We start from the raw sequence: 115,343 nt of genomic DNA on the forward strand, positions 1-115,343 counted from the left end.
CGCCGGATTTTTGCCCAGCGTGTCCACCAGTAATTGTGTCACCCCGGCGATCAGCGCTTTCTTCTGTTCAGCTGTCGCGCCTTCGCGGGTGATTTTGATATTAACGTAAGGCATTTTTTTCTCCGGCTTGTGAATGAGGCGTCAATAAAATATTCAGTGCTTCCACTGTAGAGCCTGTGTAAAAGAACTTCCAGCCCGGCTTTTTGGCTGATTTAGGCGCACAGATTGTAAGGTTATATCGAGTGATTAAAGTTTCCCCGCGCAGCGCCGATAGATAACTCTACTAAAGAAAGCCAGGAAACCGGGCTACTTTGCCTCCATGAAACACAGTGTTCTGCGAACACACGCTGTTGACATGAATCACATTGTAGTCACGCGACACATGTTGCCGCATGTCCCCCTGATTATCTGATTCTTATTCATGACGGCAGAAAAATATGATAACTAAGATGATGTTAGGGCTGATTACGCCTTCTTTTACCGCCATAGAGCGCGTAAAAGCACAGTCTTACTGGCGTCAGTGTCAGAGAGTGTACCGTTTTCAGCCTATTTATCGCACCACAGGAAAGCTGTTGGGAATTGAATTGCTGACAGGGATTTTTCACCCTGCGAGCCCGCACAAATTCATTTCGCCGGAAGAATATTTTGTCGCGATCGCTGTGGGCAAACGTTTGCAAATCGTGCAGGAGCAGCTCGACCTGTTGCAGCGCTGGCAGCATCTGTTCATTGAAAACGAATTACTGGCGTCGATTAACGTAGATGGTCAGGTACTGGAAATGCTGCAATCTGATTCGGCGCTGCGCGCGCAAATCAGCGCGATGCCGTATGTCCGTTTTGAACTGGTTGAAAGCGCCGAAAATGCGCTGAGTATCCCGCTGTCGCAAATCGAGCAATCTGACCGGTTGTGGCTCGATGACTTTGGTCAGGGTATCGCTAACTTCTCTTCCTTCACCACCTGGCATTACGAATACATCAAAATCGCCCGCGATCTGTTTATTTTGCTTGGCCAGAGTGAAGAGGGGTCACGGCTGTTTTACACGCTGGTGACGCTGATGAACCGTTATAGCAAAGGCGTGATTATTGAAGGCGTTGAAACGGCCTCTGAATGGGCGATGGTCTGCAATTCTGATGCGCTGGCGGCACAAGGCTATTATCTGGCGCGCCCCACCATTTTCGACAATCTGGATAATCTGCCCATACATTTCAAAGGATAATGGATCACGCCTGACCTGCTGAGGCAAACTCTCAAAGTTGCTGGTGACTCGTTGTGGTGTGATGCATTTTCATTTCACTGATTTAAAAAGCATTACCTTCCGACTTCCTGCCTGATATGCCCCCTTCACGAATGCCCCTTCCTGCAAGCTGTTGAGAATTCTACTATGGTTAAAACTTAGGATTGGTTAACTGTCTGAAAGGAACAGATTTATGACGCGCACAGGTAAAGTGATTTCCTGGGTTGTGGGTGTGATTATCATTGCGTTGATTGCTGTCGTGATTTTCATTGCGACATTCGACTGGAACCGCCTCAAACCGACCATCAATCAAAAAGTCAGCACCGAACTGAACCGCGCATTCGCGATCCGCGGTGATTTAGGCGTGGACTGGTCGCGTCAGAAAGACGAAGCGGGGTGGCGCGCGTGGGTGCCGTGGCCGCACATTCATGCTGAAGATATCGTGCTCGGTAACCCTTCCGATGTGCAAACCGGCGAAAAAGACGCGCAGATGGTGAAACTCGCCCGCGTTGACGCCAGCATTGCGCCACTCGCCTTACTGCATAAAGAAGTGCTGATCCCGCGTATCTGGCTGAAACAGCCTGATGCTTCATTGCTGCGTCTGGATAATGGCAAAAATAACTGGACGTTCAATCTCGCCAACAGCGATACGCAGGATCCGGCGCAGCCGCCGTCTGCCTGGTCATTTACGCTCAATGATATCGTGTTTGATCGCGGGAAAATTGACTATAAAGACGCGAAACTGAAAGCTGATTTCCGCGCCGTGATTGACCCGCTGGGCAAACCGCTGCCGTTCACGGAAGTGGTCGGTGATAAGAAAGATGCACCGAAAACCAAAACCCCGCCTTATGTGTTTGGCTGGAAAGTTGACGGTAAATACAACGGTGAATCGCTTTCCGGCAGCGGCAAAATCGGTGGCATGCTGGCGCTGAAAGACCCGGATGTGCTGTTCCCGTTACAGGCAGATGTCCGTTCCGGGAATACGCGGGTGGCCGTCGCGGGGACATTGCAGGATCCGATGAATCTCGGGGGGCTGGATTTACGTCTGAAATTCTCCGGCCAGACGCTGTCTGACTTGTATGGCCTGACCGGCGTGCTGCTGCCGCAAACGCCACCGTATTCCACCGACGGGCATTTATCGGCGACGTTGCATGATAAAGACGGCGCAATTTACCGTTATCAGAACTTTAACGGTGAAATCGGCGACAGCGATATTCACGGCTCACTGACTTATCAGGCCGTTAAACCGCGACCTAAACTGACCGGTGAGGTAGTTTCAAAACAGCTGCGCTTTGCTGATCTGGCTCCGCTGATTGGTGCCGATTCTAACCAGGACAAAGCCAAACGTGGTGAAACTACCCGGCAGCCTGCCGACAAAGTATTGCCGGTGGAGAAATTCGATACAAAAAGCTGGCGGGTAATGGACGCTGATGTGAAATTCAGCGCCAAACGTATCGAGCATGGTAAATCCCTGCCACTGAGCGATTTGAGCACTCACCTGAAACTGACCGACGGCGAGATCCTGCTCGACCCGCTGCGTTTCGGTCTGGCTGGCGGTAATCTGAATTCCACCATCCGCCTCGAAGGTGACAAATCGCCGATGCAGGCGCGCGCCGATATCCATGCCCGTAAACTGAAGCTCAAACAATTGCTGCCAAACGTACAGTCAATGGAGCGCAGTCTGGGCGACCTGAACGGTGACGCCACGCTGACCGGCACCGGGAATTCGGTCGCAGCGCTGCTCGGTACCAGCAACGGTGATATGAAAATCCTTATTAACGATGGCGTGATCAGCCGTGGCCTGATGGAACTGGCAGGGCTGAATGTCGGTAATTACGTGGTGAGTAAACTGTTCGGCGATGATGAAGTGGCGATCAACTGCGCGGCCGCCAACGTCAATGTGAAGAACGGACTGGTCACGCCACGGCTGTTTGTGTTCGATACTGAGAATGCGGTGATTAACATTACCGGCAACACCAATATGGCAACCGAACGGCTGGATCTGTCGATCAACCCTGAAAGCAAGGGCGTGCGTATCCTGACCTTACGTTCACCGCTGTATGTTCGCGGCACCTATAAAAATCCGGATGCCGGCGTGAAACCAGGGCCGCTGATTGCCCGCGGTGCCGCAGCCGTCGCGCTTGGCGCTGTCGTTGCCCCGGCTGCCGCGCTGCTGGCGTTGATCTCTCCAAGTGATAATGAAGAAAACCAGTGCGGCCCGATCTTGCAGCAGATGAAACAGAAGTAATCCTGTTGGATTAACGCCTCCCCTGCGAAGGGGAGGCCGGAAGGGGGCTTTAAGGCTGAGGCACCGGATCCAGTACCGCACATTTGTGGTCCTGGATTTCTTCGGTGGAGGCGTTATTGAGTTTGAGTAAGTCACGCTCGCTGGCGAGCAGCAGGAAATCGCCGCCCGGCAGGCTGACCATCGCCATGCCGAAATGTCCCATCTTTTTATCGGCTTCAGGCACACCTTCGGCCAGAAGCCGGAAAGCGCCTTTCTCATTCAGCTCGGCCTGCGTCACTTTACGCGCCAGATAGGTGTGTCCGAGCAGCTTATCCGGCAGTTCCTGCCAGTTATATCCCATCTGCCCGCCATCTTTGCTCAACGTGGTTTTTACCTGTGGCAAAAGACAGGAGATGTGGATGTGCAGCTGATTCTGCGACCGTCCGTATTGCGAGTTAATCGCCAGCGAGACATTGCTGTCATCAATCGGTTTACCGTATTTATCCGCCATAAAATGCCGCGCATTCCATGCCTGGCTGAAAAAGTTTGGCGTTGACGGTTCCAGCAACGCAGGGCTTTCCATACCGGTGATCCGCGCGGTCGGCATCAGCAAATATTGCAGCGGGCCGTTCAGATCTTTCAGCACCACAAAACCCTGTTGTTCATCGACCTGCGCGCAGGGCTCAGGTTTGCCCGTGCTTTGCTGATTCGGCACGCATTTCTTGCTGATGATGTTCCACAGAGCGTTGGGATTGGAGGTGTGTGGCCAGAAATACCAAAAGGCCGCAGTAATAAGGATAAGCAGGATCAGAACAGGCAGGATAAATCGACGCAAGCGCATAAGAGACCTTCGCAGAAGGCACCGTGCCGGGCGCAAACCGGGCACGGTATCCGGGTCAGTTACAATGACTGATGGGCGGTTTCTTTGGACAGCAGCAGCGCGATCAGCGTCAGCGTTGCCATTGAAGCCAGATAAACGCCCACATAGAACAACCCGTAATGGGTTGCCAGCCAGGTGGCGATGTACGGCGCGACAGATGCGCCCAGTATCGAAGACACATTATAGGAGAAGGACGCGCCGGTATAGCGAACTTCTGTCGGGAACAGCTCCGGCAGCAGCGCACCCATCGGACCGAAAGTCAGCCCCATCACCATGAAACCACACAGCAGGAATACCATCACCAGCGCCTGTGAACCGGCACCCAGAATGGTCGGGAAACACAGGGCGAAGACGATCATCAGCAGCGTAATACAAATCATGGTTTTGCGACGGCCAAACTTATCCGCCAGCTGACCGGCAACCGGCACCATCACGCCGAAACCGACCACGCCGATCATCAGCATCAACAGGAATTCATTGCGCGGAATGCCCAGCCCGACCGGCTTTGCGGCAGTGCCGTAACCCAGTGAATACACGGTCATGATGTAGAACAGCGTGTAAGTCGCAACCATGATAAAGGTGCCGAGAATCGTCGCCTTTTTATATTTAGTGAACAGCGTGCCGATTGGCACTTTCACCTGTTTACCGGCTTTGGCAATTTTGGCAAATACCGGTGTTTCGTGCAGGGAAACGCGCACATACAGACCGACGATCACCAGTACCGCAGAAAGCAGGAACGGCACACGCCAGCCCCAGGAAATAAACTGTTCGTCGGTCAGCAGCCACGACAGCAGCAGGAACATGCCGTTCGCGAAGAAGAAGCCAATCGGTGCGCCAAGCTGCGGGAAAGAGCCGTACAGGGCGCGTTTCTTCGCCGGTGCGTTCTCGGTGGCGAGCAGCGCCGCGCCACCCCATTCACCGCCCAGTCCCAGACCCTGACCAAAACGCGCCAGCGCCAGCAGCATCGGTGCGAAGACGCCAATGGTTGCGTAGGTCGGCAGCAGGCCGATCACCACGGTAGACACGCCCATCGTCAGCAAAGAGGCCACCAGCGTGACTTTACGTCCGACGCGGTCGCCGAAGTGGCCGAACAGCGCGGAACCGATCGGCCTGGCGACAAAGGCGATGGCAAAGGTCGCGAGAGACTGTAGCGTGGCCGCCGTCGGGTCACCCTGCGGGAAGAAAATGTGCGGGAAAACAATCACCGCAGCAGTGGCATAGATATAAAAGTCGAAGAATTCAATGGCCGTACCGATAAGCGATGCCACGATGACTTTGCTGCGGGAGTTCTGACTCACCAATTGCGCGTCAGCTTCTAATTCTGGAGTGATAGTGGCTTGCATAAGTGTTTCTTATTTGTAATGAGTGGGAGGGATCTAATGTAAATAAATGTATATCGAAAAGGCATCTTATGCAGAGCGCGGCGGTATTTCAACGCAGCGGAAGCCGCGAAAAAAGGCGTTTAAAGCCGGATCGGGGGATTATTTTATCAGGGCAGGATTTCGCCAGTCATAAGTTTGGCGAATGGGTAAAAGGCAGAGCAACTGACTGCAAAACCGCAAAATAAAAGTACGGCTCTCAGTCAGTTATTCTGGTTTTCACGGCGGCGCCATGCCTGACTTAGCATTATTCACTGCTTTTTAACTTCATCTTCAGCATTAACTGTGGATATATGCATTTCGTCTGGCACGATGAGGTTGTCCGGCGTGTATTCACTGTCGTTTTCCGTGGCATTTTTCGCGTGTTTGGCGGCTTTTTGCTTCGGATCCGGCATCGGCGGGTCATCTTTGTATTTCGCCGTCGCTATCCACGCGGCGACAAACAACGTCAGGCGGGCGAAGAAATAGAAGAAAGCCATCAGGCCGATCACTGAACCAAAGGCTGCGCCGGAAGGTGAGGTCGCCAGCTTCGGCAGTGTCATGGTCATCACGAATTTAATCACCTCAAAACCCATCGCCGCCAGCAACGTCCCGCGCAGCAGCGCTTTTTTGCGTGGTTTGTGGCGCGGCAACATCCAGAAAATCCACAGGAACAGCAAATAGTTAGCGGCAATGGAAATCACCAGCGTGATACTGGTCATCACCGGGCGGAGCCAGTCAATGCCACCCAGACCCAGCGCATCGACAATGGTTTTTTGCGCGGCACCGGCAATCGACGTCAGCGACAGCGTGATAATCAGCGCCAGCACCAGCCCGGTCAGGGAAATAAAATCGCGAATATAGCGGCGGTAAATTTTCTCCTGATCCTGCGGATTACGCTCCCAGACATCGCGCGACTGGGCACGGATCGCCTCGCGCAAATTCCCCATCCAGCTCACGCCGGAGTAAAGCGCAATCAGCAAACCGGATAACCCCACGGCAGTACGCTGCTGGATGGCAGTATTTACCGTGCTTTTCAGCGTATTCGCCAGATTCGGGTCGCTGATGCTGTTGACGATTCGGTTGATCAGTTCTGCCAGCAAATCAGGATTTGAGGCCAGCACAAAACCGACCGCAGCGAAGGACACCATCAGAATCGGGATCAGCGACAGAAAGGAGAAATAGGTGATGGCCGCGCCAAACTGGCTGCCAAGGCGATCGTTAAAGCGTTCCGTGGCACGCAGCAAATGTGCCACCCAGCCCCAGGACTGCACGTATTCCACGAGTCGTGAAAATCTGCCGATGTTTTTATCCACCGTCTGATTGCCGGTTTTGATGTTGATCAGCGGGGTCGGTTTTTCCTGTGTGGCCGGTTCTTGTTTTGAAATGATGGGCATTGATCCATGTTGTCCTTAAAAATTCATCCGGCCTTAAGTATAGACGCCTGAGCGGTGAGGGCTAAGCCAGAGGCGTCTGAAAGCTCAGGCAATGAACGTTTGGGTGATATCGGTCAGCCAGTCCATAAACACTTTAACGCGGCGTGACAGATTCAGACGATGCGGATAAACCAGCGTCACCGGCATTGGCGGTGCACGGAACTGCGGCAAAATACTGACCAGCTGACCACCCGCCAGCGCGTCGCGTACACCAATCAGCGGAACCTGAATGATGCCCAGGCCGTTGATACAGGCGCTGACGTAGGTTTCGGTGCTGTTAACCGTCACCGCGCCGCCGCTTTTGACCGTTTTCACCTGTTTGCCGTCGAGATATTCAAAGGCCGACGTATGGCTGCCGAGGATTTGTTCATAATGCACCATGGCGTGTTGTGCCAGCTGGTCAGGGTGATCCGGCGTGCCGTAGCGGCGCAGATAACCGGGGCTGGCGCAGTTAACCATGCTGAGATGCCCCAGCGGACGCGCAATCAGCCCGGAATCTTTAAGGGTGCCGGAGCGGATCACACAGTCAAACCCTTCCCGCACCACATCCACGCGGTGATCAGTGCAGCTCAGTTCAATTTCCAGCGCCGGATAACGGTTAAGAAACTCCGCCAGACGCGGTAACACCAGATGCGTCGCCATACCGGTGGTCATATCAACCCGCAAACGTCCGCTGACACTGGCCGGATTCGACTGAAACATCGATTCCAGTTCATCCATGCTGGCCAGCAACTCTTTGCAGCGCTGATAAAACACCTGTCCGTCCTGTGTCAGTTGTACGCGGCGCGTTGAACGGTGCAGCAAACGTGCCGACATCCGCGTTTCCAGTTGCTGCACCAGCCGCGACACACTGCCTTTGGGCAATCCCAGGCTTTCAGCCGCGCGGGTAAAATTACTCAGTTCAGCGACGCGCACAAACACCTGCATTGATTGAATTTTATCCACAATTTGCCTGATTGTTGTTGAGAATGAGACAGTGAAAATCATTATGGCTCATTTATCACTCTGCGGTAATCCAATAGGCTGTGTTTCATCCGATGCAGAAGGTACAAAAAGCCAATGAGGTCAGATATGAACCGTAAAATCGCAATAGTGACCGGCGGAAGCCGTGGTTTAGGTAAGAATGCCATTGAAAAGCTGGCAAAAAAGGGCGTTGACGTGATTCTGACTTACCACAATCAGGCCGCTGCGGCACAGGAAGTGGTGATTTCTGTCGAAGCACAGGGTGGAAAGGCCGTTGCGTTGCAGCTCAATACCGGTGAGTCCGGCAGTTTTGATGGCTTTGTTGTGCAGGTAAAAGCGCAACTGCAACAGGTCTGGCAGCGCGATACTTTTGATTTTCTGATCAACAATGCCGGGGTAGGTTTACATCAGTCTTTTGCCGATACTACCGAAGAACAGTTTGATCTGATGATGAATGTCCATCTGAAAGGGCCGTTCTTCCTGACGCAAAAACTGTTACCGCTGATGGCCGACGGAGGCCGCATCCTGAATATCTCCAGCGGGCTGGCGCGTTTTGCTCTACCGGGCTCATCGGCTTACGCCATGATGAAAGGGGGCATCGAAGTGCTGACCCGCTATCAGGCGAAAGAACTCGGCGCACGCGGGATTACCGCCAATGTGCTGGCTCCTGGCGCAATTGAAACGGATTTCAGTGGGGGTATGGTGCGCGATAATCCGGATGTGAACAGACTGGTTGCCAGCAATACTGCGCTGGGCCGCGCCGGTTTGCCGGATGATATCGGTGATATGGTGGCGCTGATGCTCAGTGATGAAGCGGGCTGGATGACCGCCCAGCGCGTTGAGGCCTCAGGCGGTATGTTTATCTAAACGTTAATCGTGCTGGAAACGCTTCGCTTTCATATGCTGCTGTTTTTCCAGCTCAAAAATCGCCCGTTGCAGGTCGCGTTCCTGCGCGGGTGATAAATTCGGAAACTTAAAACTCAGCCGCTGCGACGTCACGGTTTCGCCTTTATTGCTCACCGATTTACGCACCATCGCGCCGAGATACTGCAGATCTAATGTAAAGGTTCCCAGCTCCGCTAGCTGAATCAGCGAATCTTTCAGCATTGACCCGCTGGTGATTTCCGGCGGTGTAGCCCCTTCAATCTCCAGCCCCAGCCCGCCAAGTGAGATATCACGCACGCGATAAGCAAACTCAGAGGAATCAGGCAATATTCCGCTGCAACGGAAATCCGACATCCGCGGCACACTCACGCGGAAATACTCACGGCGCTGAATGAAATACAACACGGGCGGAAGATCGCAGGTAAATGTCGGCAAACCTTCATAGCTGACCTGGCGGACTCTGCTGCAGGAAAACTCAACCTTGGCACCGGCCGGTTCCGCAACAAACGTCAGTGTGCCGGCTTCAGCGGCCAGAGTGTTCTCGTAATCTGAACTGCCCAGATCGAACAGGAACTGATGGTTGTCAGCATCAACGTCCAGAATTTTACTGATAAATTGTCCGCGGGAATGGCTGACCATGACCAGGGTCTGGTTCTTCTTTAAGTCTCGCAGAACGGACAAAATTGCCAGCGTGTTCCGCTTCGCAAACGACTCTTTCGATACTTCGCTCACCTGCCACACCTCATAAGAAATAAATGCAAAATTATGGCGCAGCCGTTGACGTATAAGGCGCCCAATACGGATTATCGGCCACTCAGAGCAAAACTTTATCGCGCAATAACGTCTATTTTGACCCGCAAAAAGGGACATTCCGGGCGCGCAGGGCGCTGTTTGCGCGTCTCTGATTTATATATAGGCTATCTTTTCGCGTTCTGATGCCTATTTTCTCCTCAATTTTTTTCATTTAAAACCTCACCGGAGAAAATTATTTCCCTTCACGGCGAATAAAAATCGCTGCTCAGGTGTTTACCTTTATATCGAACACTGACGGGCACGGTTTTATATGCAAACTTCATCTTCTGTTCTTCGCAGCCGTTACGACGGCCTGACTATTTTGCTGCACTGGCTGACGGCCCTGGCCGTCATCTTCCTGTTTGCCAGCGCGCATATCTGGGAAGTGCTGGAGCGCGGCACGCCGCTGCGCAAAGGGCTGCAATCGGTGCATATCTCGGTGGGGATACTGCTGGCGGCGATTATTATCGGGCGTCTTTTATGGCGTTTGTTTACCGTCAGCACCGGTCGCAGTAAACAGCAACCGGTCGCCATGCCGACGCTGATGAAAGCCGCCGCGCACCTGACCCATCTGGCGCTCTATCTATTGCTGGTCGCGCAAATCATTCTGGGCTTTTTATTCCGCTGGTCGCAGGCCGAACCGTTCTACTTCTTCGGTTTATTCCCCATTCCTGACGTGTTCAATTTCGACAGTGTGATGACCAGAACTTTCGGTTCGTTGCACAACAACGTTGCCTGGGCGCTGATCATTATTGCGGGTATACATGCGCTGGCGGCACTGTTCCACCATTACGTTCTCCGCGACGGCATTTTGCGCCGCATGTTACCGGGCAGCACAAGCCGCCCGTAAGTCATCAGTTAATTCCCTACAGGACATCATTATGAAGACAAAAACGGTAATACAGGCGCTGTCGGTTGTGTGTCTGGCGGGCAATCTGCTGTTTTTCAGCGCCGCCGCTAACGCGATGGGTGATGATTCCGACGCTAAAAAAACGCCGGACTGCCCGAAGGGGCAAATCTACGACAGCAAAACTAAGAGCTGCATGGTGGATAAAGGCAGCATGATTTCCGATCAGGATAAAACGCAGTACGCTTATCATCTGGCGAAAACCGGTCGTTATCAGGAAGCGCTGACGGTGCTGGATACGCTGAAAGATCAGAACACCAAAGAAGCCTGGAACTATCGCGGCTATGCCACCCGTAAACTCGGGCGCACCGACGAAGGTATCAGCTATTATCAGAAGTCGATTGCGATTGACGCGAAGTATGCCAAAGTCCGGGAATATCTCGGCGAGGCTTATATGATTAAAGGGCGTCCTGATCTCGCCAAAGCCCAGTTAGCGACCATCAAAGGCTTGTGCGGCACCGGCTGCGAAGAATACCGCGACCTGAGCGCCGCCATCGACGGTCATCCGGAATCCTGATCACGGAGAATCGATAAATCTCACCGGCAGACTTACGTTCTGAACTGAGCCAGTGCCTGTCACGTCTGTGGCGCTACGCGATGGTACTGTCGCGCAAGCATGATGTGGCGGACGATCTGGTGCAATCCACCTGCGTGCGGGCGCTGGAACGCTGCGCGCAGATTAAGGACAGCACCGGTGTGGACCGCTGGCTCTTTTCTATCCTGCACTCCATATGGGTTAACGAACTCAGGGCGCAGTACGTCCGTCAGGGGCAGGGTTTTGCTGATGTTGATGAAACGCAGGCGCCCGCCGATACGCTGTCTTTCGAGGAACGTCACTGGCATACGCAGGTTATGCAGCGGGTGAACCGGCTGCCGGAAGCCCAGCGCAACGCAGTGTTTCTGGTGTATGTCGAAGGTTTCACCTATCAGGAGGCGGCGAAGACGCTTTCCGTCCCCATCGGTACCATCATGAGCCGTCTGGCGACCGCCCGGCTGACGCTGGCAAAAGACGCCGGTACCGCCACCCAACCGCAGCAGGGAGAGAAAAAATGACCCGTGAAATCCCGGCTGCGCCTTACGCCGATGAAGTTCTGGTGGCATACCTCGATAACCAGCTAAGCGAATCTCAGCGTGCAAAATTTGATGCACAACTGGCGCAGGACGACGTGCTGGCGCAGCGGCTGGCGCAGATGTCACGCAGCAATTTACCGTTCCACGACGCCTTTGGCGCGCTGTTGCAGGAAGCGCCGGTCGGGAAATTACAGGCTGCGCTCGACGCTATCCCTGATGCACGGATTGCCGGTTCGTCCGGATTCAGCCGTCGCGCACTGCTCGCCGCGTCGTTAAGTTTTCTGGCCGTCGGGCTGCTGGGTGGACGTTATTCCACGCTTTTTGCTTCTGACGATAACTGGCGTGCGCGCGTGGCGGATTACATGTCGCTGTATACCGCGCAGACGCTGGCGGATGTGGATGATTCTGCCGGACAGCAGAAAATCCAGCTCGCGCGGGTGCAAAACACCTTAGGCATTGCACTGAGCCCGGCGGCGCTGGCGGTGCAGGGCGCGGATCTGAAAGATGCCCGTATGTTGCATTATGACGAATATGACATCGCGCAAATTACCTATCTTGACGCGCGCTACGGCCCGATGGCGCTGTGTATTACGCGCAGCGAGCACCGCGACAATACGGCATTGCAGCGAGAAATCCGCCGGGGAATGAACGTGGTTTACTGGCGCAATGCCGGTTACAACTTCATGCTGATCGGCCACAGTCCGGCACCGGCTCTGGCCGCGCATGCTGCGGCTTTACAGGCGAATCTGGCCTGAATGATTTCGTCACGTCACTAACTTATGTAATTATTTAAAGTATTAAACTATTTTTAATGCACGTAACGATAATGTTAAATTGTTTACGAAATCTCGATAATATGAGTATTCGGTAACATTTGTGTGGTTGATTTGTCGTTCTTCGCCGCGGTTTTCGTTGCTCCCCATTATTGTCCTTTCATACTCTGTGGAAATAATCGCTTATTTCCCACCGCACCGCCGGGTTGTTGATTTCGTTTATCCAGAGGAAATCTGGATAGCTTTCACCTGCAAAACTAAAACTAAACATTCAGAGAAACAGACGTCATGAGAAAGATACTCGCCATGATCCTCTGCCTTAACGTGGTTGCTTTCAGCCAGTCAGCGTTGGCAGAAGATGAAAAGCCCGTTGATGTGTTACTGATCGGCGGCGGCATTATGAGCGCGACGCTGGGGACATACCTTCAGGAATTAGAGCCAGACTGGTCAATCGACATGGTTGAGCGTCTGGACGGCGTAGCGCTGGAAAGCTCCAACGGCTGGAACAACGCCGGTACCGGCCACTCTGCGCTGGCAGAAATGAACTACACACCGGAAAAAGCCGACGGCAGTATCGATATCTCCAAAGCGGTCGAAATCAACGAATCCTTCCAGATTTCCCGTCAGTTCTGGACCTATCAGGTTGAGAACGGCGTGCTGCACAACCCGCGTTCCTTCATCAACAGCACGCCGCACATGAGTTTTGTGTGGGGTGATGACAACATCAATTTCCTGCGTAAACGTTTTGCGGCATTGCAGCAAAGCACGCTGTTCCGTGGCATGGAATATTCAGAAGACCCGGCGCAAATCAAACAGTGGATCCCGCTGGTGATGGAAGGGCGTGACCCGGCGCAGAAAATCGCTGCGACCCGCATTCCGATTGGTACCGACGTAAACTTCGGCGAAATCACCCGTCAGCTGGTGGCCTCGTTGCAGAAGAAGCCTAACTTCTCCCTGAGCCTCGGTCATGAAGTGCGCGACATTAAACGTAACCCGGATAACACCTGGGACGTGACCGTTGCCGACCTGAAAAATGACGGCAAAGAAAGCGTTATCAAAGCGAAATTCGTGTTTATCGGTGCGGGCGGTGCGTCCCTGACGCTGCTGCAAAAATCCGGTATTCCTGAAGCGGATAACTACGGCGGCTTCCCGGTGGGGGGCGAGTTCCTGGTGACTGAAAACCCGGACGTGGTGAAACGTCATCTGGCGAAAGTGTACGGGAAAGCGTCTGTCGGCTCACCGCCGATGTCCGTTCCGCACCTCGATACCCGTATTCTGGATGGCAAACAGGTTCTGCTGTTCGGGCCGTTCGCCACCTTCTCCAGCAAATTCCTGAAAAACGGTTCCCTGTGGGATCTGTTCGGCAGCGTGAATTTCTCCAACATCATGCCGATGACCCACGTGGGCATCGACAACTTTGATCTGGTGAAATATCTGGTCAGCCAGGTGATGCTCTCCGACGACGACCGTTTCGATGCATTACGTGAATACTTCCCGGATGCGAAGAAAGAAGACTGGCGTCTGTGGGAAGCCGGTCAGCGCGTGCAGATCATCAAAAAAGATGAGAAAGAAGGCGGCGTTCTGCGTCTCGGCACCGAAGTGGTCAGCTCGAAAGACGGCAGCATTACCGCGCTGCTGGGCGCTTCTCCGGGCGCATCCACTGCGGCTCCGATCATGCTGCACCTGATGGAAAAAGTGTTTAAAGACAAAGTCGCCACACCGGAGTGGCAGGCCAAACTGAAGGAAATCATCCCTTCTTACGGTACAGAACTGAACGGCAACGTGGCGGCAACCGAGAAAGAACTGGGCGACACCAGCCGCGTTCTGATGCTCGACAACCCGCAACCGAAAGCGGCGGAACCGGCTCCGGCGGCGGACAATTCTTCAGCTCCTAAAAAGGGCGAAGAGCAGAAACAAGTGGCAGACGTCGCGTTGTAATCTGATTCCGTAAAAAGTGATCGTAAAGGCGCGGGCAACTGCGCCTTTTTAACATCTCACTTTCACCACAAAACCCGATTTAGCACGAATAGCTCGTTCTTTGACCGCCCCAAAGCCCTCCGGAATTCCTTTGCAAAACCCTTCAAATCCAGCGGTGACGCGGCCTGAAGCGCTGTCCGGTATCCCGTTTGCCTGTTTTTTTGAAACGTTAAATCCTTTTTTAATTTTTGTAGTGATAATGTTATATTCGTAGCCATCATTTGAAAAAATGAAGTTTCAGTAACGATCCCGCGTGTTTTTTTGCTAATTTCTTGTTCGATAGTCACAACAACGATTCATAACAGAACAGAACTGAACATTTAGAGAAACAGACGTCATGAGAAAGATACTTGGTATGCTTCTCAACCGTGACTCACTGGGTGCCAGCGAGCCTGCGGCCGCAGAAGACGAAAAATCCGTTGATGTATTGCTGGTCGGCGGCGGAATTATGAGTGCTACCCTGGGGACCTATTTCCAGGAACTCGAGCCGGACTGGTCAGTCCATATGATTGAACGCATGGACGGCGTGGCGCAGGAAAGTTCCAACGGCTGGAATAACGCCGGTACCGGCCATTCCGCGCTGGCAGAAATGAACTATACCCCGCTGATGCCCGACGGTTCTGTCGATATCACCAAGGCCGTGGCGATCAACGAAGCCTTCCAGGTTTCCCGTCAGTTTATGGCGTATCAGGTGCAGAAAGGCGTGCTGAATAACCCGCGCTCGTTCATCAACAGCGTGCCGCACATGAGCTTTGTCTGGGGCGATGAGAATATCGATTTCCTGCGCAAACGTTTTGCTGCGTTGCAGGAAAGCACGTTGTTCCGCGGGATGGAATATTCGGAAGACCCGGAACAAATCAGACAATGGATCCCGGCAGTCATGGATGGCCGTGATCCGAAGCAAAAAGTTGCCGCGACCCGCACCACAGCAGGTACGGACGTGAACTTCGGCGAAGTGACCCGTCAGCTTGTCGAGGCGTTGCAGAAAAAATCCAATTTCACGCTGGCAAACGGTCAGGAAGTGCGCGATATCCAGCGCAATCCGGATAAAAGCTGGCGCGTGACGATTACCGATCTGAAACACAGCCACAAACATCGCGTGGTGAATGCGAAATTCGTGTTCATCGGTGCGGGCGGTGCGTCCCTGACGCTGCTGCAAAAATCCGGCATTCCGGAAGCGCGTGAATACGGCGGTTTCCCGGTCGGTGGTGAATTTCTGGTGACCGAAAATCAGGATGTGGTGAAACGCCATCTGGCGAAGGTTTACGGCAAAGCGGCCGTGGGCGCGCCACCGATGTCCGTTCCGCATCTCGACACCCGTATTATTGATGGCAAACAGGTTCTGCTGTTCGGGCCGTTCGCCACTTTCTCCAGTAAGTTCCTGAAAAATGGTTCCCTGTGGGATTTGTTTGGCAGTGTGAACAGTTCCAACCTGTTGCCGATGACGCATGTCGGCATGGGTAACTTCGATCTGGTGAAATATCTGGTCGGGCAGGTGATGCTCAGCGATGAAGACCGTCATGCCGCACTGAAGGAATTTTTCCCCGAAGCCGAGCAGAAAGACTGGAAACGCTGGGTGGCCGGACAACGTGTGCAGGTCATCAAAAAAGATGGCAAACACGGCGGCGTATTGCGTCTGGGCACTGAAGTGGTGAGCGCAAAAGATGGCAGTATTGCGGCGTTGCTGGGTGCATCACCGGGTGCGTCAACCGCAGCGCCGATCATGATGAAACTGCTGGAAACGGTCTTTAAAGAAAAAGCCGCGAGCCCGGAATGGCAGGCCAAATTCCGTGAAATCATCCCGTCTTACGGCACTAAACTGAATGGCAATATCGAAGCGACCGAGAAAGAGCTGCTGGAAACCAGCCGTATTCTGCAACTGGAAACGCCGTCGATGATCACCACGCCGGTCGCCGACGTGGTTCAGCTACGACCGCTGGATGTTCAGGCCAAACAAGAGCCAAAACAGCCTGCGGATATCGCTTTGTAAGTTCTGCGCTGTAAGTTCTGGTGCAGAAAAATAAAAACCGCCTCTTCAGGCGGTTTTTTTATGTCCTTATTTTCGCTTTGCAGGGCGCAGTCTTACGCCCCGGAAAGTGACTTTGCCATATTCTCTTTCTTCACCCGCGCTGTTTCATTCTGCGATTCCAGCACAATTCTCGCCAGCGGCGTGTCTTCGTGATAACGGGTTTTATCGTCCAGTTCTTTGGAATATTTATTGTATTTCCACCAGGCATAGCCGAGGAACAACACCAGTCCGCCGACGTTATAGAACACAATGGTGATAATACTGGCACCGGTCGGGAAGGTTGAGGCGATGAACCCGACGGTGAAAATCACAATCAGCGTACCGACGATAGTGATCCCCTGCATTCTGGAGCCCATCTTAAAATCGCGCTCGACGCTGTCGTATTTCAGACGCAGATTCAGGTACGCCAGCATAATAAACAGCGGCGGCAGCATCGACGCGGCAGCGGTCATGTTAATCAGCGTATTCATTAAATCCTGCACGCTGTCTGAGCCTAATGTCGGAATTAACATCAGCGGGATAACGATAAGGAACTGGATCCACGCCGCGCGGGTCGGAACACCGTGTTTATTCAGACGAATAGTTTTCTCGCCAAAAATCCCCTTAGGAATCTCAGTAAAGAAGATTTTTACCGGCGCTGCCGTCCACATCAGTAATGAGCCAAACATGGCGGTGAAGGAAACCACGCCGACAAAGCGGTTCATCAGCACCGCCGGTAATCCAAAGTGTGCGGATAACCCTTCAAATACCTGCACCGTGCCGCCGGTAAAATGCAGCGCGGATTTGGCCACAAACACGTTAATCAGCAGCGAGGCGATGGAATACAGCACGCCGATCACCAGCCCGGAAATAATGATGACTTTCACGAACGCGCGGCTGCCGCCTTTGACGTCATTCACGTATACCGCGACCGATTCTGCGCCGCCTGCTGCCTGGAATATCCACGCAATAATGCCTAAGAATGCCCAGTTAAAATGCGGCGTCATCGCCTGAACATTAATCGGATCCGCCGGTTCTGCGCCGCCCATCAGCGCAGCGCCCGCCAGCACGATATAAGAGAACGTCAGCAGCAGCATTAATGTCGAGGTGACGGAGGTCATCGGCCCGAGTAGTTTCGCACCGCTGTTGGAAATCATCGTGGAAAAGGCAAACAGACAGATGCTGATAATCGCAGTCGTGAAGGGCGTGAAAATATAATCGTGCCCTAAAAAGGCGTAAGACGCATAAGCGATAACGCGGGGAAGCAGCGCCGTGAAGAAAAACAAATTCACGAACCAGTAAGTATAGGCGGTCATAAACGCCCAGCGGCCGCCGAGGGCACTTTTCACCCAGGCATACACACCGGCTTCCGAACTCTTATTCAATGAGACAAATTCGGCGATGATCAGACAAAACGGAATAAAGTAGATGATGGTCGCCACCAGAAATACCGGTGCCGAGGCGATGCCTAACTGGATGTTATTGTTGATGACGTTATTGAAGCTAAAAACGGCGGCAAATGTCATGGATAACAATCCAAATTTGCCTATGGTATTTCGACTGGACCCGGCCATAAATACTCTCCAACTGCGATGTTTATAGGGTAAGTGGTTCTTGTTTTTTTATTATTTATTAACGAAATAACTCTCTTCGACGGTCACTTTTAAAATGACTTTTCTGACGTCTTTTTCCGGTCTGAACCGGTACGCTTCGTGGTTTTCAAAAATGATCACGCGGCCTTTAGGTACCTTTATCGTTTCACCCTGACCGGTAAAAAATTCGCGATCCGTTTCATCGTCATAAGGCGACACGCGGTGCAGGGCAGATTTCGCGGAAAACTCGATTTCCTCCGCGCCTTCAAGGTAGTAATGCACATCGAAATAACGGCGGTGACCCTCGAATTCCGCCCGCTGTTTTTCGCTGCCGCTGGCGAGCCGGTAAACCAGCGAATCGCCGACGGAATGGAAAACACCGGGACGAATATTGTCCAGGTTATTAATGGCTTCCATGCAGCGCTGCCATTTTTTTCCGCTACGGTAGAGCCGCTGAAATTCGGTTAAACAGTCGAGAATAATCATCAGTTTTCCTCCGCGGGATGAAAGGTGAATTCCGCAAGCTGCTGGCTGTTGGTGTCATGCTGGCTGAACGGCACCATCGTGAAGCCGTAGCGGAATGCCGAGAAATAGACGCGATAAGAATCGAGCACTTCGGAACCCCAGGAATTGGAGCCCAGACCGGAAATTTTGTGATCGAGATTGAGGGTCAGGCAGCCGTCCGGCCTTAGTTCATCAATATGCTGCGCCTGTTGCAGCATCTGCGCACTGTACGGCCACAGGCTGAAATTGAGCGGCTGGCGTGGCTGAATGAAAATCCCTTTTCCAGCGTCATCGCACAGACTCAGCCAGCGGATATCCTGCCGGTTACCGTTGTCCTGCGGCATCGGGTAATTTTCAAATAAACGGCTCACCGGCTGCTGATAATGGCCGATGAGATTGGCCTGACAGCTGTCCTGATAGTTTTCATCCGGCCCGCGCCCGTAATATTCCACCTGCGTGAAACGACGGCTGACGCCAAAATCGAGGCCGATCTTCGGGATAATTGAATCGAAATTACCGTAAGGCGAGCCGGATAAATCGAGGGTGACGACGCCCTGAGGCGATATCTGCCAGCGATAAGTGCAGCGCATACCGAAATCGAAAACAGGCGGCGCAATGATGCTTTGCACTTCAATGACGACGTCGTCCTGCTGGCGCGCCCAGTGCATCTGCCGGAAATGTTGTTGCATGATATGCAGATGATGGGGCTGCCAGAGGCCTTCGAACTCCTGTTTATGGTTGTCGATGACCGGCTTAAAGAAATTGAGTTTCGGCGCACGGCCTGTGATCTCTTCGTCATCCACTTGCCAGCTTTGCAGTTCGCCGTCCAGACGGGAAAATGCCAGCCGGAAGCCCTCGCCGCTGACGATAAGCTGATGTTTTTGCTCATCACATAACAGCGTTGCGGACTTTTGCGGCGCAGGTTTCATGGCTGACGGGCGGGCTGCCTGCAACAGCATCTGATACTGTCCGAGCGGATGTTGCGCTTCGCTGTACACCGTCGGGCTGTTTTTGCGAATGCCAACATTCAGGAAAACTTCCTGACCGCTGGCGGGAAATTCTGGCAGCGCCAGCGTTTCGCCTTCGCCGGGTTGCAGGTGCGGCAGGGAAATTTCGCGGGTTTCGAGGCCGCGTCCGGCGACCTGAACGGTCAGCGACAGCGTGATGTCTTCCAGTGAGCTGAACCAGTAACGATTTTTGATGTGCAGCGCGCCGCCGCGGAGACTGACGCCGACCGGGCACAGCACCTGTTTATATTCGCGCAGGCCGGGGCCGGGCGTCTGGTCGGGGTAAATCAGCCCGTCCATGCAGAAGTTGTAATTGTTTGGATAATCGCCGTAATCGCCGCCGTAGGTATAACGCATCTGGCCGTTTTCACCGGTTTCCAGCAATCCGTGATCGCACCATTCCCAGATGTAATGCCCCTGGAGGCTGTCATGGCGATTCAGAACGGCCTGATATTCGGCTAATCCGCCGGGACCGTTGCCCATTGCATGCGCGTATTCGCAGATGATGCGCGGTTTGGCGTGCGGGTATTCGCCGAACGCATTCATCATCTGTACGCGGGAATACATGGTGCTGATGACGTCGGTCACTTCGGCGTCGCGATCTTCTTCGTAGTGAACAAGACGTGTCGGATCGAGGGCTTTACAGTGTTTCGCCATGGCGCGGATATTGCAGCCATAACCAGATTCGTTGCCAAGCGACCACATAATGATCGACGGGTGGTTTTTTTGCGCCATGACGTGACGCCCGATACGCTCCACATAGGCGTGTTCCCAGTGCGGATCGTCGGAGATGCGGCTCAGATCGCCGACGTTCGCGAAACCGTGACTTTCCAGATCCGTTTCGGCCATCACGAATAATCCGTAGATATCGCACAACTCGTAAAAGCGAGGATCATTCGGGTAATGCGCGGTGCGCACCGAGTTAATATTGTGCTGTTTCATCAGGATGATATCGCGTTCCACCCGCGCCATATCGACCGCACGCCCTTTGCGGTGATCGTGGTCGTGGCGGTTTACGCCGTGCAGCTTGAGATAACGTCCGTTGACGTAAAACAGCCCGTCGCGTACGCGGATGTCACGAAAGCCAACGCGCTGAGGTACCACCGAAATCATCTGTCCCGTGTCGTCATACAGCGTCAGCAACAGCTGATATAACTCAGGATGTTCCGCGTTCCACTGGCGTGGATGACTGACCGGAATGTCCAGGCGACAGCGCGTTTCATCGCCGATATTCAGGTTATCTGCTGATAACTGTGCCACGCAGACGCCATCGTCGAATAACTGCGCGTGCAGACGATAACCGCTGACGGGTTGGTGTAAATTACGCAGCACGGCATCAATATTGAGCACGGCGTCGCAGTAGTTTTCATCGAATGTGGTGACTACGGTGAAATCGTTAAGATGAACCGGATCCTGACCGATGAGATACACATCGCGGAAAATTCCCGCCATCCACCACATATCCTGATCTTCGATATATGTTGAATCCGCCCACTGTAAAACACGCACCGACAGCAGGTTTTCACCCGGTTTCACGCTGGCGCTGATATCGAACTCTGCGTACAGGCGGCTGCCTTTGCTGAATCCGACGTAGTGCCCGTTCACATACACCTCGAAATAGGTTTCCACGCCGTCAAATTTGATCAGCGTTTGTTTGCCTGTCCAGGCTGCATCGAGGGTAAAACGCTGCTGATACGCGCCGGTCGGGTTATTAGTGGGAACGTAAGGAACGTCGATCGGGAAGGGGAAACCTTCATCGGTATATTGCAGCTGACCGTGGCCTTCCATCTGCCACATGCCGGGGACGGTGATGTGGCCCCATTCAGTCATCGGCTGATTGTAGAATTCATCCGGGACTAACGCCGGGTGCTCGAAAAAGCGGAACTGCCAGCGGCCGCTGAGCAACTGAAAGCCGTGACTGGCTGCGCGATCGAAACACAGCGCCGCCTGTGGATTTTCATAGCTGAAAAAGGAGGCGCGTGGCGGTAAACGGTTCTCCGACTGCTTCTCGATATTTTCCCAATTATTCACGTGATCTCTCCTGAGACGTGTTTCTATGGGAGAGAAGATAGTAAATATTTAGTAAAAATAACTAAAAAATTTTACTGGTTGTCAGGGCGATCACAAAAAATAAAAAATCGGTTTGAGGATCATGCAGTTAAATTTTACCGGCGGGTGGTGTCCCGGAGTTGCAGCGATCCCGGCACAAATACCGACAGCGGTACGGTGCGTTCATCGCGCAGACGTTCGGTCAGCAGGTTGACCGCCTGTGCGCCCATGGTTTCGGAATGGATGCGAACGGTCGATAAAGAAGGGAACACAAAGCGGGCTGTCGGAATGTCATTAACGCTGATCAGCGCGATTTGCTCGGGGATTTTAACGCCGTGTTCCAGTAGCGCACGGGTCACGCCCAGCGCAATGGTATCGGTGGCAATCAGCAACGCCGGGGGATAAGGCGCATTTTGCTGCAACATTTTCCTGGCGCACTGATAGCCGGACTGGCTGGTGAAATTGCCGTACCAGATATCGTCCGGCTGGACGACGTTTTTCAGACGGCCATATTCCACAAAGGCCTGCTCGCGCTGATCCGGGAATTCAGGGTGATCGCGGCCGCCGATAAAGCCGATGCGCGAATAGCCCTGACCGATAAAGAAGTCGATGACCTTCTGGCTGATCTTAAATAAATCCACATTCACGCAGTCAGATTGCGGGTCTTCCATTACGCCATCAATGAAAACGACCGGCGTGGATTGTTGCGCGAGCTGCGTATGCAGTGCGGCCTGAGGTTGTCCGATAACCAGAAAACCGTCCGCCGGAGGCAGCGCTTTTTCGCCGGTAAAGTCATAGCCGGAAATCAGGGTGATACCCAGTTTTTCGCATTGTGTTTCAATGCCATAGCGCATGGAAAGATAATAAGGATCGTCTATTTCCAGCCCCTGCCGGTAAGTAAACAATGCGGCAAACGTCATGCGTTGCGTGGCATTGCGGCGGGAAGGCGAGACTTTATATTCCAGGCGTTCCGCCGTTTCTAAAATCTTCTGGCGGGTCTGCGCTTTCACGCTCAGGCTCGGATCGTCATTGAGCACACGTGAAACCGTCGCAACGGATACGTTCGCGGCCTCAGCGATTTCCTTCAAAGTAGCCATCAGCGTCTCATCATCAGGTAAACCAAAGCCGTAGCTTAATGTGATCAGTGCCTTATGTACACCGCTCACCGGCCTTCCGGCCCGCAAAATCTCACTGTGACAGAGTTAACGCTTTACCTAATTTTAAGTATATTTTAGTAAAATATTTACTAGTATGCGTTTTACTTCTGCTTTCCTGTTCATAATAACCAAACAAAGAAGCGCATACCGATGAAGAACACATCATTAAATAAAATATTAGTACTTTTATTATTTTCCTTATCAATGAATTTGCGGGCGCAGGAACCGGTTGTCCCCGCCGAACATAATGAATCAGCACCACCGGAAATAACGCCGGTCAGCCGCGACGCCACTGCTTATCGCTTTTATGGCGAAATGGGCGGCGGCGGCAGCGTGTATTTAAATGGCAAAGATCAGCACAAATACAGCGACGGAACCTATATCGAAGGTGGTCTGGAAATAAAACACGGTAACTGGTTCGGGCTTATTTACGGCGAAGGCTGGACGGTACAGGCCGATCATCAGGGAAACGCCTGGGTGCCTGATCACCGCTGGGGCGGATTCGAAGGCGGCTTAAACCGTTTTTACGGTGGTTATCGTACTGATCGGGGCACCGAATTTATCCTCAGTATGCGCAACGATTCCTCGCTGGATGACCTGCAATGGTGGGGCGATTTCACGCCGGAATACGGCTACGTGATCCCTAATACCCGCGATTTAACGCAGGCAGTGAAGGTGCAAAACCTGACCGGCAAGTTCCGTTACAGCCTGACCGCCGCACCGCAAAGCCGTGTTAATGAAAGCACGGCGTTACTGCATTTCGGAAAATACGACCGTTATTCAGATAAATACACCTATCAGGCGATGGTCAACGGCTACACGCAATATGATCTGATGGAAGGGCTGACGCTGCTCAACGGTCTGGAACTGACCGATGGCACCGGGCAGCTATTCCTCGCGGGTTTGCAGGGTAAAAATCTGGCAGGGCGCGTCTGGCATCACACCGGCAAAGGCGACAGCAGCCATTCCGGCCACGAATCAGGAATGATGGTCAGCGCCATGGTTGAAGCGGTCACCGGACTGTATTTATCCACCGCGTACAGTTATGCCGAACATTCGCGGGATACTACTTTCGATACCACCACGTCTTACGCACAGGCCGGTATCTGGTACGAATATTACGGCGGCCGGTTCGCGACCGCATTAGACAGCAAATTCTATATGAGCAATGACAATACCGGCGCCAGCAACTCGGTATTTCTTATGCAATATTTCTACTGGGGAAGATCATAATGAAAAAAATTAATCCGCACCGGCCGCTCAGTTTAATTATCTGCGCTGCTTTATTTATTTCTGCACACGCACAGGCAGAAAACGCCGAGACTTTGCGGGCTGATTCGTTTAAAAACGTTATTAACCGTACCGGCGCGCCGCAATATATGCTCGATTATGATTTCGACGAGCATCAGCGTTTTAATCCTTTATTTGATGAGGGTGCCTGGCACGGGCATTTACTGCCGTCTGGCCCGCAAGGTATGGGCGGATTCCCTGGACCGGCGCTGCTGACCGAAGAATATATCAACTTTATGGCCGATAACTTTGACCGGCTGACGGTGCATAAAGCCGGACAAAAAGTCGCGCTGAGCATGACCGCTTACAGCATTCCCGGAGCGCTTGTTCAGACGCTGACCGCGCCCGGCATCCGCATCGACATGACCCTGCGTTTCGTGACGTCCCGCACTTCTTTGCTGGAAACTAAAATCACCACGGATTCCCCGCTGGAACTGGTCTGGGACGGCGAACTGCTGGAAAAGCTCCGCGCTCAGGAAGGAAAACCGCCATCGGATAAAACCATCGGGCAGGAATATCCGGGGTATACGCGCCAGATCCTGCCGGTTGCTGACGGCCTGCGCGTGATTTTCGGCAAAGTGCGCGAGGCCTCGAGCCTGATGACCTCCGGCGAGTCCGAATATCAGATCCACAAATCCCTGCCGATGCAGATGACGGTTACAGGCCATCAGTTTACCGGCAAAGCCAAAATCGCCGGTTCCACCACGTTTTACACCACTTATTCGCATCTGCTGACGGCCGCTGAGGTTCAGAAAGAGCAGCCGAAAATCCAGGATATTCTGGCGCATCCCCAGCCTTATCTGGATGCCTCGCAAAAACGCTGGGAAGGCTACCTGAATGCCGGTCTGACAAACCCGAAAGCAACCAAAGATCAGGAACGTGTGGCGGTGAAAGCCATCGAAACATTAACCGCTAACTGGCGCGGGGCGGCAGGTGCGATGAAGTTTGATTCGGTGACGCCATCGGTGACTGGCCGCTGGTTCTCCGGCAATCAGACCTGGCCGTGGGACACCTGGAAACAAGCGTATGCGATGGCGCATTTCAATCCCGAGGTGGCGAAAAACAATATCCGCGCCGTGTTTGCCTTTCAGATCCCGCCCGGTGATCCGGTTCGTCCGTGGGATGCCGGTTTTGTACCTGATCTGATTGCCTATAACCCGGGTCCGGAACGTGGCGGCGATGGCACCAACTGGAATGAGCGCAACACGAAACCGAGTCTGGCGGCGTGGTCGGTGATGGAAATCTACAAAACGACCGGTGATAAACAATGGCTGGCGGAGATGTACCCTAAACTGGTCGCTTATCACGACTGGTGGCTGCGTAACCGTGACCACAACCATAACGGCGTGCCGGAATATGGCGCCACGCGCGATAAAGCGCATAACACCGCTGACGGCAAAATGTTGTTTACCGTCAGGGAAGGGCAGAAAGAACAGACCGAATCCGGGCTGAAAAACTACGACCGCGTGGTGAAATCCGGTCAGTACGACAGCATCGAAATCCCGGCGCAGGTGGCGGCTTCGTGGGAATCGGGGCGGGATGATGCGGCGGCCTTCGGTTTTATCGATGCCGATCAGCTGGCGAAATACATCAAAAATGGCGGTAAAAAACAGGACTGGCAGGTCAAATTCGCCGAAAACCGTTCGGATGACGGAACGTTGCTGGGGTATTCGCTGTTACAGGAATCCGTCGATGAAGCCAGCTATATGTACAGCGACAACAAATACATGGCCGAAATCGCCGATATTTTGGGTAAGAAAACAGCCGCCGCAGATTTCCGCGCGAAAGCCGTCAAACTGGCCGGATACATCAACACCTGCATGTTCGACAGCCGCAGCGGCTTCTTCTATGACATCCGCATTGAAGACAAACCGCTGGCCAACGGCTGCGCGGGCAAACCGATTGTCGAACGCGGCAAAGGTCCGGAAGGCTGGTCACCGTTGTTTAACGGCGCAGCGACGCAGGCGCATGCCGACGCCGTGGTGAAAGTGATGAAAGATGTGCGCGAATTTAACACCTATGTGCCACTGGGCACCGCCGCACTGACCAATCCGGCGTTCGGTGCAGACATTTACTGGCGCGGCAGGGTCTGGGTCGATCAGTTATATTTCGGCCTGAAAGGCATGGAGCAATACGGTTACCGCGAAGATGCTGTGAAAATGGCACAGGCCTTTTTCGATCACGCCGATGGTCTGATTTCGGATGCGCCTATCCGGGAAAACTACAATCCGCTCAACGGCCAGCAGCAGGGCGCACCAAACTTCTCATGGAGTGCGGCGCATCTTTACATGCTGTACAACGACTTTTTCGGCCAGGGGAAATGAGACGGTAAGGGCTGAATTTCAGGCACAAAAAAACCGCTTCAGAGAGCGGTTTTTTTGTTGGGTGATTCAGTTAGCGCTAAATCAACCCAGTTTCACGCTTTAATAATAAGCGGGATCAGGCAACCCAAACGCCACTAACTTACACCAGGGGTGGGAAGGCAGCAAGTTTAAATTCTATACACATATCCTTATTGTTTTTATGGTCTTGGTGGTAGCATCTGCGCGGGGCTAGTTTGCCCGTTTAGCGACGGGTCACCGGGCTTGAAATTAGCACTTGAGTACCGCGCGGACAGGCAACCCAAACACTGCTTGTCCTTCTCCAGTCGGTCCCGGTGCTTATTGGTGAAACGCGGTTGTAAAAGGCCGCATCAATGAATAAGTGTATTTATGCACTGATCGTTGTACTGGGTTCTTTGATGACAACTGCTGGTGATGGATGGAACGTTAATGTTTCTCATATCAACATCAATGTCAGCACGGGCCCGGGTTTGTAGCAGTAGAGAAACCGCCCTTCGGGGCGGTTTTTTTATCTCAGGCTTTACGCCCTAATCCCCAGCACACCAGCCCCGCCACCAGCAGCGACGGAATTGTCGCGCCGATATCCGGCAGCAGATTTGCCATCAGATGATAAACCACAATGCCGGTAATCCAGGCTGCGAGGGAACGTATATTCAGGTCTTTTTGTGTCTGCCTGCGCAGAACAAAATGATGCGTCAGCACCACACCAAACAGCGGCGCAAACACGGAGCCAATCAGCAGCAGGAAGTTTTCGTATTGCGTCAGCGGAACGGCCCAGGCGATCAGCGTACACAGCAGGCCGATACCCAGCGTCAGTTTACCCACGCTGACCGGCAGGGAAGTCCCCGCCGACACCGCCGCTGAGTGAATATCCGCAAAGGCATTTTCATGCTCATCCACCAGAATCAGTAACAGCGGAATACCCAGTGCGATCCCGGAAAGCGCCAGCAGCAGCGCATTGGCATCGGTCGAGGTGCTGACAAACGCCAGCGTATACGCCACGCCGAGCGCCATCATCCACACGCTGCCGAGGAAATATCCGCAGGCCGTTCCCCAGAAGTTTTGCCGCGCAGATTTGCCGAAACGGGTGTAATCCGACACCAGTGGCAGCCACGAAAATGCCATCGACACCACAATATCGCAGGCCAGCGCGAACGGCATCGAACCGTCCCCGGCTTTATGCCACAGTGTGGATAAATCGGCGTGCAGGAACAGATAACCGGTCAGCCACGCACAGCTCGCCAGCAACAGCCAGATCCCCCAGCGGCGCAGTACCAGGCGGATAAACGCCAGCGGCCCGCTGGCCGCCAGCAAGGTGGCAACGACGCCGAAAATAAACGTCCAGAGGGTCGGATTCGCCCAAAAACTGCCGTCGCCCCAGGCGCGTTTTGCCAGCAGACTGGCCGCATCGCGCATCACCACAATTTCGAACGCGCCCCAGCCGATCAACTGGATCAGATTGAACAGCACCGGCAGTGCCACGCCGCGTTTGCCGAGGCTGAGCCTCAGCGACGCCATCGACGACATGCCCGTCTGCCCGCCGATCACCCCGACCAGTGCCAGCAGCGCAACGCCGACGGCAGACCCCAACACAATGGCTGCCAGCGAGCCCGCCAGCCCGAGGCCCGGAGCCAGAATGGCACCGGCCTGCAATACCATCAGACCCATACCGAGCGAGAACCACAGCGAGAATAAATCAGACCAGCCCAGCACCCGTGATTTTTCCGGCACAGACGCCTGAGGCGAATAAATATTATTATCTTTCATGAGGTTAATTTCGTGGCTAAAGCGAAGGTCTGTTATAGCATATTGCGGTGAGATTCTGATGAAGGGCGGAGGGGAAGCGCACTTTCCGGCGGGCAGCCTGGGGATTTCAGGCACAAAAAAGCCGCTTCAGAGAGCGGTTTTTTATATCGTATCCTCTCACTTCGAATGGATCACAATCATCCCCAATTTTTCCAGCAAATGACTCTGCTGCCAGTCGTCGATTTTCACGCCATCGAGATCGACTTTACGGATATTCAGCTCACCCAGATCGGAGTTCGTCAGGTCGCAATGGGTAATGTTGACGTTATTCCAGTCGAACTCGGTGAATTCGCCGCCGGAAAGGTCGGAGCCGCTGAAGTTTGCGCCCTGCACGTTCGCGCCGGTCCAGCGGTTTTCCCATAACTCGCATTTCTCCAGAATGACTTTGCTGAAGTTCGCGTAGCTGAAGTTATTTTTGGTCATGAAGGCGCTGCAAAACCAGGTGCGCGAGGTGATCATATTCATAAAACTCGCGCCGCTGAAATCTGCGCCAGTGGCTTTGCATTCACGGATTTCACAACCCAGTGCCTGAATGTTTTTGAAATCAGCCATCGTCAGATCACAGCGTTTAAAGCTGGCATCCTGCAATTTTGCATGCTGGAAAGAGCAGCCTTTTTGTTCCCCATCATCGTAAAACAGACAATCGACGAACGCCGTTTCTGACAGATCGGTGCTGTCAAAACGGCAGCGGTAAAAGCGGCAGTTCTCCAGTGTCTCGCCGGTAAACTGCTTCACGCTAAAACGCTGGTCACTGAACGTCTGGTCTTTGATCATCGGAACCTCTGTCATCTTTTATGCCCTGCTAAGGCCGGTATCCTGACAGAAAAGTTTTATCGAAAATATGGAATCCGCCTCGTAATAACACGATTTACCTACGTTTGCCTTTTGCCGGATCGCTGAGTGAGGTCTATTCTCAATGACTTAACGGAGCACTTCTCTCACTCAGATAAGGAAGACTGGAATGCGTTTGTCATCTCTCTTTTTGGCAACCAGCCTGGCTGTCAGCCAGTTTGCAGGGGCTGCGGAAACCGCACAGCCCGCCACTCAGGAGCACGTCATGAATCACGCTATTAATGCCGATAACCCATTTCTGAAACCCAGCACGCTGGAATACCAGGCGCCGCAATTTAATCTCTATAAAGACAGCGATTATGAACCGGCGATCCTCGAAGGCATCCGCCAGAAACTGGCTGAAGTCGATAAAATCGCCAGCGACAGCGCGCCGCCAACCTTTGAAAATACTTATGTGGCCCTGGAAAAATCCGGCGTCATGCTGCAACGCGTGCAAAACGTTTTTGGCGCGATGACCGGCGCGAATACCAACGATACGCTGCAAAAAATTGACGAAGATACCTCGCCAAAACTGGCGGCGATGGATGACAGCATTCATCTCAACAGCAAGCTGTTTGCGCGGCTGAAAGCGGTCTATGACCAGCGCAGCAGCCTGAAAATTTCCCCCGAATCACAGCGCCTGATTGAGGTGACTTTTAAGGATTTCGAGCTGTCAGGTGCCAATCTTTCGGATGCGGATAAAGACAAACTCAAAGCGCTGAATCAACAGGCGGCAACGCTCAGCACGCAGTTCACTAATAAATTGCTGGCCGCCACCAAAGCGGGCGGGCTGACGGTGAAAGATAAAGCGCAGCTTGCCGGGCTGAGTGACGCCGAATTATCGGCAGCCGCGCAGGCCGCCAAAGACCGCAAGCTGGATAATGCCTGGCTTCTGGTTTTGCAAAACACCACGCAGCAGCCGTTGTTACAGTCACTGGATGACCGCGACACGCGCCAGGCACTGTATGAGGCCTCAATCAATCGCGCTGAAAAAGGCGATGCCAACGACACCCGTGAGCTGATTGCGAAGCTGGCAAAGGTCCGCGCGCAGCAGGCTCAGGTGCTGGGTTTCCCGAGTTATGCCGCGTGGAAACTGGAAGATCAGATGGCGAAAACGCCGCAGGCTGCACTGGATTTCATGCACAAAATTGTGCCAGCCGCGACCGCCCGCGCGCAGCGTGAAGCGCAGGATATTCAGGCAGAAATCGATAAACAGAAGGGCGGCTTCAAAGTGACTGCCTGGGACTGGCAGCACTACGCCCAGCAGGTTCGCAAAGAGAAATATGATCTGGACGACGCGCAGATCAAACCCTATTTCGAGCTGAATAATGTGCTGGAAAACGGCGTGTTTTATGCCGCTAACTTGCTGTATGGCATCACCTTTAAAGAACGCAAAGACCTGCCGGTTTACAATCCTGATGTGCGGGTTTTTGAGGTGTTCGATAAAGACGGTAAATCGATGGCGCTGTTCTACGCCGATTATTATCAGCGCGATAATAAAGGCGGCGGCGCATGGATGAGCAACTACGTCGATCAGTCGAAATTGCTGGGTACGAAACCGGTGATTTACAACGTGGCGAATTTCCAGAAACCGGCGGCGGGGCAACCGGCGCTGCTGTCGTGGGACGACGTTATCACTATGTTCCACGAATTTGGTCACACGCTGCATGGCCTGTTTGCCGATCAGGAATATCCGGGTCTTTCCGGTACTGCGACGCCGCGTGATTTTGTCGAATTCCCGTCGCAGTTTAACGAGCACTGGGCGAGTGATACGAAAGTGTTTACTCACTTCGCCAAACATTATCAGACCGGTGAAGTGATGCCGCAGGCCTTGCAGGACAAAATCGAGAAGGCCAGTAAGTTCAACAAAGGCTATGACATGACCGAACTGCTGGCGGCTGCGTTACTGGATATGCACTGGCACAGCCTGAGCGCGGACGCACCGCAGCAGGATGTTGATAAGTTTGAAGCGGAGTCGCTGGCGAAAGATAAAGTGAATCTGGCGTATGTGCCGCCGCGCTACCGTTCCAGCTATTTCCAGCACATCTGGGGTAACGGCTATGCCGCCGGGTATTACGCCTATCTGTGGACCGAAATGCTGGCCGATGATGCCTTTGCCGGTATCACTGAGCAGGGTGGGCTGACGCGGGAGAACGGTCAGAAATTCCGTGATCAGATCCTCTCACGCGGTAACAGCGAAGATCTGGAAAAACTCTACGAAACCTGGCGTGGCAAGGCTCCGTCAATTGAGCCGATGCTGAAAAACCGCGGACTGGAGGAGTAAAAATAGCCGTGCCCGGTATCACGCCGGGCACGGACACTCTTGCTGTGAATATTTAAAATCAACGCCCGAAAAACGTCGCTTCTCCCGCTGAAATTCCCCTATGCTTTTCCCCATGTTTCCGGTCTGCGAGTGAAATCATGCTGTTCGATTTACCTGACGATGATGTGCTTTATGCTGCGCTGATTGCCCGTGATCCGGCCTATGACGGCTTTGCTTTTGTCGGCGTCAAAAGCACCGGTATTTTTTGCCGCCTGACCTGCCCGGCACGAAAACCGAAGCGCGAGAACTCGGTATTTTATCCGTCGATGGTCAGCGCGATGGAAGCCGGATTCCGGCCCTGTAAACGCTGCCGGCCGCTGATGCAGGGCGGAGAAAAAGACCCGCTGGTGCTGAAATTGCTGGCCGCGCTGGAAAACGAGCCAGGCAAAAAGTGGAGCGAGGGCGATGTGCAGGCGATGAACGTTGATCCTTCCACCGTCCGCCGCGCCTTTAAACGACAGTTTGGCATCACTTTTCTGGAAATGGCGCGCTTACGCAGAATCGGCAAGGGTGTCGATGCGCTGGCCGGAGGAGAGCCGGTAATTGATGCCCAACTGGATGCAAGTTTTGAATCCGGCAGCGGATTTCGAGCGGCGATCACCCGTCAAATCGGGCTGAACCCGAGCCAGGCCAGAAAGCATCAGTTTCTGAAGGCTGACTGGCTGGATACGCCGATCGGTTCCATGCTGGCGATCGCCAGCCACGACGCACTGTATCTGCTGGAGTTTATTGATCGTCCGGCATTACCTAATGAAATTGAGCGGCTGAAACAACTGACGTCCTCTGAAATTATTTTTGGACGAACGCCGCTGATTGATCAGCTCGAACTGGAACTGGCGGCGTATTTCGCGGGTGAAAAGCACACATTTATCACGCCACTGGCGGAATTCGGTTCATTGTTTACCCGTAAAGTCTGGGATGCGCTCAGGGCTATTCCGGCGGGTGAACTGCGCAGTTACTCCGCGCTGGCGGCGGATATCGGGCAGGCCACGGCTTCCCGCGCAGTCGCCCGTGCCAACGGGGCTAACCAGATTTCAATCCTGATCCCTTGTCATCGCGTCATTGGTGCTGATGGTTCGCTGACCGGTTACGGCGGCGGATTATGGCGCAAGCGGTGGCTGATTGAACACGAACGAAGAATGGCGTTGAGCCGCTAAACGAGGAGCAGGGTATGAATCAGCAAAGTCGGGCACTGGCATTTTCACAACTTCACCAGAAGCACAATCCGGTCATTTTATACAACATCTGGGATGCGGGCAGCGCGCTGGCGGTGGCGCAGTCGGGGGCAAAAGCCATCGCTACCGGAAGCTGGTCGTGTGCGGCGGCGCAGGGGTATCAGGATGGCGAAGCCATGCCTTTTTCCAGCCTGTTACGGACGGTGCAACGCATTGCCTCTGTGATCAGTCTGCCGCTCACGGTGGATTTCGAGACCGGTTATGGTGCGGATCGCCGCGACAACCTGAGCGCACTTTTGCAGGCGGGTGTCGTGGGTATTAATGTTGAGGATCAGCAAATCGGATTATCCGCGCTGAACGGCGTCCGTGAACAATGCGAGATTCTGAACTCGCTTCGTCAGGTGGCGGAAAATCAGGGAATGGCGTTATTTATCAATGCGCGCACCGATGTCTTTTTACAGGAACCCGACGCCACGCGGCATCCGGTGCTGATGGCGGAAGCTAAAAAGCGGCTGACTGCCTATAAGGATGCGGGAGCCAGCGGTTTTTTTGCCCCCGGTTTGAGTGACCTGACACTGATTGCCGAACTCTGTGAGGTATCAGCGCTGCCGGTGAACATTATGGCCAGCAATCTGACACCACCGCTGGCTGATCTCACTGCGGCGGGTGTCAGCCGGATAAGCTATGGCCCGCATCCTTATATCGGGCTGATGGAAACCCTTAAACAGCACGCGGCTGTGCTGTATTAGCCGCCAGACGGTGCCCCATCCAGAAGAACAGCAGACCGCCAACCGAGGCGGCAATCAGCGCGATAAACATCACCGGCGGGGCGGTGTAACTGAGCAGAAAACCACACATGACCGGGTTTATCGCGCCACCCAGATTGCTCAGGTTCTGCATGCCGTAATAGCTGCCCTTCATATTTTCCGGCGCGATAAAGTCGATAAACATGTATTCCACCGGGATAACAATCAGTTCGCCAAAGCTGAAAATCGCCATCGCGATCACCCAAAGCAACACCGATTGTCCGGCGGTCATAAAGCCGATCAGGCCGATGATGAAGAAAATCGTGCCGAGAAGCAGCCATTTCAGCAGGCTGTTTTGTTTCATCCGGCTGCTTAATACGTACTGGAAGGTGATAACAATCACGGCGTTGGTGATCATCACCGCGCCGATGATTTTGTACGCAAAAGCGGCGTTTGAGACCAGAATCAGGTACTGCGAGAGATAACCGGCGAATTGCCCGAACACCACCGAACCCAGCGTGCTGCCCAGCGTGAAGTAAATCAGACGACGGTCATGGGCCAGAATGCTCAGTGTCTGGCGAAGGTTCGGTTTTGGCAGGGGTTTCTGTTCCTGTTCTGTTTGCGGCGGTTTATGCGGGATATTGCGCAATCCCCAGGTCAGGGAAATCACGGTACCGAGCGCCAGTACGCCGGAAATCACGAACGGCAGCAGCGGGCTGAAACCCGCCAGCCACACGCCCAGCGACGAGCCCACCGCCCAGCCGACATTCACCAGCGTGTAATTCATCGAAAATGCCTTCACCCTTTTTTCTACCGGCAACCAGCTGGCGATACAGGCTTTGAGCGTGATGCTGAGCAGGGCGTAAGCGGCATTGAGCAGCGCCAGTACCAGCAGCACGCCGGTCACATTCGGCAGAAACGGCAACAGTAAAAAGCTCAGCCCGAACAGGCTGATGGAGACGGTAATCAGCGTCCGGTGATTGAATTTATCCACCAGATAGCCGCCGTAAAGACTACTGAGAATCCCGATTGCCAGGCTGGCACCGAGAATGATCCCGACGCTTTTGGGCAGCAGATGATAGTGCTCAGTCAGATAAATAGTGATAAACGGCAGTGTGACGCCACGTCCGATAGTGAGTACTAACGAACTGGCTAACAGCGCAAGAATTAATGGCGGCATTCCCTTCATGTTGAATGGCATTCCCTGATTAACAGCAACATTTTCGTTACATCATAAAGGAGTCTGCACAGTATTTTTCATTACAAAAAAGAGGGATTTAAGAGAGTTGCACGGGATAACCCGCGCAGGTCGTGGCCCGGCTTATAACTTCTGCGGCGCAACGCCGTGGAAGAATCATGAACCTGCTTCTGCAGGTTCATGAAATTATCCTTAGCTCTTCAGTTATAACTCTGGGCTGTTTTATTAAGATGCTCAGTGAACTTGTAGATATCATCCAGGGAATCTATCGGATGCCGGGTCTCATTTTTTTCTGCATCAAACAGCCCAATATAAAATTGCGTGCGATTAAAATGGAGGCGACAAATAGGTTTCCTGTTGTTGTCATCAATGAGAATACCAAAATAGCTTTTGGTATCCCTTGGCGTGATGCGTTTCGCATCGACAATGGTTCTTATGATTGACTTGACGATGTGGAATCCTTCCAGTTCTTCCTCGGAGGTAACAATCTGATCCGTTTCAGGTGTATTTATAATTGCTGGTGCAGTACTGGATTCTTCTTCGATTTCTTTCACCGGCAAATTCTGCGCCGTGCCGCTGAGTGCTGATTTAAGTCTTTCGTTTACCTGATCATTTAACAACTGGCTCGCGGCTTTACGGGTAAGAGTATTAAATTGCTCACGTACTTTTTGTGTGAGGATTCCGTCATAAACACGCGAGGCAAAAAATTTAACGAAATCTTCTTCAGGATTAGTGAATTGAGCAAGAAATATCTTCTTAATCTGGCTGACGTATTTCAGTTCACCTGCCGCATTAACAATGGATTCCACGTCGAAAGCTGATTTGGTAAGCTTGATCAGCTCCGGAACAAGATTTTCATCTAAATCAAGCAGATCTAGCTCAAAAAAAGGTTTCTCATCCATCTTGTTGGGTGCGTCGAGATCAGTAAAAAACTTATACACCTGCCCGTTAGTCAGAATGGATATTCGCGCGTTTGTGACATGAAAATATCGGAATAATTGAGAGGCATGGTTAACATTGAGGGATTCGCCGATTTTTTTACATTCCACAAGGATTTGAATTTCCCCGCTTTTAAGAATTGCGTAATCTATTTTTTCGCCTTTTTTGGTACCCACATCACAGATAAATTCTGGAATAACCTCCGTTGGGTCAAAGACATCATATCCAAGGATCTTATTAATAAATGGCATAACAAATGCGTTTTTCGTGGCTTCTTCAGTTTGAATCAATGGCGACTGTTGCTTAATTTTTATGGCCAAACTGTTTAATTGTTCAAGGATTTCCATATATACCTCTATTATTTTTAAATCACTGCTGTGTGATATTTATTTATAGGGAATATAGGGAGATAACACCAGATGAAAAATTGCGGCATTGATCACTTATTTGGTGAAATGCCGACGATAAACAAGAAATAATAGTCAATAGCTTACGGCTTCTGCGGCGCAACGCCGTGGAACAGCAAAAGGGCGACGTGTTTACGCAACATATCGGGGGAAATGGGTGACGCGCCTTCCCGTCTCATTTTCATTGAGGCCATCGGGAACAGCGTCAGACCGAACAGGGAAATGAACAGCAATGCCGGATTGAGATCCGGATTCAGTTTTCCTTCGGCCTGCCAGCGGGTAATGCATTCCTGTACGATTTTGCGGTTTTTGTCGCCGTTACGTTCTTCCATGCGTTTTTTCAGCATACCGCTTTCGCTGATGACTTCCCGCACCCACAGCGGTGCCACCCACGGGTATTTTTCTGCCGCATCAATCATGCACTGCGCCATATTAGTGATCGCCAGAAGCGGATCGTCGGCATGTGTTTGGAAAATATCAGTAAATCCGGCACGGACTGGCTGAAAACGTTCGTCGATCATCACGTCCAGCAGTTGTTCGCGGGTCTTGAAATAGTAATGCAGCATGGCAGTAGTGACGCCTGCTTCTTTGGCGATCATGCTCAGCGGCGTTTCGGCGATGCCGTATTGGGCAAACAGTTTCAGGGCGGCGTCCAGCAGCAGTTCACGCTTATCCGCTCCGGATTTTGCACTGCGCGGACGACCCGGACGACGCACGGGCGTGTTGGCTTCGTTTTGATCCTTTTGTGCGGATCCTGGCGTTTCTGAGATTTTTCTGTCTGCCATAAGGAGGGCGATCCATTGACCAGATGAATTTGATGCTTCAATATTAATTATACAGTTAATTAATTACAAGTCAGGATGTCATTCATGACGACAATAAATTCGGCACAGAGCGAGGTGGCGGAACAGAAGCCTTCGATAAAGCTGCTGTTCTCCGCGCTGATGCTGGTGATGCTGCTGGCCGCACTCGACCAGACGATTGTGTCCACCGCGCTGCCGACTATCGTCAGCGAGCTCGGTGGCCTGGATCAGCTTTCGTGGGTGGTGACCTCTTATCTGCTGGCCTCCACCATTGTGGTGCCGCTGTACGGTAAGTTTGGTGATCTGCTCGGTCGCAAAATCGTGCTGCAAACGGCGATTATTGTGTTCCTGCTCGGTTCGGTATTGTGCGGGCTGGCGCAGAACATGACGCAACTGATTCTGATGCGCGCCCTGCAGGGGCTGGGCGGCGGCGGGCTGATGGTGGTCAGTATGGCGGCGGTCGGCGATGTCATTCCGCCGTCCGAGCGTGGGAAATATCAGGGGCTGTTCGGCGGGGTATTTGGTCTGGCGACGGTTATCGGGCCGCTGATCGGTGGTTTTCTGGTTGAGCATATTTCCTGGCGCTGGATTTTCTACATCAATCTGCCGCTGGGGATTTTCGCCCTGCTGGTGATTGGCGTGGCGCTGAAATCGCAGACTGCACGCATCCGCCATGAAATCGATTTTCTCGGCGCGGGTTATCTCGCGGCGGCGCTGACCTGCATCATCTTGTTCACCAGCGAAGGTGGCACGGTGTATCAGTGGTCGGATCCGCAACTGTGGTGCATTCTGGCGTTCGGGCTGGTGACCCTTGGTGGCTTTATTTATGAAGAAACGCTGGCGGCCGAGCCGATCATTCCGCTGGGTCTGTTCCGCGACCGCACCTTCCTGCTCAGTTGCGCAATCAGTTTTATTATCGGCATGTCACTGATGGGGTCGATGACCTTCCTGCCGCTGTATTTGCAGGTGGTGAAAGGCTCGTCGCCGTCAGAAGCGGGGATGCAACTGCTGCCGCTGATGGGCGCATTGCTGTTCAGTTCGATCGTCAGCGGGCGTCTGATCAGCCGTATTGGCCGTTATCGTATTTTTCCGATTATCGGCACCTTACTGAGTTTCGCCGGTATGGTGCTGCTGGGTTTTCTGAAAGTCAGCACGCCGGTACATATGCTGTATCTCTACATCGGCGTGCTCGGTTTCGGCCTGGGGATGGTGATGCAGGTGCTGGTGCTGGCGGTACAAAACTCGGTATCGATGAAACAAATGGGCGTGGCGACCTCCGGTGTGACACTGTTCCGCTCGATTGGGGGTTCCATCGGCGTGGCAATGTTTGGGGCGATTTTCACCCACGTTCTGCGTGATCAACTGGTGGCGCTGATCCCCGAAGGCACGGTGCTTCCCCGCTCACTCAGCGCGCAGGCGGTGCAGGAATTACCGGCCGCCATCCGCGCTGATTATTTGCAGGCATTTGGTTCGGCGCTGCACTCGGTGTATCTGATTGCCGCGTGCGTGATGGTGCTGGCGTTTGTCCTGTCGCTGCTGCAAAAAGATGCGGTGCTGAAGAAATAACCGGCCGCAATCCCGGCGATTTGCACTAAGCTTTCCCCTTTACGGCGTTGAAATGGCATGGAAACCAGCAACGCCGGCAGGGATATCATAAAGGGGATCGCTATGCTGTTTCGCCGTTTCGAGCGAATGATCGACATCTTCCGTGAGGCACCGGCTGCTGAACCGCCGGATCAGGTTCTGCCTTTCTATCTTTATTATCTGCGTCAGGTCTGGCCGAGTTTCGCCGTTTTACTGGTGGTGGGGCTGATCGGTGCGCTGATTGAGGTTTCGCTGTTCAGCTATCTCAGCCAGATTATCGACCTGACCAAAGACACACCGCCGGGCAGTTTTTTCACCGACCATATGGGCGAGCTTTTATGGATGGCGGCGGTGGCGATGATCCTGCGGCCGGTGTTTATCGGGTTGCATGATTTGCTGGTTCACCAGGCTATCAGCCCCGGCATGACCAGCATGATCCGCTGGCAGAATCATAAGTATGTCCTCAAACAGAGCCTGAACTTTTTCCAGAGCGATTTCGCCGGGCGCATTGCCCAGCGCATTATGCAGACCGGTAACTCGTTGCGCGATTCGGCGGTGCAGGCGGTGGACGCCATCTGGCATGTGGTGATTTACGCCGCCAGTGCGCTGTTCCTGTTTGCCGAGGCGGACTGGCGGCTGATGATCCCGCTGATTATCTGGATCTTCGGTTACGGCGTTTGCCTGCGTTATTTCGTGCCGCGTGTGAAACAACGCTCGGTGCAGTCATCGGAAGCGCGCTCAAAACTGATGGGCTGCATCGTCGACGGTTACACCAACATCACGACGCTGAAACTGTTTGCGCATACCGATCTCGAGCAAAAATACGCGCGCGAAGCGATTAGCGAACAGACCGAGAAAACCCAACTGGCAGGGCGTCTGGTCACCGGCATGGACGTGTCGGTCACCACGCTGAACGGGTTGCTGATTGTCAGCACCACCGGTCTTGCCTTGTGGTTGTGGACCCAGTCGCTGATAAGCGTCGGGGCTATCGCGCTGGCGACGGGTCTGGTTATTCGTATTGTGAATATGTCCGGCTGGATCATGTGGGTGGTGAACGGTATTTTCGAAAATATCGGCATGGTGCAGGACGGCCTGCACACCATTGCGCGGCCATTGACGGTAACGGATATCCCGCAGGCGAAAGCGCTGAAAGTCGATCAGGGGGCGATCCACTTTGATCACATTCAGTTTAATTACGGCAAAGAGAATTCCGGAGAAGGCGGCAGGGTGATCCCCAATCTGGATCTGGCAATCCGTCCCGGCGAGAAGATCGGCCTGATCGGGCCTTCCGGCGCGGGGAAATCCACGCTGGTGAATCTGCTGCTGCGTCTGTATGACATCGACAGCGGTCGCATTCTGATTGATCAGCAAAATATTGCCGACGTCACGCAGGAAAGCCTGCGCGCGCAAATCGGTATGATTACCCAGGACACCTCGCTGCTGCATCGTTCCATCCGCGACAACCTGCTGTACGGCAGGCCGGGCGCGACGGAAGAGGAGTTGCAACTGGCAATTCGTCAGGCGCGTGCCGATGAATTCATTCCGCAACTTTATGATTCGCTGGGCCGTACCGGGCTGGATGCGCATGTCGGTGAGCGCGGCGTCAAACTTTCCGGCGGCCAGCGTCAGCGTATTGCGATTGCCCGCGTATTACTGAAAAACGCACCGATCCTGATCATGGATGAAGCCACGTCGGCGCTGGATTCCGAAGTGGAAGCGGCGATTCAGGAGAGTCTGGAAACGCTGATGGGCGGTAAAACGGTGATTGCCATTGCGCACCGCTTATCGACGATTGCCAAAATGGACCGCCTGGTGGTGCTGGAAAAAGGGCAGATTGTTGAGACGGGCAATCACGCCGAGCTGCTGGCGCACGGCGGGCTTTATGCGCGCCTGTGGCAACACCAGACCGGTGGATTTGTCGGCATGGATTAGGGCCCGAACTTAACAGACGTCGTGCCGGTAGGGCAGCACTTCGCGGGCTTCGTCCGCCCAGCGCTGCACGGCGGCACGCTCTTCCACTAAAAAATCTTCCACGGCGTCACGCAAACCCGGATGCCGTAAATAGTGCCATGAGTCGGTGATCACCGGCTCAAAGCCACGCAGCAGTTTGTGTTCGCCCTGTGCGCCCGCATCAAACCGTTTGAGGCCGCTGGCAATCGCGTATTCCATTCCCTGATAAAAACAGGTTTCAAAATGCAGCCGGTCGAATTCCGCCACGCATCCCCAGTAGCGGCCATAAAACGTATCACCGCTGATTAAACTGAACGCCATGGCGACATCACGGCCATTTTGCTGCGCGAATACCACGCGGATCGCCTCCGGCATTCTTTCCGCCAGCAGGCTGAAAAATGCGCGGGTCAGATACGGTGACTGGCCGCGTACCGCATAGGTATTGCTGTAGCAGGCATAAACGAAATCCCATTGTGCTTCAGTCACCTGCGCGCCTTTCAGCCAGACAAATTCAATGCCCTGCGCGGCCACCTGTTCGCGCTCTTTGCGAAACTGTTTGCGCTTGCGTGAGGTGAGTGCGTCGAGGTAATCCTGAAAATCGCGATAACCGCGGTTCTGCCAGTGATATTGCAGACCCTGCCGGTGCTGCCAGACCGCTTCACCGCCGATCAGCCGGTTGGCGCGTTCATCGGTAAAATTGATGTGTGCGCCGGTCAGACCGTTTTCTTCAAGATAATCTGGTATCGCCTGCAACAGACTGACTGCCGCCGGTTCATCGCCCAGCAGCCGTGCGCCGGTCACCGGGCTGAACGGCACCGCGCCCAGCCATTTCGGGTAATAGGCAATACCTGAACGCTGGCAGGCATCCGCCCAGCCCTGATCAAACACGTATTCGCCGTAAGAATGGCGTTTGCGATAGCCGGGAATGGCGGCGCGGATTTCCCCGTTTTCCTGCCAGAGAAGATGCTGCGGATGCCAGCCGGAATGCGGCCCGAGGCTGCCGCTGTCTTCCAGCGCGGATAAAAATGCATAGCTGAGGAAAGGCTGCTGCGCAGGCACCAGCGCATCCCACTGTGCGGCTGGCAAATCAGCCAGACGGTTTAACGTGATAACAGGCATCAATTATTCTCGCTGTAGCGTAAAAGAGAAATCAGTTAACTGTCGTGCAGGCAGGGGGATATTACGGCAGAGGTTAAGATAACAATATAATAAGTCTTAAGTCGCTGATTTATCATCCGGAACATTATTTAAAAATGTTCCGGATGTTTTATTTAACGGGTAATTAACTGGCGCGTACTTCCGGGTTATCGGACAGCGAAATAAAGGCTCCGCTTTTCGCATCAAAGGCTTCGATGCAACCCGATTCAATATCATACACCCAGCCGTGCAAGGTAATTTCCCCTTTCGCCAGGGCGACCGATACGCAAGGATGCGTGCGCAGGTTACTCAGCTGGGCCACGACGTTCTGGTGCACCATACCGTTGACGCGTGCCTCAGGGTTTTCGTGTTCGACGGATTCATTGATGGCTTTTGCGGCATCGGAATAACGCAGCCAGTGTGCGACCGCTGGCATATGATCCAGACAGGTGCAGTTGGCAATCGCGCTCATTGCACCGCAGTTGGAGTGCCCGCAGATGACGATATCTTTTACGCCCAGCGCCATGACGGCGTACTCCACCGTGGCGGAAACGCCGCCCGGTTCCGGCCCGAATGGCGGCACAATATTACCGGCATTACGGATAACAAACAGTTCGCCCGGTTCACGCTGCGTGACTAATTCCGGCACTAACCGGCTGTCAGAACAGGATATAAACAAGGTCTTAGGATTTTGGTTTAACGCGAGTTCTTTGAATAACTTAGAACGCTGTGGAAACGCCTCTTTCTGGAATCTGAGGAAACCTTCAATGACATCTTTCATAGGGGAATTCCATGTATTTCAATGCCAGTGAGTCTGCCACGAAAAAAAAGGCAGATCAATCAGACACAATATCAACACTATTTACAGGGAAATAAGCAGGCACAAAATAATATCATTTACCGGCGATAAGAATTTCACATTCTGTTTTTTTAATGCCATACCTTTATCTCAGCATTATTCGTCCCCATATTTCCTCTACCCCCTCAGTGAAGGAGTCTGTATGACAATCGAATACGCTATTTTCGGTGGTGGCTGTTTCTGGTGTACAGAAGCGGTGTTCAAAGACGTCATTGGCGTGGAGTCGGTGGAAAGTGTCTACACCGGCGGGCGTCGCCCGAACCCAAATTATGAGCAGGTCTGTACCGGCACGACCGGTCATGCGGAAGCCATCCGCGTGGGGTTTGACCCGGAAAAACTGACTTACGGCGATTTGCTGGATATTCACTTTGTGACGCACGATCCGACCCAGCTTAACCGCCAGGGAAATGACGTCGGCACGCAATACCGTTCGGCGATTTTCCCGGCCAATGAACAGCAAAAAGCAGAGGCGGAAGCGGCGATACTGCGCGCGCAGCACGATCACAGTGATCCGATTGTGACCAGCATCGAACCACTCGGCGAAGTGTATGTGGCCGAAGGCTATCACCAGAATTACTGGGATGGTGCGGGGCAGCAGAACCGTTATTGCATGGCGGTGATCCCACCGAAACTGCAAAAGTTGCGCAAGAGTTTTGCGCAGCGGACGAAATCGTTACAGCAGTAAAAACATCCTTATCCGTTGCTCAGCCAGCACATTAATGCGTGCTGGCTGACGACGATTCATCTCCGCCTGTTATTCTTCCGGCAACACTCCCCCTTTTGCCCAATGTGATTTCGGTATTTCAGTGATCACTACATCCACACTTTCAGGTTTACATTTCAGGGTTTCTGCTGCCAGGCGGGTCACTTCGCGGACAAAGTCACGTTTTTGTTCGGGGGTACGGCCAGGAAACATTTCCAGACGGATCATCGGCATAGTAAATCCTTAGTGATTAGGCCCTCACGGCGGGGGCAGCCTCTATTCTACGTAAGGATTGGGAAGAATAAAGACGTGCAAAACAAAAGCCAGAACCTCTGTTCTGGCTTTTAATTGCCTCAGAATCCGTAGCGGATTGCATCCTTACTTTGCTGCATCAGCGCATCGATTTTTTCGGAAAATCGCTCCAGCCCTTTGCCGTCACCGGCTTCAGAGCACTGCCGCCGTCGCGCATTGTAGGCTTTCATCAGCTGTGCCTGTGCAAAACCCGGCTTGCCGTAACAGGCCATGCTTTGCTCCCAGCAGGCAATGGCCGCGTCCAGATCCTGCTGTTCCTGATACTGTTTTCCCAGCTCATTCAGCGCTTTCGCCGACTCCTGCGGCGGCAATTGCTGCGCCAGAATTTGCTCAATGCGTGTGTCCATAACCATGACCTCCGGCTTGCTTAGTGGAAGAAGTTGAGAATATGGCCGAATACCAGCCCGACGCTGATCACGTCTGAGTCACTGAATGTCACGTTCGAGAAGCCGAACTTGCCCAGCAGCGGCAGCAACAGCGCAGGCAGCAGGGTGATAAACAGGCCGTGGAAGATACCGCCGATAATCGCGCCGCGTCGTCCGCCGACTGCATTGCCGAAGATTCCCGCCGTGCCGCCCGCGAAGAAGTTGGTCAGCATGCCCGGTAAAATCATCGCCAGCCCGAGACTCGGGAACAGGAACATACCGATGATGGAGCCAATGGTGGTAGAGATGAAACCGATAATGACGGCGTTCGGTGCGTACGGGAAAAGCACCGGACAATCGAGTGCCGGAATGGCATTCGGGACGATGCGCAGGGCGATGCCGCGAAATGCCGGTACGATTTCCGCCAGCAGCAGGCGCACACCCGACAGCAGAACGTAAACACCGACCACAAACTGAATGGATTGCAGGAACGAATAGACCAGATAATTAACGCTGTTGGCGTAAGGCGCGACGACTTCCGGGCCTGCGGCAATCGCCGGGATCAGGTAAATCGGGATCATCACCACCATCATCGACAGGTAGGTGTCCTGCAGGAACGAGAAAGATTGCGGCAGTTCGAAATCTTCGGTGCTTTTACTGACATCGCCGGTGATTTTCGCCACGCCCGCCTGCACGATATAACCGATGGTGCAAAAATGGCCGAGTGCAATATCATCGGACCCGGTGATTTTACGCACAATCGGCTGAGCCAGCACCGGCATCCCGACGGCCATGACGCCCGCAATAATGCCGCCAGTCAGGATCAGTTCCGTGCCGCGCAAGCCGCCCATATAACCGATAACGGAACACACCGTGGCCATCCACAGCGATGCTTGTCCGGTGAGAAAGATATATTTGAAACGGGTCAGGCGGGCAATCAGGATATTAACGATAAACGCCAGAACCATAATTAATGCGGTTTCACGGCCGAGAGTTTGTTGTGCGATACCGGCAATAGAACCGACGTCGGTAACAATCCCGCGCATGTGAAACCCTTTCTGGAATATTTCACCCAGAAAGGTCAGGGCATTAACAATAATGCTGGCCCCGGAAAGCAGAACCAGAAAACCCAGCAGCGTTTTTAATGTACCGGTAATGATCTGGCCGGTGCTTTTCTTTAATGCGATCAGACCAATCATGGCGATCAGTGAGATTAAAATTGATGCCTGGCCTAATACATCATTGACAATAAAGTGAAGGAAAGACATAAGCGTCCCCTGTAGAGTTCACGGTAATTGTTTTATCGATTTATAAGTATTGTGAATTGAGTGGGTCTGTTATTAAGTGGCCAGGTGACCCATCTCCTGAAGAATAGGCGTCAGCTTGCTCTTTATTTCATTTTTATCGACCAGTCTTTTCAGGTAAATAATATTGGCGTTGATGGTGTAATGCTGGAATTGCGATCTGAAATTTTCGCCGGTCATAATAATGTCGGCTCTTGAAGACGTGGCGCTTGAAATATCACAATGTGATAAATCGGCTTCCACACCCAGATCCTTCAGTGCCGCTTCGATACTCATTTCACAGGCAAAACTGCTGCCCAGACCCGCACCGCATACCGCCAGGATTGATAGCTTTTTCATCATTTTTCCTTACGTTCTTTGTAGGTGTTCATAAAGGGTTATGTTTATCTTTTTTCACTTCACGTCTAAAACTGTCGGATAATCTCTAATGCTTCCTGCTTGTTTTTACTGCGTTTTAATCGTTCCGCTGCCTCGTCATCGCAGAACAGATGGGAAAGGCTGGCAATCATTTCGATGTGTGAATGGCTGTCCACCGCGGCCAGCGCGAAGATAACGTAAACCGGATCATTATCTTCACTGCCAAACTCAACGCCTTCTGAAACAATGACCAAAGACAGTGCCGTTCGGTTAACCCCTTCTTCCGGCCGGGCGTGCGGCATCGCAATACCTTCGCCCAAAACATAATAAGGCCCGATTTCCCGGTGCATATCATATATAGCCTGAAGATAACGACTTTCCGCTGCGCCCGAATCAATTAATGGTTGCACGGCAAATGCCACGGCACTTTTCCAGTCATCTATTTTGCTAATGATTTGCGTGTTATTTTCATTAATCCAGTCGCTTAACATAATACCTCTTCATATGAATAGGGTCTTTTCTCAGTATGATATTTAATTAAAATAAAAACTGTGATCTATCCAATCCTATTAGCCATCAATGAAAGATAATAATTTCAAAAGACCTGAAAGAATGAATGATAGTAGAGGTTTAACAAGGTCCTGATATCAGAATTAACTTACTTTTTCAGTAAATGAATATTTCCTCCGGTCAGTATTTATTGAATTTGCGTATTGAATGAATTGATTATCCACGCATGAATATCAACAATATTTACAGGCTTATTTTGGCCGATAACATTCTGGTCAACAGAATAAACTGGTCCCGGGGTTATTGGTCGTGCTTTTCCTGCGAGAATTTTTAATTCGGGAATATATTCTGCCCCGACATGTCCCGGTAAACGCTCGCCCAGCCGTGAAGAAAATCGTTCGGCCGCCAGTTCAGCATCAATCTGGCACCAGATTTCCACAACCTGCGATATGCCCGCCCGTTGCAGATAATCCTGCAACACCTCTTTGGGCTGAAAACCAAACCAGGCATCGACAATAAAGGTGCTGCCTTCGGGCGCGCCGCCGATGATGTCCCAGATAACCTGATAACTTGCCAGCCCGAGTACGCGGTTAAAAGGGCGGTCAACATTCTCTAATCGCTGAAGAAACGGATTTTTAATGCCATCAAGCGACAGTTGCAGCCAGCCGCTGTATGCAGAAAGCTCAACGGCGAGCCGGCTTTTACCTGACGCCGGGATCCCGTTCACCAGGATGACGCGTTTGCCGGTTGAGCCATTTCGTGAGGCATTTCTGTTTTCAGACATGTTCCACCTGTTGTGTCTGGTTGTGTGACGGTGCATGGAAATACTGTTCAATGACGGCCTGAAGTTCGTTCAGACGCGGTACCGCCAGCGATTCAAGACGGGATTTCGTCGCGTTGCGGTCCAGTGAGATGCAGTCTTTCCACAATGAACGACCTGCGATAACGCCTGATGCGCCTTCGCTCATGGCATCTGCCACTTGTTTGAGGAAGGTGGAATGGTCAACCCCGGCAGAAAGTACGGCCCACGGCACGTCGCCAGCGAGTTTTGTGATGTCAGCACAGGCTTGTTTTGAGCCAGGATAAGGCAGTTTCAGCACCTTCGCGCCGCATTCCAGACAAATCTTGGTGCCGCCATAAATCAGAGACGGGACTTTTTCTTTATATTCTTCCTCGGTTTCGTTGTCGAGTTTATAGGTCAGAAACTCCACCACCAGCAGCAGGTCTTCGCGGGCGAAATCCTCAATGCTCTGGCGCAGAATATCAATGTTATGACGGTTTGCTGCTTCCTGGTCTGAACGCAGATACACCATGATTTTGCCGCCGGTCGCACCGAGTTCACGCACACGACGTGCATCGACATTCTCCACCAGCCGTGACAGGCGGTAGCCTTCCGGCGAGCTGTCCCAGCCCGACGCATCCAGGCCAATCAGCAGCGCGGTGTCGCGGGCAATAATGCCGTTGTCCACCAGTTGCGGAACGGCACAGACCGGATCGACCAGTACGCAGGAGGCTTTGCTGGCAAGATATTGCGTGATGTCGGCTTTAATCAGCCCGAGTTCGTGTTCTGAAATGGCAGATTGCTGTTGCGGGTCGCTGGCGAGCAGGCTGCGCATGGCACCGCGCTGATCACAGGCGATCACCAGCATCGCGCCATTTTTACCGCAAATCTGCTGGTAGCTGCGTAATTCTGAGGTAGACATCTTTGACATGGAACTCTCCTTTGCGTGAAATTTATTACAGATTAAAAAATCTCGATTACACTGGACGTTATGTCTTTCCCCCCTGAAAAAACGGGGCGGAAAATCGCGTAACATGCCGTATTACAAGGGTTGAAGCCCGATCCGGCACATTGCATTTTTACAGGTGTTGCGCAATAATCCCTCAATCGACGATTTGAGTGTAATTCATTACTGAAAGGAATTTCAAGCTGAAAGAGCCAATTTTGCAAGATATTGCAGCAACGCGTGCCATGATGCATCTGGTGGCGAAGCTGCATTACGAGTCTGATATGTCTCAGGTGGAGATTGCACGCAAGCTGGATGTGTCGACGGCAACCATTTCCCGGTTGTTGAATAAAGCCCGCGCGGCGGGGATTGTGCGCATCGAAGTGGTGGGATTATCGTCACCGGAAGACATGACGGCAGACCTGATAAAACGTCTCGGGCTGAAACATGCGTATGTTGTGGATGCACCGCCGGGCAATGTGCTCGGCGCGCTGGCGACGCCGCTGGCTTCTCTTTTACAGGAAGCCGGTTTAGGCGCGGGATCGGTGCTCGGCATCGGCTGGGGAAGAGCAGTGCGCGAAGTCACGCTGGCCGGTATGCCCCGTCTGCCGGGGATCATGACCGTGGCGCTCAACGGCGGGATGCAACAATCTGCGCCGCATTTTCAGATAACCGAGTTCGTGCGCCGTGCGGCGGAACAGATGGAAGGCACACCCTATTTTCTTCATGCCCCTTATCTTTCTTCGGCGGAACTGCGTGATGCGTTTCTCTCGGACCCGAGCGTGCAGGAAATCATTTCACTGTGGGACAAACTCGATGCGGCGATTGTCGGTGTGGGTCTGACGCATACCCCGAAACCGAGTGAATCCACTACCGCGACGCCCGGTGAGCAGGCATTGAGCGATGCCGCAGGCGATGTGCTGCGCCATTACTTCACGGGAACCGGAGAGTTATTGCACTGGGAAGGCGAGGAGCGAATGATTGCGGCCTCGGTTGAACAGCTACGCCATACGCCGCTGACTATCGGCGTGGCGGCAACGCCGGAAAAAGCGGCAGGGATTATCGGTGCCGTGCGTTCAGGCATGATTAATTCATTAGTGACTGACGTGAATACCGCACAGGCGATTCTGGATAAACTGCCGGTGGTCTGACGCCTGCTTGCTTAAAAGTAGTGCTTAAAAAATATGCTTAAAAGAAAAAGGCATTCCTTTGCGGGAATGCCTTTTCGTTTCTGCATCTATGCTATCACACCGCACCGTCGGAAATGCCGTGCCCTGATGAGCACTGCAGTTTCCCCGTAGTATGATTGATTTTCTTGTTGAACGTTTGGATGCAGGGAAGGTGGTTTGAAAATTAAAGCTACCAATAATCCTAATCGTGATTGAGGAGCATTCCGTTTTATCCAGAAATGTTAATTGATATTTGAGGATCTCGCGGGATTTCTGAAAAATAAATAATGATATATGTCAATTTTCACAAATTATTTATCCATTAAGACATCGTTACAACGACGAATTATTTTCTTTTACGCATAAAAAAGAAAGGTTTTTTTCATTTTTATTAATTTAACTTATTGATTTTATTTTGTTTTTATTTGATGTGGTGTTTGCTAAATGATCATTTCAGTAAAAGTGGGTGTTCCACGGGGTACTTTGCTGGGAAAATAATGTGTTCTAGCAGTAAAACCCTACAGGATAATCCCCATGAATAAGCCTTGCTTAATGTCTTTGACTCTCATTGCGTTAATCGCATTGACTGCTTGTAGCACTAAAAATAATGTGGCTACGATAAAAGAGGTATCAGTAAATAAAAGCTCGAATAATACGTGCGTTAATGAATTCAAAGCATTACAACGTCTCTCTCCTCACGATTTTGATCTATATCAGAAGCAGTTTAATCAACTGACAAAATCTTATGATGTCTATAAAACCAATAAAGGTTTGATAAATAAAGATGCTCAGGAGATCCTGAACATAGAGCTGGATTCTAAATTAAAACTTATCTGCGCAAGAGTTAAAGGGGCGGCCTTTAAGAGCATGGACGAGCGCTCTCAGGAAGTGAATAAAATATGATGGCGCGAGTGAAGTCTTTCTTCTTAATTCTGCTCCTGATCAATATACAGGGAGCCCATGCTGAAGAACCGGTGGATGCTAACCTGGGTCTTTTGGATCAGTTGCAGAGTGAAAATTTAATTTCTGCTCCAGAACCGTCTGTTTTTGCGGAAAAAGATAAGACTTCCTCTCCGCTGATCCAGCCTCCAAAAAATATCGTCGTGCCGAAAGCCCTTGTTGAAAAACCGGTAGCGCAAAAACCGCGACCTAAACCGACGCCAGCGCCCGTCAGGAAAGCCCCTAAAGCGCTTCAGCCTGCGAGCACTCAGTCTGCACCTGCGGTGCCTGCTACTGCGAATGTCAGCGACACCCAGAAAAAGGCCAATGAGCAGCTCAAAAAATCCCTTGAGACAGCAAAATCCACGGCAGAAAAATCCCGTGATCAATACGCGGCTTTGCAAAAATCTTATGCGGATACACAAAAAGAAAATCAACAACTCCAAACGCAGATCGCGGCGTTAAAAGCCAAACCTGTGGTCATCCCGCCGTCGGCAGATCAAAAACTTGCGCAGAAAAAAACGCAGGATGAACTGAAAAAACTGCAAAATTCGCTGAAAAATACACAACAAGAAAACCAGCAGATTACCACTCAGTTGCAGAAGCTAAAGAGCAGCCAGAAACATGCTGAAAGTCTGACGGAAAAACTTTCCGTGGCGCAGACGGCGACAAAAAAATACCAGGACGAAGTGGCAGATATTCAGCAATCTTTGAAAAAGACTATGGGTGAAAATGCCCGGTTGAAAGCACAGTTAACCGCATTCAAAACCAGTCAGGACGGCTCAGTCAAAAAATCCTCCGAACAGGTAGCTGCCTCTCAATTGGCGACTAAAAAAGCCCAGAAAGAATTCGCTGCTCTGGAGGCGAGCTTTAAAAAATTAAGCAGTGAGAATACACAGCTCAAAACGCAACTCGATACCGTGAAAAAGCAATCCTCGGCACGCATCGAACAACTGGTCTCATCCGAACACGCTAACGGTAAATCTCTGGCAGAATTCGCAGTGCTGAATGCGACATTACAGCAGGCGACAGAAGAAAATCATAAGCTTAAAACGCAGTTTGAGACACTACAAAAGCAGTCGACTGCACAGGCCGATAAATTGCAGGCTTTACAAAGCACGGGCAATAAATCTCAGGCTAATGTGGTTGAGTTGCAGACGACGGCAAAACAAGCTGCTGCTGAAAATGTTCAACTGAAAACGCAGCTGGCCAGCCTGCAAAAGCAAGGCGCGAGCCAGAATGAAAAAATAGCGTTCGCTGTCGAGGCCAATAACAAATCCCTCAATGAAAATCAGCTACTGCAAAAGTCCCTTAAACAGGCCACTGATGAGAATGCGCAATTGAAATCGCAGCTTGCAGACTTGCAGAAACAGGATGCTGTACGTAATGACAAACTGTCAGTTTCAGATGCTGTGAATAAGAAATCTCAGGCTGACTACGTGGCTCTGCAGAAAACCCTCAAACAGGCGACCGATGAAAATGCCGGGTTGAAAAACCAACTGGCGGCATCGCAAAAAGAAACTGCTGCGCAGACCGGAAAATTGTCAGTGTCAGAGACGGCGGTTAAAAAATCTCAGGCCGACTATGTCGCTCTGCAGAAAATCCTGAAACAGGCCGCTGATGAGAATGCGCAAATGAAAACTCAATTGGCAGACTTGCAAAAACAGGGCACCGCACAGAATGGCAAACTGTCCGTGTATGAGGCGACCATCAAAAAGTCACAGGCTGACTATCTGGTCTTGCAGAAAAGCGTGAAACAGGCCGCTGATGAGAATGCGCAAATGAAAACCCAACTGGCAGAGTTGCAGAAACAAGGCGCGGCACAAAATGAAAAGTTGTCCGTTTCACAAGCCGCCAATAAGAAATCTCAGGCAGATTATCTGGCCTTGCAGAAAACCCTGAAACAAGCCACGGATGATAAAGCGCAACTGAGTATTCAACTGGCAGATTTGCAGAAACAGAGCGCAGCGCAGGCGGAAAAACTGGTGGCGTCTGAGGCCGCGAACAAAAAGTCGCAAAGTGATTATCAGGCGTCACAAACGGCATTATCAAAATCTTCTGAGGATGTGAAACGTCTGACAGCCCAGCTCAGCGAGAGTCAGCTGGCGGCGACCAAAGTCACTGAAGAAAAAAATAAGCTGACAGCGGAACTGGATAAAACGAAGAAAGACCTCGCCTCACACAGTATTGCTGCCGTGACGCAATCTGGCGGAGAGTTGATCAGTGATGCAGAACTTAAAACGTTGCAGGCGAAAGAAAGCAAGAAAACCGGGCGTTCTTATTCTGTCGGGTATTTGCTGGGGCAGGCCGCGAATTCAAAAATCGAGCAGGTGGTATCCGCCGGTGAGAAAATTGATCGCAATGTGATTGTTAAAGGCTTTGTTGACCGGATGAATGAGCTGTCCAACATGTCGACTGAAGACATGCGGGAGTCGCTGAACAGTCTGGACAGTGATATCCGCTCTCGTCAGGAAAAGCAAAAAACGTCAAATGTAGAGAATAACCAGAAAATCCTCGATAAAGCGGGCAAGGCTAAAGGCGCGGTGAAAGCCAAATCTGGCTTTATTTACCAGATTACTAAGCCAGGTTCTGCACCTAAAGTGACGATGGATAAGGGCATTCGTTTGCAGATTATTGAGACGTTGGGCGACGGTAAAGTCATTGCCAGCGAAAAAGACAATAATGTGATCAGCGCGTCCGTAACGGAAATCCCTGCAGTGCTTCAGGAAGTCGTGCTGAAGCTGGGTTTGCAAGGCGAAGCGACACTGTATATTCCACCTGAACTGGCGTATGGCAAAGACGGCATTCCGGGTAAAATTCCGCCGAATTCACTTTCCATCATGAATATCAAAATATTAGGTATAAAAGACAAGTAAGAGTGGCCGCATAAAAAAAGGCAGGCGATCGTCAGATCACCTGCCTGTTTTATTTCTGCGGCCTGATTTATTTTCCGCTCAGGAATGCCAGCAAATCGTCGTTCAGTTGATCCTGATGCGTGACGGCAAAACCGTGCGGTGCGCCTTCATAGATTTTCAGTTCTGCATTTTTAATCATTTCTGCCGCCAGCTTGCCGGTGGCTTCGAACGGCACTATCTGATCCGCGCTGCCGTGAATAACCAGCGTCGGCACGGTAATTTTCGCCATATCCGGGCGAAAATCTGTTTCAGAGAAGGCCGTGACACAATCGACGGTGCCTTTCAGCGACGCCATCAGCGCGATGTTCAGCGTCTGGGTCATCACGCCGTCGGAAACGGTCATCCCCTGGTTAGTGCCGTAGAACGGCGTCGCAAAGTCGCTGATGAACTGTGCGCGGTCTTTCAGTAAACCGGCCCGGATGCCGTCAAATACTGATTTATCCACGCCCTGCGGATGATCATCCGTTTTAATAAACAGCGGGGTGACCGCGCCGAGCAATACCAGGCTGGTGACGCGTTCTGAACCGTAACGGCTGATGTAGCGGGTCACATCGCCGCCGCCCATCGAGAAGCCGACCAGCGTAACGTCGTGCAGGTCGAGATGTTCAATCAGATCGTTGATGTCAGAGGCGAAAGTGTCGTAGTTGTAACCTTCCCATGGCTGCTCTGAACGGCCAAAACCACGACGGTCAAAAGCGATAACGCGGTAGCCGCGATCGGCCAGGAAATTCATCTGGCTGTCCCACATATCGGCATCCAGCGGCCAGCCGTGGCTGAATAACACCGGCTTACCTTTGCCCCAGTCTTTAAAATAAATTTGAGTGCCGTCTTGGGTATTGAATGTGCTCATTTTTATATTTCCTCAGCGGTTATTTGCAGGTTTTAAACAGGTTGTGTGTTGTGTTGCAAACAACATTAGGCATGGCAGGGAAATATTGATAATGGGTTATTTTTGACAAGTCGTTAAAAGATTTTGTTGCTTCTATCAGTCTGAAAGTAATAGGGATTTACGACGGTATAGAGAGGGGGATGCCTGTCAAAAAAATCTGAACAAGTTGCCAAATTCTTTCCGCTATCCGCTTTTGATGTCCTGACCTATTGTTAATTCCAGCAGCACAACAACACAACGTGAAATACAAACACACAACCCAACAATGCACTCTGAGAGGAAATGAAAATGTCTAAATTCGATCTGCTGGACCCACAGAACTCCACCCTGATTTTCATCGACCATCAGCCACAAATGTCATTCGGCGTTGCGAATATCGATCGCCAGCAGCTTAAAAATAATACGGTCGCTCTCGCTAAAGCGGGCAAAGTTTTTAACGTGCCGGTGATTTACACCTCGGTTGAAACGGAAAGCTTCAGCGGCTATATCTGGCCGGAATTACTGGCGGTACATCCGGATGTGAAACCGATTGAGCGTACCTCAATGAACTCCTGGGAAGACGCGGCATTCGTGAAAGCTGTTGAAGCCACTGGCCGTAAGAAACTGATTATCTCTGCCCTGTGGACTGAAGTGTGTCTGACATTCCCGGCACTGATGGCGCTGAAAGAAGGGTATGAAGTGTATGTGGTGACCGATACTTCCGGCGGCACCAGCGTGGATGCACACGAACGTTCCATTGACCGTATGGTGCAGGCCGGTGCGGTGCCGGTGACCTGGCAGCAGGTTCTGCTCGAATACCAGCGCGACTGGTCACGCAAAGAGACTTACGACGATGTGATGAATCTGGTTCGCGAGCACAGCGGTGCGTACGGTATGGGCGTCGATTATGCCTACACCATGGTGCACAAAGCCCCTCAGCGCAAAGCGTAACCTTCTTCATTTATCCATTAAGCCGGAACCGTGCTCAGGCGGGTTCCGGCAGGAGAGACATCATGCGTCATGCCCCTGTTTCCCGCCTGTCGGCACCTGTTATCCCTTTCGCGGTTATCCGCTGGTTGGCCCTGCTGGCCTTGTGTGCCGCGTATCTGCAGGGCGGTATCGTCAAACTGTTCGATTTTCCCGGCGCGATTGCCGAGATGCAGCATTTCGGCTTATCGCCCGCCGCGCCCATGGCCGCAGCCGTGATTGTGCTGGAACTGGGCGCTTCAGCGCTGATTCTTTCCGGACGCTTTCGCTGGGCTGGCGCGCTGGCGCTGGCGCTGTTCACTTTCAGCGCCAACTTTATGGCGAATGCGTACTGGCAGGTTTCCAGCCATGAACGCGCCATGATGATGAACGGTTTCTTCGAGCACATCGGGCTGGTCGGCGCTTTTATCTATGTCGCCTGGAATGACCTTAAGGAGCGGGCATGAGCCAGAATAATGTTGCGGCCGGCGGCGCTTTTTCGCCGCTCAAACAGGGGCTGTTTGCCACGATTTGGGTGGCAACCATTCTCGGCAATACCGGCAGTTTTATGCGTGATGTGGCCAGCTCATGGTTAGTCACCGGGCTTTCATCAAACCCTGCGGCGGTGGCGCTGATGCAAACCGCAGCAACGTTGCCGATTTTTTTGCTGGCGATCCCCGCGGGTGTGCTGTCCGATATTCTTGACCGTCGCCGCCTGCTGATTTTTGTTCAGTTGTTACTGGCGGGCGTCAGCGGAACCTTGCTTCTGTTGTCGCACAATAATTTGCTGACCGTGGAATATCTGGTCGCGCTGACCTTTATCGGCGGTATCGGTGCGGCGCTGATGGGGCCAGCCTGGCAGGCGATTGTGCCGGAACTGGTGCCCCGTTCTGATTTGCGAAATGCCGTTGCCCTGAACTCGCTTGGGATTAATATTGCCCGCGCAGTAGGGCCTGCGGGCGGTGGCTTACTGTTAGCCAGTCTCGGTGCCGGTGCGGCTTATGGCGCAGATGTCATGAGCTATGTTTTTGTGATTGGCGCATTACTGTGGTGGAAGCGTCCGGTCAAAGCGAAAAATGAGTTATCAGAACACTTTCTTGGCGCGTTCCGTGCCGGGCTGCGATATGTCAAAGCCAGCCGGGAACTTCATCGTGTGCTGCTGCGTGCCGCGATTTACTTCGCTTTCGCCAGTGCGATCTGGGCGATGTTGCCGCTGATTGCCCGCAATATGCTGCACGGTACCGCCGGATTTTACGGCATTCTGCTCGGCGCGGTGGGCGTCGGTGCGATTTGCGGTGCACTGTTGCTGCCCCGTTTACGTCAGAAACTGAGTGTTGACGGGCTGGTGTTGCTTTCCGCCTTACTGTCCGCCGCCGTGATGTTGCTGCTGGCGACGTCACCGGCAAAATGGCTGGCCGTGGTGCTGATGGTGGTATTAGGGATTGGCTGGATTATCGCGCTCACATCCATGAACGGCGTGGCGCAGGCGGTGCTGCCTGACTGGGTACGTGGCCGCGGGCTGGCGGTGTACCTGATGGTATTTAACGGCGCGATGGCGGCGGGCAGCCTGTTCTGGGGATTAATCGCACAGGAAACCGGTCTGGTCGGGGCGTTATTACTCGCCGGTACCGGCCTGGTTATCGCCGCGCTGGTATGCTGGCGGCTGAAACTGCCCGCAGGCGAGGCGGATTTACAGCCTGCCGGTCACTGGGAAAATCCGGTGGTTGAAGGCGATGTGCAGGGCGACCGCGGTCCGGTGATGATCCAGATTGAATACATGATTGCACAAGAAGATCGCCCGGCGTTTCTGGCGGAAATTCGGAAACTTTCGCTGGCGCGCCGCCGTGACGGTGCTTATGCGTGGGGGATCACCGAACACAGCGATGACCCGTCGCGTCTGGTGGAATGGTTCCTGGTGGAGTCCTGGCATGAGCATTTGCGTCAGCATCAGCGTGTGTCACATGCCGATGCCGATTTACAAAGCGAAGTGACGCGTTATCACCGTGGCGAAAATAAACCTCAGGTGCATCATTATCTGTCGGTGCGTTAGTCGCCGTAAAAAGCCGCATTGTGCGGCTTTTTGTTTTTCAGGCCTGGCTGTACACCGCCGCAATGCCCTCGAAATCCTGTAAATTTTCGCGCCACCACATGGCAGCGTTGCCGGTCGCGTTTTCGTTCCAGGCCATAAAAGCCTGATCGCGGCGGGTTTCGGTATCCAGACGGCGTTCAACCAGCGCACCGCTTTCGAGATGGGGGGCGGCCAGATAACGCGGCAGATAGCCACAACCCAGCCCGGCAATTTGTGCGTGAACTTTGGCGTTAAAATCATGAACGCTGAGCATTTTCTGCTCATCGAGCACGCGCAAATCCGCACCTGTGCCATGGCGGGACGTGTCGTGAACCACCACGGCGCGATACTGACGGATTTGCTCACGCACCAGCGGTTCCGGCAGCGAGGCGAGCGGGTGATGCGGCGCGACGGCAAACACATATTCCAGCCAGCCGATCGGACGGTATTCAATGCCGCTGCGCGTCACCGGTTCCTGCACGGCACCAAATACGATGTCGGCTTCGCCATAACTCAGCGCTTCCCAGCAACCGGCCAGTACATCGTGGCGGAACAATAACTGCGTGTGCTGATGTTCTGCGTAAAAACGGTCAATCAGCGGCGCAAGCAGCGCGAAGGGGACGGAAGCATCCACGCTGATGGTCAGTTTGCTTTCCCAGCCGCTTTCGACGTACTGCGCTTGTTGTTCCAGCTCACTGACGGCACGCAGCAGCACACGGCCTTTTTCCAGCATCAGACGGCCTGTTGGTGTGAATGTCGCACGGTGGCCTGAGCGGTCCAGAAGTTTAATGTTCAGGTCACTTTCCATTTTCTGCACGGTATAACTCAGTGCAGAAGCGGTTTTAAACAGTCTGGCGGCCGCTGCGGCAAAAGTGCCGTGTCTGTCCAGCGCATCCAGGATCAGCAGCGCTTCAAGGCTTAATCGCATTATTTTCCCCACCCCAAAAATTGTTTAACAACAACCCAAAATATTTCCGTTATGAATGGCCGTGTTGATTTCGTATCGTTCATGAATATAACGCAACATTCAGTTAACCAGAACAACGGTTAATCAGAAGGAACATCCTGTGACTTATCCTCATCAACCTGACCACATTACTCTGGTGATCACCCACGGCGTACAGCGGGATAAGCTGACGGAATATGAACGCTGGCTGGAACAGCTGAAGACCGATGCGGCCCGGTTTCCAGGTTATCAGAATGTAAATATCCTGCGCCCGGTGCATGGCGAAACTATCTATACCGTGCTGGTGCGGTTTGATAACCTCGATAATTTGTATCTCTGGATACAATCCGATCAGCGCGAAATCCGTGAGGCGGCATTAGCCAACTTACTGAGCGGACAGGAATATATTGAGCTGCGTACGCAGGCGTAAATCCTGACGTCCAACATTTACACCCGATTTTTTCCATAAAGGTTGAAGGCTGTATAAATCGCCAGTATTATTCGTCTGTTTTCTATACGACGTTTATCCGGTTAAAGCAGGTCAGTTATTTTGTGGAATCCCGAAAAAGAGTTTTTTACCGAGCTTTATCAGTACCCTGAACATCTTCGCCATACCTTAGAAAACTTACCCAACGGCAGCGGCGTCTATATTTTTTACGGCGACGATAATGCCTTTCCGCTGTATATCGGTAAAAGCGTGAATATCCGCAGCCGCGTGATGTCGCATTTCCGCAATCCTGCCGAAGCCAAACTTCTGCATATGACCCGCGATATTGAATTCATCGAGACGATCGGTGAAGTGGGGGCGTTACTGCTGGAATCGGATCTGATTAAAACCCGACGACCGCTGTTTAATAAGCGGCTGCGCACCGCCCGCAAGCTGTGTTCGATCCGGCTTCAGGGGCTGACGGCCAGTATTGTGTTCAGCGATGACGTGGATTTTTCTCACAGCGAAGATTTATTTGGCCTGTTTAAAACTAAAATGTCGGCAGTCGAAAAAATCCGGGATATCGCCGATCAGGAAAAGCTGTGTTACGGCGCGCTGGGGCTGGAAAAACTGGCAAAAAATCGTGCGTGTTTCCGCTTTTCACTCGGCAAATGTGCCGGTGTCTGTTGCGGTAAAGAGACGCCCGACGTCCATCAGGCGCGCCTCAGAAATGCACTCAGCACCCTGAGAATCCGCAGCTGGCCGTATCCGGGGCGCATTGCCATCGCCGAAGAAGCCAACGGGCTGACCGATTATCACGTCATCAATCACTGGTTCTATCTGGGAACGGTCAAAACGCTGGAAGACGCCAAAGCCTTCGATATCGCTGTGCCGCACTTTGACCGCGACAGTTATAAAATACTCTGTAAGCCGCTATTCGAGACGGAGAGTTCGAAAGTGATTTTGCTGGACTGAGAAAGTACAATGAAAACGAGTGAGCAGTTCGCTCACTCGTGAGAGGAGGCTATGAATCGCCTCTTTTATTCGCTTTTGTCGTATTACTTAGTTGCCAAACCGCTAAACCAGCTTGGGTGGTTTGCAAGCGCTGCGTCGAGTTCGGACCATCTGACATTCTTTGCAGTGTCACCATTTTTCAGTTTATCGATGATAATATTTCTTAACTCATCAACGTTATCCTGACTTCTGGAATACTCATTACGCCCCAACCAATCTTTTAACTCATATTCTTGAGATTTATCCAGATTAATAAATTCATTATCATTTTTAGCCATTTCATTAATTCCTTCTAATGCCAGCACAGGAATTGCGCTGTCTTTTTCTAAGATGAGATTTTGAAACGCCGTTTTAATTAGTTAAATAACTATTTAAGTTAAGTTTTTTTTGGTTTTCTATATATCAACATGAATTCAAAAGGTTTTAATTTTAAGTTTTTTACCTTTCTTAGAAATTCATATTGAATTTCCCTGAGCTCAATGTCGAAAAGCAAAAAGGCCTGAGATCAGAAAATCTCAGGCCTTTATTTTTTACCGACTGGCGAATTAACGCATAGTCACAAACTCTTCCGCACCGGTCGGGTGGATGGCGACGGTGTTGTCGAAGTCTTTCTTGGTCGCGCCCATTTTCAGTGCGACCGCAAAGCCCTGCAACATTTCATCCATACCGTAGCCGATACCGTGGATACCGACGATTTTCTCTTCAGCACCGACGCACACCAGTTTCATGCGGCACGGCTGGCGGTGTTGAGTGACGGCAGTGTACATGGCGGTGAAAGCAGATTTGTAGACTTTCACGTTTTCTTCGCCGAACTGCTCTTTCGCCTGCGGTTCAGTCAGACCGACCGTACCGATTGGCGGGTGACTGAACACCACGGTCGCAATGTTGCTGTAATCCAGATGTTCGTCAGGTTTGTTGTTAAACAGACGCTCAGACAGACGACGACCCGCAGCAACGGCAACCGGAGTCAGTTCAACGGCACCGGTATTATCGCCAACGGCGTAAATCCCGTTTACGCTGGTGTTCTGGAACTTATCGACGACGATGTAACCTTTTTCGTTGGTTTTCACGCCGGTCGCTTTCAGATTGAAGTTGTCAGTTTCCGGTTCGCGGCCAATCGCCCAGACCAGACTGTCGACTTCAAATTCCTGACCGTTTTCCAGCTTAAGCGTCAGGCTGCCGTCGGCATTTTTCACCACTTCTTTCGGAATGGATTCTTTATGCAGCGCCGGGCCTTCGGTTTCCATCACTTCCACCAGCGTTTCAACGATCAGCGGATCGAAAGTCCGCAGCGGCGCGTGTTTACGCACGAACAGGTGAGTTTCAGCACCCAGCGCGTTCATCACACCGGCGATTTCTACCGCGATATAACCTGCGCCAACCACCGCAACGCGTTTTGGCATTTCGGTCAGATCGAAGAAACCGTCTGAATCAATGCCGTATTCTGCACCCGGAATATCCGGATGGCTCGGGCGTCCGCCGGTAGCGATCAGGATGTGATCTGCCGTGATCTTCTCACCGTTCACTTCCACAGTATGATCGTCAACGAAACGGGCGAAGCCTTTGATCACATCAACGTTATTTTTGCCCAGCACGTTATCGTACGAGGTATGGATACGGTCGATGTAGGCGGTACGGTTGGCGACCAGCGTTTTCCAGTTGAAGCTGTTCACGGTGGTATCAAAGCCGTAATCCGGGCCGTAGTTGCGGATCGCTTCAGCGATTTGCGCGGCATGCCACATCACTTTTTTCGGGACACAACCCACGTTGACGCACGTGCCGCCCAGCTCTTTAGCTTCGATCAGCGCACATTTTTTCCCATACATGGCTGCACGGTTGATTGATGCGATACCGCCGCTGCCGCCGCCAATTGCCAGATAGTCATAATGTTTGGTCATCGGATTTTCCATGAGTTGTCAAAAATGAAGAACGCCATACCGGCGTCGCTAATCTTAAAAATTGCTTGTGAGTTTAGCGCGTGAATGCGTTTTGTCGCAAAGTTTGGATCGATGGCTGCAATAGGTTTGATAGCTGAGACCTTAGAAAAAGGCCTCAGCGAAGGGAAATTCTTTACTTACTCAGGCACTACCCAGTTCACCGTGGTGTGACCGGTACCGGAAGGCACCAGCACTTTGAGCAGCCACGGCAGCACGTTGTTCATCTGCTGCTCGAGTTTCCACGGCGGGTTAATCACGATCATGCCGGAAGCGGTCATGCCGCGCTGATCGCTGTCCGGACGCACGCCCAGTTCGATTTGCAGAATACGGCGGATGCCGGTCGCTTCGAGATCACGCAGCATTTTCTTAATTTGCTGGCGCATCACCACCGGATACCACAACGCGTAAGTGCCGGTGGCAAAACGTTTGTAGCCTTCCTGAATGCCTTTTACCACATCCTGATAATCGGTTTTCATTTCGTACGGCGGGTCCATCAGGATCAGCCCGCGACGTGAAGGCGGTGGCAACTGGGCTTTCAACTGCTGATAACCGTCGGCACGCGCAACGCGGGTACGGTCATCTTTCTGGAATTCACTGCGCAGCAGCGGGAAATCGCTCGGGTGCAGTTCGGTCAGGTGCAGCTTGTCGTCTTCGCGCAGCAACTGACGGGCAATCAGCGGCGAACCCGGGTAATAACGCAGGTTCTCGTTGCGGTTGAAGTGGTTAACGACGGACATATACGCCGCCAGTTCTTCAGGAATATCGTCCCGCTGCCAGATGCGCGCGATGCCTTCCAGATATTCGCCAGTACGTTCGGCATGTTCACCGCTCAGCTGATAACGCCCGGCACCCGCGTGGGTGTCGAGATAAAGGAAGGGCTTTTCTTTTTCTTTCAGAGATTCAATGATCAGGCTCTGAACGGTGTGTTTCAGTACGTCGGCATGGTTGCCGGCGTGAAAACTGTGGCGGTAACTCAACATGTGCGGCTTCTCCTGCGGCTTCGCGGCATTATCCATTAAAGACTATCCCGCCGCCACCCATTGATTTCCCCGTAACTTGACCGCATGTTAGAAGTTACGTCATCTTTAAGACGACCCGAATTCACGGCGTGGTGCGCCACAGGCGCATCAGCCCCAAACGCTATTACGAAGGACTGGCCCTATGACTGAACAGCAAAACGCGTCGAATCCGCTCTTAAAACCGTTCTCCCTGCCTCCTTTCTCTGCGATCAAGCCTGAACATATTGTCCCTGCGATGAAATCCGCTATCGAAGAAAGCCGTCAGACGATCGAACGTGTTGTCGCGCAGGGCGCGCCTTATACCTGGGAAAATCTGTGTCAACCGCTGGCCGAAAGTGATGACCGCCTGAGCCGTATCTGGTCGCCAGTGGGGCATCTTAATGCCGTAAAAAACAGCCCGGAACTGCGTGAAGCTTACGAGCAGTGCCTGCCGATTCTGTCTGAATTCAGCACCTGGACCGGGCAGCATGCCGGTTTGTATCAGGCCTACCGCGATTTAAAAGACAGCGAACATTTCAGCACGCTGTCCGTGGCACAGAAAAAAGCCATTGATAACGCGCTGCGTGATTTTGAGCTGTCCGGCATTGGTTTGCCGATGGAAAAACAAAAGCGCTATGGCGAAATTTCCGCGCGTCTGTCTGAGCTGGGTTCGACCTACAGCAACAACGTGCTCGACGCCACGATGGGCTGGAGCAAACTCATCACTGATGAGAATGACCTGAAAGGTCTGCCGGAAAGTGCGCTGGCCGCCGCGAAAGCGCTGGCCGCCGCGAAAGCGCTGGCAGAATCGAAAGAGCAGGAAGGCTGGCTGTTGACGCTGGATATCCCGAGCTATCTGCCGGTGATCACCTATGGCGAAAACCGTGAACTGCGTGAAGAGATGTACCGCGCATTTGCTACCCGCGCCTCCGATCAGGGTCCGAATGCCGGTAAGTGGGACAACAGTGAAGTCATGGCCGAAGAACTGGCGCTGCGTCACGAACTGGCTCAGTTGTTAGGTTTTGATTCTTTCGCGGATATGTCTCTCGCCACCAAAATGGCCGAAAGCCCGAAACAGGTGATCGACTTCCTGAGCGGTCTGGCAACCCGTGCGCGTCCGCAGGGCGAGCAGGAACTGGCCCAACTGCGTGCTTTCGCCAAAGAACATTTCGGTGTGGACGAAATGGAAGCCTGGGATTTGCCGTTCTACGGCGAAAAACAGAAACAGCATCTGTTCTCCATCAACGACGAACAGTTACGTCCTTACTTCCCTGAGCAGCGTGCGCTGGAAGGGCTGTTTGAAGTGGTGAAACGCATTTACGGCATCACCGCCAAAGAACGTAAAGACGTAGAAACCTGGCATAAAGACGTGCGTTTCTTCGACCTGTTCGATGAAACCGGCGACCTGCGCGGCAGCTTCTATCTCGACCTGTATGCCCGCGAACACAAACGCGGTGGCGCATGGATGAACGACTGCGTTGGCAGCATGCGTAAAGCCGACGGCGAACTGCAAAAACCGGTCGCGTACCTGACCTGTAACTTTAACGGTCCGGTCGGCAACAAACCGGCGCTGTTTACCCATAACGAAGTCACGACGCTGTTCCATGAATTCGGTCACGGCCTGCATCATATGCTGACCCGCATCGACACGCCGGGAGTCGCCGGTATTGCCGGTGTGCCGTGGGATGCCGTCGAGCTGCCAAGCCAGTTTATGGAAAACTGGTGCTGGGAGCCGGACGCACTGGCGTTCATCTCCGGTCATTTCGAAACCGGCGAACCGTTGCCGAAAGAGATGCTGGATAAAATGCTGGCGGCGAAAAACTATCAGGCGGCGCTGTTTATCCTGCGTCAGCTGGAATTCGGCCTGTTCGATTTCCGTATGCATGCGGAATACGACCCGGCTAAAGGCGCGCAAATCCTGCAAACGCTGGCTGAAATCAAGAAACAGGTTGCCGTGGTGCCGTCACCTTCATGGGGCCGGTTCCCGCATGCCTTCAGCCACATCTTTGCAGGCGGTTATGCGGCCGGTTACTACAGCTATCTGTGGGCGGAAGTGCTGTCTGCAGATGCCTATTCCCGCTTTGAAGAAGAAGGGATTTTCAACCGCGAAACCGGTCAGTCGTTCCTGGATAACATTCTGTCGCGCGGCGGTTCCGAAGAGCCTATGGAGCTGTTCAAACGCTTCCGCGGGCGTGAGCCGCAGCTGGATGCTATGCTGCGCCACTACGGAATCAAAGGATAACCTCTGCCTGTGAGTGTGTGTTTACTGTGTGAAGAAGGCGCCGATGAAGGCGCCTTATCTGTTCTGGCGCAGCGCTGGAATCTGACGTCTGACCCGGATGCTGTGATGGCACTGGTGCTGACGCCTGAACGTCTGGAATTACGTAAACGTGATGAGCCGAAACTCGGCGCGATTTATGTCGATTTTGTCGGCGGCACGATGGCGCATCGTCGCAAATTTGGCGGCGGGCGCGGTGAAGCGGTGGCCAAAGCTGTCGGCATCAAGGGACGCTATCTGCCGGATGTCGTCGACGCGACCGCCGGGCTGGGCCGCGATGCGTTTGTGCTGGCTTCTCTGGGTTGCAAAGTGCGGATGCTGGAGCGTAATCCGGTGGTCGCGGCACTGCTTGATGACGGGCTGGCGCGGGGTTATCGCGATGCAGAAATTGGCCCGTGGCTGCGCGAGCGTATGACGCTGCTGCACGTCTCAAGCCTGACGGCGCTTGCTGAGCTTTCGCCAAAGCCGGAAGTGGTGTATCTCGACCCGATGTATCCGCACAAACAGAAAAGTGCGCTGGTGAAGAAAGAGATGCGGGTATTTCAGGGGCTGGTCGGCCCGGACGAAGATGCCGATGGCTTGCTGGAACCGGCACGCCGTTTAGCGACCAAACGTATTGTGGTGAAACGCCCGGATTATGCACCGCCGATGGCCGACATCCCCGCACAGGCCGCCGTGGTGACCAAGAGCCACCGGTTTGATATCTATACGCCGTTATAGAAAGCCGCTGCTGTAACGTCTTTCCACTACTGTCATAAAAAAAAGCCCGCAGGTGAAAACCAGCGGGCTTTTTTAAATTAACAACAACGCCTCTTATTCTTCTTCTTCCTCATCGCGCAACGGCACGATCAGCATGTCGATATGAACGGTGTTGATTAGCTGGCGTGCGGAGGACATCAGTTTGCTCCAGAAATCCTGGTGATGGCCGCACAGTACTAAGTCCATGCCATATTTGTTGATGGCATCCACCAGCACCTGCGCTAAATCACCGCTGCCGCTCAGGGTTTCTGAAATCGGATAGCCGGCATTTTGCGACAGTTCGTTCAACGCGTGATGCGTTTCTTCGGAAATACGTTTCTGCATGTCACCCAGATTAACGTCGATCAGACCGGTATACAGGTCGGAATAGTTTACATCAACGTGGATCAGGGACACTTTGGCGTTATACGGACGCGCCATGGAAACGGCTTTCTCGACCAGAACTTTGCTCTCCGGTGACAAGTCCACAGCAATAAGTATGTGTTTGTAAGCCATAAGAAAACTCCTTCCATAAGTCGGTTAATAGCAATATCAGCATCATGCAAAACTCATGACTTCAGTATAGCGCCAAAAGGGTTAAATAAATCAAGCATACAGATCCCATTTCCGTTTCCGGCTATGTATAGATATAAATAATATGAACAGTTACGGATTCGTTTCCTACACTGAATAATGCAGGCGTCTCCTGTTTTGGCAATCTTCTGTGATAGGGCAAGAGGGCGGGCGAACGTAGCCCGGGGGTGTGAAATTGCGGAAAGGCAGGGCGAAACGCCGGGTGTGTGCCAGCACGACGGGCGCATTGCGCGGTGTCAGTTCGCCTTGAGGGGGAATCATGATCAGTCCCGTTGCGCTGTTTTGGGCTTTATGTTTTGTGTGTGTAGTGAATATGCTGCGCTATTACTCTTCTTTGCGCGCATTGCTGGTGGTTCTGCGAGGGTGTGATCCGCTGCTGTATCAGTACGTTGATGGAGGAGGGTTTTTTACGTCTCACGGTCAGCCCAGCAAGCAAATAAGGTTGGTACGCTATATTTATGCTCAGCGCTACGTTGAACATCACGATCCTGAGTTTATCCGCCGTTGTGAACGGGTTCGCGGTCAGTTTATCCTGACAACAGCATTGGTCGGTTTAATATTAATCAGTATGTTAGCCATGCTGATTTGGTATTAGAAACGGAAAGAAACGCGAGGGAGGATGCGTGAAAAAGGAAACAAAAAAGGCGACCTGCTGAGCAAGGTCGCCTTTTTATTTCATGCCGGTCAGACAATCATCAGATCAGCTTCAGTGCAATCCAGTACAGGACACCGGAAAGCACAATCGACACAGGCAGGGTTAAGACCCACGCCATCGCGATGTTTTTCACGGTTTTCGACTGCACACCGCCACCATCGACAATCATGGTTCCTGCGACCGCAGAAGACAGCACGTGCGTGGTGGATACCGGCATGCCGGTATAGCTGGCTACGCCGATGGAGACCGCCGCCGTGAGCTGTGCAGACAGACCCTGTGCGTAAGTCATGCCTTTCTTACCAATCTTCTCACCGATAGTGGTTGCGACACGTTTCCAGCCAATCATCGTACCCAGCGCCAGTGCCAGTGCCACAGCGATAATGATCCAGATAGGCGCGTATTCAACGGTTTGCAGAATGTCTGTTTTCAGCTCGCCGAGGAAGCGTTTGTCTGCAGGAGAGGTTTCCGGCAGCTTGGCCACTTTATCCGCAGTATCAGAAACACACATCAGCAGGCGACGCATATGGCTGCGTTCTTCCGGTGCCAGGTCGCTGTAAGACTGAAGATTGGTCAGCAGGGTTTGCGCGCGGCCGATAGCGTCAAGTGCGTGGCTGCTGTCGCAGTGGAACACTTTAGGCTCATCGGTCGGTGCGATATTGACGTCCGGTGCCGGCACTATTGGCGTCTGTGCAACCACGTGCGGCACGGCATCAACATGTTGCTGATAATACTGGCCGAGGTGTGTCACGGCGTCGCGGGTACGGGTAATGTCGTAACCGGTCGCGTTCATATTCACCACAAAACCGGCTGGCGCCACGCCAATCAGCACCAGCATGATCAGACCGATACCCTTCTGACCATCGTTAGCGCCGTGAGAGAAACTCACGCCGATAGCCGACAGAATCAGACCTGTACGTGTCCAGAATGGCGGTTTTTTCTTGCCGTCTTTCTTCTCACGTTCCGCCGGTGTCAGGTGGATACGGGCATGTTTCTTATTGCCACTCCAGTAACGGCGCAGCAGGAAAATCATGGTACCGGCGATAATCATCCCGACCAGCGGAGAGATAATCAGCGAAGCAAAAATACCAATCATTTTAGGGATGTTTAACGCATCGACCACGGAAGTGTGAGTCATTAATGCATTGGTCAGCCCTACGCCAATGATGGCGCCGATAAGGGTGTGGGAGCTGGACGCCGGCAGGCCGAAATACCAGGTACCGAGGTTCCAGATGATCGCCGCCAGTAACATAGAGAACACCATGGCAAGGCCATGAGCAGAACCCACATTGAGCAGCAAATCGGTTGGCAGTAAATGAACGATGGCATAGGCCACACTCAAACCACCGAGCAGGACGCCAAAGAAGTTAAATACCCCTGCCATCACGACCGCTAATTGCGAACGCATTGCCCGGGTATAGATGACGGTTGCCACTGCGTTGGCCGTATCATGAAAACCGTTAATGGCTTCATAGAACAGAACAAACAGTAACGCGAGAATCAATAACGAACCGGTATGAATATCCAATCCGGCAAATAGATGCAGCATAATTGTTACGCCAGTTAGTGGTCATGAACGCCGCGCATTATCTGCGAGAACAGGGGGACGGGAAAAGGAAAATATGACATTTTTTTGACTAAAAACAGTTCAATGTTTGGCTTTATTTCAATTAAGTATTTATCTATCAATATGTTATTCCTCCTTTGAACGCAGAAACATTTACTTACGACGTCCGGCAAGCAGTCTGTCTGGCTGGTTTAACAGCCCTCCGTCCCTTACAATCCGCGACTCAAAGCCCCGGTTAACAGGGCAAACCTTATCTAAAACGTAGTTGAATTTCCGGAAAAGAGAGGCCAAAAGTGGAACAGGTTGATGTGGTAGTCATTGGTGCAGGTGCGGCAGGCATGTTCTGCGCAGCACAGGCCGGACAGGGTGGCTGCCGTGTTCTGCTGCTGGATAACGGCAAAAAAACCGGGCGAAAAATTCTGATGTCAGGCGGCGGACGCTGCAATTTCACCAACCTTTATGCCGAACCCGCTGCCTATCTTTCCGAAAACCCGCATTTCTGTAAATCCGCGCTGGCGCGTTACACCCAGTGGGATTTCATCGATATGGTCAACCGTTACGGCATCGCCTGGCACGAGAAAACGCTCGGGCAGCTATTCTGCGACGACTCGGCGCAGCAAATCGTCACCATGCTCGATAAAGAATGCGAGCAGGGCAATGTCGATGTGCGCTTGCGCAGCGAGATTTCCGACGTGCAGAAAACCGAAAATGGCTTTGTTATCAAAGTGAATGGCTCAACTGTAAGCACTCACTCACTTGTTATTGCCAGCGGCGGGCTTTCCATGCCAGGGCTGGGCGCGACACCCTTCGGTTACCGTCTGGCGGAACAGTTTGGCCTGAAAGTACTGCCGACCCGCGCCGGTCTGGTGCCATTTACCCTGCACAAGCCGCTGCTCGATCACTTGCAGACGCTTTCCGGGGTGTCAGTCCCGGCGGTGCTCACTGCTGAAGACGGCACTGTCTTCCGTGAAAGCATTCTTTTTACCCATCGTGGCATGTCCGGCCCGGCCGTTTTACAGCTTTCCAGTTACTGGCAGCCTGGCGAGTTTGTGAGCGTTAACTTACTTCCTGATGTCGATCTGGCGGCGTTTCTGAATGCACAGCGTCAGGAACACCCAAATCAGAGTCTGAAAAACACGCTGGCAATGCAACTGCCGAAGCGTCTGGTCGAATGTCTGCAAACGCTGGGGCAATTGCCGGACGTGACGCTGAAACAGCTGAACGTGCCGCAGCAGGCCGAACTGGTTGAGCAACTGCAAAACTGGCAGGTACAGCCGAACGGCACCGAAGGTTACCGCACGGCGGAAGTCACACTCGGCGGCGTCGATACCAAAGAATTATCTTCAAAAACGATGGCGGCAGCGAAAGTCCCCGGCCTGTATTTTATCGGCGAAGTGGTGGATGTGACCGGCTGGCTGGGCGGATACAATTTCCAGTGGGCATGGAGCTCGGCGTGGGCATGTGCGCAGGATCTGGTGGCTGTTCTGGAATAATACAGACGGTGATCTGAATAAATAGTTTGTGATCTAACCTGAATTTGAGACATTAAAGTTCGTGATCTAGAGCACCTCTACAAAAAATCTAATTTTGATGTCAAACAGGACAATCTCCCCCCTCAAAAGCAGAAAAACACTACATATGGTAGCAGTCGCACATGGGCGGCATAGCATATGTAGTGTTTAGCGAACGGTTCACGCTGGTGGCATGAGGAAGTTGGGCAGTCTGGGTATAAAGCCCAATTCGGAAAAACTCTATTACGCAGCCTGCCCGTAAACCCGAATCTCACCGGCGAGCAAGGCCGCTGGGGAAATCACAGTGCATCATGAAGCGGGGAGGGCCGGCATGTATAAAGACGAAGCCTCTTTTAATATATCCACTGCCGAAGGGGGAGTATACTCACACGCTGGGAACTGGCTAATAAAAGGAATTAGCATGAGCAATTATGAGGAAATCGCCACACGCATTGCCGATATCATTATTTCACCTGACTCAGTATTAGGGTTTGTTCACGGTGCGCTCTCCGTACCCGTCGATCTTGGATATATGGCTTATGGTGTATTTGACACTGATTCACATTACGCCCACGAAACACAAACCATTAGAATCATCCATGCAATCAAAAATGGAATCCTCAATTATGATCGGATTCTAGACGCGATAAAGACGGTTTTCGAAAAGTTTGATAAATACGTTTCAGAAAGCAAACAAAACAAAATATACAGCCGGTCTTTATTTTCAATAATAGGTCGCACTGCAACTAACTCTGTAATTTCAGCAAAAATAGCCACGGCGATTGCTCAGCGTGCTGGATTGGCAGTCACAGTGCGGGGTGGTCTTGTTGGTAATTTATTGCTGATAGGTGGAATGAAAGAACGCTGTATCAGAACATCAGAAGCTCTCAGCATAGACGAACCTGAAATATATGGCGAGTTGCGAAAAAAAGATTATGACTTACTCTACTTTATGTTTGAACCGGCACTCAAGCCCTTTGTGGATGCTCTGATCGTAAGACGACAACAGGGAATGCTAGCGTTTGATAACATACTGGAACGTGTTGAATCAAAATTGAGTGGATCTCATGGGGTTAATTAAAGGCTCACTAGGCGCGTTTGCCGGTTCGATAGCTGTTTGGCTGTCTTTCTATTTCATTTTCCATTTTGACACATGGACAATGAGGTTGATTTCTATTTTTACTCTCAATGCTTGTATTTATCTTGTGGCAAAATTTTTAGACAAAAAATTTCCATGTGATTAATACAGTCGCTTAAATTATAAGGATGTAAAATGTCAAATCCAGCATATTTATGGTTAACTGATGAAAATGGATCACCCGTTATAGGTGGATCTTTAGTTTCTGGTCGAGTAGGAGCCATAGAATTAAAGTCGTTGACTCATAATGTACAGATCCCAACCGACTCAAATACGGGACGACTAACGGGAACACGGGTACATTCACCTTTATCATTTCAAAAGTAATTTGATAAGGTTACACCGCTTTTATACAAAGGACTGAGCCAGGGGCTTACCATGAAATCCGCAACATTTAAGATGTACCAGATTTTAGATGCAGGCATCGAATCCGAGTATTTTAATATAATACTGGAAAATGTAAAAATAACTTCTATTACGCCGAACCTATATCAAGGCGGTCAGACGGGAACGCATTTTGAAACAATCCAAATGCGCTATGAAGTTATTACGTGGAAGTGTTGCGAGGGCAATATTATATTTAAAGATTCGTGGAATAACCGCTGGGTTGCATAAGCAGGCGCACTCCACTTTATAGGGCAAGATGTCTATCCCCACTGTGGTCTCTGAACACAATTTGTGTACAAAGTTTATTGTTCCAAGACAGTGGCTGTTCGTGGCAGTTAAAACTATTTATTCCATATCGTCATCATGAGGTGCTGTCTGCGCGGTGAATTAAAAATCCCCCTGAAGGAGCAAGTGATCCTTCAGGGGAAAGATTAAAAAATACCCCGTGCCGCGTTACCGTATCCCCGGTAACACATTCTCAGGACAAAAAACCTTTCAAATTTTCCAGCATGTTGGTCATCATGCCGAAGGCCATATTTACGCTGTGAATGCTGTAATACAGCGTAATATCATTGCGCATCAGGTATGTTTCAAAACGCTTATCTGCCAGCACCGCCTGAACTTCCAGACTGCGATCGCGAAAATGGCGGCAGTTATTAATGTACAAATCCAGCGACCGGTATTCTCCCGTAGCAAGCTGATTCACCAGCGCCGCCATCTGTTCGAAGCTCTCTACCAGCGCCCTGTGTTTTTCCAGATGGCCGGTATGCTCCTGAAGATTTTCCATAATGACGTTCTCCCGGTAATAAGACGACGGTAAAAGCCTGATCAGAAGCTTTGCCAGTCGGCCTCATTGGCTGAGAGTGCCCCCGGCTTTTCCTTGCGTGGAAGGGCGGCAAGTGCCTGCGCCGGTTTTGCCAGGGACTGATGCTGAGCCGTGGCGTTGCTGAGGTGGAATTCGCCGACCAGTCTCGCCAGGCCATCCGCCTGATCCTGCAACGAGCGCGAGGCTGAAGAGGCTTCTTCAACCAGCGCGGCGTTCTGCTGGGTCACGTCATCCATCTGATTGACCGCCTGATGCACCTGAGAAATTCCCTGACTCTGTTCTGTTGCCGCTGCGGCAATCTCGTTGACCAAATCAGTCACCTGACGGATGGCATTACCCATGGAGTTCATGTTCTCGCCGACATCGCCCGCCTGATGGGCACCGGCTTCGATCAGGCTGTAGGAAAGGTCGATCAGTTCTTTTATCTCACGCGCGGCAGTGGTCGAACGTTGTGAAAGATTTCTGACTTCACCGGCAACAACAGCAAAGCCTTTACCGTGCTCACCGGCTCGTGCCGCTTCTACGGCAGCATTTAACGCCAGAATATTGGTCTGGAAGGCGATGCCTTCGATAAGCGTGATGATCTCAGTGACTTTGCGCGAACTGCTGCGGATATCACCCATCGTACCCAGCATCGTCTCAAGTGATGATGCACTTTTCTCCGACAGCGCATTCATGTTACCCGCCAGCTGGCTGGCCTGGCGCGTGTTGTCAGCCGTCTGGCGAACCGTTTCACTGAGCTCGGTCATGCTGGCGGCCGTTTGTTCCAGAGAGGCCGCTTGCTGCTCGGTGCGCGAGGAGAGATCTTCGTTACCGGCCGCGATTTGTGCCGAGGCGCTGCTGACGGACTGGGAAGCCGCGCTCACAGACAGCAGCGCTCCGGATACGCGTTGCATCAGGTTGTTGAACGCGCGGGCCATGTTGCCCACTTCATCATGACGGCTGTCATCGGCGCTCACTGTCAGATCAAGCCGCTCGCTGGCAACGGCCATAATCCCCCCGATGTCCAGCAGGCTTTTTCGTACCCGACGGATGGTGGCCAGTGCAAGGGATCCCAACAGCAGGATAATGATCGTTACGCTGCCGCCCATTCCCCACAGTGTGGTGCTGAAAATGCTGTGGTTGGTGGCCCGCAGCTCCTCACCAATGTTGATATTTAAGGTAAGCTGCTTTCGGTAATCGGAGATGAGCTGACGGATAGCCCCGCCGATGCTGTCATCGCCCTCAATCATTGCCAGAGTGACCTCGTCCTGATGTGCCCGTGAAGAGGTCAGAAAGGCGGGAAGCGCCTCCTCCACTTTACGAATATTGTCGAAAGCCACGTGCGTCAGCCTTTCATCTTCAGCATCTGAGATGTCGTGCTGCAGATAATAATCTGTCAGCGTTTTTAACCCGGTAATCTGCTGCTGAATGCGGGTTTCTACTTCAGGCATTTTGCTGTTATCAGTCTGGCTCTGATGTTTATAGAGGGTGAGAGAAAGCTTATTGCTTTGATCAATAAGATTATTGAGATCCTTAATTGAAGGGATCGTATTGACCTGAACATATTCAAACCGGTTCTGGAAACCCGAAATCAACATGATCGCGACGATGCCCATTGTGATAAGGGCCGCAGAAAGCAGCGAGAACGTCAGTAAAAGACGCTGTGTGATGTTCATATTTTCCCCTGATTTTAAAAGTCCCGCCTTCAGGAAAGCGGCAGGATGTGAATCAAGGTTATCGGCAAATGTTGCATCAACATTAATTAAACTGATCTAATTCAACAATTTACGTTAATTCAATGTTCGTGATGTGAATGTTTAAAGTGATTTTTTATGCATTTAAAGAAATTTTTCATTCTCATTGAGTCGGTTTTTGAATTATTCCCGAAGGGGCAGGAAGGTTTGTTGAAAAGAACATCAGGAACACAGCAATTTCTCATTGAAAAGCGCGAAGAAATAACCCAGTCTGCGGCCTGCACTGCGCCATCCGGCATGTCTCTTTCTCTGTCACAAGGTCATCTGATGTTTACCCATAATTGTTACCGTGCTATTGCGCTGTATAAATCAATGAAATGAAAAGAATGACGGGACGATTTACCGGTTTAAGCATCATGCTTCCTCTGCTTCTGACGTCATGCGGTACACTTTCTGAAATGCAGGTGGAGGAAAATCCTCATGAAGTGAAGCAGCTTGCCTGTAGCCAAAATCTTGACGACATGGTGGATACCGTCGCGCAGCGATATCTGCACAGAGAAAAATCCAGCGGCATGGCGGTCGGGATCATCAGAAATAACGGCGCGGCCAGAACCTGGGGTTATGGCTATACCAACGCGGTGAACGGCTACAAAATTGATGGCGAAACGCTATTTGCGCTTGGTTCGGTCAGTAAAGGCGTGACGGGAGAAGTGGTGGCGGGGCTGGTCGACAAAGGGCAGCTAAAGTGGGATGACAAACTGGCAGATTTACTGCCAAAAAATATTCCGCTGAGCGAAGACGCTAAAAATATCACTCTGCTGCAACTGGCGACGCATACTTCGGGATTGCCCCGTCAGAAAATGACCAAAGATATGTTGGAAAGTTTTCTCAGGTATTTATATACCGGCGACAACTTCTATCATGAACTGGACAGCGACGCCGTTGTGGATAATCTGTCGTCATTTAAAAAGCCATTATTGCTTGTGCCGCAATATTCTAATTTAGGGTATGCACTGCTCGGTTATATTCTGAAATTGAAAACCGGTGAAGATATCCAGCAATTATCTTATGCCTTTATTTTTAATGCCTTAAAAATGGATAACACCAGTTTTTATGCCAGCCAGTTAAAAGCCTATCCGTATCGTGCGATTGGACATGCGGGAGATCAGCCTAAACTTATCCGCCGTGGCGAGGTCGTTCCCGACTGGCATTTCTCGAATAATATGGTAGCGGCGGCCAGCCTTTACAGTAATGCTGATGACTTGCTGAAATATCTGCGGGCGCATATTGATGATTCACAACCAGGCGATCTCAGTGACGCCATTCAGGTGACGGAAAAAGTCTATTTCCAGCGAAAAATAGAAGCGGCCAATATTGCCTGGGTCACGGATTATAAAGATGGCCAGATTATTACTTACCAGGTCGGTTATATCGGCGGTTATTCCAGTTATATTGGTTTTGATAAGAAGCATAAAAATGCGGTAGTGGTTTTACAGAATACCTTCAACTGGAGCAATTACATTGGTCATGATTTACTGCTGAAAATGGCAATGGCGGATGACTATAAGGCAACCTGCGGGAAAGAGACGTTTTTCTCCTCCCCCGTTAAAGAGGGAGAAGCCCGGTGATCTATTCTGCCTGATGCACTGCAATATACCGCTCAAACTTCGCCGGTTTTAACTGGCTGAGATCCACCAGCACTAACCCGTCGATGCAGTTGTTGAATTCAGGGTCGCTGCCGAAATCAATAAACTGCACACCACCGGTTTCGCAAAGCTCGGAATATTGTTTATACAACGCCGGAATGCTGCACCCGAGATTCGCCAGCAGGCGTTTCAGGCGCTGCAAGTCTTCCTGATAATCATCGCCGCAAAACTGTGCTAACACATCGGGCAGCGAAGCCGGATACGGACGTCGTGATGTCGCCAGCGGTAATGCCGGGGAGAAATACAGGCGGTAAAACGCCACCAGTAAATCGCGGGCGGGCAGCGGCATTCCGCCGGAAATCGACACCGGACCAAACAGATAACGGGTCTGCGGATATTTCGCCAGATACGCGCCGATGCCGAGCCACAGATAATCCAGCCCGCGCTTTCCCCAGTAGGCGGGCTGAATAAAGCTGCGCCCGAGTTCGACACCCTGCGCCAGAATCGGGTCCATCTGATGGCCATAGTGGAACAGGCTCTGGCTGTAGATCCCGTTCAGCCCTTTGCTGGCGACTTGTTCTGCGGTCGGGATGAACCGGTAAGCACCGACAATTTCCAGCGCCTGCGGATCCCATAAAACCAGGTGATAATAATCATCATCATAGCCGTCGAGATCACGGCGGCGACCACTGCCTTCGCCCACGGCGCGGAACGCGATTTCGCGCAAACGCCCCAGCTCGCGCAAAATCGGCACAGTGTCTTCACCGTGACGACGATAGAGGTAAATCATTTTGCCGTCCGGCGTGTTGCCCAGCACTTCGCTGGCTTCCAGCGCGTGTTTTAGTACCGCACGGTTTTCCGCACGGGCAATCGACGTTTCGGTGTGGAACAAACCCGGCTTGCCAGCGCCGAGGCGGTAAAGGTGTTTACGAAAACGCGCTGCCAGATCGCCCGCCTGCATTTGTCCATCGTGCCAGCTGGTATACGGAATGCGCGCACCGATTTTAAGCGTCAGGCTGTTGCCGCGCTGGCCGAACATTTCATGTACCAGTAAAAGCGTACTGAGCGGGCGGTAAATCATAGAACTGAGATAAAACAGCGCGCTGTTGCTGCCACTGATATGTACCGGCACCACCGGTGCACGGGCTTTGGCGGCGAGGCGGATAAATCCGGTGTGCCATTTTCCGTCGCGCACGCCTTTCGAACTCATGCGGGATACTTCACCTGCGGGGAACACAATCAGCACGCCCTGATTCTCCAGGTGTTCCTGCATCTGTGTGACCTGATTGCGCCGCGTGCGGTTGCCCATATTATCCACCGGGATCATCAGGCTGCCGAGCGAAGACACCAGCGACAGCAACTGATTCGCCACCACTTTGACATCCGGACGTACCGACGCCACCGCATGTAATATCGCCAGTCCGTCCAGCGTGCCAATCGGATGATTCGCTACGATAACTACCGGGCCGTAGCTCGGGATTTGCTCCCGGTCGCGCTCGGTCAGTTCACAGCGGATATTAAAATGTTCAAGTACCTGCTCGGCCATATCAATGCCTTTCAGGTGCGGATACTGATCGGCGAAACGGTGAAACTCTTTTTCGCGGAACAGGATTTTTAACAGTTTGCGTTGCCAGGAAGGGGTTTTCTGCTGCGGGTCGAGATCCTGAAACAGGGTATCCATGCTGAACATAGGATGTCCTCCGGTTGAAGTCTCCCGACCATAATCAGCGCGCATGACAGTGATGTGTCACTTTGATGGCAGTACGGGGAAGCCTGAGTAAAACAACGGTTCAATTTGTTGCGAAAGCAAGCCATTGCTAATAAAGTCAAACACTCATTTACGGCTTCGTAACATGCCAGAACCCTTTTTTGTGAGACGCGACTTTCCATGCCTGACGCTGCTTCGCCCGACCTGACTGCCACCAGTCCGTCAAAGACCACGCTGCGAATTCTCTCGATTCTGGTGTTCAATTTTGCCAACTATCTGACCATCGGCCTGCCACTGGCGATCCTGCCGGGTTATGTACATGAGCATCTCGGCTACAGTGCTTTCTGGGCGGGACTGGTCATCAGCCTGCAATATTTCGCGACGCTGCTGAGCCGCCCTTATGCCGGGCGTTATGCGGATAAAGTCGGGCCAAAAAGGGTGGTGATATTCGGGCTGAGCGGCTGCCTGCTCAGCGGCGTGTTCTATCTGCTGGCACTGGGATTTGACGCCACACCGGCGGTCAGTCTGGCGTTGTTATGTCTTGGCCGCGTGATGCTCGGTGCCGGGCAAAGTTTTGCCGGAACCGGTTCGACGCTGTGGGGCATCAGCGTGGTCGGCTCCCTGCATATCGGCAAAGTGATTTCATGGAGCGGGGTGGTCACTTACGGTGCGATGGCGATCGGTGCGCCACTCGGTGTGCTGATTTTCAGTTTCGGCGGCCTGACGCTGTTGTCGGTGTGCATCATTTTGGTGGCGCTGACGGCGCTCATCACCGCGTGGCGCAAGCCGCCGGTGGTCACAAAAGCCCCGGCGCAAATCCCGTTCCGCCAGGTGCTGGGGAAAATATTGCCTTATGGCATGATGCTGGCGCTGGCGTCCACCGGCTTTGGGGTGATTGCCACCTTCATCACCCTGTTTTATGCCGCAAAAGGCTGGCCGGGCGCGGCATTTTCCCTGACATTCTTCAGTGTGGCCTTTGTCGGCATGCGGCTGTTATTGCCCAACAGCATCAACCGTTTTGGCGGATTGCGTGTGGCGCTGGCCTGTTTTGTGGTGGAGATTGCCGGGCTGATTATGGTGTTTTTCGCCCCGACGGCGTGGGCAGCAATGGCCGGTGCTTTCATTACCGGTGTGGGTTTCTCGCTGGTCTATCCGGCGCTGGGCGTGGTGGCAGTCAAAAAGTTGCCGCAGGAAAATCAGGGCAGCGCGCTGGCGACCTATTCGGCATTTCTTGATTTATCTCTGGGGATTACCGGCCCGCTGGCCGGTGTGCTGATGGCGCAGGCTGGCATTGATGCGATTTATCTTGGCTCGGCGCTGCTGGTGCTGATGGCGCTGGCGCTGGTCGTCCGGTTGCTGTTACGTCAGCCTCCGGCTGAAACCAGCGCCTCCGTCAGTGCTGATTAAACCGGTTGCCGTACGCCACGGATGCGCCCCATATGCAGCGTATCCACCAGTTCGCCGTCGCGCATTGCGTAGCTCGGGCTGAGGCCTTCAACGCTGAAACCGAACTTTTTGTACAGCCCGATTGCGGCATCATTATCGGCATAAACCGTCAGCTCGACGCGGATCACGTGCAACCATTTGTCACACAACTCAAGGGCAGCAGCGATCAGCTTACTGCCGACACCTTTTCCCTGAAATTGCGTATCCACACCAATACCGAAAGTCGCCACATGGCGGCGTCGCCACGGCTGCTCAACCATCAGGGTGAGATTGCCCACCAGTTTGCCGTCGATACACGCAACCAGCGCGAACCGGCCGGGTGCGGCATTGGCAAGGCGGTCTTCCCATAGCGTGGCGGGTGGATAAGGGAGTTGCAGGGTGTCGCTGTAAACAGGAACCTGAGCGTATAGGTGTTGAAGCGCCTCTGCATCTGCGGCTTCAGCGTGACGAATGACTATTTCGCTCATGGCGACACTCCTCTTTTTGTGGTTACTGTTTGAATATCCTCTACATTTATCAGGAATAGGAAAACTGTCAATCGAATGTTTGGTGAAAAAAACGCTTTACAAGTGCGAATGATAATGATTATTATTGCCATGCGTTCCGGGGATGGCCTCACACCAAGGTCAAACGGGTCCCCATGAATGCACGACATTGCTCACATTGCTTCCAGTATTACTTAGCCAGCCGGGTGCTGGCTTTTTTTTCTTCATATTTTGAGCTGTGGATGCGTTGGCTGCGCTCGCTCACCCCGGTCACATACTTGTGTATGCTCCCGGGGATTCGCTTGCTGGCCGCCTGCCCACAACTCAAACTATTTCGAAAAACTCCTTTATATCTTCTCCACAACTCAAACTATTTCTAAAAACACGTTAATTAGAAGAATCCCGCGTCAGGCAAGAATCATATTCTGCTGCCATATCACCCGATCTCCGGCGGGTGGTTGGGCGATGACGGTGCTGCCGGATAAACGGTTATTAAGGAACATCAGTGAGCTGGCGGGTTGTGCGGCGACGTCGGTGAAGTCGAACGTTGCCTGCGTCAGGGTTGAGGAAAGAATATCGATTTGCTTTGGCGCAGTGCCGGAAAGCGTGAAGCCGACCTGATTAAACTGCGATGCCTGAACCGACAGTGTGGAAGATTTCAGCGTGAGCGGTGCAAATTCGGTGGTGGCATTAAACGTACAGCGGACAAAATTCACCGGCGCCGTGCTGTCAAATGAATGCCCGTTGATGTCATTAAATACCGTATCGGTAAAGGTGATGGCGGCAGTGACGTTGCTTTGTACTACCGGCGCGCCGTCCTCCTGCAGGGAAAACTGACACTGACGAATAACGTTCGGGCGCGCAGCGCGTTGCGATGCCTGGCTGATAATCAGGGTGCGGTCAGCGGTACAGCCGGTCATCTGCAAACCGTCGGCATTCACCCACAACATCCCGGACTGCGGGATAGTCTCGTTGGTGATCACCACCAGATCTTCCAGCGTCAGTTCACTCACGCCGGAGCGGGCGACAAACCACGGACAGACGTGCTTACGTACATTGATACGTTTGGCGCTGCCTCCCCAGGTGGCACCGGAATTGGCAAAGGTCATCAGGCCGGAATTGCCGGTATAGGTGAGATCATGTTCGTACTGACCGTGAGTCACGAACGGGCCTTTTTCCGCGCTCTGTCCGCTGGCGTGACAATTCTCGACCAGGCAATATGCCGACGCCGTGAAATCATTTAAATGCCGCGCGTTCGCCACGCTGCAATCACTGACATGTCCATACAGACAATAGATTTGCTGTGTCAGATATCCGGCACCGCCAAAGGCGGTGTTCGGCGGATTAATGAGAGAGCACTGCTGCGTCAGATAATGGGTATTCCAGCGGCGCATCACCACCGGCCAGAACGAGCCCGTCGAATGGATCCCTTCGACATTGGTGTAAACACCGTATTCGAACGCCACCGGATGGCTGCCGCTGATCTGATCAGCCCCCGCCCCGAAGAACTGCATATTTTTGATGGTGACGAATGCGACCGGTTCGACTTTCTGCCAGCTGATCACCCTGCCAGCCAGCAGTTCCCAGCCGTTGTAATAGCCAATCTGAATATGCGTGCTGTCAGGAATCGCGATGATTTCCACCAGCTTTTGCAGCTCGCGTTCCGCCGCGCCTTTCACCGGTGCAACCTGCACTGCATACCAGTCGCCCACGCTGAACAGTGACGAATCCGCGACCGGGAAAATATCCGTTTGCTCCTGCAACGTTTCAGTCAGCGTGAAGGAGACGGGGGTGCCGGTCACCGTGCCCCGGAAGAACAGTACGGCGGCAAACGGGTCATTGACCGGTGCGCTGGCAATGCCGGTGGTGAAAACCCGGTTGTTCTGGAAATCCAGGGTGATGTCTGAGCGTGAGAAACGATGGCGGCGCTGAAAAAGCAAATCTGAAAAAGCGAAGATCTGGCTGATGGCCGGGTCATTGACTAATGCATCCAGCGCATCGTCGGCGGGTTGATCAGCATTGAGAATACCGAAAGTGCGGAAATCGCCCACGCCCTGATGGATAAGCAGCCAGCGTCCGGTGTCCGAGTGGTCAGAAGGGATGACTGTGCCGTTATTGGCGGGCAGAACGCAGTTTTTGTCCCAGTGATAATGACCGCCGCCGCCGTCACCGGCCTGAAAATAACCATTAACGAAGACATTATGATCCAGACGTATTTTATGATTCTTCAGCGCGGATACAGAATTGAACGTTTTCATGGTGAATCCTTTTAAGGCTCAGAGGTGAGCCACTTTATTTTGTTATATCTCCGTATTTTCAACCACAATATGCGGCCCTGTACTGGCTGGCACAACGGATCGGGTATTTATCATGATATTGTTCTGTTCAATAAAATAAGACGGACGGGAAAATGCCTTATCTGTGAATAACCGCTTACCGTGCGTGAATGTCACGTGATGCGCCTGATAATGATTAATACCGGCGGTAATGTGAATATGAAGCTGATCGTCACCGGTCACTTCAGTTTGCATTGGGCCTAATCGCCAGGTCACAGGATGTTCGCCGGTCCGTGAAAGTAAAGGCCGGGAGGCCTGATCACTGGACAGTGTGGAATCACCATTAATAACGATTTTCTGAGGTTCATCAGCCGTTAAAATAAGGGACACATTTTCAAGACGGCAGGCGTTAAAGTTAACTTCTTTATTTTTAATTAACAGCGAAACATCTTTGTCCGTTCCTTTAAACTGGCAATGGGAAAAATACAGCAGCGAATGGCCATTAATGGAATTCCGGGCTTCGGCAGCAGGATGAGAAACAATAAACGGGTCATCCGGCGCGAGGTTACTGATAGTGGAATCATGGCGAGGATCCAGTACGAACCCGCAGTTTTCGAATACGTTCATTTTGATACTGCGCTGACTGTTTTGCAGTAATGTCAGTTCTCCGCTGAGGCTGCAGTTTTGCACCGTCAGTCCGTCGCAATTCAGGCGCAATATGCCGAGATTATCCTGTTCCACACTCCGGTAAATGTGCACATCCGTTAAGGTCAGATCAGTAACGTGCGTGTCGGCTGTCAGCATAGAACAATGGTGCTGGTTGATGACAATACGTGCCGCCGACTGTCCCCAGGGTTTGCCGGAATTGGCCAGTGTCAGGATGCCGGAGTTGGCCGTAAAATGCAGATCATGTTCATACTGACCGTGCGTGACGAAAGCACCGGAACTGTCACCGTTGCTGTGACAGTGCTTTACCACGCAGGAAGAGCTGGCGGTGAAATCGTTAAGATGCCGGGCATTGGATGCCGTACAGTCCGTAATCACGCCATACTGACAGTAAATTTGCTGAGTCAGATAGCCTGCGCCGCCCCAGGAAACCGAAGGTGGATTAGTCAGCGAGCATTGTTCGGTGCGAAAGAAGGTATTCCAGCGACGGAAAATGACTGACCAGAATGTCCCCTGAGCATGAACATTCAGAACATCGCAATAAATGGCATATTCGAAGGCGACCGGCTGGGAACTGCTATTAGCCAGCTGCCCCTCTGCGAAATAATGCATGTTTTGAATACAGACATTTTCAACCGGCGTGACTTTGCGCCAGTGCAGTTGGCTTTGGGCGTCCAGCGCCCAGCCGCTTCTGTAATTGAGCCGGATATGCGTTTCATCAATCTGTTCTGTCACCTGCACCAGTCGTTGTATTTTGCGTTCCCAGTGGCCGGAGACTTTGTCCGATTCCAGGCAATACCACTGGCCGACAGGATATAAGCTGCTGTCATCTACCGGATAGATTTCTGACAATAAAGGCAAAGGATCCCTGAGAAGGGATATTGATGTTTTTTCTTCTGCTATTCCCCTGAAAAAGAAAATAGCGGAGAGGTAATTATTTTTGGCATCTGCCAGGGTTTCCAGTCCTGTCGCGGTCACTGTCTGGCCATTAAAATCGAGGGTGATATTCGAACGGTTAAAGCGATGGCGCGACATGAAATTCAGCGAGGTATGTGCTTCAATCCGGTGAATAAGCGGATCACTGATCATCGCCTTCAGTGCCGCATCTGCAGCATTTTGTCGGTTAACTATACCAAACTGACGAAAATCCATGACGCCGTTATGTAATTGCAACCAGCGGCCTTTAGCGGATTTTAACGAGGAAATAACGGTGCCCTGATTGGTCTCTTTCTCACTGTTCGCATCCCAGTAAACCAGTTTTGGCGCACCATCTCCGGCAAAGTAATATCCCAAAACCATCGCGCAGGTCCGGTCAGCAGGCGCAGGGAGGTTTCTTAACGCCATAATGTTGCTCGCGCTAATCATTTTATCCGGATTAATTTCAACGGCTTTAAATAATCCCGCCGACACTACACCACCGGTTATTCCCGCGATCAACTCGCGGCGGTTAATCATGATAATTTCCGGAAACAGATGTCACATTAATTTACCTTAAGGAGTTTCTTCTTTGAGTATTGTACCGATGGGTAATTAAGCAACCTGTACAAGAACAATTTACCTCAACCTTCCTCAAATCCTTTGGATTGAGTCACCTGCATTTGTTCATATTTTTTGAACAGAGGGGTGAAGTTTTTACGCTTTCTTATTCTCAGGCGTTGACTAGACTAGAGAAAACATTGAGGAGAGTTGAACATGATCTATTTACGTCAGGCACAAGAACGCGGTCACGCCAGTCACGGCTGGCTGGAAAGCTGGCACACCTTCTCTTTCGCCGATTATTACGATGCACAATTCATGGGATTCTCCGCACTGCGGGTGATCAATGAAGACTTTATCGATGAAGGACAGGGTTTTGGTAAGCATCCGCATAAAGACATGGAAATTCTGACCTATGTGCTGGAAGGCACCGTGGAACATCAGGACAGCATGGGCAATAAAGAACAGATCCAGGCGGGGGAATTCCAGATTATGAGCGCCGGGACCGGGGTGACACACTCTGAATACAACGGTAACAGCGACCGTAAACTGCACCTTTATCAGATCTGGATTATCCCGAATCAAAAAGGGCTGGAACCGCGTTACGAACAGCGTATGTTCGATGCGCCGCAGGGTCGTCAGTTAGTGCTTTCACCGGATGCCCGCGACGGTTCGCTGAAAGTGTTCCAGGATATGGAGTTGTCCCGCTGGGCGCTGAAAAAAGATGAACAGTCGGTTTATCAGATTCAGGCTGACCGCCGCGTGTGGATCCAGGTGGTAAAAGGCACCGTGTCCATCAACGGTAAGAAAGCCGGGCAGAGTGATGCGCTGGCGATCTGGGATGAAACGGCATTGTCCGTTCACGCAGAGGAAGACAGCGAAATTCTGCTGTTTGACCTGCCGCCAGTCTGATCATGGTGAAGTCAAAAGCAAAAGGCGGTGCTCCGGCATCGCCTTTTTTTGCATCATTCATTCGTCATTTGAAGCTGACATTAATACCGATATTGCCCCGGTAACCTTCCTGTTTTCCGTCAAAGCCACGCTGATAATTCACGCTGGTGTAAAACGATGCATTTTTACTCAATGGCGCCGTGATCCCGCCACCTGCTTTCCAGGCGCTTTGCGAGAAATCAGGCGAAATCTCAGTGCTGCCGATGGTGACGGCGGGCGCATCGCTGAGCGTCGATATCGCGTCGATATTCAGGTATGGCGTAATGTTGGGCTGATCTACCTGAGGCTGATGAGAAAGCCGCAAACCGCCGCGTGCCTGTACGCTGTTGTCGGCGGTTTTCGCTACCGCGGCAATACCGTCATTGAACCCTCTCATATGCAGATACTGATAAATCACCTGCGCCTGGGGTTCGAGCCTCCAGCTTTGGGTTATTGCAAAGGGAATGCCGCTTTCCGCTGAAAGCGCCACGCCGTAGCCGTCCTGTTTAGCTTCCGTTTCACTCTGGAATTCGGTGTGGTAATCGGTGACTTGCCCGACGAAATCCAGATACGCGCCGCTGTCGGTCTTCACGGTGTAATAGCCGCCAATGCCGTAAGCATCGGTAGACACATCTCCGGTATCGGTGGATTCACCGACCAGCCCGCGGGCGCTGTCCGAGCTGCTGGTTTTCTGATCCCCCAGCGAAATCATCACCCCGGCATGCACATTATTCCCGCGCGGTGTCTCATCCTGATACAAATCCTTGCCGATCTGGATATAACGAATGTCGCTGTCAAAACTGAAGCGACCTACATCATAATTATCATGCGATCCGCCGACGCGTGCCCATGTGCCATCCTGAGCACGTTTGACGCTATCGCCGGTACGTTCGTGATAAGACCCCATTGAGCTAAAGCCGTACTGCCGGTTAAGGAAGGGCGCGGCAATGTAACCCACGACATCCGTCCGGTAGGCGATCACCGGTTTAGGTGTGGGTGCAGGTTGCGGTGTGGGCTCCGGTGTCGGGTCAGGATCAGGCACTGGTTCCGGCGGCGGCACCGGTTCGAGCCAGGTGCGCAGATACCAGTCTTTTGGCGACGTACTGCCGCCTTTATAGAGATAATAATCGTATGCCCCCGCACTGACTTTTCTCAGCAATTTCAGCGACGATGTGTCATCCCCATCCACCTGCACCAGACGGATCCCGTCGCCTGTCGTCAGCGCACCATTGCCCCCGGCATTGCGCACCAGCACCCCAAAATTGCCGCTGGCGTTACCCTGAACATGCAGTAAATCGGTGGGGGAATTATCGCTGCCCAGTTGCGTGTTGAAATTCAGGGCACCGTTGCCGGAAAGCGTGCTGGCGGTAAGTGTGTGGAATGCCCCCTGCTGCGGTTGGGTGAAGTTCATCAGGCTGTTATCGAGCGATAAATCCCCGAGCACGGAATCGCCAGTCAGATTCCACGCGGACTGATTATTCAGCGCCAGTGAATGGAGGTTTTGCACCGAGCCGGTCAGCACGGAGGCATCCAGTGTGACATCGGTTTTCGCCGTCGTCGCATTGATAATATTGCCGATAATCTGGCTTTTGCCGCTGACATTCACCGTACTGATGCCGTTATCGGCAAAGGTCATGGCCGCGTTAATACCGACAATGCGAGCGGCGTTTTCGATGATCACTTGCGCATTACCGTTGTAAATCTTGCTGATGCCGATATTGCCGCTGTTTATGGTCGCGTTATCAATGCGAACGTTTTGCCACTGATCGTCTGTCATGGGGGCGCCGCTCAGTGACAGGCCGACGGAGGCATTGCCCGGTGTGGAAATAAGCAGTTCATTTTCCAGAATCAGGTTGTTAGCGCCGAGGAATGTTATGCCGTTAGTGGACGTCGCCTTCGTGGTAATGGATCCGCCGTTGATCCGTACATTGCTGTCGTTTTCCAGCATCACGCCGTTGCCATATTGCCCGGAGGTGTGGATGTCGACATTCTTCATTTGTAAATTACCGAATGACAATATCACGGCATTGCTCTGATCTTTCTCTGTGATGATGGTTCCGCGATCATAAGTGACATTTGAGAAGCGGTCAGCGGACCCGTCGATACTTATCCCCTGGCGAACCTGAGATAAAATTGACGTATTCAGTAATGTGGCATCGGCATTGTTGATGGCTATTGCCGAACTGCTGGACATTCCCGAAAGATGATTAACAGCCAGCCCGGTGGCATTCAGCGTGGCGCCATTATTCACCTCAACGGCATTATCCGCATTATTGGCGTTAATTGTGGTATTAATCATATTCGCGGTGGCGTTATTATTAATCACCACTGCCGCACTGTTAGAATTAAGGGTCGCGTCGTTGATATTTAAAACACTGCCTGCATCTTGTATCGTCACCGCATGGGAAATTTCCCCGGATTGACTGTTGTGATTAATCACGGAATCTTTCCCGATATTAATGACACCGCCATTTTGCGCGACAAGCGAGGAGCCAAGCTGGCTGCCGGAAGCGTTGAACGTGTTAGCCAGGAACGTCAGTTCTGCGCCGTTATTGACCATAATGCCATATTTTATCAACGGGTTATCGGCGACAATATTTTCGTTATCCTTGGTGGATAAGGTCAGCTTTTGATTGTTCGTCAGCAGCAGTGGCAGGGTGTAATTTGCCGCACTGGCGCTCATGACGGCAATATTGGGCAGGCAACACGCCAGCAGAATACATCGTGTAATTTTACAGGTGTTAAACGCCGGCATCAGGCATTCCTTAAAGATAATAAGCGGTGAATGCCGGACAATGTATTGATTAATTTCCCACCGACAAAATCATTCCATATCAATTTTTAACATCACATAGTGCGTGATATTAATCAGGTCTTATTTTGATTTTTGACGGTTTTAAATATCCTGCTGATGAGTAATTTAATCCCTCCGTGATAATTGTTATCTGGTTTTTCCTGTAGCGTGAGTTTCTTACTGCGCGAATGAAAAATGCGCAAAATGTGAAACGTTTCACATTGCCGGACAATCACCGTGAAATTTTATGAACAGGTTCGCACATTTTCCCTGAAGCCATGGAAACCGGTTTCCATAAAGCCTCAAATACCCTCAACAGGCTAAAAAGGGCAGAACATTAATCATCTCGGAGTGAAGCAAAATGAAAAGAATCATGCTTTGTTGTTCGGCGGGGATGTCGACCAGTTTGTTGGTGCGCAAGATGAAAGAAGTGGCGGCGGAACGCGGAGAAGAGGTGCAGATTGATGCATTCGGTGCCAGCGAGTTTGATGAAAAATTCCGTGATTATCAGGTGGTACTGCTCGGACCTCAGGTGCGTTACATGCAGGCTGATTTATCTGCCAGAGCGGCAGAATTCAACATTCCGGTCGAAACCATCAACATGATGGATTACGGCATGCAGCGCGGCGATAACGTGCTCGACTTCGCTTACGGCCTGATCGCACAGGAAGGAAGCCGCGTATGAGTGGCCTTTATCAGGCGATGGTTAACGTCATCGAAAAACACATCACGCCCCTGGCGGGCAGCGTTGGCCAGCAGCGGCATGTGATCGCCATCCGCGACGGCTTTATCGCTGCGCTGCCTTTTATGATTATCGGTTCGTTCATGCTGGTCTTTATTTTCCCGCCATTCTCGCCGGATACCACCATGGGATTTGCGCGCGGGTGGCTGGATCTGTCGCTGAAATACCGCGAGCAGCTGATGTTGCCGTGGTATCTGAGCATGGGCGTGATGACGTTTTTTATTTCGGTAGGCATTGGCGCAAGCCTCGGCAAACACTACAAGCTTGATCCGATCATGACCGGTTTACTGGCGTTTATGGCGTTTCTGCTGGTGGCTGCGCCGTATCATGACAAACAAATCTCGACGCAGTATTTCTCCGGCGAAGGCATTTTCACCGCGATCCTGACGGCGATTTATGCCGCCGAAGTGTATGCGCTGCTCAAGCGCCGCAATATCACCATCCGCCTGCCGAAAGAAGTGCCGACCGGCGTGGCGCGCTCGTTTGAAATTCTGATCCCGGTGGTGGCGATTGTCGCCACGCTGCACCCGCTGAACCTGTTTATTCAGTCCACCACCGGCATGATTATTCCGGAAGCCATCATGCATTTGCTGGCACCGCTGGTTTCTGCGTCGGATTCCCTGCCAGCGATTTTGATTTCAGTGTTTATCTGTCAGGTACTGTGGTTTGCGGGGATTCATGGCGCGCTGATTGTCACCGGCATCATGAACCCGTTCTGGATGACCAATCTGGCACTCAACCAGACGGCGTTGCAGGCCGGTGCGCCATTGCCACACATTTATCTGCAAGGATTCTGGGATCACTATCTGTTAATTGGCGGCGTGGGGTCGACCTTACCGCTGGCGATTTTATTGCTGTGCAGCAAGGCCGTGCACCTGCGCACCATTGGCCGGATGGGGGTGGTGCCGAGCTTCTTTAACATCAATGAACCGATCCTGTTTGGCACGCCAATTATCATGAATCCGGTATTCTTCCTGCCGTTTACGCTGGTGCCGATGCTGAACGCTATTTTTGCTTACACCGCCACCAAACTCGGCTGGGTCGCGCAGGTGGTCTCGCTCACACCCTGGACAACGCCTGCGCCAATCGGTGCGTCATGGGCCGCAAACTGGGCATTCAGCCCGGTAATTATGTGCCTGTTCTGTATGGTGTTATCAGCCGTTATGTACTATCCGTTCCTGAAAGCCTATGAACGTACGTTGCTGAAACAGGAAGCGGAAAAAGCCCTGGCACAGACGGCGGGCAATGCCGTGCCGGCAAACAGCTAAACAGTCAAATAATTCAGTTAAAAACGTAAAGCTAACGGACAGCGAGGATGACGATGAAATACGCATTTCCAAAAGAATTCTGGTGGGGCAGTGCCAGTTCAGCGCCGCAGACGGAAGGTGAAACCCTGAGCCACGGAAAAAGCGCGACGGTGTGGGATCACTGGTATTCACAACAGCCGACGCGCTTTCACAATGACGTCGGTCCGCAGGATACCTCGACGTTTTACAAAAACTGGCGCGAAGATATCGCGCTGCTGAAACAGCTCAATCACAACACCTTCCGCACCTCGATTTCCTGGGCGCGTTTGATCCCCAACGGGCGTGGTGAAGTGAATCAGGAAGCGGTCACGTTTTATAACCAGGTGATCGACGAAATGCTGGCGCAGGGCGTACAGCCGTTTATCAATCTGTTCCACTTTGATATGCCGATGGCGATGCAGGAACTCGGCGGCTGGGAAAACCGGGACGTCGTGCAGGCTTACGCAAAATACGCCGATACCTGTTTCGAGCTGTTCGGTGACCGCGTGAAGCATTGGTTTACGTTCAACGAACCGGTGGTGCCGGTGGAAGGCGGTTATTTGTATGATTTCCATTACCCGAACGTGGTGGATTTCAAACGGGCTGCCACCGTGGCGTATCACACTATGCTGGCCCATTCGCTGGCAGTGAAGGCCTATCGCGCCCGCAATTCTGGCGGTGAAATCGGCATTATTCTTAACCTTACGCCGTCTTATCCGCGGTCACAGAATCCGGCTGACCTGAAAGCCGCTAACATTGCGGACCTGATGTTTAACCGCAGCTTCCTCGATCCGGCGCTGCGCGGTGAATATCCGCAGGAACTGGTGGAATTGCTGAACAAATACGATCAGCTTCCGGCCTGCCAGCAGGGCGATAAAGCACTGCTGCAACAGGGTGTGGTGGATTTACTCGGCATCAACTATTACCAGCCGCGCCGTATTCAGTGCCGCGACAGTATGGTTAATCCGGAAAGTCCGTTTATGCCGGAATGGTTCTTCGATAACTATGTCATGCCGGGACGTAAAATGAACCCGCACCGTGGCTGGGAAATCTACGAGCAGGGCATTTACGATATTCTGACCAATCTGCGTGAAAACTACGGTAATCCGCGCTGTTTCATTTCCGAAAACGGCATGGGTGTGGAAAATGAACTGCGCTTTGAACAGGCGGGGCGGATTGATGATGATTACCGCATCGAGTTTGTCAGCGGGCACCTGAAATGGCTGCACCGCGCCTTGCAGGAAGGCAGTGGTTGTCTGGGTTATCACATGTGGACATTTATTGATTGCTGGTCATGGATGAATGCCTATAAAAACCGGTATGGTTTCATCCAGCTGGATCTGGAAACGCAGAAGCGTACGGTGAAGAAAAGCGGCGAATGGTTCGCGGCGGTGTCTAAAAATAACGGTTTCGATTAACACAAGGAAAGACATGGCAAACATTAACGACGTTTCGCGGCTGGCGAAGGTGTCGAAAGCGACGGTGTCCCGTGTCCTGAGTGGCAGCCGCGGTGTCAAAGAAGAAAGCCGCCTGGCTGTGATGCAGGCGGTGGAAACACTGCAATATAAACCGAGCGTGATTGCGCAGTCGCTGTCCACGCAGTCTACCGGTTGTATCGGCGTGATTTGTGCGACCGAAAACATCAATCAGTCCACCGGTTATCTCCACGCGCTGGAAAAAGAGTTGCGGCTGAATCAGAAGTATCTGCTGCTGCGCTTTGCCACCGACGCAGCGAGCCTGACGCATTCCGTAGCTGAAATTGGCCGCGGTCTGTGCGACGCGATGATTGTGATCGGTGCGCGTTTTCCTTTGCCGAAACTTCCTGAAAACGTGATCACCATTGATTGTCTGGATGCGGATTCAGCACGCAGCATTCACTTTGACCGCAGCTTTGCCGCCGAAACTGCCTGCCAGTATGTGCTCAAACAAGGGCGCCGGCAGATTGCCCTGATCAACGCGGAAAACAGCGAAACCGCCGGACAAATCTTGCAGGGATATCATCTGGCACTGGAGAAGTTCCTGCTGCCTTACGACCGGCGGCTGGAGCACAGCGGCGCAGATGCGCTGACGAAACTGCTGGCACAGAACGTGCCGTTCAATGCGCTGCTGGTGCCGGACGATGCCACCGCGCAGGATGCACTCCGTCAGCTCGCCCTGCACGGGCGCGCCGTGCCTGAAAATGTGATGGTGTTCAGTCTCGACAGTACGCTGCCACCGGGCGTTTCTGCTGTTCCGGCGATTGCCTATCCGCTGGAAACCCTGGCACAACGCGCGATGGCGCTGCTGACCGGCCAGCTCTCAGCGAACCTCAGCGCACCGGTTCGCGGGCAGCTTTCCCTGCCTTCCTGATAAACCTCTCATGTCGCGCAGCAACGGATATCCGCCTGCGCGATTGTTTGCTAACATCACGCTCTGATCCCTTAACCTTTTCAGCGGCCCATCTCTTTGATGAATATGAAGAAAAAAAGACCCGTACTCCAGGATGTTGCCGACAAGGTGGGCGTCACCAAAATGACGGTCAGCCGTTATTTGCGTAACCCTGAACAGGTTTCCGGCGCGTTGCAGGAAAAAATCTCTGCGGCGCTCGACGAGCTGGGCTACATCCCCAACCGCGCACCGGACATTCTTTCTAACGCTAAAAGCCGCGCCATCGGTGTGCTGCTGCCGTCGCTGACCAACCAGGTGTTTGCGGAAGTGCTGCGCGGCATCGAAAGCGTGACTGATATCCACGGTTATCAGACCATGCTGGCGCACTACGGCTACAGCCAGGAGCGCGAAGAACAGCGTCTGACTTCACTGCTTTCCTACAATATCGACGGACTGATTTTGTCCGAACGCCATCACACCGCGCGTACGCTGAAGATGATTGAAGTGGCCGGTATTCCGGTGGTGGAGATGATGGACTGTGTGTCGCCGTGTGTGGATCTGGCGGTCGGCTTCAACAACTTCGAAGCCGCGCGGCAGATGACGCAACAAATTATCGCGCGCGGCCATCGTCATGTGGTGTATTTCGGCGCTCGTCAGGATGAGCGAACCATTATCAAACAGCAGGGTTACGAACAGGCGATGCGTGAATCCGGTCTGGAGCCTTACAGTGTGATGACCAGCCGTTCTTCCAGTTACAGTGGCGGCGCGGAATTACTGCGTCAGGCGCAAAAAGACTGGCCACAAATCGACAGTATTTTCTGTACCAACGATGACCTCGCGGCGGGCGCATTTTTTGAATGTCAGCGCCAGGGGCTGAAAATCCCTTCACAAATGGCGATTGCCGGTTTTCATGGGCACAACATGGGGCAGGCGATGGAGCCACCACTCGCCAGCGTGCTGACACCGCGCGAAAGAATGGGGCAAATCTCCGCCGAACGTCTGCTGGCGAGACTTCGCGGCGAAGAAGTGGTGCCGAGAATGGTGGATGTAGGGTTTACGATTTCTGCGGGTGGAAGTATTTGATTTGTTGAGCCTGGTTTACTTGCCACTTTGAATCCGGGTGGTGCTCGTCCTCCTCACGTACTACGTGTACGCTCCGGGGCCTGTGCTCCATCCGAATCCAAATTGGCTGCGCCACCGACGGCTCACCTGTGGCTTTTTAAAGTCTTACTTCTGTACCGTCTTCAAAGCCGCGATACAGCGATCTACCACACCTTCAAACTTGTGATCGATATTCACGCGCAACACATCCGGTTCGTCTTCGCCCGGTTCTTCGAGCGCATCGAACTGGCTGCGCAGTAAATCGGTCGGCATGAAATGTCCGGCACGCGCTTTAAGGCGCTCGGCGATCACTTCAAAACTGCCTTTCATGTAGATGAACACCATGCCTTCGTTGTCTTTACGCAGGGCGTCACGGTAGCGACGCTTCAGTGCAGAACAGACAATGATGCCGGTTTCATTTTTATGGCGCAGGCTGTAAGCCGCGTCGTTGAGACGCAATAACCACGGCGCGCGGTCATCGTCGTTCAGTGGCGTGCCGCTGGCCATCTTTTGAATATTGGCGCGGGGATGAAGATCATCGCCGTCGATAAATTTCGCGTTAATTTCACGGGCCAGTGCCGCGCCGACGGTGGATTTACCGCTGCCTGACACGCCCATCAGAATGATGCTTTGTCCTGCCATAAGTATGATCTCTATCCCAAAATGAACATTTTGACTGCGTAGTGAGTCCTAATATTACCATGTTACCGGTATCATGATACCGGTAACAAATGGAGATGTGACTAATATCACAAAGGAATGCACTGCTGTTTTAGCGGTCGCGGTCTGTACCCGTAGCACTGTTAATTCCTACAACATCTTGAAAATTAAAAACAATGCTTCACCCGGTTTTTAGTCATACCCGGGTGACAGCGTGAGGGGAAGAATATGCCATTAGTTATTGTAGCGGTGGGTGTCGCACTGCTGTTGTTACTTATGATCCGATTTAAGCTTAATGGCTTCATTGCACTGATTCTTGTCGCGCTGGCGGTGGGGATTATGCAGGGAATGCCGGTCGATAAAGTTATCACCTCGATCAAAAACGGGGTGGGTGGGACGCTTGGCAGTCTTGCGCTGATCATGGGCTTCGGTGCCATGCTCGGTAAAATGCTGGCGGATTGCGGTGGCGCACAACGTATCGCGACCACCCTTATCGAAAAGTTTGGCCGTGAGCACATTCAGTGGGCGATCGTGCTGACAGGTTTCATCGTCGGGTTTGCCCTGTTCTATGAAGTCGGTTTCGTGCTGATGTTACCACTGGTCTTCACTGTGGCCGCGGCGGCGCGTTTACCATTGCTGTATGTCGGGGTTCCGATGGCGGCCGCGTTATCCGTTACACACGGGTTCCTGCCTCCGCACCCTGGTCCGACGGCGATTGCGACGATTTTCCATGCGGATATGGGTAAAACACTGCTGTTTGGTTCACTGCTGGCGGTGCCGACGGTGATTCTGGCAGGGCCGGTGTATGCGCGCTTCCTGAAAGGTATCGACAAACCGGTGCCTGAAGGTCTGTTTAACCCGAAAACCTTCACGGAAGAAGAGATGCCGGGCTTTGGCGTCAGCGTCGCGACTTCACTGGTGCCGGTTATTCTGATGGCATTCCGCGCACTTTGCGAAATGATCCTGCCGAAAGGGCATCCGGTGCTGGCGTATGCTGAATTCTTCGGCGACCCGGTGATGGCAACGCTGATTGCGGTGCTGATCGCTATCTTCACTTTCGGTCTGAACCGTGGCCGTAAGATGGAAGATGTGATGGCAACTGTGACCGATTCCATCAAAATTATCGCGATGATGTTGTTAATCATCGGCGGTGGCGGTGCGTTTAAACAGGTGCTGGTGGACAGCGGTATTGAAAAATACATTGCAGCTCTGATGGACGGCAGCACGCTCTCGCCAATCCTGCTGGCCTGGTCCATTGCGGCGGTTCTGCGTATCGCATTGGGGTCTGCTACCGTGGCAGCGATTACTGCGGGCGGTATTGCCGCGCCACTGATCGCCACCACGGGCGTCAGCCCTGAACTGATGGTGATCGCCGTCGGTTCCGGCAGCGTGATTTTCTCGCACGTCAACGATCCGGGCTTCTGGTTGTTCAAGGAATATTTCAACCTGAGCATTGTCGAAACCTTCAAATCCTGGTCTGTGCTGGAAACCATCATTTCCCTGTGCGGTCTGGCGGGATGTCTGCTGTTGTCGATGGTCGTCTGACGACAAATTGTTAGCATATAAAAGGCGAGCCGCGTGGCTCGCCTTTTTCGTTTCTGACGAGAAAAACCTCGCGTTGAACTCTTACCCTGTGAGAGTATTATTCAGCCATCTTGAGTCATGGAATGAGTCATATGGAATATCTGGAGTTTATCGAAACCCCGACCTTTAGCCGCAAATGCAAAGAGCTGCTGACTGAGGAGGAATATCGCCAGTTTCAGGAATACCTCACCCATTATCCCGACGCAGGGGCTTTGATTGTCGGCACCGGTGGATGCAGAAAAATCCGCTGGGGTCATCAAAGGCGTGGAAAAAGTGCGGGTGTGCGGGCGATTTATTATTACCTGTGCGCTGACGGTCAGATTTTCATGCTGCTGGTTTATCCGAAGAGTGAGAAAGATTCACTGACGGAAAGCGAAAAATTGATTTTGAAAAACATTGTACGAAGTCTGTCATGACACAGGAGATAGACCATGACGAAAGAATTCTTTGAAGAATTGCGACAATCCGCTGAAGAGATGGTCGCTATCCATAAAGGCGAAATGACACCTGCGCATATCACGCGTGTTGCCATGCCCGAAGTAAAACAAATCCGTACAAAGGCGGGAATTAAGCAGGATGAATTTGCCCGACTGCTCGGTGTATCTCCTTCGCTGGTGCAGGCGTGGGAACAACAAAAGCGTTTGCCGAATGGCGCTGCGCTGAAATTATTGAAAATGCTCGAACTGAATCCGCAAATTATCCAGACGCTTAAAACGATTTAAAACAGATGTAAAAAAGGCGAGACGCGTGGCTCGCCTTTTTCGTTTTTTCTGCCGCTAAATCTTCAGATACGCCCTGATCCCATCAAGGAACATCTGTGTTGAGAGCATCACCAGAATCAGGCCCATCAGGCGTTCGAGGGCGCTGACGCCTTTGTCGCCGAGCAGGCGCAGGAACAGGTTCGACAGCAGAAGGATCGCCATCGACATGCCCCAGGCGATAAACAGCGCCAGCGTGAGATGACTCATCTGATTCGGGTACTGGTGCGAAAGCAGCATCAGCGTCGCGAGAATCGACGGGCCAGCAACCAGCGGGATGGCCATCGGTACGAGGAAGGGTTCTTCACCGGCTGGCAGGCCGCTGCTGCTTTTCTCTTCTGACGGGAAAATCATTTTGATAGCAATCAGGAACAGAATAATACCGCCGGAAATCGACACGGTTTCGGTACGTAAATTCAGGAACGACAGGATTTTTTCCCCGGCGAACAGGAAGATCAGCATCAGGATCAGTGCGATCAGCATTTCGCGGATTAACACGACCCGGCGACGTTTCGGGTCGAGATGTTTTAAAACCGACATAAAAATCGGTAAGTTGCCCAGCGGATCCATAATTAAAAACAGCAAAATGGTTGCTGAAATCATTTCGGTCATGACTACCTCAGAAAAAATGCCTGTTATAAGTTGCGCTGCTATTAAAAGCTGCACTATTGATTAAATTCACTTGCCACTTCTACTACATTTTGTAAGGTGGTAGACCAGCGCGTTAACGGGGCACAGTGCATCAAAACAGGCACTAACTTAGTGCAAACGCGCGTTCAAGCCGTTTTAAGCAGTTATCACCCTCAGGGCAGGACAGATATTATGAAAAATGTAGGTTTCGTTGGCTGGCGCGGGATGGTCGGTTCTGTACTCATGCAACGCATGATTGAAGAACGCGATTTCGACGCTATCCGTCCGGTATTCTTCTCCACCTCTCAGCACGGTCAGGCCGCGCCTTCTTTCACAGGTCAGTCCGGAACCTTGCAGGATGCCTATGATCTGGACGCTCTGAGCGCGCTGGACATTATCATCACCTGTCAGGGCGGCGATTATACCAATGAAATCTATCCTAAGCTGCGTGAAATCGGTTGGTCTGGCTACTGGATTGACGCAGCATCCTCTCTGAGAATGGAAGATGACGCGATAATCATCCTTGACCCGGTGAACAGCGCAGTGATCCATCAGGGCATCGACAAAGGCATTAAAACCTTTGTGGGCGGTAACTGTACCGTCAGCCTGATGCTGATGTCGCTCGGCGGCCTGTTTGCGAATGACCTGATCGAGTGGGCGTCTGTTGCCACGTACCAGGCAGCTTCCGGTGGCGGTGCGCGTCATATGCGTGAACTGCTGACCCAGATGGGTATGCTGCATAGCAGCGTGTCGAAAGAGCTGGAAAACCCGGCGTCCGCCATTCTGGACATCGAACGTAAAGTGACCGCGCTGACCCGCAGCGGTACGTTGCCAACCGATAACTTCGGTGTTCCGCTGGCGGGCGGTCTGATCCCGTGGATCGACAAACAGCTCGATAACGGCCAGACCAAAGAAGAATGGAAAGGTCAGGCGGAAACCAACAAAATTCTCGGCTCTTCCAGCATTATTCCGGTGGATGGCCTGTGTGTTCGTATCGGCGCGCTGCGTTGTCACAGCCAGGCTTTCACGCTGAAATTGAAACAAGACGTGTCAATTCCGGAAATCGAACAGATGCTGGCTTCGCATAATGACTGGGTTCGCGTGATCCCAAATGACCGCGAACTGTCGATGCGTGAACTGACGCCAGCGGCTGTCACCGGCACCATGAACACACCGGTCGGCCGTCTGCGTAAACTGAATATGGGCCCGCAATATCTGTCTGCATTCACCGTGGGTGATCAGCTGCTGTGGGGCGCGGCAGAGCCTTTACGCCGCATGCTGCGTATTCTTCTCTAACGCGATGCAATATTGAAAACTGCCCTGTTTTCTTTGTAAAGATTTCCCTGCGGGACACCAGCACGGTGTCCCGTTTTTGATTCTGTCATCAATCACTTCACCGTTTATCCGCCTTTTTCCAGCGCAACTCTCTGTATTTCATTTTGCGAAAAATTCATCGGTTTCTTCCCGCTGATTTTTCGAACCTTTGTCTATGCTTAGTAGAAGAGCTATGCCTCTTTGAGAAGCTGAAATAAGCACTTATTTGGAAATTGTGAGCGTAAGCGTCATCGCGCACTTTTTGGCAAAACCGAAACACAGCCGGATCACAAAGCGGCGATAAAAAGGGGAGCACACTGGGATCACGTTTCGTATTGAATACCTGAATGATTTTATTGGATTTATTGATTTAATTAATCATAGGACGAAATACATGTCTGTACTTCCCGATCAGCACGTCATTAACCAAATTATATCTGGCCACTACGCTGATCCTTTTTCTCTTTTGGGTATGCATTCTGTGGCCGCCGGGCTGGAAGTGCGTGCCCTGTTGCCGGATGCGGATCAGGTCTGGGTTATTGATGTAGAAAAAGGTAAACAGGTGGCGGAACTGCGTCGTTACGATGATCGTGGTTTCTTTGTCGGCCTGATCCCGCGGCGTAAAAATGCCTTTCGTTACAAGCTGGAAGTCCGCTGGGGCGAGAATCTGCATGTGATTGACGATCCGTACCGGTTCGGCACATTGTTGCAGGAACTGGATATCTGGTTGTTGGCGGAAGGCACGCACCTGCGGCCATACGAAAAACTCGGCGCACATCTGCAAACGCTGGATGACGTCGAGGGTGTCAGTTTTGCCGTCTGGGCACCGAACGCCACGCGGGTTTCCGTCGTGGGTGAATTCAACTTCTGGGACGGCCGCCGACACCCGATGCGCCAGCGCCGTGAAAATGGTATCTGGGAACTCTTCATTCCCGCCGTCCGCGAAGGTCAACTGTATAAATTCGAAATTATCGACTGCCGCGGGCATGTCAGCCTGCGCGCCGACCCTTATGCTTTTGAGGCGCAGATGCGTCCGGATACTGCCTCGTGCGTGCGTAAATTACCGGATGTTGTGCCGCATTCAGAAAGCCGAAAGAAAGCCAATGCGCTGAATCAGCCGGTTTCCGTGTATGAAGTGCACCTGGGTTCCTGGCGTCGTCATACCGATGATAATTTCTGGCTCAGCTATGGTGAACTGGCCGAGCAATTAGTCTCATATGCCAAATGGATGGGTTTTACGCACATCGAACTGATGCCGGTCAACGAACATCCGTTCGACGGGAGCTGGGGTTATCAGCCGCTTGGCATGTATGCGCCGACCCGTCGTTTCGGCACGCCGATGGAATTCAAAGCCTTTGTCGATGCCGCGCATAACGCCGGGCTGAACGTCATTCTCGACTGGGTGCCGGGACATTTTCCGAGCGACACCTATGGTTTAGCGCAGTTTGACGGCACCGCGCTGTACGAATATGCCGATCCCCGTGAAGGTTATCATCAGGACTGGAACACGCTGATTTATAACTATGGCCGCCATGAAGTGCGTAACTATCTGGCAGGCAATGGTTTTTACTGGATTGAACGGTTTGGCATTGACGGCCTGCGTGTCGATGCGGTGGCTTCCATGATTTACCGCGATTACAGCCGTAAAGCCGGGGAGTGGATCCCGAATTATTACGGTGGCCGCGAAAACCTCGAAGCCATTTCCTTCCTGAAATACACCAACCAGACCATTGGTCGTGAACTCGGCGGTGCGGTGACGCTGGCGGAAGAATCGACCGATTATCCCGGCGTCACCATGCCGCCGGATGCTAACGGGCTGGGTTTCCATTACAAGTGGAATATGGGCTGGATGCACGATTCCCTGACCTATATGCAGCTTGATCCGGTTCACCGCAAATATCATCACAACCTCATGACATTCGGCGTGCTTTACGCTTACAGCGAGAACTTTATATTGCCGCTGTCCCACGACGAAGTGGTACACGGTAAAAAATCCTTGCTGGATAAAATGCCCGGCGATGTGTGGCAGAAGTTCGCCAACCTGCGCGCTTACTACGGCTTTATGTGGGCACATCCGGGTAAGAAACTGCTGTTTATGGGCAATGAATTTGCGCAGGGGCGTGAGTGGAATTTTGACGCCAGCCTCGACTGGCATCTGCTTGACGATCCAAGCGGCTGGCACAGCGGCGTACAACATCTGGTACGCGACCTGAACCAGACCTATCAGGCCAATGCGCCGTTGTATGAGCTCGATTACAACCCGCGCGGTTTCGAATGGCTGGTGGTCGACGATCACGAAAACTCGATTTTCGCCTTTGCCCGCCGTGACGAAAATGGCGGTGAAGTGATCGTCATCAGTAACTTTACGCCGGTTCCGCGTGAGCATTATCGCATAGGCATCAGTCAGCCTGGGCGTTATCACGAAATCCTCAATACCGATTCGCATTTTTACCGTGGCAGTAATGTCGGCAACGGTTGCGATATTTACAGTGAAAATATTGGCCATCATCAGCGTGACCATTCGATCAGCGTGACTATTCCGCCGCTGGCGACGGTTTATTTGCGAAGGGAGGCGTAATGAAACAGCTCGGTCCCGGTCTGCCCGCACCTTTTGGTGCGCATCTCAGAGATAGTGGCGTCAATTTTTGCCTGTACTCTGCACATGCGGAAAAAGTGGAACTCTGTCTTTTTGATGAGACCGGCAGCGAGCAACATTTGCCTTTGACCGGGCGCACCGGCCATCTCTGGCATGGATTTGTGCCGGGGCTGAAAGCCGGACAACGCTACGGCTACCGGGTTTACGGACCGTTCGACCCGAAAAAGGGTCACCGGTTTAACCCGAAGAAAGTGCTGATCGACCCGAGCGCACGTGCGATTGACGGCGTACTGCTCGACAACGCACGGTTCACCGGCGGCACCGATGCGCCCGACGATAAAGACAGCGCCGTGGTTGCGCCGAAATCCGTGGTGGTCGCCGGAAATTTCGACTGGGGTGATGATCAACCGCCCGCGAAACCCTGGGGTGAAACGGTGATTTACGAGGCGCATGTGCGCGGCCTCACTCGCCAGCATCCCCATATTCCGGCAGCCCTTCGCGGCACCTATGCCGGGCTGGCGCATCCGGTGATGCTTGAATATTTGCAGCATCTGGGCGTCACCGCGATAGAACTTTTGCCGGTGCAGCATCATGCCGACGAACCACGCCTGCAACACCTTGGACTGAGTAATTACTGGGGCTACAACGTGCTGGCACCGTGCGCGGTTGAACCGCGTTACGCCAGCGGGCTGGGCGGTGTATCGGCGCTGAATGAATTTAAATCGGCGGTTAAAGCACTGCATCAGGCGGGTATTGAAGTGATCCTCGATGTGGTGTTCAACCACAGCGCTGAGCTGGATATCGACGGGCCGTTTATTTCGTTTCGTGGCATTGATAACGCCAGCGGGTACTGGCTTAACGACGACGGTTCCGACAACAACATGACCGGCTGCGGCAACACGATACGGCTGATGGACGAGGACATGATCGCCTGGACCCTCGATTGCCTGCATTACTGGGTACGTGAATGTCATGTTGACGGCTTCCGTTTTGATTTAGCGACAGTTCTCGGCCGAACGCCGGAATTCACCGCACAATCGCCGTTGTTCCTGGCCATTAAACACGATGACATCCTCTCGAAAATCAAACTGATTGCCGAGCCGTGGGATATCGGGGCCGGGGGCTATCAGCTCGGAAATTTCCCCGCACCCTTTGCCGAATGGAGTGATGTGTGGCGCGACGATATGCGCCAGTTCTGGCTGCATGGCGATCTTTCTCTGGGGCAGTTTGCCGGGCGTTTTGCCGCCTCCGCCGACAAGTTCAACCCCGCGCAGCGTGAGCCTTACGCCTGCATCAACATGCTGACGGCGCACGACGGCTTCACGTTGCGCGATCTCGTCAGTTTTAACCAGAAACATAACCAGGCCAACGGTGAAGAAAATCGCGACGGCCATAACGAAAATTTCAGCCAAAACCACGGTGAAGAAGGGCTTGCGGCGTCTGAAGGCGTATTACAGCAGCGCCGTCTCAGCCAGCGTGCCTTGCTGGCGACGCTCTGTTTGTCACAGGGCACGCCGATGTTGCTGGCCGGTGATGAACTCGGCAACAGCCAGTCGGGCAACAACAATGCCTACTGTCAGGACAATCCGCTGACCTGGCTTGACTGGGAGAACGCCGATGAAAGCCTGACAGCCTATACCTGCGCGCTGATTGCGTTGCGCCGGAAAATTCCGGCACTGACGCAAAACCGCTGGTGGCAGGAAGGCAGCGATGACGTGCAATGGCTGAATCAACAGGGGCAACCGATGAGCCCCGGCGACTGGGAGCAGGGGCCGCAGCAGTGGCTGCAAATCTGCCTGTCACAGCGCTGGTTGGTTATCGTTAATGCCTCGCTGCACGAGGTGGATTTGCACCTGCCGCCGGGAAACTGGCAGCCAGTGGCACCGTTCAACAGCGTGCTTTTTGATGAGGAACCCCGGCGTGTCATGGAAGGCTCGCAATGGCGGGCAGCAGCAAAAACCCTCTGTGTCCTACAAGATTTCACTTCACAGAGCCGGTCATTATAAAAACAAAGGAGTCAGATATGGCGACATTAGATAACCGGGACCCGGTCATGCTGGCAAGGCAGTTGCCGCTGAAATCCGTGGCATTAATCCTTGCCGGGGGCCGTGGTTCAAGACTGAAAGATTTAACCGCAACCCGGGCAAAACCCGCCGTTCACTTTGGCGGAAAATTCCGCATCATTGATTTCGCCCTGTCAAATTGCCTGAACTCCGGCATTCGTCGCATCGGCGTGATTACACAATATCAGTCACACACGCTGGTTCAGCATATCCAGCGCGGCTGGTCTTTCCTTAACGAAGAAATGAACGAATTCGTGGATTTACTTCCGGCGCAGCAACGCCACAGCACCGAGCACTGGTACAAAGGTACCGCCGATGCGGTTTATCAGAATCTGGATATCATCCGCCGCTATAACGCCGAGTTTGTGGTGATCCTGGCGGGTGATCATATCTACAAGATGGACTACTCGCGGATGCTGATCGACCACGTGCAGAAGGGCGGTGAATGTACCGTCGCCTGCCTGGAAGTGCCGCGCACCGAGGCCAGTGAATTCGGTGTTATCGGCGTCACTGAGGATTATCACATCACCAGTTTCGTCGAAAAACCCAAAGACCCGCCGCCGATGCCCGGCAATCCCGATATGGCGCTGGCGAGCATGGGCATCTACATTTTTAATGCAGACTATCTGTTTCGCATGCTCGAAGAAGACATGGCGAGTGAAGAGTCGAGCCACGATTTCGGCAAAGACCTGATCCCGAAACTGACCCGTCAGGGCGTCGCCCGCGCGCATCCGTTTGGTCTTTCCTGCGTCACGCAAAACGATGAAGCGCCGCCGTACTGGCGTGATGTCGGCACGCTCGATGCCTACTGGCGCGCTAATCTGGATCTGGCTTCTGTCACGCCGGAACTGGATATGTACGACCGCGACTGGCCGATCCGTACCCACATGGAGCCGCTTCCGCCCGCCAAATTTGTACAGGATCGCTCAGGCAGCCACGGCATGACCATGAATTCGCTGGTGGCCGGTGGCGTGATTGTTTCCGGTTCGGTGGTGGTGCATTCCGTGCTGTTCCCGCGGGTACGCGTCAACTCTTTCTGCAATATCGATTCGGCCATCATCCTGCCGGATGTGAATGTGGGGCGTTCATGCCGTCTGCGCAAATGCGTCATTGACCGCGCTTGTCAGATCCCTGAAGGCATGGTGATTGGTGAGAATGCCGATGAAGACAGCCGCCGTTTCTACCGTTCGGAAGGTGGCGTGGTGCTGGTGACCCGCGCAATGCTGGCGAAACTATAAACAGACGATAGAAGTACGACTTTTCGTCATCCCGGTGAACGCCGGGATGACCGGGATAATTAGGAGCGCGAATGCAGGTTTTACATGTTTGTTCTGAGCTGTTTCCGCTGTTAAAAACGGGCGGCCTTGCGGATGTCGCCGGTGCATTACCCGCCGCTCAGATTGCGGAAGGCGCGGATGTCCGCGTGCTCATTCCGGCTTTCCCTGACGTCAAAAAAGGACTGGGGGAAACACAGGTGATTGGCACGCTGGTAACTTTTGCCGGGCATGTCACCCTTTCACTGGGTTACTTTGATGGCGTGGGTATTTATCTGATTGATGTGCCGGGATTGTATGACCGTCCCGGCAGCCCGTATCACGATCAATCGTCGTTTGCCTATCCGGATAACCATCTGCGCTTTGCGTTGCTGAGCTGGATGGCCTGCGAACTGGCACTGAATTTCGATCCACACTGGCAACCCGATATCGTCCACTCTCATGACTGGCACGCCGGTCTATGTTCCGCGTATATCCGCGCCCATAATGCGCCGGTACGGACGGTTTTCACCGTACATAATCTGGCGTTTCAGGGATTGTTTGGCGCGCATCATCTCGATGAGCTGTATATCCCGCGCGAGTTCTTTCAGATGCACGGGCTGGAATTCTACGGCCAGATATCTTTCCTGAAAGCCGGTCTGTTCTATTCCGACCACGTGACCACCGTCAGCCCAACGTACGCGAAAGAAATCACCCGTCCGGAATTTGGCTATGGCATGGAATCGCTGCTGCTGGAACGTGAAATGCAAGGGCGGCTGACGGGGATCCTTAACGGCGTCGATGACGCTATCTGGCAGCCGCGTGATGACGTGCTGCTGTCAGCGCGTTACGACGCGGAGGATTTACGCTCGAAAGCGGTCAATAAAGCCTATCTGCAACGGGCGATGGGGCTGGATGTGGATGATTCGCGGCTGGTATTTGCTGTCGTCAGTCGCCTGACCAGCCAGAAAGGGCTGGATCTGGTGCTGGAAGCCTTGCCGGATTTACTCGAACGCGGCGGTCAGCTGGCGCTGCTGGGCGCGGGTGACGCGGTGCTGCAACAGGCATTTCTGGCAGCCGCGGCGGACAATCCTGGCCAGGTCGGCGTGCAGCTCGGCTATCACGAAGCGTTTTCCCATCGCATTATCGGCGGGGCGGATGTCATTATGGTGCCGAGCCGTTTTGAGCCTTGCGGATTAACCCAATTATATGGCCTCAAATACGGTACGTTGCCGCTGGTGCGCCGCACCGGCGGGCTGGCCGACACGGTGGTCGATTGTGCACTGGAAAATCTGGCCGACGGAACAGCCAGTGGTTTTGTCTTTGAAGAAGCAACGGGGAAATCGCTGGGAAATGCGATCCGCCGGGCATTTGTTTTGTGGAGCCGACCGAAACACTGGCGACACGTCCAACAACACGCCATGGGTATTGATTTTGGCTGGAAGGTGGCTGCGCAGGAATATATCACCCTGTATAACCGCCTGCTGTCCTGACCCTGAACGTAGCTAACTTGATCGGGAATGTAACGCTATGACTTCACCGTTTAATTACAACTCACCGACAGTCAGTGTCGAAGCGCTTAAGCATTCTATTGCCTATAAACTGATGTTTATCATCGGCAAGGATCCGTCTATTGCGACACAACACGACTGGCTGAACGCCACATTGTTTGCGGTGCGCGATCGCATGGTGGAACGCTGGTTGCGTTCTAACCGGGCGCAAACCTCACAGGACGTCCGGCAGGTTTATTACCTGTCGATGGAGTTTCTGATTGGACGGACGCTTTCCAATGCGTTGCTGGCGATGGGTATTTACGACGACCTGAAAAGCGCGCTTGATGAAATGGGCTTTGATCTCGAAGAACTGATCGGTGAAGAAAATGACCCTGGTTTAGGCAACGGCGGACTCGGACGACTGGCGGCCTGTTTCCTTGATTCGCTGGCGACGCTGGCGCTGCCGGGGCGCGGTTACGGCATCCGGTATGAATACGGTATGTTTGCGCAAAGCATCATCAACGGTGAGCAAAAAGAAGCGCCGGATTACTGGCTGGAATACGGTAACCCGTGGGAATTCCAGCGTTACAATACCCGTTATAAAGTGCGTTTCGGCGGACGGGTGCAGCATGAAGGCATCAAAACCCGCTGGCTGGAAACCGAGGAGGTCATCGCCTGCGCCTATGATCAGGTCATTCCCGGCTACGACACCGACGCGACCAACACGCTGCGCTTGTGGGGCGCGCAGGCCAGTAACGAAATCAATCTGGGGAAATTTAATCAGGGCGATTACTTCGCGGCGGTGGAAGATAAAAACCATTCTGAGAACGTGTCCCGCGTGTTGTATCCCGATGACTCAACTTATTCTGGCCGCGAGCTGCGGTTGCGTCAGGAATATTTTCTGGTGTCGGCGACCGTGCAGGATATTCTCAACCGGCATTACACCACGCACCATACTTACGACAATCTGGCCGATAAAATCGCCATCCACCTCAATGACACGCACCCGGTATTGTCCATCCCTGAGCTGATGCGCCTGTTAATCGACGAGCATAAATTCGAGTGGCAAGCCGCGTGGCAAACCGTGTGCAGCGTGTTCTCTTACACCAACCACACGCTGATGAGCGAAGCGCTGGAAACCTGGCCGGTAGACATGATCGGCAAAATCCTGCCGCGTCATCTGGAGATTATTTTCCAGATTAACGATCACTTCCTCAAAGAAGTGGCGGAAAAGATCCCCAACGATAATGGCCTGCTGTCGCGTGTCTCGATTATCGATGAAGGCAATGGCCGCAAAGTGCGGATGGCATGGCTTGCGGTGATCGCCAGCCACAAAGTTAACGGTGTGTCTGAGCTGCATTCCGAGCTGATGGTGCAGTCGTTGTTTGCTGATTTCGCCCGTATTTATCCGGACCGTTTCTGTAATAAAACCAACGGCGTGACGCCGCGCCGCTGGCTGGCACTGGCCAACAAACCGCTGTCAGCGGTAATTGACGATGCCATCGGCCAGACCTGGCGTTCTGATCTCAGCCAGCTGGCGGAACTGAAACAGAATCTGGATTACCTGAGCTTCCTGCAGGCAATCCGCAAGGCCAAGCTGGACAACAAAAAGCGGCTGGCGCTGTATATCGCCCAGAAGCTGAATATTGTGGTGGATCCGAAAAGCCTGTTCGACGTGCAGATTAAGCGTATCCACGAATATAAACGTCAGCTAATGAATGTGCTGCACGTCATCACCCGTTATAACCGCATTCTCGAAGAGCCAGACGCCGAATGGGTGCCACGCACAGTGATTTTCGCCGGTAAAGCGGCCTCGGCGTATTATGCGGCGAAGCAGATCATCCGGCTGATCAACGATGTGGCGGCGGTGATCAACAACGATCCGCGTATTGGCAACAAGCTGAAGATCGTTTTCATTCCGAACTACAGTGTCAGCCTGGCGCAACTGATCATTCCGGCGGCAGATCTTTCCGAGCAAATCTCTCTGGCCGGTACCGAAGCCTCCGGCACCAGTAACATGAAATTTGCTCTCAATGGCGCGCTGACTATCGGTACGCTTGACGGTGCCAACGTCGAAATGCTCGAACACGTGGGCGAGGAGAATATCTTTATCTTTGGCAATACCACGCCGCAGGTCGAGGAATTACGCCGCAAAGGCTACAACCCGCATACTTACTTCGAGCAGGACGCCGAGCTGCATCAGGTGCTGACGCAAATCGCCACCGGGGTCTTCAGCCCAGGCGAGCCGAAGCGCTACACCAACCTGTTCGATACGCTGGTCAATCTTGGCGATCACTATCAGGTGCTGGCGGATTACCGCAGTTATGTCGATACGCAGGATAAAGTCGATGAGCTGTATAAACTGCCGGAAGAATGGACGCGCCGCACGCTGCATAACATCGCCAACATGGGCTATTTCTCCTCGGACCGCACCATTCAGGAATACGCCGATGAGATCTGGAACATTAAGCCGGTGAAGTTGTAGAGGAGTCGCTCCCTCCCCTGCGAAGGGGAGGGTTGGGGTGGGGTATTAAGGTCAAAAACAAGATGTTAAGTGTGCATAAGCACTTGTTTTGTCTGTTAAACCCCCTCCCGGCCTCCCCCTTCGCAGGGGGAGGAGCTAACTAAATCAAGACGCCAGCGACAGATGTTTCTTCTGCTGTTTGTGCGTTTCCAGCCACTCGGCGACGCGTTGTTGCTGGGTTTTATCCAGCCACATACCGAGTTTGGTACGACGCCAGATGGCATCATCAAGCTGTGAAACCCACTCTTTTTCCACCAGATAACGCAGTTCAGCTTCGTAGAATCCGTGTCCGAAATCTTCGCCCAGCGATTCAAAGCTGGTCGCGTCATTCAGGAATAACTCTGTCTGGCTGCCGTACGTACGCGCATAACGGCGTGCCAGTGATTCCGGTAACCATTTGAAGCGGGAACGCAGATTGGCGCTGTAGGTATCACGGTCTCCGTTCAGTTTCCCGCCAGGCAGCACGGCCGTTTTGGTCCACGCCGGGCCAGCTTTCGGATAGTACTTCACCAGTTTTTCCAGCGCATGTTCCGCCAGTTTACGGTAGGTGGTCAGCTTGCCGCCGAATACAGAAAGCAGCGGCGCTTTGCCATCCTGATCGTGAACGTCGAGCGTGTAATCGCGGGTCACCGCCTGTGGTGAATCTGATTCGTCATCGCACAGCGGGCGCACGCCGGAATAAGTCCAGACGATGTCTTCGGTGGTCAGCTGTTTCTTAAAGTGGTCGTTATACACTTTCAGCAGATAACCGATTTCTTTATCATCGATTTTCACGTCTTTCGGATCGCCGTGATATTCCACGTCGGTGGTGCCGATGATGGAGAATTCATCCATCCACGGGATCACGAAAACAATGCGATGATCTTCGTTTTGCAGAATGTAGGCCTGCGGCTGATTGTGTGCACGGGGCACCACAATATGGCTGCCTTTGATCAGACGGATGCCGTATGGCGATTTCAGCTTCAGGCCGTCGTCGAAGAAATGTTTTACCCACGGACCGGTAGCGTTCACCAGACCTTTGGCGCGCCAGGTGAAGGTTTTGCCGGTGTCGATATCTTCGGCTTCCACCATCCACATGCCGTCCTCACGCCATGCGCGGGTCACGCGGGTGCGGGTACGAACTTCGCCGCCACGTTCTTCCACTTCCTGTGCATTGACGACCACTAAACGCGCATCGTCGACCCAGCAATCCGAGTATTCAAAACCTTTGGTCAGTTCTGGTTTCAGCACGGACTCGCTGCCGAATTTCAGACCTTTACTGGCCGGCAGGCTGGTGCGTTTGCCCAGATGGTCGTACAGGAACAAACCGGCGCGGATCATCCAGGCCGGGCGCAAATGCGGCTGATGCGGTAAACGGAAACGCATCGGGAAAGCAATATGCGGTGCCATTTTCAACAGCACTTCACGTTCAGCCAGCGCTTCGCTGACCAGACGGAATTCGTAATGTTCCAGATAGCGCAGGCCACCGTGGATCAGTTTAGAACTGGCCGAAGAGGTCGCGCAGGCCAAGTCTTGCGCTTCAAGCAGCAGAACAGACAGCCCGCGGCCAGCTGCGTCGACTGCGATGCCGGTACCATTAATACCGCCACCAATTACGATCAAGTCTTTGGTTTCCACGTCATCTTCCTCCAGATGTTCGCAATAGCTCTTTTATGTTCGTTTTCGCTCACGATTGTAATCGAGAATCGACAAACAAGCCAAGCGTTAACCAAATAAAAACAATTATGCGTGATGAAGGTAACATTTTTGTGTCGGTTTCGAGCAAAATAGCAAGGAGGGGACGAAACCGAACGCTGCTACGCGTGGAATTTTTCGAAATTGTTCGTTTTGCCGGGCAGGGCGGAGGGAGGAAAAGCAGGAGCGCCAGCCGCAGCGCTCCTTAAATGCAGGCAAATCAGCACAGTTCGAGATGCACGTCGTACTTGTCGATGATTTGCTTCACGCTGTCCGGCGGCTGTTTATCAGTGAACAGATAATGAATCAGATCCATTTTGCCGAGGTTGACCATCGCGTTTCGGCCAAATTTGGAATGGTCCGTCACCAGCATCACGCAGCGGGAGTTTTCGATAATCGCGCGTTTGGTACGGGCTTCGTGATAGTCGAATTCGAGCAGCGAACCGTCCATATCGATGCCGCTGATGCCGAGAATGCCGTAATCAAGGCGGAACTGAGAGATGAAATCGAGCGTTGCCTCGCCCATGATGCCGCCGTCGCGGGCGCGCACTTCACCGCCTGCGAGGAACAAACGAAAATCCTCTTTGGCTGTCAGCAGCGTCGCGACGTTCAGGTTGTTGGTCACGATGCGCAGATTTTTATGGTTAAGCAGCGCATGCGCCACGGCTTCCGGCGTGGTGCCGATATCAATAAACAGCGTTGAACCGTCAGGGATCTGGCTGGCGACTCGTTCGGCGATACGCGCTTTCGCTTCCGACCACATCACTTTACGGTCGTTGTATGCCGCATTCACCGAACTGGACGGCAAGGCTGCACCGCCATGGTGACGGTGAATTTTATTCTGTTCCGCCAGATCATTCAGATCACGGCGGATAGTTTGCGGGCTGACTGCAAAATGCTCCACCAGCTCTTCGGTGCTGACATACCCCTGCTGGCGGACTAAATCGATAATCGCATCATGGCGTTGTGTTTGTTTCACCCGAATCCCCTACTTATTTTTTTTGTTGCGCGGAGTGCGCGTGTCAACAAATGCCATGATCAGGCCGAGGCCCAGACCAAACGCATGCGCGGCATTCGACACGGCCGCGCCGCCCGTAGCATAGCCAATGAACATAAAAATCAGCGAAATGACCAGTAATCCGCCGGGCACATACAGACGACTTTCCGGTTTCAGCTGGCCGGTCAGCCAGGCGTAACCCATCAGCGCGTACACCACACCGGATAATCCGCCGAACCACGAACCGCTGACCATCGACTGGCCCCAGCCGCTGATCAGGGCCGAAATGAGTGTCACGGTGAACAGTTTGCCGCTGCCCAGATGCATCTCAATCTGGCTGGCGAGATACCACCACCATGCCAGATTAATCAGCAAGGCAATAAAGGAGAAATTCATCAGGGCCGGGGTGAACCAGCGCCATAACTGGAAAACGCGCGAACTGTCCGGCCAGGCGAGCCAGCTCATCACCAGTTCGTCGCCGACCATCTGTTGCAGGATAAACACCGCCAGACTCAGCACAATCATGCCTATCGTCAGCGGCCCGGCGCGGCTGCGCAGGGTTTTCAGGAAGGGTGTGTGCGACATCTTTAAATGTGGCTGTGCCTTGCCGGTTTTCCAGCTTGCTTCCTGATAGCGTGGATGCAGGGGATCGCGCACAAACAGCGCCACCTGCTTCTCGGCCTCTTCCAGACGGGATTCATCTTCCAGCCAGAGCTGCACTTCCTGACTTTCGTGTTTCATCGTCAGCGTAAAACCCTGGGTTGCCATGTAATCGACAAAAGCCTGAGCCAGGCGGGGGTTGTTCAGGTTAAGAATGCGCACCATAGCGTTTAGCGGTTTCCCTAATTGTTTGACTGCGGTAATTCATTGTTATGTAGACAGGCGATAATGGTATCGCCTGATTATCTGTCAGCAGGCTTCTGGTTAACAGGGTCATGCTAACCTAAATGCTGATGACATCGCATTTTGCTCGCGTACAGAGAGGCCAATTTTGCTGGCAATCGTTGGCCACTGTCTGACGATTTGCTGGCAGCGACGGATGATATCCAGCGCATCGCTGTTTGAAATCCTAAACACCGGCGCGACAGAAAGCGCTAAATCGAGATCCATCGCATTATCGGATTCGCTGATATTCAGTTTTAATCCTGTGCTTTGCGCCACCGGATTCATGTCATAGGCGGGTGAAAGACGCCATCCTTTTCCCGGTTCCAGTAGAAAACCGTGATTGCGCAGATGATCGTCGGTATTGGATACCAGCAAATTGAACACGATACGCGACCAGAGTTCGCGTAAATCCTGATTTGGCTGCGCGCCCTGATTAATAATTACCGCCGCCAGCTCAAGGTAGCTGATACCTGAAGAGGCGTCGTCGCCATCCTGATGGCCGGTCAGCGTCATCGCCGAGGCAAAGTGTTTACGCTGACCCTCTGTCGTCCGGTCAAAACGCTTCACTAAAAAACAATGATGAGGATTGGCGTAGCGGCGGGCAAGGCTTTCAGGCACATTCAGACCACAGGCTTTTGCCAGCGTATTGACGACCAGCTCCCATGCACCGATATCATATTCGTCATTAATGCTGGGAAATTTTGCTATCCACAGATGACCATCTGGTGCGCTGACGCTGGCTTTTGGGCGGGCGCCGCCAAGCGATCCGCCTGGTGCAATCAGTAAACGTAACCATTCATCTCCTGCGGCATCCTGATTTTCACGGTCCTTTTCCAGCGCCCGGCTGGCGGCTTCGAGTTCACGAATTTGAATGAAAGGAGGAGCAGCGACATCATGACGGTCATCCAGAAAATTGCCTTCATCATTGAGCCGAAACCGCAGCGCGCCGATACGAAAACTGTCATGCACGCCCAGCAGGTAATCAGATTCATAAAGACGCTGGCTTGCAGAGGCCACACCTGCCCGTTTTTCACGTTCCAGCCGTCTTTTCATCAACAACCGTCCCCAGCGATCCGGACTGGTATCCGCAAAGGCACCAAAAATATCCTGCCTTTGTGCCGGATATTGGGGGCCAGTGAATAACCCTATTCGTGGATCAAGCTGAAGATGGGCAAAATCAGGATGTTCCAGCGCAGCCTGATCATATTCAAAGGCAAAAATTTCGCGACCTGCAGCCTGATGCACATTGAGATAACCGATGCGCAAAGGCGATGGGAGGGGCGCCCAGTCGGCATACACGGCAATCCTTACCGTCATTTCTTCGTCCTTTTATGGGTTTTTTTACCGGTATTTTCACCACCTTGAAGCAGTGACGCTAATGAACCCGCACTTAAAAAATCATCCTTAGCCCAGTCACTTTCTGTATCCGGTTCATCTTGTTTTAAAAGAGTATTATCTGAGGACACAGAGGAAGGCGTCCGTTTTGAACGGGAGTTGCGTGAGGTGGGTTTACGGGGAATTAATGTAGCGTCCTGCAACTGGCGGCCGAACGGATCATCTTTGAGCAACAAATTGAGATCTTGTTCTACGCCCAGAACCTGCATTACCGCCAGACAGGCACCGAGAGTGACGCCTGTGTTGCCGCGTTCAAGATTGCGCAATGTCATGGGAACCATACCTGCCCGTTCTGCGACCTGTGCTGCCGTCAGTTTGCGGCGCAACCTCGCCAGACGAAGACGATCGCCAAACTCAGTTAATAGCGATTCAGTTGCCGGAAGCAAGGGCGATGTTTTTCGGGGCATGGTAGCAGCCAATTTGAAGTGTAAACTGAAAGTATTATGGCGATATATGCTCTATATCGCCATAATAATTACACTTTAGCATGCAGGAGATGTGATGCTGAGCGTGATTTCAGATCCGCTTAAAGCCCTTCCAGCGCCTGTTGCAGATCAGCAATCAGGTCTTCGGTATCTTCGATACCGATGCTGATGCGCACCAGTCCGTCGGTGATACCGCTCTGGCGGCGAACTTCCGGCGCGACGGCGCTGTGCGTTGTCGATGCCGGATGGCAGGCCAGCGAATCGGTGTCGCCGAGCGATACCGCCTGCGTGATGATGCTCAGCTTATCGAGGAACGTCCGTGCGGCGTTGAGGCCGCCTTTCAGCTCAATGGCCATAATCCCGCCAAACAGTTTCATTTGTTTTGAGGCGGTGGCATGTCCCGGATGCTGCTTCAGCCCCGGATAGAACACGGTGTCTACCGCGCTGTGGCCGTCGAGGAATTCCGCCACCGCCTGTGCGCTCAGCGAACTGGCTTCGACGCGCAGCGGCAGAGTTTTCAGGCCGCGGATCAGCAAACTGGCTTCGAACGGGCTCAGGTTGCCGCCGAACTGCTTCAGACTCAGGGTGCGGATTGGCGTGATTAATGCCGCCGAACCGGCCACTACGCCACCGGTCGCATCGCCGTGGCCGCTGATGTATTTGGTCGCGGAATGCAGAACGATATCAATGCCCAGTTCCAGCGGGCGCGTCAGGTACGGTGTGGCAAAGGTATTATCCGCCACACTGACTGCACCGGCGGCTTTCGACAGACGGGCGACTTCAGCCAGATCGGCGATATCCAGTCCCGGGTTAGCCGGGGTTTCCACCAGCACCACTTTGGTGTTTTTTGTGAATGCCGCTTCCAGTTCGCTCACATGGGTAACGTGAACCGGTTTGATGCCATAACGTGGCAGCAGGTTACGCACCACGCCTTCAGTGCCGCCATACAGCGTGCCGATATGAATGATTTCATCGCCGGGAACCAGCAGGGCAAACAACGTGGCGCTGATCGCTGCCATGCCACTTGCGCAGGCAACGGCGGTTTCTGCGCCTTCAAGCGCCGCCAGTTTCTGTTCAAAAACGGCCACCGTCGGATTGGCGAAACGGCTGTAAATATAACCCGGTTCTTCACCACTGAAACGGCGTGCGCCGCTGTCAAAATCCGGGTATGAAAATGCCGATGCGGCGGTGATAGGTGTCGCAATCGCGCCGGTCAGGGCATCGGGCTGCTGTCCGCCATGAACGGCGAGCGTACGCATCCCTAAAGAACGTGAAGTGTTCAGTTTTTTCATCTTGGAATCCTGTCGATAGTAGGCGGAAATTATATCAACACTGGAGAAAGGTAGCTTTTTCAGCTTAAGAACATTTTCGGCGCAAACTCATTAGCCTGGTTATAAAGACTATAGCGTGCGCCGGCGTCAATAAAGAGGGGTCAGGCTTCAATATCTTGCGGGAAGGTTTGCGACCAGGCTTCGAAACCGCCGTCAACGCTGTAGACCGATTCGAAACCCTGAGAAATCAGAAATTGCGCGGCACCGCGGCTGCTGATGCCGTGATAGCACATCACCAGTACCGGTGTTTTGGCATCGGCCTGCTGGATAAACGCAGGCAGGCTGTCGTTGCTCAGGTGATAAGCGCCAGGTGCATGTGCTGCGCCGAAGCTTTGCGGGTCACGAATATCGACCATCACGGCTTCGCCTGAGGTCAGGCGGGAATGTGCTTGTTCAACGCTGATTGCTTCAAATTGTTCCATTCTGGTCTTGCCTCATAAAAGGTTATGCCGCCATTCTACCCAATAATTGCACAACTAAGACCAGACGAAATACAGGGATAAAGGCTAAACCAGGATCACCTGCACGCCTTTCTGACGTAATTGCCCGATGATTTCATCATTCGCTTCTTTGCCGGTGATCAGCACATCGATTTGTTCGGTGCGGCTGAACAGCATGCCCGCGCGCTGGCCGATTTTGCTGCTGTCGACCAGTACCGCCAAATTCCCAACATAATTCAACATCTTCTGCTCGGCCATCGCGGTCAGCATATCGGTTTTGTACAGGCCATCGGCGGTCAGCCCCGCGCCGCTGGTGAACATCCAGTGCCCGGCATACAGGCTGGCATCGCCGTCTTGTGGTGCCAGCGTAATTGACTGACTTTTATTGTACTGACCGCCCATGATCACCACGCTGTCGTGCTCCTGTTCAATCAGATAATTGGCCAGCGGCAGATAATTGGTAATGACCTGAATATCTTTTCCGCACATTTCACGGCCGAGCAGAAACGCCGTCGAACCGCAGTTAATCACCACGCTTTCACCCGGCTGGCACAGTTCGGATGCCGCTTTGGCGATACGCATTTTCTCGTTGAGATTGTGCGTCTGATGGATATTCAGCGGTGTCCAGTTCTGGCGTGGCTGATTCACGGCTTCAGCGCCATTGCGCACTTTCCGCAATTTGCCCAGTTCGTTGAGCTTGGTGATGTCACGACGCGCCGTAGCGGGTGAAATATCAAACTGATCAATCACATCAGCGACGGAAATCTGCCCCTGACGTTGCAGCAGATCGAGAATAGCATTGTGGCGTTGTGGCTCAGTCATGGTGGCTCCGCAGGTAAATAGGTGATTACCGCGTGATTATAAACGAGCAGTAATGGCAATTACATGGTTTATAAAAAAGCGGAGTCTGTTGCCTCCGCCTGTTCATAACATACTTTATAAGAAAGACTTGAATGGCAGATCAGTCTCGGTAGTAAAGCAGTCGTCAAAGCCACGCGGATAGTGATACTCGAAGTTATCCTTATCATCCGGATACGTGAATTTACCGCCGACCTGCCAGATAAACGGCTTGAAGCCGTATTTCAGGCGATCTTTTTTCATCTCCCACAGCACGCGGATTTCCTGCGGATCGGCCTGGAAATTCGACCAGATATCATGGTGGAACGGAATAACGACTTTGGTGTTGAGGGATTCCGCCATGCGCAGCATATCGACGCTGGTCATTTTGTCGGTCACACCACGCGGGTTTTCGCCATAAGAGCCGAGCGCCACGTCTATCTGATATTCGTTACCGTGTT

98 protein-coding genes and 1 pseudogene (2 of these 99 only partly in view) are annotated in these 115,343 nt (G+C 52.6%); 50 read left to right on the forward strand and 49 right to left on the reverse strand.

All coding sequences use genetic code 11. The features are described 5' to 3' along the window. On the reverse strand, positions 1-114 hold the 5' portion of the coding sequence (locus tag ABIC79_RS16885; protein WP_013573463.1) for a 2-hydroxymuconate tautomerase family protein. 90 nt of this gene lie to the left of the window's left edge; the window shows 114 of its 204 coding nt (coding positions 1-114); the start codon lies at positions 112-114; its stop codon lies beyond the left edge, outside the window. 323 nt (positions 115-437) lie between these two features. Between ABIC79_RS16885 and pdeH the strand changes: the two genes are divergently transcribed. Together pdeH and ABIC79_RS16895 are read left to right on the forward strand one after the other, a co-directional pair. Next, the gene (gene pdeH / locus ABIC79_RS16890) at positions 438-1,214 is read left to right on the forward strand and encodes a cyclic-guanylate-specific phosphodiesterase (RefSeq protein WP_013573464.1); all 777 of its coding nucleotides are present in this window, start codon (positions 438-440) and stop codon (positions 1,212-1,214) included. Between the two features lie 211 nt (positions 1,215-1,425). After that, entirely contained in the window at positions 1,426-3,480 is a 2,055-nt protein-coding gene (locus ABIC79_RS16895; RefSeq protein WP_354567893.1) for an AsmA family protein, read from the forward strand. Positions 3,481-3,529: 49 nt separating this feature from the next. On the opposite strand, the gene ABIC79_RS16900 is transcribed toward ABIC79_RS16895, so the two are convergent. The 4 genes from ABIC79_RS16900 to ABIC79_RS16915 form a co-directional block, all read right to left on the reverse strand. Then, a complete protein-coding gene (locus ABIC79_RS16900) occupies positions 3,530-4,300 on the reverse strand; it encodes a CDP-diacylglycerol diphosphatase (protein WP_013573466.1) in 771 nt (256 codons plus the stop codon). Between the two features lie 59 nt (positions 4,301-4,359). After that, the gene (locus ABIC79_RS16905; RefSeq protein WP_013573467.1) at positions 4,360-5,682 is read right to left on the reverse strand and encodes an MFS transporter; all 1,323 of its coding nucleotides are present in this window, start codon (positions 5,680-5,682) and stop codon (positions 4,360-4,362) included. 287 nt (positions 5,683-5,969) lie between these two features. After that, positions 5,970-7,094 carry an inner membrane protein YhjD gene (gene yhjD / locus ABIC79_RS16910; protein WP_013573468.1) on the reverse strand — a complete coding sequence of 375 codons (1,125 nt, stop codon included), beginning with the start codon at positions 7,092-7,094 and terminating at the stop codon, positions 5,970-5,972. A gap of 84 nt (positions 7,095-7,178) precedes the next feature. Further along, complete coding sequence (locus tag ABIC79_RS16915; RefSeq protein ID WP_014411462.1) at positions 7,179-8,078, reverse strand: LysR family transcriptional regulator; 900 nt, start codon at positions 8,076-8,078, stop codon at positions 7,179-7,181. 126 nt (positions 8,079-8,204) lie between these two features. Here ABIC79_RS16915 and ABIC79_RS16920 point away from each other — a divergent pair, with 126 nt between their 5' ends. Beyond that, positions 8,205-8,963: an SDR family NAD(P)-dependent oxidoreductase gene (locus ABIC79_RS16920; protein WP_013573470.1), complete on the forward strand. Its 759-nt coding sequence runs from the start codon at positions 8,205-8,207 to the stop codon at positions 8,961-8,963. 3 nt (positions 8,964-8,966) lie between these two features. Here the strand turns inward: ABIC79_RS16920 and ABIC79_RS16925 are convergent, their stop codons facing one another. Then, entirely contained in the window at positions 8,967-9,713 is a 747-nt protein-coding gene (locus tag ABIC79_RS16925; protein ID WP_013573471.1) for a flagellar brake protein, read from the reverse strand. A gap of 331 nt (positions 9,714-10,044) precedes the next feature. Here ABIC79_RS16925 and ABIC79_RS16930 point away from each other — a divergent pair, with 331 nt between their 5' ends. The 6 genes from ABIC79_RS16930 to mqo all read left to right on the forward strand — a co-directional run bounded on the left by ABIC79_RS16930 (position 10,045) and on the right by mqo (position 16,491). Further along, positions 10,045-10,623 carry a cytochrome b gene (locus tag ABIC79_RS16930; protein WP_013573472.1) on the forward strand — a complete coding sequence of 193 codons (579 nt, stop codon included), beginning with the start codon at positions 10,045-10,047 and terminating at the stop codon, positions 10,621-10,623. Between the two features lie 31 nt (positions 10,624-10,654). Beyond that, complete coding sequence (locus ABIC79_RS16935; protein WP_013573473.1) at positions 10,655-11,197, forward strand: tetratricopeptide repeat protein; 543 nt, start codon at positions 10,655-10,657, stop codon at positions 11,195-11,197. 80 nt (positions 11,198-11,277) lie between these two features. Continuing rightward, on the forward strand, positions 11,278-11,733 hold the full coding sequence (locus tag ABIC79_RS16940; RefSeq protein WP_013573474.1) for a sigma-70 family RNA polymerase sigma factor: 456 nt from the start codon (positions 11,278-11,280) through the stop codon (positions 11,731-11,733). Next, a complete protein-coding gene (locus ABIC79_RS16945) occupies positions 11,730-12,506 on the forward strand; it encodes an anti-sigma factor family protein (protein ID WP_013573475.1) in 777 nt (258 codons plus the stop codon). Before ABIC79_RS16940 ends, ABIC79_RS16945 begins: the two co-directional genes overlap by 4 nt. 306 nt (positions 12,507-12,812) lie before the next feature. Beyond that, the gene (locus tag ABIC79_RS16950) at positions 12,813-14,462 is read left to right on the forward strand and encodes a malate:quinone oxidoreductase (RefSeq protein WP_013573476.1); all 1,650 of its coding nucleotides are present in this window, start codon (positions 12,813-12,815) and stop codon (positions 14,460-14,462) included. 376 nt (positions 14,463-14,838) lie between these two features. Then, positions 14,839-16,491: a malate dehydrogenase (quinone) gene (mqo, locus tag ABIC79_RS16955; RefSeq protein ID WP_013573481.1), complete on the forward strand. Its 1,653-nt coding sequence runs from the start codon at positions 14,839-14,841 to the stop codon at positions 16,489-16,491. Between the two features lie 92 nt (positions 16,492-16,583). Here mqo and ABIC79_RS16960 read toward each other — a convergent pair whose 3' ends face one another. From ABIC79_RS16960 to ebgR, 4 genes are all read right to left on the reverse strand, one after another. Next, positions 16,584-18,083: an amino acid permease gene (locus ABIC79_RS16960; RefSeq protein WP_112197941.1), complete on the reverse strand. Its 1,500-nt coding sequence runs from the start codon at positions 18,081-18,083 to the stop codon at positions 16,584-16,586. Between the two features lie 51 nt (positions 18,084-18,134). Further along, positions 18,135-18,587: a beta-galactosidase subunit beta gene (locus tag ABIC79_RS16965; protein WP_013573483.1), complete on the reverse strand. Its 453-nt coding sequence runs from the start codon at positions 18,585-18,587 to the stop codon at positions 18,135-18,137. Continuing rightward, positions 18,587-21,643: a beta-galactosidase subunit alpha gene (gene ebgA, locus ABIC79_RS16970; RefSeq protein ID WP_354567900.1), complete on the reverse strand. Its 3,057-nt coding sequence runs from the start codon at positions 21,641-21,643 to the stop codon at positions 18,587-18,589. The genes ABIC79_RS16965 and ebgA overlap by 1 nt, the downstream gene beginning before the upstream one ends. 134 nt (positions 21,644-21,777) lie before the next feature. Further along, the gene (gene ebgR, locus ABIC79_RS16975; RefSeq protein WP_037033902.1) at positions 21,778-22,758 is read right to left on the reverse strand and encodes a transcriptional regulator EbgR; all 981 of its coding nucleotides are present in this window, start codon (positions 22,756-22,758) and stop codon (positions 21,778-21,780) included. Positions 22,759-22,968: 210 nt separating this feature from the next. Here ebgR and ygjJ point away from each other — a divergent pair, with 210 nt between their 5' ends. Both ygjJ and ygjK read left to right on the forward strand, forming a co-directional pair. Next, complete coding sequence (gene ygjJ, locus ABIC79_RS16980) at positions 22,969-24,051, forward strand: protein YgjJ (protein ID WP_037033777.1); 1,083 nt, start codon at positions 22,969-22,971, stop codon at positions 24,049-24,051. Next, the gene (ygjK, locus tag ABIC79_RS16985; protein ID WP_354567903.1) at positions 24,051-26,432 is read left to right on the forward strand and encodes an alpha-glucosidase; all 2,382 of its coding nucleotides are present in this window, start codon (positions 24,051-24,053) and stop codon (positions 26,430-26,432) included. The genes ygjJ and ygjK overlap by 1 nt, the downstream gene beginning before the upstream one ends. 531 nt (positions 26,433-26,963) lie before the next feature. On the opposite strand, the gene cytX is transcribed toward ygjK, so the two are convergent. Then, positions 26,964-28,217 carry a putative hydroxymethylpyrimidine transporter CytX gene (gene cytX, locus ABIC79_RS16990; RefSeq protein WP_354567905.1) on the reverse strand — a complete coding sequence of 418 codons (1,254 nt, stop codon included), beginning with the start codon at positions 28,215-28,217 and terminating at the stop codon, positions 26,964-26,966. Positions 28,218-28,373: 156 nt separating this feature from the next. After that, a complete protein-coding gene (locus ABIC79_RS16995) occupies positions 28,374-29,030 on the reverse strand; it encodes a Qnr family pentapeptide repeat protein (RefSeq protein WP_013573489.1) in 657 nt (218 codons plus the stop codon). Positions 29,031-29,217: 187 nt separating this feature from the next. Between ABIC79_RS16995 and dcp the strand changes: the two genes are divergently transcribed. The 3 genes from dcp to ABIC79_RS17010 all read left to right on the forward strand — a co-directional run bounded on the left by dcp (position 29,218) and on the right by ABIC79_RS17010 (position 33,334). Beyond that, the gene (gene dcp, locus ABIC79_RS17000) at positions 29,218-31,371 is read left to right on the forward strand and encodes a peptidyl-dipeptidase Dcp (RefSeq protein WP_119261084.1); all 2,154 of its coding nucleotides are present in this window, start codon (positions 29,218-29,220) and stop codon (positions 31,369-31,371) included. A 137-nt stretch (positions 31,372-31,508) separates the two neighbouring features. Continuing rightward, positions 31,509-32,567 carry a bifunctional transcriptional activator/DNA repair enzyme AdaA gene (locus tag ABIC79_RS17005; protein WP_119261085.1) on the forward strand — a complete coding sequence of 353 codons (1,059 nt, stop codon included), beginning with the start codon at positions 31,509-31,511 and terminating at the stop codon, positions 32,565-32,567. Between the two features lie 14 nt (positions 32,568-32,581). Next, positions 32,582-33,334: an isocitrate lyase/PEP mutase family protein gene (locus ABIC79_RS17010; RefSeq protein ID WP_119261086.1), complete on the forward strand. Its 753-nt coding sequence runs from the start codon at positions 32,582-32,584 to the stop codon at positions 33,332-33,334. Here the strand turns inward: ABIC79_RS17010 and ABIC79_RS17015 are convergent. The 3 genes from ABIC79_RS17015 to ABIC79_RS17025 all read right to left on the reverse strand — a co-directional run bounded on the left by ABIC79_RS17015 (position 33,306) and on the right by ABIC79_RS17025 (position 36,660). Then, positions 33,306-34,520: an MFS transporter gene (locus ABIC79_RS17015; RefSeq protein ID WP_013573493.1), complete on the reverse strand. Its 1,215-nt coding sequence runs from the start codon at positions 34,518-34,520 to the stop codon at positions 33,306-33,308. The genes ABIC79_RS17010 and ABIC79_RS17015 overlap by 29 nt on opposite strands. A 209-nt stretch (positions 34,521-34,729) precedes the next feature. Beyond that, complete coding sequence (locus tag ABIC79_RS17020; protein ID WP_013573495.1) at positions 34,730-35,815, reverse strand: type I restriction endonuclease; 1,086 nt, start codon at positions 35,813-35,815, stop codon at positions 34,730-34,732. 143 nt (positions 35,816-35,958) lie between these two features. Continuing rightward, complete coding sequence (locus ABIC79_RS17025) at positions 35,959-36,660, reverse strand: TetR/AcrR family transcriptional regulator (protein ID WP_013573496.1); 702 nt, start codon at positions 36,658-36,660, stop codon at positions 35,959-35,961. 84 nt (positions 36,661-36,744) lie between these two features. On the opposite strand from ABIC79_RS17025, the gene ABIC79_RS17030 reads away from it, so the two are divergent. Both ABIC79_RS17030 and ABIC79_RS17035 read left to right on the forward strand, forming a co-directional pair. Next, the gene (locus ABIC79_RS17030) at positions 36,745-38,244 is read left to right on the forward strand and encodes an MDR family MFS transporter (protein WP_013573497.1); all 1,500 of its coding nucleotides are present in this window, start codon (positions 36,745-36,747) and stop codon (positions 38,242-38,244) included. Positions 38,245-38,346: 102 nt separating this feature from the next. Continuing rightward, the gene (locus ABIC79_RS17035) at positions 38,347-40,194 is read left to right on the forward strand and encodes an ABC transporter ATP-binding protein (RefSeq protein ID WP_013573498.1); all 1,848 of its coding nucleotides are present in this window, start codon (positions 38,347-38,349) and stop codon (positions 40,192-40,194) included. 9 nt (positions 40,195-40,203) lie between these two features. Here ABIC79_RS17035 and ABIC79_RS17040 read toward each other — a convergent pair whose 3' ends face one another. Continuing rightward, positions 40,204-41,331, reverse strand: coding sequence for a GNAT family N-acetyltransferase (locus ABIC79_RS17040; RefSeq protein ID WP_354567910.1), 1,128 nt, complete (start codon positions 41,329-41,331; stop codon positions 40,204-40,206). A gap of 163 nt (positions 41,332-41,494) precedes the next feature. Next, complete coding sequence (locus tag ABIC79_RS17045) at positions 41,495-42,130, reverse strand: carbonic anhydrase (protein ID WP_354567912.1); 636 nt, start codon at positions 42,128-42,130, stop codon at positions 41,495-41,497. Positions 42,131-42,350: 220 nt separating this feature from the next. Here ABIC79_RS17045 and msrA point away from each other — a divergent pair, with 220 nt between their 5' ends. Beyond that, a complete protein-coding gene (gene msrA, locus ABIC79_RS17050) occupies positions 42,351-42,893 on the forward strand; it encodes a peptide-methionine (S)-S-oxide reductase MsrA (RefSeq protein ID WP_013573501.1) in 543 nt (180 codons plus the stop codon). Positions 42,894-42,962: 69 nt separating this feature from the next. On the opposite strand, the gene ABIC79_RS17055 is transcribed toward msrA, so the two are convergent. From ABIC79_RS17055 to ABIC79_RS17085, 7 genes are all read right to left on the reverse strand, one after another. Beyond that, positions 42,963-43,145: a 4-oxalocrotonate tautomerase gene (locus ABIC79_RS17055; protein ID WP_013573502.1), complete on the reverse strand. Its 183-nt coding sequence runs from the start codon at positions 43,143-43,145 to the stop codon at positions 42,963-42,965. 119 nt (positions 43,146-43,264) lie between these two features. After that, positions 43,265-43,570, reverse strand: coding sequence for a hypothetical protein (locus ABIC79_RS17060; RefSeq protein WP_013573503.1), 306 nt, complete (start codon positions 43,568-43,570; stop codon positions 43,265-43,267). A 20-nt stretch (positions 43,571-43,590) separates the two neighbouring features. Next, a complete protein-coding gene (locus ABIC79_RS17065; protein WP_013573504.1) occupies positions 43,591-44,856 on the reverse strand; it encodes a PTS sugar transporter subunit IIC in 1,266 nt (421 codons plus the stop codon). A 72-nt stretch (positions 44,857-44,928) separates the two neighbouring features. After that, the gene (locus ABIC79_RS17070) at positions 44,929-45,231 is read right to left on the reverse strand and encodes a PTS sugar transporter subunit IIB (RefSeq protein WP_013573505.1); all 303 of its coding nucleotides are present in this window, start codon (positions 45,229-45,231) and stop codon (positions 44,929-44,931) included. Positions 45,232-45,296: 65 nt separating this feature from the next. Next, positions 45,297-45,740: a PTS sugar transporter subunit IIA gene (locus ABIC79_RS17075; RefSeq protein ID WP_013573506.1), complete on the reverse strand. Its 444-nt coding sequence runs from the start codon at positions 45,738-45,740 to the stop codon at positions 45,297-45,299. A gap of 206 nt (positions 45,741-45,946) precedes the next feature. Continuing rightward, positions 45,947-46,543, reverse strand: coding sequence for a P-loop nucleotide/nucleoside kinase family protein (locus ABIC79_RS17080; RefSeq protein ID WP_013573507.1), 597 nt, complete (start codon positions 46,541-46,543; stop codon positions 45,947-45,949). Continuing rightward, complete coding sequence (locus ABIC79_RS17085; RefSeq protein WP_013573508.1) at positions 46,536-47,471, reverse strand: tagatose-bisphosphate aldolase; 936 nt, start codon at positions 47,469-47,471, stop codon at positions 46,536-46,538. Before ABIC79_RS17085 ends, ABIC79_RS17080 begins: the two co-directional genes overlap by 8 nt. Positions 47,472-47,704: 233 nt before the next feature. Between ABIC79_RS17085 and ABIC79_RS17090 the strand changes: the two genes are divergently transcribed. The 3 genes from ABIC79_RS17090 (at position 47,705) to ABIC79_RS17100 (ending at position 52,470) form a co-directional block, all read left to right on the forward strand. Further along, entirely contained in the window at positions 47,705-48,637 is a 933-nt protein-coding gene (locus ABIC79_RS17090) for a sugar-binding transcriptional regulator (RefSeq protein WP_119261089.1), read from the forward strand. A gap of 552 nt (positions 48,638-49,189) precedes the next feature. Next, positions 49,190-49,558 carry a YuaE family lipoprotein gene (locus tag ABIC79_RS17095; protein WP_037033751.1) on the forward strand — a complete coding sequence of 123 codons (369 nt, stop codon included), beginning with the start codon at positions 49,190-49,192 and terminating at the stop codon, positions 49,556-49,558. Then, positions 49,555-52,470 (forward strand): FKBP-type peptidyl-prolyl cis-trans isomerase N-terminal domain-containing protein, encoded by a 2,916-nt coding sequence (locus ABIC79_RS17100; RefSeq protein WP_354567918.1) that lies wholly within the window; start codon positions 49,555-49,557, stop codon positions 52,468-52,470. Before ABIC79_RS17095 ends, ABIC79_RS17100 begins: the two co-directional genes overlap by 4 nt. Positions 52,471-52,537: 67 nt before the next feature. Here ABIC79_RS17100 and ABIC79_RS17105 read toward each other — a convergent pair whose 3' ends face one another. Continuing rightward, complete coding sequence (locus tag ABIC79_RS17105) at positions 52,538-53,359, reverse strand: alpha/beta fold hydrolase (protein ID WP_112151954.1); 822 nt, start codon at positions 53,357-53,359, stop codon at positions 52,538-52,540. A gap of 327 nt (positions 53,360-53,686) precedes the next feature. On the opposite strand from ABIC79_RS17105, the gene ABIC79_RS17110 reads away from it, so the two are divergent. From ABIC79_RS17110 to ABIC79_RS17120, 3 genes are all read left to right on the forward strand, one after another. After that, positions 53,687-54,328: a hydrolase gene (locus tag ABIC79_RS17110; protein ID WP_013573513.1), complete on the forward strand. Its 642-nt coding sequence runs from the start codon at positions 53,687-53,689 to the stop codon at positions 54,326-54,328. A 62-nt stretch (positions 54,329-54,390) separates the two neighbouring features. Then, positions 54,391-54,810: a DoxX family protein gene (locus ABIC79_RS17115; RefSeq protein WP_112197956.1), complete on the forward strand. Its 420-nt coding sequence runs from the start codon at positions 54,391-54,393 to the stop codon at positions 54,808-54,810. Continuing rightward, positions 54,807-56,393 carry an MFS transporter gene (locus ABIC79_RS17120; RefSeq protein ID WP_112197957.1) on the forward strand — a complete coding sequence of 529 codons (1,587 nt, stop codon included), beginning with the start codon at positions 54,807-54,809 and terminating at the stop codon, positions 56,391-56,393. Before ABIC79_RS17115 ends, ABIC79_RS17120 begins: the two co-directional genes overlap by 4 nt. A gap of 37 nt (positions 56,394-56,430) precedes the next feature. Here the strand turns inward: ABIC79_RS17120 and ABIC79_RS17125 are convergent, their stop codons facing one another. After that, positions 56,431-57,339 (reverse strand): LysR family transcriptional regulator, encoded by a 909-nt coding sequence (locus tag ABIC79_RS17125; RefSeq protein ID WP_013573516.1) that lies wholly within the window; start codon positions 57,337-57,339, stop codon positions 56,431-56,433. Positions 57,340-57,478: 139 nt separating this feature from the next. On the opposite strand from ABIC79_RS17125, the gene ABIC79_RS17130 reads away from it, so the two are divergent. Both ABIC79_RS17130 and cho read left to right on the forward strand, forming a co-directional pair. After that, positions 57,479-57,787, forward strand: coding sequence for an antibiotic biosynthesis monooxygenase (locus tag ABIC79_RS17130; protein WP_112197958.1), 309 nt, complete (start codon positions 57,479-57,481; stop codon positions 57,785-57,787). 120 nt (positions 57,788-57,907) lie between these two features. Beyond that, positions 57,908-58,759 carry an excinuclease Cho gene (gene cho / locus ABIC79_RS17135; RefSeq protein WP_013573518.1) on the forward strand — a complete coding sequence of 284 codons (852 nt, stop codon included), beginning with the start codon at positions 57,908-57,910 and terminating at the stop codon, positions 58,757-58,759. 83 nt (positions 58,760-58,842) lie between these two features. Here the strand turns inward: cho and ABIC79_RS17140 are convergent, their stop codons facing one another. From ABIC79_RS17140 to ABIC79_RS17150, 3 genes are all read right to left on the reverse strand, one after another. Then, a complete protein-coding gene (locus ABIC79_RS17140; RefSeq protein ID WP_013573519.1) occupies positions 58,843-59,076 on the reverse strand; it encodes a hypothetical protein in 234 nt (77 codons plus the stop codon). 267 nt (positions 59,077-59,343) lie between these two features. Then, entirely contained in the window at positions 59,344-60,696 is a 1,353-nt protein-coding gene (gene gorA / locus ABIC79_RS17145; RefSeq protein WP_112151951.1) for a glutathione-disulfide reductase, read from the reverse strand. A 176-nt stretch (positions 60,697-60,872) separates the two neighbouring features. Beyond that, complete coding sequence (locus ABIC79_RS17150) at positions 60,873-61,715, reverse strand: 23S rRNA (adenine(2030)-N(6))-methyltransferase RlmJ (protein WP_013573521.1); 843 nt, start codon at positions 61,713-61,715, stop codon at positions 60,873-60,875. Positions 61,716-61,896: 181 nt separating this feature from the next. Between ABIC79_RS17150 and prlC the strand changes: the two genes are divergently transcribed. Both prlC and rsmJ read left to right on the forward strand, forming a co-directional pair. Then, positions 61,897-63,975, forward strand: a complete 2,079-nt coding sequence (gene prlC, locus ABIC79_RS17155; RefSeq protein WP_354567923.1) for an oligopeptidase A — start codon at positions 61,897-61,899, stop codon at positions 63,973-63,975. Positions 63,976-63,984: 9 nt separating this feature from the next. Beyond that, on the forward strand, positions 63,985-64,731 hold the full coding sequence (rsmJ, locus tag ABIC79_RS17160; protein WP_037033739.1) for a 16S rRNA (guanine(1516)-N(2))-methyltransferase RsmJ: 747 nt from the start codon (positions 63,985-63,987) through the stop codon (positions 64,729-64,731). 93 nt (positions 64,732-64,824) lie between these two features. On the opposite strand, the gene uspA is transcribed toward rsmJ, so the two are convergent. Then, on the reverse strand, positions 64,825-65,265 hold the full coding sequence (gene uspA, locus ABIC79_RS17165; RefSeq protein WP_013573524.1) for a universal stress protein UspA: 441 nt from the start codon (positions 65,263-65,265) through the stop codon (positions 64,825-64,827). A 337-nt stretch (positions 65,266-65,602) separates the two neighbouring features. Between uspA and uspB the strand changes: the two genes are divergently transcribed. Further along, complete coding sequence (uspB, locus tag ABIC79_RS17170) at positions 65,603-65,938, forward strand: universal stress protein UspB (RefSeq protein ID WP_013573525.1); 336 nt, start codon at positions 65,603-65,605, stop codon at positions 65,936-65,938. Positions 65,939-66,038: 100 nt separating this feature from the next. Here the strand turns inward: uspB and pitA are convergent, their stop codons facing one another. Next, positions 66,039-67,544 carry an inorganic phosphate transporter PitA gene (pitA, locus tag ABIC79_RS17175; RefSeq protein ID WP_013573526.1) on the reverse strand — a complete coding sequence of 502 codons (1,506 nt, stop codon included), beginning with the start codon at positions 67,542-67,544 and terminating at the stop codon, positions 66,039-66,041. Between the two features lie 311 nt (positions 67,545-67,855). On the opposite strand from pitA, the gene ABIC79_RS17180 reads away from it, so the two are divergent. From ABIC79_RS17180 to ABIC79_RS17190, 3 genes and pseudogenes are all read left to right on the forward strand, one after another. Beyond that, positions 67,856-69,055 (forward strand): BaiN/RdsA family NAD(P)/FAD-dependent oxidoreductase, encoded by a 1,200-nt coding sequence (locus ABIC79_RS17180; RefSeq protein WP_119261094.1) that lies wholly within the window; start codon positions 67,856-67,858, stop codon positions 69,053-69,055. A 439-nt stretch (positions 69,056-69,494) separates the two neighbouring features. After that, positions 69,495-70,154, forward strand: a complete 660-nt coding sequence (locus ABIC79_RS17185; RefSeq protein WP_126125287.1) for an Ssp6 family T6SS pore-forming effector — start codon at positions 69,495-69,497, stop codon at positions 70,152-70,154. A 192-nt stretch (positions 70,155-70,346) separates the two neighbouring features. Then, a pseudogene (locus ABIC79_RS17190) lies at positions 70,347-70,826 on the forward strand (Hcp family type VI secretion system effector). A 250-nt stretch (positions 70,827-71,076) separates the two neighbouring features. Here the strand turns inward: ABIC79_RS17190 and ABIC79_RS17195 are convergent. Next, positions 71,077-71,385 carry a hypothetical protein gene (locus tag ABIC79_RS17195; protein WP_013573528.1) on the reverse strand — a complete coding sequence of 103 codons (309 nt, stop codon included), beginning with the start codon at positions 71,383-71,385 and terminating at the stop codon, positions 71,077-71,079. 41 nt (positions 71,386-71,426) lie between these two features. Then, complete coding sequence (locus tag ABIC79_RS17200; protein WP_013573529.1) at positions 71,427-73,082, reverse strand: methyl-accepting chemotaxis protein; 1,656 nt, start codon at positions 73,080-73,082, stop codon at positions 71,427-71,429. A gap of 156 nt (positions 73,083-73,238) precedes the next feature. On the opposite strand from ABIC79_RS17200, the gene ABIC79_RS17205 reads away from it, so the two are divergent. Further along, entirely contained in the window at positions 73,239-73,481 is a 243-nt protein-coding gene (locus ABIC79_RS17205; RefSeq protein ID WP_013573530.1) for a hypothetical protein, read from the forward strand. 35 nt (positions 73,482-73,516) lie between these two features. Next, the gene (locus tag ABIC79_RS17210) at positions 73,517-74,728 is read left to right on the forward strand and encodes a serine hydrolase domain-containing protein (RefSeq protein WP_112152015.1); all 1,212 of its coding nucleotides are present in this window, start codon (positions 73,517-73,519) and stop codon (positions 74,726-74,728) included. Position 74,729: 1 nt separating this feature from the next. Here the strand turns inward: ABIC79_RS17210 and olsF are convergent, their stop codons facing one another. After that, positions 74,730-76,436, reverse strand: a complete 1,707-nt coding sequence (gene olsF, locus ABIC79_RS17215) for a bifunctional ornithine lipid synthase OlsF (protein WP_013573532.1) — start codon at positions 76,434-76,436, stop codon at positions 74,730-74,732. Positions 76,437-76,634: 198 nt separating this feature from the next. On the opposite strand from olsF, the gene ABIC79_RS17220 reads away from it, so the two are divergent. Further along, positions 76,635-77,861, forward strand: coding sequence for an MFS transporter (locus ABIC79_RS17220; protein WP_013573533.1), 1,227 nt, complete (start codon positions 76,635-76,637; stop codon positions 77,859-77,861). Here the strand turns inward: ABIC79_RS17220 and ABIC79_RS17225 are convergent. The 3 genes from ABIC79_RS17225 to ABIC79_RS17235 all read right to left on the reverse strand — a co-directional run bounded on the left by ABIC79_RS17225 (position 77,858) and on the right by ABIC79_RS17235 (position 82,782). Beyond that, the gene (locus ABIC79_RS17225) at positions 77,858-78,367 is read right to left on the reverse strand and encodes a GNAT family N-acetyltransferase (protein ID WP_013573534.1); all 510 of its coding nucleotides are present in this window, start codon (positions 78,365-78,367) and stop codon (positions 77,858-77,860) included. The two genes, ABIC79_RS17220 and ABIC79_RS17225, sit on opposite strands and share 4 nt — an antisense overlap. Positions 78,368-78,792: 425 nt before the next feature. After that, on the reverse strand, positions 78,793-80,643 hold the full coding sequence (locus ABIC79_RS17230) for a putative phage tail protein (RefSeq protein WP_354567929.1): 1,851 nt from the start codon (positions 80,641-80,643) through the stop codon (positions 78,793-78,795). A gap of 42 nt (positions 80,644-80,685) precedes the next feature. Then, positions 80,686-82,782 carry a hypothetical protein gene (locus ABIC79_RS17235; protein ID WP_354567931.1) on the reverse strand — a complete coding sequence of 699 codons (2,097 nt, stop codon included), beginning with the start codon at positions 82,780-82,782 and terminating at the stop codon, positions 80,686-80,688. A gap of 237 nt (positions 82,783-83,019) precedes the next feature. Between ABIC79_RS17235 and ABIC79_RS17240 the strand changes: the two genes are divergently transcribed. Continuing rightward, the gene (locus ABIC79_RS17240; protein ID WP_013573537.1) at positions 83,020-83,715 is read left to right on the forward strand and encodes a pirin family protein; all 696 of its coding nucleotides are present in this window, start codon (positions 83,020-83,022) and stop codon (positions 83,713-83,715) included. 64 nt (positions 83,716-83,779) lie between these two features. On the opposite strand, the gene ABIC79_RS17245 is transcribed toward ABIC79_RS17240, so the two are convergent. Continuing rightward, complete coding sequence (locus tag ABIC79_RS17245) at positions 83,780-86,488, reverse strand: autotransporter family protein (protein WP_354567934.1); 2,709 nt, start codon at positions 86,486-86,488, stop codon at positions 83,780-83,782. A 400-nt stretch (positions 86,489-86,888) separates the two neighbouring features. On the opposite strand from ABIC79_RS17245, the gene ABIC79_RS17250 reads away from it, so the two are divergent. The 5 genes from ABIC79_RS17250 to gntR all read left to right on the forward strand — a co-directional run bounded on the left by ABIC79_RS17250 (position 86,889) and on the right by gntR (position 92,005). Beyond that, complete coding sequence (locus ABIC79_RS17250) at positions 86,889-87,212, forward strand: PTS sugar transporter subunit IIB (RefSeq protein WP_013573539.1); 324 nt, start codon at positions 86,889-86,891, stop codon at positions 87,210-87,212. Continuing rightward, a complete protein-coding gene (locus tag ABIC79_RS17255; protein WP_013573540.1) occupies positions 87,209-88,537 on the forward strand; it encodes a PTS cellobiose transporter subunit IIC in 1,329 nt (442 codons plus the stop codon). Before ABIC79_RS17250 ends, ABIC79_RS17255 begins: the two co-directional genes overlap by 4 nt. A 53-nt stretch (positions 88,538-88,590) precedes the next feature. After that, positions 88,591-89,973, forward strand: a complete 1,383-nt coding sequence (gmuD, locus tag ABIC79_RS17260) for a 6-phospho-beta-glucosidase GmuD (protein WP_013573541.1) — start codon at positions 88,591-88,593, stop codon at positions 89,971-89,973. A 13-nt stretch (positions 89,974-89,986) separates the two neighbouring features. Then, complete coding sequence (locus ABIC79_RS17265) at positions 89,987-90,904, forward strand: LacI family DNA-binding transcriptional regulator (protein ID WP_112151944.1); 918 nt, start codon at positions 89,987-89,989, stop codon at positions 90,902-90,904. Positions 90,905-91,009: 105 nt separating this feature from the next. Continuing rightward, the gene (gene gntR / locus ABIC79_RS17270) at positions 91,010-92,005 is read left to right on the forward strand and encodes a gluconate operon transcriptional repressor GntR (protein ID WP_014411484.1); all 996 of its coding nucleotides are present in this window, start codon (positions 91,010-91,012) and stop codon (positions 92,003-92,005) included. Positions 92,006-92,149: 144 nt separating this feature from the next. Here the strand turns inward: gntR and ABIC79_RS17275 are convergent, their stop codons facing one another. Continuing rightward, the gene (locus ABIC79_RS17275; protein ID WP_013573544.1) at positions 92,150-92,665 is read right to left on the reverse strand and encodes a gluconokinase; all 516 of its coding nucleotides are present in this window, start codon (positions 92,663-92,665) and stop codon (positions 92,150-92,152) included. 246 nt (positions 92,666-92,911) lie between these two features. Here ABIC79_RS17275 and gntT point away from each other — a divergent pair, with 246 nt between their 5' ends. The 3 genes from gntT to nadS all read left to right on the forward strand — a co-directional run bounded on the left by gntT (position 92,912) and on the right by nadS (position 94,989). Then, a complete protein-coding gene (gntT, locus tag ABIC79_RS17280) occupies positions 92,912-94,228 on the forward strand; it encodes a gluconate transporter (protein ID WP_013573545.1) in 1,317 nt (438 codons plus the stop codon). Positions 94,229-94,359: 131 nt separating this feature from the next. Then, on the forward strand, positions 94,360-94,683 hold the full coding sequence (locus ABIC79_RS17285; protein WP_014411485.1) for a type II toxin-antitoxin system RelE/ParE family toxin: 324 nt from the start codon (positions 94,360-94,362) through the stop codon (positions 94,681-94,683). Positions 94,684-94,698: 15 nt separating this feature from the next. Next, complete coding sequence (gene nadS, locus ABIC79_RS17290; RefSeq protein WP_013573547.1) at positions 94,699-94,989, forward strand: NadS family protein; 291 nt, start codon at positions 94,699-94,701, stop codon at positions 94,987-94,989. A 54-nt stretch (positions 94,990-95,043) separates the two neighbouring features. Here nadS and ABIC79_RS17295 read toward each other — a convergent pair whose 3' ends face one another. Further along, positions 95,044-95,637 carry a YhgN family NAAT transporter gene (locus tag ABIC79_RS17295; RefSeq protein WP_013573548.1) on the reverse strand — a complete coding sequence of 198 codons (594 nt, stop codon included), beginning with the start codon at positions 95,635-95,637 and terminating at the stop codon, positions 95,044-95,046. Positions 95,638-95,847: 210 nt separating this feature from the next. Between ABIC79_RS17295 and asd the strand changes: the two genes are divergently transcribed. From asd to glgP, 6 genes are all read left to right on the forward strand, one after another. Then, positions 95,848-96,951, forward strand: a complete 1,104-nt coding sequence (gene asd / locus ABIC79_RS17300) for an aspartate-semialdehyde dehydrogenase (protein ID WP_014411486.1) — start codon at positions 95,848-95,850, stop codon at positions 96,949-96,951. 412 nt (positions 96,952-97,363) lie between these two features. Further along, positions 97,364-99,547 carry a 1,4-alpha-glucan branching protein GlgB gene (glgB, locus tag ABIC79_RS17305; protein ID WP_013573550.1) on the forward strand — a complete coding sequence of 728 codons (2,184 nt, stop codon included), beginning with the start codon at positions 97,364-97,366 and terminating at the stop codon, positions 99,545-99,547. After that, positions 99,547-101,571 (forward strand): glycogen debranching protein GlgX, encoded by a 2,025-nt coding sequence (gene glgX / locus ABIC79_RS17310; protein WP_112151943.1) that lies wholly within the window; start codon positions 99,547-99,549, stop codon positions 101,569-101,571. Before glgB ends, glgX begins: the two co-directional genes overlap by 1 nt. 17 nt (positions 101,572-101,588) lie before the next feature. Next, on the forward strand, positions 101,589-102,866 hold the full coding sequence (glgC, locus tag ABIC79_RS17315; RefSeq protein WP_013573552.1) for a glucose-1-phosphate adenylyltransferase: 1,278 nt from the start codon (positions 101,589-101,591) through the stop codon (positions 102,864-102,866). A gap of 71 nt (positions 102,867-102,937) precedes the next feature. Further along, the gene (gene glgA / locus ABIC79_RS17320) at positions 102,938-104,374 is read left to right on the forward strand and encodes a glycogen synthase GlgA (protein ID WP_354567940.1); all 1,437 of its coding nucleotides are present in this window, start codon (positions 102,938-102,940) and stop codon (positions 104,372-104,374) included. 37 nt (positions 104,375-104,411) lie between these two features. After that, positions 104,412-106,859: a glycogen phosphorylase gene (glgP, locus tag ABIC79_RS17325; protein ID WP_014411488.1), complete on the forward strand. Its 2,448-nt coding sequence runs from the start codon at positions 104,412-104,414 to the stop codon at positions 106,857-106,859. A gap of 144 nt (positions 106,860-107,003) precedes the next feature. Here the strand turns inward: glgP and glpD are convergent, their stop codons facing one another. The 5 genes from glpD to ABIC79_RS17350 form a co-directional block, all read right to left on the reverse strand. Beyond that, complete coding sequence (gene glpD, locus ABIC79_RS17330; RefSeq protein ID WP_354567942.1) at positions 107,004-108,515, reverse strand: glycerol-3-phosphate dehydrogenase; 1,512 nt, start codon at positions 108,513-108,515, stop codon at positions 107,004-107,006. A gap of 277 nt (positions 108,516-108,792) precedes the next feature. Beyond that, positions 108,793-109,551, reverse strand: a complete 759-nt coding sequence (locus tag ABIC79_RS17335; protein WP_013573556.1) for a DeoR/GlpR family transcriptional regulator — start codon at positions 109,549-109,551, stop codon at positions 108,793-108,795. A gap of 9 nt (positions 109,552-109,560) precedes the next feature. Further along, positions 109,561-110,394: a rhomboid family intramembrane serine protease GlpG gene (gene glpG / locus ABIC79_RS17340; protein WP_013573557.1), complete on the reverse strand. Its 834-nt coding sequence runs from the start codon at positions 110,392-110,394 to the stop codon at positions 109,561-109,563. A 108-nt stretch (positions 110,395-110,502) separates the two neighbouring features. After that, positions 110,503-111,771 carry a type II toxin-antitoxin system HipA family toxin gene (locus ABIC79_RS17345; RefSeq protein WP_013573558.1) on the reverse strand — a complete coding sequence of 423 codons (1,269 nt, stop codon included), beginning with the start codon at positions 111,769-111,771 and terminating at the stop codon, positions 110,503-110,505. Then, positions 111,768-112,175, reverse strand: coding sequence for a helix-turn-helix domain-containing protein (locus tag ABIC79_RS17350; RefSeq protein ID WP_232829664.1), 408 nt, complete (start codon positions 112,173-112,175; stop codon positions 111,768-111,770). The genes ABIC79_RS17345 and ABIC79_RS17350 overlap by 4 nt, the downstream gene beginning before the upstream one ends. Between ABIC79_RS17350 and ABIC79_RS17355 the strand changes: the two genes are divergently transcribed. Next, on the forward strand, positions 112,115-112,261 hold the full coding sequence (locus tag ABIC79_RS17355) for a hypothetical protein (protein WP_223509957.1): 147 nt from the start codon (positions 112,115-112,117) through the stop codon (positions 112,259-112,261). The genes ABIC79_RS17350 and ABIC79_RS17355 overlap by 61 nt on opposite strands. Positions 112,262-112,375: 114 nt before the next feature. Here ABIC79_RS17355 and ABIC79_RS17360 read toward each other — a convergent pair whose 3' ends face one another. From ABIC79_RS17360 to ulaG, 4 genes are all read right to left on the reverse strand, one after another. Next, positions 112,376-113,566 carry a trans-sulfuration enzyme family protein gene (locus ABIC79_RS17360; RefSeq protein WP_013573560.1) on the reverse strand — a complete coding sequence of 397 codons (1,191 nt, stop codon included), beginning with the start codon at positions 113,564-113,566 and terminating at the stop codon, positions 112,376-112,378. A gap of 140 nt (positions 113,567-113,706) precedes the next feature. Then, positions 113,707-114,027 carry a thiosulfate sulfurtransferase GlpE gene (gene glpE, locus ABIC79_RS17365; protein ID WP_037033715.1) on the reverse strand — a complete coding sequence of 107 codons (321 nt, stop codon included), beginning with the start codon at positions 114,025-114,027 and terminating at the stop codon, positions 113,707-113,709. 84 nt (positions 114,028-114,111) lie between these two features. Then, positions 114,112-114,867, reverse strand: a complete 756-nt coding sequence (ulaR, locus tag ABIC79_RS17370; protein ID WP_013573562.1) for an HTH-type transcriptional regulator UlaR — start codon at positions 114,865-114,867, stop codon at positions 114,112-114,114. Positions 114,868-114,981: 114 nt separating this feature from the next. Continuing rightward, on the reverse strand, positions 114,982-115,343 hold the 3' end of the coding sequence (gene ulaG / locus ABIC79_RS17375; RefSeq protein ID WP_013573563.1) for an L-ascorbate 6-phosphate lactonase. The gene runs 703 nt beyond the window's last position; only the last 362 of its 1,065 coding nucleotides appear in the window; the start codon falls outside the window, past its right edge; it ends in the stop codon at positions 114,982-114,984.

Source organism: Rahnella sp. 2050 (assembly GCF_040544515.1).
GTDB classification, from domain to species: domain Bacteria; phylum Pseudomonadota; class Gammaproteobacteria; order Enterobacterales; family Enterobacteriaceae; genus Rahnella; species Rahnella aceris.

Coding starts and splice junctions, on each gene's coding strand:
- glgC (WP_013573552.1), top strand. CDS start 101,589: ATGGCGACATTAGATAACCGGGACCCGGTCATGCTGGCAAGGCAGTTG.
- ABIC79_RS16960 (WP_112197941.1), bottom strand. CDS start 18,083: ATGGCCGGGTCCAGTCGAAATACCATAGGCAAATTTGGATTGTTATCC.
- ABIC79_RS17205 (WP_013573530.1), top strand. CDS start 73,239: ATGCATTTAAAGAAATTTTTCATTCTCATTGAGTCGGTTTTTGAATTA.
- ABIC79_RS17285 (WP_014411485.1), top strand. CDS start 94,360: ATGGAATATCTGGAGTTTATCGAAACCCCGACCTTTAGCCGCAAATGC.
- ABIC79_RS16930 (WP_013573472.1), top strand. CDS start 10,045: ATGCAAACTTCATCTTCTGTTCTTCGCAGCCGTTACGACGGCCTGACT.
- gntR (WP_014411484.1), top strand. CDS start 91,010: ATGAAGAAAAAAAGACCCGTACTCCAGGATGTTGCCGACAAGGTGGGC.
- ABIC79_RS17265 (WP_112151944.1), top strand. CDS start 89,987: ATGGCAAACATTAACGACGTTTCGCGGCTGGCGAAGGTGTCGAAAGCG.
- ABIC79_RS17075 (WP_013573506.1), bottom strand. CDS start 45,740: ATGTTAAGCGACTGGATTAATGAAAATAACACGCAAATCATTAGCAAA.
- ABIC79_RS17345 (WP_013573558.1), bottom strand. CDS start 111,771: ATGACGGTAAGGATTGCCGTGTATGCCGACTGGGCGCCCCTCCCATCG.
- ABIC79_RS17235 (WP_354567931.1), bottom strand. CDS start 82,782: ATGATTAACCGCCGCGAGTTGATCGCGGGAATAACCGGTGGTGTAGTG.
- ABIC79_RS17040 (WP_354567910.1), bottom strand. CDS start 41,331: ATGCCTGTTATCACGTTAAACCGTCTGGCTGATTTGCCAGCCGCACAG.
- ABIC79_RS17010 (WP_119261086.1), top strand. CDS start 32,582: ATGAATCAGCAAAGTCGGGCACTGGCATTTTCACAACTTCACCAGAAG.
- ABIC79_RS17275 (WP_013573544.1), bottom strand. CDS start 92,665: ATGGCAGGACAAAGCATCATTCTGATGGGCGTGTCAGGCAGCGGTAAA.
- ABIC79_RS16965 (WP_013573483.1), bottom strand. CDS start 18,587: ATGATTATTCTCGACTGTTTAACCGAATTTCAGCGGCTCTACCGTAGC.
- ABIC79_RS17140 (WP_013573519.1), bottom strand. CDS start 59,076: ATGGCTAAAAATGATAATGAATTTATTAATCTGGATAAATCTCAAGAA.
- ABIC79_RS17095 (WP_037033751.1), top strand. CDS start 49,190: ATGAATAAGCCTTGCTTAATGTCTTTGACTCTCATTGCGTTAATCGCA.
- ABIC79_RS16950 (WP_013573476.1), top strand. CDS start 12,813: ATGAGAAAGATACTCGCCATGATCCTCTGCCTTAACGTGGTTGCTTTC.
- olsF (WP_013573532.1), bottom strand. CDS start 76,436: ATGTTCAGCATGGATACCCTGTTTCAGGATCTCGACCCGCAGCAGAAA.
- glgP (WP_014411488.1), top strand. CDS start 104,412: ATGACTTCACCGTTTAATTACAACTCACCGACAGTCAGTGTCGAAGCG.
- ABIC79_RS17295 (WP_013573548.1), bottom strand. CDS start 95,637: ATGACCGAAATGATTTCAGCAACCATTTTGCTGTTTTTAATTATGGAT.
- ABIC79_RS17035 (WP_013573498.1), top strand. CDS start 38,347: ATGCTGTTTCGCCGTTTCGAGCGAATGATCGACATCTTCCGTGAGGCA.
- ABIC79_RS17255 (WP_013573540.1), top strand. CDS start 87,209: ATGAGTGGCCTTTATCAGGCGATGGTTAACGTCATCGAAAAACACATC.
- ABIC79_RS17185 (WP_126125287.1), top strand. CDS start 69,495: ATGAGCAATTATGAGGAAATCGCCACACGCATTGCCGATATCATTATT.
- glgB (WP_013573550.1), top strand. CDS start 97,364: ATGTCTGTACTTCCCGATCAGCACGTCATTAACCAAATTATATCTGGC.
- gorA (WP_112151951.1), bottom strand. CDS start 60,696: ATGACCAAACATTATGACTATCTGGCAATTGGCGGCGGCAGCGGCGGT.
- ABIC79_RS17115 (WP_112197956.1), top strand. CDS start 54,391: ATGCGTCATGCCCCTGTTTCCCGCCTGTCGGCACCTGTTATCCCTTTC.
- ABIC79_RS17100 (WP_354567918.1), top strand. CDS start 49,555: ATGATGGCGCGAGTGAAGTCTTTCTTCTTAATTCTGCTCCTGATCAAT.
- ABIC79_RS16945 (WP_013573475.1), top strand. CDS start 11,730: ATGACCCGTGAAATCCCGGCTGCGCCTTACGCCGATGAAGTTCTGGTG.
- ABIC79_RS17245 (WP_354567934.1), bottom strand. CDS start 86,488: ATGCCGGCGTTTAACACCTGTAAAATTACACGATGTATTCTGCTGGCG.
- ygjK (WP_354567903.1), top strand. CDS start 24,051: ATGAAAAAAATTAATCCGCACCGGCCGCTCAGTTTAATTATCTGCGCT.
- yhjD (WP_013573468.1), bottom strand. CDS start 7,094: ATGCCCATCATTTCAAAACAAGAACCGGCCACACAGGAAAAACCGACC.
- ABIC79_RS17065 (WP_013573504.1), bottom strand. CDS start 44,856: ATGTCTTTCCTTCACTTTATTGTCAATGATGTATTAGGCCAGGCATCA.
- ABIC79_RS17150 (WP_013573521.1), bottom strand. CDS start 61,715: ATGTTGAGTTACCGCCACAGTTTTCACGCCGGCAACCATGCCGACGTA.
- ABIC79_RS17360 (WP_013573560.1), bottom strand. CDS start 113,566: ATGAAAAAACTGAACACTTCACGTTCTTTAGGGATGCGTACGCTCGCC.
- msrA (WP_013573501.1), top strand. CDS start 42,351: ATGACAATCGAATACGCTATTTTCGGTGGTGGCTGTTTCTGGTGTACA.
- ABIC79_RS17080 (WP_013573507.1), bottom strand. CDS start 46,543: ATGTCTGAAAACAGAAATGCCTCACGAAATGGCTCAACCGGCAAACGC.
- ABIC79_RS16940 (WP_013573474.1), top strand. CDS start 11,278: ATGGTACTGTCGCGCAAGCATGATGTGGCGGACGATCTGGTGCAATCC.
- cytX (WP_354567905.1), bottom strand. CDS start 28,217: ATGAAAGATAATAATATTTATTCGCCTCAGGCGTCTGTGCCGGAAAAA.
- ABIC79_RS16900 (WP_013573466.1), bottom strand. CDS start 4,300: ATGCGCTTGCGTCGATTTATCCTGCCTGTTCTGATCCTGCTTATCCTT.
- mqo (WP_013573481.1), top strand. CDS start 14,839: ATGAGAAAGATACTTGGTATGCTTCTCAACCGTGACTCACTGGGTGCC.
- gmuD (WP_013573541.1), top strand. CDS start 88,591: ATGAAATACGCATTTCCAAAAGAATTCTGGTGGGGCAGTGCCAGTTCA.
- ABIC79_RS17230 (WP_354567929.1), bottom strand. CDS start 80,643: ATGAAAACGTTCAATTCTGTATCCGCGCTGAAGAATCATAAAATACGT.
- ABIC79_RS17125 (WP_013573516.1), bottom strand. CDS start 57,339: ATGCGATTAAGCCTTGAAGCGCTGCTGATCCTGGATGCGCTGGACAGA.
- ABIC79_RS17105 (WP_112151954.1), bottom strand. CDS start 53,359: ATGAGCACATTCAATACCCAAGACGGCACTCAAATTTATTTTAAAGAC.
- glgX (WP_112151943.1), top strand. CDS start 99,547: ATGAAACAGCTCGGTCCCGGTCTGCCCGCACCTTTTGGTGCGCATCTC.
- ABIC79_RS16920 (WP_013573470.1), top strand. CDS start 8,205: ATGAACCGTAAAATCGCAATAGTGACCGGCGGAAGCCGTGGTTTAGGT.
- ABIC79_RS16895 (WP_354567893.1), top strand. CDS start 1,426: ATGACGCGCACAGGTAAAGTGATTTCCTGGGTTGTGGGTGTGATTATC.
- uspA (WP_013573524.1), bottom strand. CDS start 65,265: ATGGCTTACAAACACATACTTATTGCTGTGGACTTGTCACCGGAGAGC.
- ABIC79_RS17220 (WP_013573533.1), top strand. CDS start 76,635: ATGCCTGACGCTGCTTCGCCCGACCTGACTGCCACCAGTCCGTCAAAG.
- ABIC79_RS17225 (WP_013573534.1), bottom strand. CDS start 78,367: ATGAGCGAAATAGTCATTCGTCACGCTGAAGCCGCAGATGCAGAGGCG.
- ABIC79_RS17250 (WP_013573539.1), top strand. CDS start 86,889: ATGAAAAGAATCATGCTTTGTTGTTCGGCGGGGATGTCGACCAGTTTG.
- dcp (WP_119261084.1), top strand. CDS start 29,218: ATGCGTTTGTCATCTCTCTTTTTGGCAACCAGCCTGGCTGTCAGCCAG.
- gntT (WP_013573545.1), top strand. CDS start 92,912: ATGCCATTAGTTATTGTAGCGGTGGGTGTCGCACTGCTGTTGTTACTT.
- ABIC79_RS17020 (WP_013573495.1), bottom strand. CDS start 35,815: ATGGAAATCCTTGAACAATTAAACAGTTTGGCCATAAAAATTAAGCAA.
- ABIC79_RS17355 (WP_223509957.1), top strand. CDS start 112,115: ATGTCATGGGAACCATACCTGCCCGTTCTGCGACCTGTGCTGCCGTCA.
- ABIC79_RS17110 (WP_013573513.1), top strand. CDS start 53,687: ATGTCTAAATTCGATCTGCTGGACCCACAGAACTCCACCCTGATTTTC.
- glgA (WP_354567940.1), top strand. CDS start 102,938: ATGCAGGTTTTACATGTTTGTTCTGAGCTGTTTCCGCTGTTAAAAACG.
- uspB (WP_013573525.1), top strand. CDS start 65,603: ATGATCAGTCCCGTTGCGCTGTTTTGGGCTTTATGTTTTGTGTGTGTA.
- ABIC79_RS16935 (WP_013573473.1), top strand. CDS start 10,655: ATGAAGACAAAAACGGTAATACAGGCGCTGTCGGTTGTGTGTCTGGCG.
- ABIC79_RS17005 (WP_119261085.1), top strand. CDS start 31,509: ATGCTGTTCGATTTACCTGACGATGATGTGCTTTATGCTGCGCTGATT.
- ABIC79_RS17210 (WP_112152015.1), top strand. CDS start 73,517: ATGCTTCCTCTGCTTCTGACGTCATGCGGTACACTTTCTGAAATGCAG.
- nadS (WP_013573547.1), top strand. CDS start 94,699: ATGACGAAAGAATTCTTTGAAGAATTGCGACAATCCGCTGAAGAGATG.
- ABIC79_RS17060 (WP_013573503.1), bottom strand. CDS start 43,570: ATGGACACACGCATTGAGCAAATTCTGGCGCAGCAATTGCCGCCGCAG.
- ABIC79_RS17045 (WP_354567912.1), bottom strand. CDS start 42,130: ATGAAAGATGTCATTGAAGGTTTCCTCAGATTCCAGAAAGAGGCGTTT.
- pdeH (WP_013573464.1), top strand. CDS start 438: ATGATAACTAAGATGATGTTAGGGCTGATTACGCCTTCTTTTACCGCC.
- ABIC79_RS17120 (WP_112197957.1), top strand. CDS start 54,807: ATGAGCCAGAATAATGTTGCGGCCGGCGGCGCTTTTTCGCCGCTCAAA.
- ABIC79_RS17195 (WP_013573528.1), bottom strand. CDS start 71,385: ATGGAAAATCTTCAGGAGCATACCGGCCATCTGGAAAAACACAGGGCG.
- ABIC79_RS17025 (WP_013573496.1), bottom strand. CDS start 36,660: ATGGCAGACAGAAAAATCTCAGAAACGCCAGGATCCGCACAAAAGGAT.
- ABIC79_RS17055 (WP_013573502.1), bottom strand. CDS start 43,145: ATGCCGATGATCCGTCTGGAAATGTTTCCTGGCCGTACCCCCGAACAA.
- ABIC79_RS16905 (WP_013573467.1), bottom strand. CDS start 5,682: ATGCAAGCCACTATCACTCCAGAATTAGAAGCTGACGCGCAATTGGTG.
- prlC (WP_354567923.1), top strand. CDS start 61,897: ATGACTGAACAGCAAAACGCGTCGAATCCGCTCTTAAAACCGTTCTCC.
- ebgR (WP_037033902.1), bottom strand. CDS start 22,758: ATGGCTACTTTGAAGGAAATCGCTGAGGCCGCGAACGTATCCGTTGCG.
- pitA (WP_013573526.1), bottom strand. CDS start 67,544: ATGCTGCATCTATTTGCCGGATTGGATATTCATACCGGTTCGTTATTG.
- ABIC79_RS17015 (WP_013573493.1), bottom strand. CDS start 34,520: ATGAAGGGAATGCCGCCATTAATTCTTGCGCTGTTAGCCAGTTCGTTA.
- ABIC79_RS17200 (WP_013573529.1), bottom strand. CDS start 73,082: ATGAACATCACACAGCGTCTTTTACTGACGTTCTCGCTGCTTTCTGCG.
- asd (WP_014411486.1), top strand. CDS start 95,848: ATGAAAAATGTAGGTTTCGTTGGCTGGCGCGGGATGGTCGGTTCTGTA.
- ygjJ (WP_037033777.1), top strand. CDS start 22,969: ATGAAGAACACATCATTAAATAAAATATTAGTACTTTTATTATTTTCC.
- ABIC79_RS17085 (WP_013573508.1), bottom strand. CDS start 47,471: ATGTCAAAGATGTCTACCTCAGAATTACGCAGCTACCAGCAGATTTGC.
- ABIC79_RS17240 (WP_013573537.1), top strand. CDS start 83,020: ATGATCTATTTACGTCAGGCACAAGAACGCGGTCACGCCAGTCACGGC.
- ABIC79_RS17030 (WP_013573497.1), top strand. CDS start 36,745: ATGACGACAATAAATTCGGCACAGAGCGAGGTGGCGGAACAGAAGCCT.
- ABIC79_RS17070 (WP_013573505.1), bottom strand. CDS start 45,231: ATGAAAAAGCTATCAATCCTGGCGGTATGCGGTGCGGGTCTGGGCAGC.
- ulaR (WP_013573562.1), bottom strand. CDS start 114,867: ATGACTGAGCCACAACGCCACAATGCTATTCTCGATCTGCTGCAACGT.
- ABIC79_RS16995 (WP_013573489.1), bottom strand. CDS start 29,030: ATGATCAAAGACCAGACGTTCAGTGACCAGCGTTTTAGCGTGAAGCAG.
- glpE (WP_037033715.1), bottom strand. CDS start 114,027: ATGGAACAATTTGAAGCAATCAGCGTTGAACAAGCACATTCCCGCCTG.
- glpG (WP_013573557.1), bottom strand. CDS start 110,394: ATGGTGCGCATTCTTAACCTGAACAACCCCCGCCTGGCTCAGGCTTTT.